76 protein-coding genes, 1 tRNA gene and 13 pseudogenes (1 of these 90 only partly in view) are annotated in these 115343 nt (G+C 58.7%); 48 read left to right on the plus strand and 42 right to left on the minus strand.

What is annotated here, in order from left to right:
• From I6F35_RS18250 to I6F35_RS18265, 4 genes and pseudogenes are all read left to right on the plus strand, one after another.
• Window positions 1-253, plus strand: the 3' portion of a protein-coding gene (locus tag I6F35_RS18250; protein ID WP_225119072.1) for a hypothetical protein. 167 nt of this gene lie to the left of the window's left edge; only the last 253 of its 420 coding nucleotides appear in the window; the start codon falls outside the window, past its left edge; the stop codon is at window positions 251-253.
• A 1513-nt stretch (window positions 254-1766) separates the two neighbouring features.
• The gene (locus I6F35_RS18255) at window positions 1767-3335 is read left to right on the plus strand and encodes a peptidase S10 (protein WP_208829603.1); all 1569 of its coding nucleotides are present in this window, start codon (window positions 1767-1769) and stop codon (window positions 3333-3335) included.
• A gap of 100 nt (window positions 3336-3435) precedes the next feature.
• Window positions 3436-3603, plus strand: a complete 168-nt coding sequence (locus I6F35_RS18260; RefSeq protein ID WP_225119073.1) for a hypothetical protein — start codon at window positions 3436-3438, stop codon at window positions 3601-3603.
• A 201-nt stretch (window positions 3604-3804) separates the two neighbouring features.
• A pseudogene (locus I6F35_RS18265) lies at window positions 3805-3921 on the plus strand (IS1595 family transposase); the annotation flags it as partial.
• A gap of 357 nt (window positions 3922-4278) precedes the next feature.
• On the opposite strand, the gene I6F35_RS18270 reads toward I6F35_RS18265, so the two are convergent.
• The 11 genes from I6F35_RS18270 to I6F35_RS18320 all read right to left on the minus strand — a co-directional run bounded on the left by I6F35_RS18270 (window position 4279) and on the right by I6F35_RS18320 (window position 15968).
• Window positions 4279-5100 (minus strand): Effector protein NopP, encoded by an 822-nt coding sequence (locus I6F35_RS18270; protein ID WP_225119074.1) that lies wholly within the window; start codon window positions 5098-5100, stop codon window positions 4279-4281.
• Window positions 5101-5801: 701 nt separating this feature from the next.
• Window positions 5802-6317: a tetratricopeptide repeat protein gene (locus I6F35_RS18275; RefSeq protein WP_225119075.1), complete on the minus strand. Its 516-nt coding sequence runs from the start codon at window positions 6315-6317 to the stop codon at window positions 5802-5804.
• A gap of 102 nt (window positions 6318-6419) precedes the next feature.
• Entirely contained in the window at window positions 6420-8537 is a 2118-nt protein-coding gene (gene sctV / locus I6F35_RS18280) for a type III secretion system export apparatus subunit SctV (protein ID WP_225119076.1), read from the minus strand.
• A 17-nt stretch (window positions 8538-8554) separates the two neighbouring features.
• The gene (locus I6F35_RS18285) at window positions 8555-8974 is read right to left on the minus strand and encodes a hypothetical protein (protein WP_225119077.1); all 420 of its coding nucleotides are present in this window, start codon (window positions 8972-8974) and stop codon (window positions 8555-8557) included.
• Between the two features lie 2 nt (window positions 8975-8976).
• On the minus strand, window positions 8977-9516 hold the full coding sequence (locus tag I6F35_RS18290; protein WP_225119078.1) for a hypothetical protein: 540 nt from the start codon (window positions 9514-9516) through the stop codon (window positions 8977-8979).
• Window positions 9517-9548: 32 nt separating this feature from the next.
• The gene (locus I6F35_RS18295; RefSeq protein ID WP_225119079.1) at window positions 9549-10442 is read right to left on the minus strand and encodes an EscD/YscD/HrpQ family type III secretion system periplasmic domain-containing protein; all 894 of its coding nucleotides are present in this window, start codon (window positions 10440-10442) and stop codon (window positions 9549-9551) included.
• 110 nt (window positions 10443-10552) lie between these two features.
• Window positions 10553-10786 (minus strand): nodulation protein NopA, encoded by a 234-nt coding sequence (locus I6F35_RS18300; protein WP_208829595.1) that lies wholly within the window; start codon window positions 10784-10786, stop codon window positions 10553-10555.
• Between the two features lie 70 nt (window positions 10787-10856).
• Window positions 10857-11138 (minus strand): nodulation protein NopC, encoded by a 282-nt coding sequence (locus tag I6F35_RS18305; protein ID WP_225119080.1) that lies wholly within the window; start codon window positions 11136-11138, stop codon window positions 10857-10859.
• Between the two features lie 913 nt (window positions 11139-12051).
• The gene (locus I6F35_RS18310; protein ID WP_225119081.1) at window positions 12052-13842 is read right to left on the minus strand and encodes an HrpF/NolX family T3SS translocon protein; all 1791 of its coding nucleotides are present in this window, start codon (window positions 13840-13842) and stop codon (window positions 12052-12054) included.
• A 605-nt stretch (window positions 13843-14447) separates the two neighbouring features.
• Window positions 14448-14972: a hypothetical protein gene (locus I6F35_RS18315; protein WP_225119082.1), complete on the minus strand. Its 525-nt coding sequence runs from the start codon at window positions 14970-14972 to the stop codon at window positions 14448-14450.
• Window positions 14973-15296: 324 nt separating this feature from the next.
• The gene (locus I6F35_RS18320) at window positions 15297-15968 is read right to left on the minus strand and encodes a secretin N-terminal domain-containing protein (protein ID WP_346283176.1); all 672 of its coding nucleotides are present in this window, start codon (window positions 15966-15968) and stop codon (window positions 15297-15299) included.
• Between the two features lie 240 nt (window positions 15969-16208).
• Here I6F35_RS18320 and I6F35_RS18325 point away from each other — a divergent pair, with 240 nt between their 5' ends.
• The 11 genes from I6F35_RS18325 to I6F35_RS18375 all read left to right on the plus strand — a co-directional run bounded on the left by I6F35_RS18325 (window position 16209) and on the right by I6F35_RS18375 (window position 25655).
• Window positions 16209-16706, plus strand: coding sequence for a nodulation protein NolB (locus tag I6F35_RS18325; protein ID WP_225119084.1), 498 nt, complete (start codon window positions 16209-16211; stop codon window positions 16704-16706).
• A gap of 10 nt (window positions 16707-16716) precedes the next feature.
• Window positions 16717-17580, plus strand: a complete 864-nt coding sequence (gene sctJ, locus I6F35_RS18330; RefSeq protein WP_225119085.1) for a type III secretion inner membrane ring lipoprotein SctJ — start codon at window positions 16717-16719, stop codon at window positions 17578-17580.
• A 22-nt stretch (window positions 17581-17602) separates the two neighbouring features.
• A complete protein-coding gene (locus tag I6F35_RS18335) occupies window positions 17603-18223 on the plus strand; it encodes a nodulation protein NolU (protein WP_225119086.1) in 621 nt (206 codons plus the stop codon).
• Window positions 18220-18843 carry a type III secretion system stator protein SctL gene (gene sctL, locus I6F35_RS18340; RefSeq protein WP_225119087.1) on the plus strand — a complete coding sequence of 208 codons (624 nt, stop codon included), beginning with the start codon at window positions 18220-18222 and terminating at the stop codon, window positions 18841-18843. Before I6F35_RS18335 ends, sctL begins: the two co-directional genes overlap by 4 nt.
• Window positions 18840-20195 carry a type III secretion system ATPase SctN gene (sctN, locus tag I6F35_RS18345; protein WP_225119088.1) on the plus strand — a complete coding sequence of 452 codons (1356 nt, stop codon included), beginning with the start codon at window positions 18840-18842 and terminating at the stop codon, window positions 20193-20195. Before sctL ends, sctN begins: the two co-directional genes overlap by 4 nt.
• Complete coding sequence (locus I6F35_RS18350) at window positions 20171-20707, plus strand: hypothetical protein (protein WP_225119089.1); 537 nt, start codon at window positions 20171-20173, stop codon at window positions 20705-20707. Before sctN ends, I6F35_RS18350 begins: the two co-directional genes overlap by 25 nt.
• Window positions 20708-20751: 44 nt before the next feature.
• Window positions 20752-21825, plus strand: coding sequence for a type III secretion system cytoplasmic ring protein SctQ (gene sctQ / locus I6F35_RS18355; RefSeq protein ID WP_225119133.1), 1074 nt, complete (start codon window positions 20752-20754; stop codon window positions 21823-21825).
• Window positions 21818-22483, plus strand: a complete 666-nt coding sequence (gene sctR / locus I6F35_RS18360) for a type III secretion system export apparatus subunit SctR (RefSeq protein ID WP_225119090.1) — start codon at window positions 21818-21820, stop codon at window positions 22481-22483. The genes sctQ and sctR overlap by 8 nt, the downstream gene beginning before the upstream one ends.
• Before the next feature lies 1 nt (window position 22484).
• The gene (locus I6F35_RS18365; RefSeq protein WP_208829583.1) at window positions 22485-22760 is read left to right on the plus strand and encodes a flagellar biosynthetic protein FliQ; all 276 of its coding nucleotides are present in this window, start codon (window positions 22485-22487) and stop codon (window positions 22758-22760) included.
• Between the two features lie 1048 nt (window positions 22761-23808).
• A complete protein-coding gene (gene sctT, locus I6F35_RS18370) occupies window positions 23809-24624 on the plus strand; it encodes a type III secretion system export apparatus subunit SctT (protein WP_225119091.1) in 816 nt (271 codons plus the stop codon).
• Complete coding sequence (locus tag I6F35_RS18375; RefSeq protein WP_225119092.1) at window positions 24621-25655, plus strand: EscU/YscU/HrcU family type III secretion system export apparatus switch protein; 1035 nt, start codon at window positions 24621-24623, stop codon at window positions 25653-25655. The genes sctT and I6F35_RS18375 overlap by 4 nt, the downstream gene beginning before the upstream one ends.
• Window positions 25656-25822: 167 nt before the next feature.
• Here I6F35_RS18375 and I6F35_RS18380 read toward each other — a convergent pair whose 3' ends face one another.
• The 6 genes from I6F35_RS18380 to I6F35_RS18405 all read right to left on the minus strand — a co-directional run bounded on the left by I6F35_RS18380 (window position 25823) and on the right by I6F35_RS18405 (window position 33059).
• Window positions 25823-26455, minus strand: coding sequence for a CpaD family pilus assembly lipoprotein (locus I6F35_RS18380; protein WP_225119093.1), 633 nt, complete (start codon window positions 26453-26455; stop codon window positions 25823-25825).
• A gap of 10 nt (window positions 26456-26465) precedes the next feature.
• Window positions 26466-27791: a type II and III secretion system protein family protein gene (locus I6F35_RS18385; RefSeq protein ID WP_225119134.1), complete on the minus strand. Its 1326-nt coding sequence runs from the start codon at window positions 27789-27791 to the stop codon at window positions 26466-26468.
• A 159-nt stretch (window positions 27792-27950) separates the two neighbouring features.
• The gene (locus I6F35_RS18390) at window positions 27951-28640 is read right to left on the minus strand and encodes a response regulator transcription factor (RefSeq protein WP_208829578.1); all 690 of its coding nucleotides are present in this window, start codon (window positions 28638-28640) and stop codon (window positions 27951-27953) included.
• 2324 nt (window positions 28641-30964) lie between these two features.
• Window positions 30965-31798, minus strand: coding sequence for a YopT-type cysteine protease domain-containing protein (locus tag I6F35_RS18395; protein WP_208829577.1), 834 nt, complete (start codon window positions 31796-31798; stop codon window positions 30965-30967).
• A gap of 598 nt (window positions 31799-32396) precedes the next feature.
• A complete protein-coding gene (locus I6F35_RS18400) occupies window positions 32397-32540 on the minus strand; it encodes a hypothetical protein (RefSeq protein ID WP_208829576.1) in 144 nt (47 codons plus the stop codon).
• 282 nt (window positions 32541-32822) lie between these two features.
• Window positions 32823-33059 (minus strand): hypothetical protein, encoded by a 237-nt coding sequence (locus I6F35_RS18405; protein WP_225119094.1) that lies wholly within the window; start codon window positions 33057-33059, stop codon window positions 32823-32825.
• A 19-nt stretch (window positions 33060-33078) separates the two neighbouring features.
• On the opposite strand from I6F35_RS18405, the gene I6F35_RS18410 reads away from it, so the two are divergent.
• The 4 genes and pseudogenes from I6F35_RS18410 to I6F35_RS18425 all read left to right on the plus strand — a co-directional run bounded on the left by I6F35_RS18410 (window position 33079) and on the right by I6F35_RS18425 (window position 37992).
• On the plus strand, window positions 33079-34104 hold the full coding sequence (locus I6F35_RS18410; protein ID WP_225119095.1) for an IS110 family transposase: 1026 nt from the start codon (window positions 33079-33081) through the stop codon (window positions 34102-34104).
• A 340-nt stretch (window positions 34105-34444) separates the two neighbouring features.
• A pseudogene (locus I6F35_RS18415) lies at window positions 34445-34662 on the plus strand (VirK family protein).
• A 589-nt stretch (window positions 34663-35251) separates the two neighbouring features.
• Window positions 35252-36568 (plus strand): pitrilysin family protein, encoded by a 1317-nt coding sequence (locus tag I6F35_RS18420; protein ID WP_225119096.1) that lies wholly within the window; start codon window positions 35252-35254, stop codon window positions 36566-36568.
• 59 nt (window positions 36569-36627) lie between these two features.
• The gene (locus I6F35_RS18425) at window positions 36628-37992 is read left to right on the plus strand and encodes a pitrilysin family protein (RefSeq protein WP_225119135.1); all 1365 of its coding nucleotides are present in this window, start codon (window positions 36628-36630) and stop codon (window positions 37990-37992) included.
• 1427 nt (window positions 37993-39419) lie between these two features.
• Here the strand turns inward: I6F35_RS18425 and I6F35_RS18430 are convergent.
• From I6F35_RS18430 to I6F35_RS18440, 3 genes are all read right to left on the minus strand, one after another.
• Window positions 39420-41639 (minus strand): hypothetical protein, encoded by a 2220-nt coding sequence (locus I6F35_RS18430; protein ID WP_225119097.1) that lies wholly within the window; start codon window positions 41637-41639, stop codon window positions 39420-39422.
• Between the two features lie 622 nt (window positions 41640-42261).
• Window positions 42262-42933 (minus strand): hypothetical protein, encoded by a 672-nt coding sequence (locus tag I6F35_RS18435; RefSeq protein WP_208830835.1) that lies wholly within the window; start codon window positions 42931-42933, stop codon window positions 42262-42264.
• A gap of 59 nt (window positions 42934-42992) precedes the next feature.
• Entirely contained in the window at window positions 42993-43742 is a 750-nt protein-coding gene (locus I6F35_RS18440; RefSeq protein WP_225119098.1) for a hypothetical protein, read from the minus strand.
• A 600-nt stretch (window positions 43743-44342) separates the two neighbouring features.
• Between I6F35_RS18440 and I6F35_RS18445 the strand changes: the two genes are divergently transcribed.
• Window positions 44343-46064, plus strand: coding sequence for a hypothetical protein (locus tag I6F35_RS18445; RefSeq protein WP_225119099.1), 1722 nt, complete (start codon window positions 44343-44345; stop codon window positions 46062-46064).
• 914 nt (window positions 46065-46978) lie between these two features.
• Window positions 46979-48185, plus strand: a pseudogene (locus I6F35_RS18450) (LLM class flavin-dependent oxidoreductase).
• A gap of 556 nt (window positions 48186-48741) precedes the next feature.
• Here the strand turns inward: I6F35_RS18450 and I6F35_RS18455 are convergent.
• On the minus strand, window positions 48742-49740 hold the full coding sequence (locus I6F35_RS18455; protein ID WP_275945469.1) for a GDP-L-fucose synthase: 999 nt from the start codon (window positions 49738-49740) through the stop codon (window positions 48742-48744).
• Window positions 49721-50806, minus strand: a complete 1086-nt coding sequence (gmd, locus tag I6F35_RS18460) for a GDP-mannose 4,6-dehydratase (protein ID WP_225119100.1) — start codon at window positions 50804-50806, stop codon at window positions 49721-49723. Before gmd ends, I6F35_RS18455 begins: the two co-directional genes overlap by 20 nt.
• A 446-nt stretch (window positions 50807-51252) precedes the next feature.
• Between gmd and I6F35_RS18465 the strand changes: the two genes are divergently transcribed.
• Window positions 51253-51909 carry an FkbM family methyltransferase gene (locus tag I6F35_RS18465; protein ID WP_225119101.1) on the plus strand — a complete coding sequence of 219 codons (657 nt, stop codon included), beginning with the start codon at window positions 51253-51255 and terminating at the stop codon, window positions 51907-51909.
• A gap of 260 nt (window positions 51910-52169) precedes the next feature.
• Here I6F35_RS18465 and I6F35_RS18470 read toward each other — a convergent pair.
• Window positions 52170-53345, minus strand: a pseudogene (locus I6F35_RS18470) (IS701 family transposase); the annotation flags it as partial.
• A 242-nt stretch (window positions 53346-53587) separates the two neighbouring features.
• On the opposite strand from I6F35_RS18470, the pseudogene I6F35_RS18475 reads away from it, so the two are divergent.
• From I6F35_RS18475 to I6F35_RS18490, 4 genes and pseudogenes are all read left to right on the plus strand, one after another.
• A pseudogene (locus I6F35_RS18475) lies at window positions 53588-54348 on the plus strand (IS5 family transposase).
• Window positions 54349-57416: 3068 nt separating this feature from the next.
• The gene (locus I6F35_RS18480) at window positions 57417-59921 is read left to right on the plus strand and encodes a Ulp1 family isopeptidase (protein WP_225119103.1); all 2505 of its coding nucleotides are present in this window, start codon (window positions 57417-57419) and stop codon (window positions 59919-59921) included.
• Between the two features lie 1624 nt (window positions 59922-61545).
• Window positions 61546-62928: pseudogene (locus I6F35_RS18485) on the plus strand (trehalose-6-phosphate synthase); the annotation flags it as partial.
• An 843-nt stretch (window positions 62929-63771) separates the two neighbouring features.
• Window positions 63772-65110: pseudogene (locus tag I6F35_RS18490) on the plus strand (site-specific integrase).
• Between the two features lie 149 nt (window positions 65111-65259).
• Here the strand turns inward: I6F35_RS18490 and I6F35_RS18495 are convergent.
• Together I6F35_RS18495 and I6F35_RS18500 are read right to left on the minus strand one after the other, a co-directional pair.
• A complete protein-coding gene (locus I6F35_RS18495; RefSeq protein ID WP_225119104.1) occupies window positions 65260-65442 on the minus strand; it encodes a hypothetical protein in 183 nt (60 codons plus the stop codon).
• A gap of 172 nt (window positions 65443-65614) precedes the next feature.
• A complete protein-coding gene (locus I6F35_RS18500; protein WP_225119105.1) occupies window positions 65615-65866 on the minus strand; it encodes a hypothetical protein in 252 nt (83 codons plus the stop codon).
• Between the two features lie 132 nt (window positions 65867-65998).
• On the opposite strand from I6F35_RS18500, the gene I6F35_RS18505 reads away from it, so the two are divergent.
• The 4 genes from I6F35_RS18505 to I6F35_RS18520 are packed head-to-tail and all read left to right on the plus strand — an operon-like array spanning window position 65999 to window position 70103.
• Window positions 65999-66589: a helix-turn-helix transcriptional regulator gene (locus I6F35_RS18505; protein WP_208830771.1), complete on the plus strand. Its 591-nt coding sequence runs from the start codon at window positions 65999-66001 to the stop codon at window positions 66587-66589.
• A complete protein-coding gene (locus tag I6F35_RS18510; protein WP_208830769.1) occupies window positions 66582-67805 on the plus strand; it encodes a HipA domain-containing protein in 1224 nt (407 codons plus the stop codon). The genes I6F35_RS18505 and I6F35_RS18510 overlap by 8 nt, the downstream gene beginning before the upstream one ends.
• 1 nt (window position 67806) lies before the next feature.
• Window positions 67807-69495 carry a restriction endonuclease gene (locus tag I6F35_RS18515; protein ID WP_225119106.1) on the plus strand — a complete coding sequence of 563 codons (1689 nt, stop codon included), beginning with the start codon at window positions 67807-67809 and terminating at the stop codon, window positions 69493-69495.
• The gene (locus I6F35_RS18520; protein WP_225119107.1) at window positions 69408-70103 is read left to right on the plus strand and encodes a hypothetical protein; all 696 of its coding nucleotides are present in this window, start codon (window positions 69408-69410) and stop codon (window positions 70101-70103) included. The genes I6F35_RS18515 and I6F35_RS18520 overlap by 88 nt, the downstream gene beginning before the upstream one ends.
• 11 nt (window positions 70104-70114) lie before the next feature.
• On the opposite strand, the gene I6F35_RS18525 is transcribed toward I6F35_RS18520, so the two are convergent.
• Together I6F35_RS18525 and I6F35_RS18530 are read right to left on the minus strand one after the other, a co-directional pair.
• Window positions 70115-70519, minus strand: coding sequence for a hypothetical protein (locus I6F35_RS18525; protein ID WP_225119108.1), 405 nt, complete (start codon window positions 70517-70519; stop codon window positions 70115-70117).
• A 27-nt stretch (window positions 70520-70546) separates the two neighbouring features.
• Window positions 70547-71314: a hypothetical protein gene (locus I6F35_RS18530; RefSeq protein WP_225119109.1), complete on the minus strand. Its 768-nt coding sequence runs from the start codon at window positions 71312-71314 to the stop codon at window positions 70547-70549.
• Between the two features lie 22 nt (window positions 71315-71336).
• On the opposite strand from I6F35_RS18530, the pseudogene I6F35_RS18535 reads away from it, so the two are divergent.
• Window positions 71337-71554 (plus strand): annotated as a pseudogene (locus I6F35_RS18535) (conjugal transfer protein TraA); the annotation flags it as partial.
• Complete coding sequence (locus tag I6F35_RS18540) at window positions 71499-73244, plus strand: AAA family ATPase (RefSeq protein ID WP_346283180.1); 1746 nt, start codon at window positions 71499-71501, stop codon at window positions 73242-73244. The pseudogene I6F35_RS18535 and the gene I6F35_RS18540, both read left to right, overlap by 56 nt.
• A gap of 365 nt (window positions 73245-73609) precedes the next feature.
• On the opposite strand, the gene I6F35_RS18545 is transcribed toward I6F35_RS18540, so the two are convergent.
• Window positions 73610-73686, minus strand: a tRNA-Arg gene (locus I6F35_RS18545).
• A gap of 705 nt (window positions 73687-74391) precedes the next feature.
• Here I6F35_RS18545 and I6F35_RS18550 point away from each other — a divergent pair.
• The 4 genes and pseudogenes from I6F35_RS18550 to I6F35_RS18565 all read left to right on the plus strand — a co-directional run bounded on the left by I6F35_RS18550 (window position 74392) and on the right by I6F35_RS18565 (window position 77161).
• Window positions 74392-74808: a transposase gene (locus I6F35_RS18550; protein WP_208831151.1), complete on the plus strand. Its 417-nt coding sequence runs from the start codon at window positions 74392-74394 to the stop codon at window positions 74806-74808.
• Window positions 74805-75152: an IS66 family insertion sequence element accessory protein TnpB gene (gene tnpB / locus I6F35_RS18555; RefSeq protein WP_208831149.1), complete on the plus strand. Its 348-nt coding sequence runs from the start codon at window positions 74805-74807 to the stop codon at window positions 75150-75152. Before I6F35_RS18550 ends, tnpB begins: the two co-directional genes overlap by 4 nt.
• Window positions 75153-75248: 96 nt before the next feature.
• Window positions 75249-76834: pseudogene (locus tag I6F35_RS18560) on the plus strand (IS66 family transposase).
• A gap of 99 nt (window positions 76835-76933) precedes the next feature.
• Window positions 76934-77161 carry a hypothetical protein gene (locus tag I6F35_RS18565; RefSeq protein WP_225119111.1) on the plus strand — a complete coding sequence of 76 codons (228 nt, stop codon included), beginning with the start codon at window positions 76934-76936 and terminating at the stop codon, window positions 77159-77161.
• Window positions 77162-77230: 69 nt separating this feature from the next.
• On the opposite strand, the pseudogene I6F35_RS40525 reads toward I6F35_RS18565, so the two are convergent.
• Window positions 77231-77558 (minus strand): annotated as a pseudogene (locus I6F35_RS40525) (type II toxin-antitoxin system PemK/MazF family toxin).
• Window positions 77559-78698: 1140 nt separating this feature from the next.
• Here I6F35_RS40525 and I6F35_RS18580 point away from each other — a divergent pair.
• The 8 genes from I6F35_RS18580 (at window position 78699) to xopAD (ending at window position 96599) form a co-directional block, all read left to right on the plus strand.
• Window positions 78699-79835, plus strand: coding sequence for a glycosyltransferase (locus tag I6F35_RS18580; protein ID WP_225119112.1), 1137 nt, complete (start codon window positions 78699-78701; stop codon window positions 79833-79835).
• 131 nt (window positions 79836-79966) lie between these two features.
• Window positions 79967-81160 (plus strand): Bcr/CflA family efflux MFS transporter, encoded by a 1194-nt coding sequence (locus I6F35_RS18585; protein ID WP_225119113.1) that lies wholly within the window; start codon window positions 79967-79969, stop codon window positions 81158-81160.
• Between the two features lie 4 nt (window positions 81161-81164).
• Entirely contained in the window at window positions 81165-82058 is an 894-nt protein-coding gene (locus tag I6F35_RS18590) for an alpha/beta hydrolase (RefSeq protein WP_225119114.1), read from the plus strand.
• A 335-nt stretch (window positions 82059-82393) separates the two neighbouring features.
• Window positions 82394-82639 carry a hypothetical protein gene (locus tag I6F35_RS18595; RefSeq protein WP_225119115.1) on the plus strand — a complete coding sequence of 82 codons (246 nt, stop codon included), beginning with the start codon at window positions 82394-82396 and terminating at the stop codon, window positions 82637-82639.
• 1697 nt (window positions 82640-84336) lie between these two features.
• Window positions 84337-84939: a GNAT family N-acetyltransferase gene (locus I6F35_RS18600; protein ID WP_225119116.1), complete on the plus strand. Its 603-nt coding sequence runs from the start codon at window positions 84337-84339 to the stop codon at window positions 84937-84939.
• Window positions 84940-85029: 90 nt separating this feature from the next.
• On the plus strand, window positions 85030-85542 hold the full coding sequence (locus I6F35_RS18605; protein WP_225119117.1) for a hypothetical protein: 513 nt from the start codon (window positions 85030-85032) through the stop codon (window positions 85540-85542).
• Window positions 85543-85557: 15 nt separating this feature from the next.
• Window positions 85558-86184, plus strand: coding sequence for a pyridoxal-dependent decarboxylase (locus I6F35_RS18610; protein ID WP_225119118.1), 627 nt, complete (start codon window positions 85558-85560; stop codon window positions 86182-86184).
• A 2504-nt stretch (window positions 86185-88688) separates the two neighbouring features.
• Window positions 88689-96599, plus strand: coding sequence for a XopAD/skwp family type III secretion system effector (gene xopAD / locus I6F35_RS18615; protein ID WP_225119119.1), 7911 nt, complete (start codon window positions 88689-88691; stop codon window positions 96597-96599).
• 774 nt (window positions 96600-97373) lie between these two features.
• On the opposite strand, the gene I6F35_RS18620 is transcribed toward xopAD, so the two are convergent.
• The 6 genes from I6F35_RS18620 to I6F35_RS18645 form a co-directional block, all read right to left on the minus strand.
• Window positions 97374-98267: a PLP-dependent aminotransferase family protein gene (locus tag I6F35_RS18620; RefSeq protein ID WP_346283177.1), complete on the minus strand. Its 894-nt coding sequence runs from the start codon at window positions 98265-98267 to the stop codon at window positions 97374-97376.
• A 257-nt stretch (window positions 98268-98524) separates the two neighbouring features.
• Window positions 98525-100102: a class I tRNA ligase family protein gene (locus tag I6F35_RS18625; RefSeq protein WP_225119121.1), complete on the minus strand. Its 1578-nt coding sequence runs from the start codon at window positions 100100-100102 to the stop codon at window positions 98525-98527.
• Between the two features lies 1 nt (window position 100103).
• A complete protein-coding gene (locus tag I6F35_RS18630; RefSeq protein ID WP_225119122.1) occupies window positions 100104-100433 on the minus strand; it encodes a cupin domain-containing protein in 330 nt (109 codons plus the stop codon).
• A 24-nt stretch (window positions 100434-100457) separates the two neighbouring features.
• Window positions 100458-101237: a phytanoyl-CoA dioxygenase family protein gene (locus tag I6F35_RS18635; protein WP_225119123.1), complete on the minus strand. Its 780-nt coding sequence runs from the start codon at window positions 101235-101237 to the stop codon at window positions 100458-100460.
• Between the two features lie 40 nt (window positions 101238-101277).
• Entirely contained in the window at window positions 101278-102507 is a 1230-nt protein-coding gene (locus I6F35_RS18640) for an MFS transporter (RefSeq protein ID WP_225119124.1), read from the minus strand.
• Complete coding sequence (locus I6F35_RS18645) at window positions 102504-104015, minus strand: SidA/IucD/PvdA family monooxygenase (RefSeq protein WP_225119125.1); 1512 nt, start codon at window positions 104013-104015, stop codon at window positions 102504-102506. Before I6F35_RS18645 ends, I6F35_RS18640 begins: the two co-directional genes overlap by 4 nt.
• A gap of 1014 nt (window positions 104016-105029) precedes the next feature.
• Here I6F35_RS18645 and I6F35_RS18650 point away from each other — a divergent pair.
• Both I6F35_RS18650 and I6F35_RS18655 read left to right on the plus strand, forming a co-directional pair.
• Complete coding sequence (locus tag I6F35_RS18650; RefSeq protein ID WP_346283178.1) at window positions 105030-105545, plus strand: ATP-binding protein; 516 nt, start codon at window positions 105030-105032, stop codon at window positions 105543-105545.
• A gap of 783 nt (window positions 105546-106328) precedes the next feature.
• On the plus strand, window positions 106329-106682 hold the full coding sequence (locus I6F35_RS18655; RefSeq protein ID WP_346283181.1) for a helix-turn-helix domain-containing protein: 354 nt from the start codon (window positions 106329-106331) through the stop codon (window positions 106680-106682).
• Here the strand turns inward: I6F35_RS18655 and I6F35_RS18660 are convergent.
• From I6F35_RS18660 to I6F35_RS40195, 4 genes and pseudogenes are all read right to left on the minus strand, one after another.
• Entirely contained in the window at window positions 106679-106951 is a 273-nt protein-coding gene (locus tag I6F35_RS18660; protein WP_225119138.1) for a hypothetical protein, read from the minus strand. The two genes, I6F35_RS18655 and I6F35_RS18660, sit on opposite strands and share 4 nt — an antisense overlap.
• 173 nt (window positions 106952-107124) lie before the next feature.
• Window positions 107125-108432: pseudogene (locus I6F35_RS18665) on the minus strand (pitrilysin family protein); the annotation flags it as partial.
• Window positions 108433-109401: 969 nt separating this feature from the next.
• Window positions 109402-109545: pseudogene (locus I6F35_RS18670) on the minus strand (IS110 family transposase); the annotation flags it as partial.
• Between the two features lie 380 nt (window positions 109546-109925).
• On the minus strand, window positions 109926-110051 hold the full coding sequence (locus I6F35_RS40195; RefSeq protein ID WP_275945470.1) for a hypothetical protein: 126 nt from the start codon (window positions 110049-110051) through the stop codon (window positions 109926-109928).
• A gap of 750 nt (window positions 110052-110801) precedes the next feature.
• Here I6F35_RS40195 and I6F35_RS18675 point away from each other — a divergent pair.
• Window positions 110802-110996: a hypothetical protein gene (locus tag I6F35_RS18675; RefSeq protein ID WP_225119127.1), complete on the plus strand. Its 195-nt coding sequence runs from the start codon at window positions 110802-110804 to the stop codon at window positions 110994-110996.
• A gap of 652 nt (window positions 110997-111648) precedes the next feature.
• Here the strand turns inward: I6F35_RS18675 and I6F35_RS18680 are convergent.
• Window positions 111649-112623 (minus strand): annotated as a pseudogene (locus tag I6F35_RS18680) (IS110 family transposase).
• 750 nt (window positions 112624-113373) lie between these two features.
• Here I6F35_RS18680 and I6F35_RS18685 point away from each other — a divergent pair.
• On the plus strand, window positions 113374-114327 hold the full coding sequence (locus I6F35_RS18685; protein ID WP_225119128.1) for a calcium-binding protein: 954 nt from the start codon (window positions 113374-113376) through the stop codon (window positions 114325-114327).
• Here the strand turns inward: I6F35_RS18685 and I6F35_RS18690 are convergent.
• Both I6F35_RS18690 and I6F35_RS18695 read right to left on the minus strand, forming a co-directional pair.
• The gene (locus I6F35_RS18690) at window positions 114324-114725 is read right to left on the minus strand and encodes a hypothetical protein (RefSeq protein WP_225119129.1); all 402 of its coding nucleotides are present in this window, start codon (window positions 114723-114725) and stop codon (window positions 114324-114326) included. The genes I6F35_RS18685 and I6F35_RS18690 overlap by 4 nt on opposite strands.
• Before the next feature lie 4 nt (window positions 114726-114729).
• Window positions 114730-114927, minus strand: a complete 198-nt coding sequence (locus tag I6F35_RS18695) for a hypothetical protein (protein ID WP_225119130.1) — start codon at window positions 114925-114927, stop codon at window positions 114730-114732.
• Window positions 114928-115343 lie beyond the last annotated feature (416 nt).

Raw genomic sequence — 115343 nt, forward strand, 5'->3', positions numbered from 1 at the left:
CTCGACAGCCAGACGTTGTCCGAACTGGGAAGAGATGTGCTTCGTCAAAGACCTGTTTTGGGATGAAGAGGAGTGCGTGATGCAGCTGCACCCACCTCATTCGCAATACGTGAATAACAGCCGGTATTGCCTGCATCTGTGGAAGCCGACTCGTCAAGAAATTCCGATGCCACCAACGAGCTTTGTGGGCGTCGTCGGGCTCGGACCATCGGAAGCGGCAATCCTGTTTGAACGGATGAGAGCGATCTTGTGAAAACCGCGGTCCGCGAAGGTGTAGTGATGCCCGCAGCCTTACGTGAGCATCTCCAGACATCTTCGGCCTGATGAGTAAGCTCGTACTTGCGCCAGAGAAAAAGCAAAGCAAGATCCGCTCCGAGCGACGCTCGTCAGACTATTGTCAGGTAGGTTGCTTAAGTGTTGGCCCGTCAATCGACAGTAAGCACTGAATCACCCACCGAAACAAATATGTCTGGTTCTATGGAGAATATGGTACGGCTCGATTGGGTGCCGCGCTGGTTGCGATCGGCGTGTGACATAGCAGCGTTGTGCTGCGTGGCGTGCTTTTTGATGATGGCCCTGACCGTCATAAGTCTCATCGGTGGCCTATTGCTGCTGGTTGAGGTGAGGCGGCGTTTGTGGCCAGTGCGACTGGAGAAGTCGGTTGATGCGAGGCGAACCAAACCGCTTTCAAACTAAGCTGAAGACATTCGGCTATGGAAGTGGCCCACATGCGAGAGCAGATAATGGCCGTGGGCGTACTTGGTTGCGCGAGGCCTTCTTCCTGAGAGAGGCGCGTGAAGATCTTCTACGAGCATCTCCGAATGCAAGAGAGTTGAAAGAGGTACCCTGGTTCAACCCTGCGTAGGGGGCACTCCATGAGTCGGGCATGCTCTCGGTGCTGTGCCCGCCTTTGGGCATTGCGCTAGAAGATCGAGAATGCGCGCGAGCCGCGGCGGTCTCGAGGTCAACCGGAACAGTGCACCTATCGAAGCACGCTAGTAATTTGGCCGTAGATCAACCAGACCTCAACTACTGGCGGCTAATCCGTATCAGTGGGGTGATGGCCTCACCGGATGCGTATTCGACCAGCGGATCAAGAACGATGTTTTGGCCGAGGCCGCGATCGCGTTTTTAGTGCGGTGTTGGTCCGAGAACGGACGATCGTGATTATGGCGAAGGCAAGCACGACGAGTGAGACATGGCGATGCCTGCCATGCAAGACGAGTTTCGTTGTGATCAAGACCAAGCTCGTTCTTGGTCGTTTCGACGCTGTCGTCGATGGCCTAGCAATGGCCTTCCACTGACAACAGCTTTTTGAATGGACATGCCTTGGCATCGCGTGGAGTAAAATACCAAGCCGCCATCGGCAATGTTGCGGCGGACCAGAAGGCCTCGCGTCTATCCAGGGCAAGGTTCATCCGCGTAGTCACTCCCCTCGAGATCGCCTAGCTCGACATAGGCTCAGTCGGGCCGGCGCGGACCTTTGGTTGATCCCTTTGCCGGAGACAGGCGGCGCCAGCGTGCGTGGGTAAGATCTGTGCCATTGCGCAGGCGGTGCCGCCGACAGGCGGCCCGTGCCCTCAGGAATAGAGGCGACTACTAGACTTAGTAGGTTTGTCGTTCGCGGGCTCTCAGCTAACTGAGGAGAGCCGTTTGGCAGATACGCCTCGTGCAAACAAAAGGCAGAACCACCCGAGACTGTCCCGCAACTTTAAATCGCTCAATCGGGCCGCTCACAGAAAGTGCGGCTGGGCCGGGAGAACTCCATGCGATTCGATTTAACCACGCTGCGCCACACCCCTCTTGCACTGGCCCTATTTGCCTGCGCCCTGATGGGGAGCGCGCGGGCCGACGATCCGCCGCGCCCCGACGCCCCGACACTGGCCGGCCAGAAGGGCGGGCCCGGCGCCCACAGCGGCAGCGCGCCTACTTCCCCATCAGCCGCCGAGCAGCATCGTCTGCCGGCGGATTCCACCACCAAACACACGCTGGAGCTGCCCGGGCGGACGCTTCGTTTCATCGCGACCGCGGGCTCGATCCGCGTGTTCGACGACAAGGGCGAGCCGCAGGCCGACATCGCCTACACCTCCTATCAGCTCGACGGCACAGATCGCGCCACGCGTCCGGTGACGTTCCTCTTCAATGGCGGCCCCGGGTCATCCTCTGCTTGGCTGCAGTTCGGCAGTGCCGGGCCATGGCGGCTGCCGATCGACGCTGAAACCGTGACGGCGTCGGCCTCGCCCGAGGTCCGGCCCAACGCCGAGACCTGGCTCGATTTCACCGACCTCGTGTTCATCGATCCCGTCGGTACCGGCTATAGCCGCTTCGTGGCGTCGGGCGAGGATGTGCGCAGGCGGTTCTATTCGGTCGATGGCGATGCCAGTTCAATCGCGCTTGTAATCCGCCGCTGGCTCGAGAAGTACGAGCGGCTCTCCTCGCCGAAATATGTGGCGGGCGAAAGCTATGGCGGCATTCGCGGACCGAAGGTTGTGCGCAATCTGCAGATGCAGCAGGGCGTCGGCGTGAAGGGCCTGATTCTGGTTTCGCCGCTGTTCGACTATCGGGAGTTCACAGGCTCGAGCCTTCTGCGATATGTCGCAACGCTGCCAACCTTTGTCGCGGTGGCCCGCGAAGCCAAGGGCGAGGGCAGGGAAGCGGTCAAACGCGCCGATCTCGCCGATGTCGAAGCTTACGCGCGTGGCGAATTCTTGGCCGACCTCGTCAACGGCGAGGCAGACAAGGAGGCCACCAACCGTCTCGCCGACAAGGTCGCCGCCTTGACCGGCATCGACAAGGCCGTAAGCCGACGGTTTGCCGGGCGCTTTGACCGCAGCGAATTTCGCCGCGAGTTCGATCGCAAGAGCGGCAGGGTGACCGGCGGTTATGACGCCTCGGTGCGCGGCCTCGATCCCTATCCGGACTCCGATAGCCACCGCTTCGGCGATCCGTCGGGCGATGCACTGGCCGCGCCGCTGACGAGTGCCGCCGTCGATGTCCTGACGCGCAAGCTCAACTGGCGGCCGGACGGCTCCTATGAACTGCTCAACCACGCGGTGAACCGGGCCTGGAATTTCGGCAACGGCAGCCCTCCGCAGTCGCTGTCGGAGCTGCGCCAGATCCTTGCGACTGACGCGAAAATGAGCGTGCTGGTCGGGCACGGCCTGTTCGATATTGTCACACCCTATTTCGGCTCGAAGCTGGCGCTCGATCAGTTACCGCCCTTTGCCTCGGCGCCGCGGATCAAGCTCGTGGTCTACCCGGGCGGCCACATGTTCTATTCACGCGACGCTTCGCGCGAGGCCTTTCGCGCAGAGGTCGAAGCGATGATGAAGTAGGGCGTGTGTTCATCAGGCCGGCGGCGAACTAAGTGACAACCAGCTCGCGTTCTGCGCGACGGTAGATCAGCGTTTATTAGTGCAAGAGGCGCGGGGCAAAATGAGCAAGCAAGCGGAGGCGGTGATGAAAGTGGCCAACGCGCTGGTCGAGCAAATCCCTCCGCTGCTTCGCAGGAAAGAGCGGCAAGGGCGAGCTGATCGGTCAATTGCTAAATCTTCGTTGCCGGCCATCCGCCGGAATTTCGCAAGCAATCGCGCAATGTTCTAATTCAGGCGCCTGATGGATGCGGAGACAATCCTCTATCGAGAAAAAGATGAATCTGGAAGACCTAATCCGAAATTACGCACTGCGTTATGCGATCTATCACACTTCGGGCGTCGCTCAAACCAGTACGTTGAAGGTCACTTCTCACTCCCTGACCGGGGGGCATCATCGGAACGTATCACTACGTCAGCCGCATCTTAGGCGCGCTATCTGGCGGAATTTGCTTTCCGCTACAACAAGCGCGCTTCGCTCGGTCTCACCGACAAAGATCGTGCGGCGCGGCTGCTGAAAGCCATCGTTGCCAACAGTCTTACCTATTGACGACTAGGGAAGATGACTCACAGGAAGCAGGCGGCTATAAGGCTCCGGTAAGGCCTTCACTGAGCGCGTACCCTATTCGGGCGACGCATAGTTCATATTGGACCCGAAAGAGTGGCGCCAACCTCCCGGAGCTCGGGATGCATGGGCATATCCGCTCATTCGCGAGGTAAAGAACGCAAGCGCCAGGACGAGCAATCTAGACCGGGCGCTTGCTAAAGTGACATGGCGGCTTAGACCTGAGCCGCCAGATTTCGCTGCCGCTCGATAAGCCCGGCGCACACGCAATAATTGCAAGCAGCAAGATCTGCATGGAGAGACGGGCGTATCACATCCTCTTTGCGAGCCGAGACGCCCCCTCTACATAAAGTCATCGTCCTCCCAATCCGGCGAGACGTTTCTCACACGAGCGGAACGTTGCGTATCCCCGTCTTCACTCTCTTCCGCTTTGGAAAGGTAAAGAGGATGTTTGTATTTTCGCTGCCATTCACCGTCGCTGTTCTTGATCCATTTGTCCGGATGCTTGGTAGGGTCAAGCACCATCATCGAGTCACCTATCTCAACAAAACCCAACGCTGCTGCACGGGCTTTCGCTTCCGGATTCACGGGATGAGAAAGGACTAAGGGCTTGTCGCCGTCCGACCGAAGCTGATGCTCCAGCAAAATGTCGCCTGCGTTATCGACGAGGGGATGCGTAACCCGAAAGTCCACCGTCGATGTGATTTCATACTTTCCGGGAAACTGTTCCCGCCAGCGCGCGCGTGCCGGTTCATCTTCGAACACGTCACGCATGTGAGCTCCACCTTCCGTTCGAAGAAGTCCAACGCTCTTATTTCCCAATTGATAGCTGAAATATCGTGCGTCGTTCGAACCTTCTTTCCTGCCATGACTATAGGCAACGTCCGCAGCGCGCCGCGCTTTCAATGCGACAGAATCCGAGTATTGCTTAGGATTGGCGGCGATACGCTCGATTTCATCCCCATAGAAATCCTCCAATTTGTCCTGAAAAACTTGGCTTGAGATCTCGATGATGGGGGGTCTGGCGGTCAATGAGTACGGCCGGGCGGTCGCCGACGACGGAGCAGTGTAGGATTCCCGCGGCGCTAGCTGCATATGAGAAAACGCGTCCTCGAAGCTTCGGCCTTGATCTGCTTGCGTACCGCCGACGCCAGACTGGGTCATTCCATCAGAGTCACTACCCATCCATGGAAAGTGGGATGAGCCATTTATTCGATTGTACATGGACGTTTGCGCTCCTATCTGCGAAAGCTGCAACGGGTACCAGGCTGCTAAGGCCGAGCGGAGCTTGATAGCCAGCCTGCCTGACCAAAAGCTGACTGACTGCAGGTTCTCGAGCGTGTTGCGAGCCAGTGTGACCTTGAGCCCATCTATGGCTGTCCTGCCAACGCACGTCATTCGTGCGAAAGCGGTTGGTGGCTGGTGTTGCCGCTTCGGCTTTCCCGGAAAGGCAAGCGATAGGCGAAGATTATCCCGCAAGATCTGATTGTCAGGGGCAGCTGCGAGAGCCTGCCGATATAGCGCTTGGGCCTCATCATGGCGTCTCTCTGGCTCGAGAACCGCCCCTTTTCGGTCAGGTACGCAAATCACCAGGAACTGTAAGCGAGATCTTGTCGGCGATCTCAAGCGCCTCAGCCCGCGTTCTGTGCTAAAAGCCTCTGCGTAAATGAGATTGCCGCCATCGACATTGTGTGATTCTTGCTTCAGAGCCTCGCGCAGACCCTCCTCGTCCGCAACCAGGGGAGGGTGCGCAATACGCTGGCGCATCGCAGGATCGATGTCCAGCGGCGCTTGAGATTGAATCTAGCTGACGGCAAGCGGACGCGGATGAGTCGGGCGTACGCGCCGCGCGTTTGAAGGGCATGCTATTTCGAGTGCATCAACGCATGTGCCTCCTCGGCCGACGGCTGCAAGCTGACGTTGCCGCTCTCGGCCGTGCCGTCAAGTGCGAGCGACAGAGCCAGGTTGTTGCGCAACATCTCATTGCCTGGCTCGGTTGCAAGGGCTCGTCGATATAGCGCTTGTGCCTCACGATGACGTCCCTCGTTGTCGAGCACAACGCCCTTCGCGTTGAGTGCACGCAGGTCACCAGGTGTTACAAGCAAGAGGTCGTCGAGTAGCTGAAGCGCTTCATCCGCGCGGTTTTGCGCCAGCAAGGTCCGCGCAAGGGGAATCGCTGCGTCAACGTTGCCTGGCTGTTGCTTCAAAGCAGCGCGCAAAGTATCCTCGTCGGCATCCCGACGGAGCGCGTGCGCAATGCGCTCGCGCATAGCAGGATCGACGTGGTTGGCACCCAGTAACTCTGGTCGTGGCGCCTGCTCTGCTGAAAGGCCCGGCTTATCCAAGCCAGCGCAACCACCGAGCAGCAGAATGCCCAGCACCGCGAGGAGCCTAGAGCAGGAACCAAACGAGCATAGCTGCGACCGGATTTGCATCTGACCTGAACTCATGGCGCCCATCGAACTATCGACCGCTGTCCTCTGTTAGCCGGCTGCGGAGACGAGATGACGACGCTCATCTGACTGAGCCTTCTCCTTGGCTGCGGTGAGCTTGACGGATCCAACCGGCTGGACCGTGAAATCGGAGGCGAGATCCTGATAGGATAAAACAGGCAGATCGATCCCGTTGCGCGTGAGAAAACCGCGGACGAAACGTCGGATATCCATTGCACCCAGAATGACCGGCTTGGCCTGGCTCGATGCAACGCTCGAATGGATCTGGCGGAACTGTGAAAGCAGCCGCTCGCTCTGCCAATCCTCCAGTACCAGGTAAGGACCGACAGCGGTATCGCGCAGCGCGCCGCGCACGATCTCCTCAGTTTCACGCTCGATGATAAAGGCGGCCACCACACGGTGTGCATTGGCATAGCGATGACAGATCTGCCGCTTCAGACCGGAGCGAACATATTCGGTGAGTAGGACGGCGTTTTGCTCGCGTTCGCTCCATTCCGCCAGCGTCTCCAAAACCAGGCGGGTGTTGCGAATGGGGATGCCCTCGTCCAGTAAGCGGCGCAAGACATCGGCGATCCGGGGGACGGGCGTCGTGCGCAGCACCTCCTTCACCAGATCAGCATATTCCTGCTCCATCCGGCCGAGCAATTGACGCGTCTCCTGAATGCCCACCAAACGTTGTGCATAGCGCGTCAATGTCGAATGGACGCGCAAGCCGACGAGTTCGCTTGGGCGGTGATACCCTATTCCGGCAGCTTTGAGAGCCGGCGCGTGACCTTGTTCGATCCAGATTCGTTTCGTGTCTGGGTCCTGCCGAAAGGGGATACCGCTCAATTCAATGTTCGCTACGTCATCGTTAAGCATGAGTTGCGTCGGGTCTACATAATCCGCTTCAACTGGCACTCCCTCGACCTCTACCCTAAATTGCGACTCGGTTAAGTGCTGGTCGACTTGGGTGGGGATACGTGGAATTGTGATACCAAGATCAGCTGACACCATTGCCGACATCCGTCCAATGCACTGCTCGAGTTCCTCTTTGTCGATTGCACGTGTCAGGTTCGGTGAGAGGAATAGCGCGATCGGAAGTGCTTCCGCAGGCACGGTTTGCTTCTGAGGCTGTGCTGGAGCTGGAGCCGGACCAGTGCCACTGGCGCTTGTTTTGGCGGCGGTCCTGCCGCCCTGCACACCGACCCTGACAAAGCTCGCTGCGGCGAAAAGTGCGGCCAGTGTGATGAACGGAGGCAAAGGGAAGCCGGGGACGAGCCCCATCACGACCAGGACGCAGGCGGCTAACCGTAGCGCTTGTGTGCTGGCCGTGAGTTGGTTGACGATATCGGCGCCAAGATTGAGTCTGGTAGGACCGCTGACACGAGTGACAATGGTTGCGGCTGTAATTGACAGCAGCAGAGCCGGAATCTGCGAAATTAGCGCATCACCTATAGTCAGGATCGTATATTGATGCAGCGCCTCTTCAAAGGACATGCCCTTGGAGAGTAAGCCGATTGTGATGCCGCCTAGCATGTTGATGCAGATGACTATAAGCCCGGCGATGGCATCGCCCTTGACAAATTTCATAGCGCCGTCCATGGCGCCGTGAAGTTGGCTTTCGCGCTCCAGCGCAGCGCGCCGGTTGCGAGCTTCGTGCTGATCGATATGGCCGTTGCGCAGCTCCGCGTCGATCGCCATCTGCTTGCCCGGCAGCGCGTCGAGGGTGAAGCGCGCCGACACCTCTGCAACCCGTTCGGCGCCCTTGGCGAGGACCATGAACTGCACCATGGTCACGATCAAGAATATGACAATTCCGACGGCGATGTTGCCCGATATGACGAAATCGCCGAACGTATGGATGATGCTGCCCGCATCGCCCTCAGCGAGAATCAACCGCGTCGTTGCGACGGTAAGAGCCAAACGGAAGACGGTGGAGATCAGGATGACGCCCGGTAGGGATGAAAAGTCAAGTGGCGTGTTGAGATACAGGGCGACCATCAGCAGCAATATAGCAAATCCCAGATTGAAGCCGATCAGCATGTCGATCACTACGATAGGGATCGGCATGATCATCATTCCGACCGCCAGAAGAAGCATCAACGCGACCATCAGATCCGGGTGAGCCGGCGCGCGCGTGATCAGATTGCGTAGGACGTTGGCCATGAGGAGCTTTAATGTTGTTAGGTTGGAGCCGTGCGGCCCCGCAATGAAACATAGTTTTTGAAGATGGCTCGCGCCTCAGCGATGCGGCCAGCCTGGCGCAGGGCGTGACTGCGCAATACCATCAAAGGTAGTCGTGAAGACGGCTGGTCATCGAGGGTGTCCAGCCTGTCCAACACGGCCAGTGCTTCCTCGCCGCGGCGCTCCGAGATAAGAGCGTAGGTCAGAATGCGGAGCAGGTCGACGTCTTGAGAATGTTCGCGAGCGACGAGTCGCAATAGAGCTAGGCTCCGTGCGCTCTGCCCGCACGCAAGATGGACATAGGAGAGCGCGCAGAGCAAATCGCGCTCCTGCGTCGAGATCAGCAAGACCTCACCGGCTTTGACCTCGTTTGGCGGCGGTATAGGTGTGAGACGTTGCAATCCGTCCGGCTCGGCCATTGCTAGCCTTTGATCAAGCCGTTGTGATTCTGCCGGAGCAGGACTAGGCGCCGCAGCTCCTGCTGCACAATGCCGATCCCTTCACGTGACTGCGAATCCTCTGGTGAGGCCGATAGCGCATCCGCCAGACGCGCGAGAAGAAGGCCGTGCTTCTCTGGACGCAGAACGTCGGAATGACGTAAGCGCGGCATGACGAAAGAGAGCAAGCTGCTTGCGAGATTGGGGCCATTAGGCCAAGCCAGTTCTGAGCCTGGGTCGATCTCGCTGACCTGGGTGCGCGCCTCGTTCGGATTAATGCGGGAAACTGCATCGATCGAGTTAAGCTCCAGTGCGGTCTCAATCGTGGCGCCAACAGCCGGATCCTGCGCAGGCGTATCCCGAAAAATTGACTTATGGCTCTTGCCCCCATTTGCAGGCGTCCTCTCGATCTCGATGCTGTCGCTTTGAGGCGAGGTCGTCGTAATGGCAGGTGCATGATCGTCAACGTGGAGCCCCCGAAGAGAGGTGCCAGACTCTACAGAGTGCTGGGGCAGCCTAGTCATGACATTTTCCTTCTTACCTGCGGGCCGAAAACCTAATAGGGCAGAGCAGCAAGCCGGCCATTCCGGCTCAGCAGCACGTGTCCCTCCTCGATCGCATGGACGGTCCAGCCATTGTTCAACGGCGCGCCCGTGAAATACTTTTGACCAGCAATGACAAGATAAGGCTCTCTTCCGCGCCAAACGGCTTGCACAGCAATTGATGAGGGGGTCTTCTCCTCTTTGATGGCTACTGCGCTGACGAGCGTATAGGCGCCATTGCTATGGCGATCGAACCGTTGCTGGACTTCCTGCCATTTAGCGAGCGAGGCCTGCGTAATAGTGCCGTCGGCGGTCACAACCCCCGCCCCAGAACCGACTTTGATATTGAGAAGGCCCGCTCTATCAACTTCCTGTTGCAGCCGCTCGGCAGCTGCATCGGTGGTCGGAGCATCAGGAACGTTGAGCGCCAGCTTGGGGACGCCTTGTACGGCAGGGGGCGAATCGGCGCTCATGGCTACAGCATCGTCAGTTTGGACGACCATGGTTGAGACCGTGCCGACCACGATAGAGCTGATCAGGACCAAGATGAGTGCGGCGATGGAAACACGCCAGCTGCGGATTGGGCCAGCTTGTTTAGAGTCCTCTATCGACCAGCGAATGGACATCGCACCCGCATGAATGACGGCAGGAAGAGGGACTACAACGCGTTCGTTTGGGAAAAGACCCTCCCGCCCCTCGACCCTGATCTCGCTAGCAAGGGCTTCGATCTCAATGGAATTGGAATGTGGGGTGATGCGGATATGATGCTCCTCGAGCCCTTGCTCGATGAAGACTAAATCGGCATCGAGGCCACTGCCGATCAGGCTCGATCCGACGCCAACTTTGCCGGTCAAGCCGGAATAAAGGCCCGACAGCACCTCGAAATGCGAGCAATTTGGTTCATTCACGGTCGGTCTCCTGAACCGCGAGCAGAGCCGTACGGCAAAGCCGTGCGGCTCCTTCGACTTCGTAGACTACGCAACGAAAGTGGGACGACGAAGTCGTCCCACTTGATCCGTTACTGCACCCGTTCGTCGGCAGCTTTCTTGATGGTGGAGAGCTCCGTTGAGACGACGCGAATTTCCACGTCCCTCTCAGCAGCTTTCGTGCTGGTGGCAGTCAGAGCGGCGATTTGCTTCTGGAACGCGGCCTCTCCCGCAACTTCAGCACCAGTGCTAGCTGCTGCAGCAGTAGCAGTGCCGGCTGCCCCACCTACAGTCGAAGTACCTGATGCACCAACCTTACTAGCCATATTGTTTCTCCTTCGTTTGAATGTTGCCGCCACTAGCGGCTGCTATTTCCTGGCGCCGTAACATCCGACGTCAGGAATCTTCCGTCTCGGCCATGGCATCGTCGAAACGAGACATTGCAATATTTGCTAACTGGAACGCGACGGATCCGAGAGCGATCTCGAACGCTCGGCGCACAGCGGCGTCTTCCGAATTACCGCTCGGAACGGACGCGCCATTCACAGGGCTGCTTGCACCAGGCGATCCGCCATGATCATCATGCGCCTCGGGCGCGCGCGATCCCTTTTTGTCGCCACGAGCCGCATGCAGGTCGGAATCAACATGCCCAGCGGCGCTGGAGTTCGCAATTCGCATCGGGTTCTCCTGTCTCAATTCGAGCATGCCAAGCGAGGCAGTCTCCGCTATCCTCAATATGCAAGCATTAGCTTTCGACAAGCTGACGAGCCTGAGAAAATGCAATCGGCCGATGACAGATCGTCATTGCCGATTTTGCCGCATCAACGGAACCACATGTGAGTAGTGCGCCGACGAAAACAGATCGTTTGCACGACGGAAACACCATCCTTTTGTGGTGGCTTTCATGAGGCGACCTCGTTGTTCATCAAGCCGACTTTCAATGGTCGGAATGAGCGCCGCGAAGGATGCAAAGTCTTTCAAGGCCGACGTGCTGCAATGTCCCAATTCACCGCCGATGAGACTTCCACCTGTTTCGGCGATTTGCCTCCCCGGCAGGGGGAGGGGGCGACGTGCCGCGAGTGATCAAGTACGATGCGCTAGATTTGCTCAGGCTATCCGGTGGCCAAGAGCCATCTCTCCGCCCTGCTGCGCCTCGCGGCAGTAGCGATCAATCGATCCACTTCCTGTCCTAGTCCGGCGGCAGGCGGCGTTCGGCCTCTGCCCCCTCTACAGCGGTGTGTGCTCGATCGCAGGGCGTGGGCCGGGCATTCTCGTCGGACCATCCGGTCCTGTCGGGTATTAAAGCGTGGAGGAGGTCAGCGTCTGCGATTGAGCCGGATGGCGGTCTATTGGCCTTCGCAGCGACGGAGTACATTTTAAGGCTGATCGCGAATAGGGCGGTGGAGTACAGCCGAATGAAGTTGCGCGCGAACCGACAAAAACAAAGTCGTCGGGTATGGGCGAAACCGGCTCGAGTATGCTGGCGAAGCTTGCGGGGTCTGCTGGTCGGCACAGGGTACCCAACCGCGCGGAGGCCGCGCAAGCTCGCTTAGCTTTTCAGGTGTGATCTGAGACGACGGCGTCGCTCCGATTAGCCGTAAACGCCCGCAGCTTGCATGCGCTCGGACTCAATGCGTGCCTTCAGATTGTTCAGATAATCCTCCGCATAGGACTGCGCCATCGATACCGGCAGGTTGATCCCGGCCGTCGCGGCTTCTTGAATTGCCTGCTTCACCAAGCCTTCTCGCATGGCTAGTTTGACTTCGGGGCCGGCAATGCAGCCAACCGCCTGCGCCGCAAGACTGAGACCGGCTTCTTCCAGCGCTTGCTTCAGGTTCCCACCGGTAATGGCCGTGTGGAGAAGATTTGCTGCTTGCGCCTCCGCCTCGAGTGCCATTGACGCCAGATCGGCCAGTTCGCCCAGGCCTGGAATGAAGCCAAGTACACCGACGGCCGTCGCAGCCCAGTCGAGCACCTTCGATCCAACCTTCAGCACGTCGTCAAGGACGTGCATGAAGGCGCCGCCGTTCTTTTTGGGTGACTTGATATCGGGCTGGTCCGCCATGCCCATCATCATGTCCGCGACAGCGGACTGCTCAGCCGGCGTTTGAGCGGCATGCGTCTTCAAGTGGTGAGCGGTGCGGTTCGCAGCCGACATGTTGTTGAAGAACTGGTTGAAGTCGCTATTGCTGATATTGCCGGAATCGACCGTATGACCGCCGCCGAAGTCGAAGAACTTGTGGTGGGTTTTGTAGCCCGTAATCGCGTTGTTCATCAGACCGAACAACACAGGATCCGAGAGCAGCTGGGAGGCCGCCTTTCGAACCTCGGGGGCGAGGCTCTTGTCATCGACCATGCTCGCCAGCTTGTCCCGCGTCAGGTCGCCCTTCCCGAAGAAAGCACCTTGGTTCTTGTTGATCGTGTTTAGCGTGTCCAGCTCGGTTTGCGTGAGATTCATCGAGGATGAAGCAACCTGCAGGAAGTCCTCTTTGTGGACCTTATCTATCGAGCCACCGTACAACTGTTTCCATTCGTCGGGATGATCGAGGAAGTATTGAGCGGCCGCCAGAACCTGCGGCGGGCATTTGCCGGTTTTGGCCTCGCCATCGACGATCCGCTGGAAATCCGCAAGGCTCAGGTTCTTGGGCAGATTGTCGGAATACCGGTAGAGCTCGCGCAATGCATCGGTCTGGGTCATAGCCGCTGGGTCGCCATTCCCGGAGCCGTCGGATGGAATGTAGTTTTGCTCGTAGCTCCGCGCCCGCTGCTCTTGGAACTCGGCAACCTGAGGGTGGTGATCGGAGAAAGCGGAGAGATCACCCGCTTTGATCTTCCCGCCGCAGCGGCCGTCGCCTTGCGAGCCTATCGCATAGAACAGTTCCGGGTCCTGTTGCAGCGCCTCGATCGCCGCCTTTAGATCCGGCGGTGTGGAGGGATCGTTGGCCAAATCTCCAAGAGACTTCCAATCAAGCGGGCATTTGTCCTTGTGACGGTTCAGCACCGACACAATCTGCAGCTCGGTAGCAGTCAGGGTGCCGCTGTTCCATGTGATCCTTGAACTGGGTACGGGCGCCTCTGCAATCACAGGGGCGCTCGCAGCAGCGGATGACTCCGGGGCCTGCTGATATGCATCCAGCGCAGCCTTAATCTCCGGGGGTAGGATATTCTGCGCCTCCTGCGTGAGTTCCTCGGCCAGCTGCTTAGCTGAATCTGCCGGCGCCGGATCCTGTGGTGCGGGATGGTCGCCGCTCGTGTCTTTCAAGCAGAAGCTGGTCAGCACTGCCTCGAAGCTTGAAAGCTCGCCCGCCGATGAGAGCCCCGGAGCCAGTGCGGGCAAAGCAACAGTCGAGCTCGCGGTTAGTGGTAGGTTGTTCACTGACATTATACATCCTCTGATGTGAGATTGCAGCACAAGCCGGTCATGTGGCGCAGCCCGAGATCGCGACGCGAGCAAGAAGTGTCGATAGGCACAGTCCAGTAGCTCCTACCATTTGCTTCCGGTTGCTCAGTGCGCCCAGCGTTCAGTTCCGCGACAATCTATAGGCACATCGCCGTCTAGATATTCACGTCGTTATGGTAGGGGAGATTAGCTTTCGAGAAGCTGACGGCGGTCAGAAGATTTCACAATGAGATATGAAAGCGGCGTTGCCGCTGTGCGTATGCCGGTATTGAGTTCGCTTTTGTTGTCGTCGATCGCGTCGTGGCGCGGCATATCGGTAGAACCGATGAGCTCGACTTGCCGAACTGCGGATGGTTGCGTTCGCTGATTCGCCCAACAACGACGCAACCTTTCCGCGGCGGCTGATGGCGAACTCCGTGGCGCGTAGGCGCGCCCGCGTCGCAAGAGTGTTTGTGTCAGCTAGATCAGCGCGATGAAGCACGCCGTTATCGTTTATCGGTATCCTCCAAAACGACGATGGCCAAAGGTGTTCAGCGTACCGAGGTTGCTCTGGAATACATCCAAGCTTATGCGCTCAGCATCCGTGATTAGCCGCTTGGCAAATGTTCCCTCGATCCTGCAAGAAGGCCAGGATCCAAAGATGGTGTGAGACGGATGAACCCCCCTTCGCGCCATTCGGCTGTGTGGGGCACACCCAGGATGGCGAAAGCTGTTGTCGGGGTGGTCTCGCTCGGCATGACTCCGCGGCTTCTTAGCATCTCGATTTGAGAGGGGGTGGCTGTTTGGCCAATGAAGACCCAGTAGTCCTTGGCGCAATGCCCGTTCGGCATGACGAAATCGCCGAGTTCTGGCGGCGCATTCTGCGCGGGCTGCGACGGCCCGCCTTGGGATGGTCCAGCGTGAGATAGCCCGTCTCGCATGAGCCCGGGTTCAAGATCTTGCCAAATCGGATCCTCGCCGAAATCGGCGCGATCCGCGCGGAAGTAGCCAATTGGCTGTTGCGAATTGGACTGATCGCCGCCGCCCAATGATGGCTCAGCGTGCGAAGGTCCGGCTTCGAGCTCCTGCCAAATCTGGTCCTGGTTGAATTCGGGCGCTTCATGCAACGCCATCAGTTCGTGCTCAAACGCCGTTGGATCCGCGGGCGGTGAGGGTGTATTGGGCTCTGGGCTCCTGTCCGCTCGACTTATCGCGTTAACGTCCATCCTGTTCCTCTTCTCAAATCACGGAGCGGCTCGAGCCCTTGTTCGAGGGGTCATTTGCATCAAGAACTTGGGAGAGCTGTGGCCGCGGACCTGGACGTCACATTTACGGCTCTCGGCGGCATCACCCGCCTAGATATCCGGGCTCTCATGCTAGGAGCATTAGCTTTCGAAAAGCTGACAAGGCCGACAGAGAGCGTACTGAGAGCCCTTCGTACCACCGTTGCTATCAAGTCATTTCTCGGCTGGACCTGGCGCGTGGGCCGTGCTGCCTTGATGTGGAGCCTGGGACGAACCAGTGCCCTCCGGTTGTCCACCACGAATGATCATACTTGAGGATCCCCGAAACAACATCAAAACCGACTCGTGCGGCGGCTTTTCGATGCTCGGAGGGTTTCGCCGCGCCTGTGCCTCCGCAACTAAGCCTTTGAGCGTTTGGTCCACAAGCGCGATGAAACGAGGTGGACCAGAAGCGAAGACGAGGCCATCTCCCGGCGCCGCTCTCACGACATAGCGCTCATCTGAGATGTTAAGTGCATCGAGTGCCGCCTTGAATGCATCGAAGGTGATCGGATTCAAGACCAGCAGACGGCTTTGCGCCTCGTGCGCGTCGGATATGTAAAGCACCAGCCCGTCATAGTACCATTGAAGATTATAGAGATTGGTCAAACGGTCGAGGAACTCTCGCGGTGCAAGATCCGGCATTCGCCCGCGAATCCGTCCCTTCACCTCCGCGCTGACATTGACTCGGATATTTAGGTTGTTGCCGAATTCCTGCAGTGCGGCCGCGAGGTCCTGATCCAGAACCGTATAACTATAGGGCGTTGATGGCAGCGCCAGGGGAGCGCCGAGCGCCCTAACGACACCCAGCGAAATGAAAACTCCAACATATAGAATGTTCTTCAAGATGTGCGGCCTCGTCGGTCGGATGAGCATTGTTGGTATTGTTGCGCTTGAGAGCAACCACTGAAATTCGTCGCAAAATTGGAAGTCCAGAATTCGGCGCAAATTGGCGAGCGAGCGTGGTGTTTAGACGACGGCATTCGTGAGGCCCGTCAGCTTTTCGTCAGCTCGCTTGTGTAGGGTGCCGGACCGTTCACGGTAACGAACGGCTAATCTGATCACCTGGGCGCAATGATTTCTTCCATGATGGCTGGCGTTACGCCGATCTCTGCCAACCCCGTCGAATGTCTCCCCAAGGCTGGTTCATCGACGCAGGCCCAGTTTCACGAGAGTCTCGCGCGGGCTGCTTCGAATGAAGGCGCCGCCTCTTCGGTGGCCGATGGTGCGGTGGCGGAAGTTCAGCGTGCAGTCACGCCGGCAAGCCCGCTGGGCGATCGCATCCTTCAAAATATTTCTTCAATGCACCAAGGAAAGCCATTTCGTCCGAGTGCACTTCCTTCGGTGGTCGGCGGCGAGCCGGTTCCTCCGAAAGGCCTCCAGCTTGGGCCGGCCGCGCAGCCCATCTTGCCCTCGCGCGAAGTCGAGGTGCAACCGGTCGGCAAGCCGGAAGGTGTGGATCATTTCGAAGCCAGTTTGGCGAATCTGCGCGATGTGTACAACGGCGTCACTCAGGTTTCGCTGATCTCAAAAAGTGTCAGCGCTGTCAGCTCATCCCTGAACAAGCTGCTATCGGCGGGCTGAGCGATCGTTGATGACTGTTGTGGCGCAACGAAAGATCGGTCGCGGCGCGCCGGCGGCGAGGCGGTTTCATGTTTTTGTCCTATTGCCGCTTCTGCTCTCTCTAGCTGGTTGCAAGGCCGATCTCTATACCAAGGTTCAGGAGCGTGAAGCCAACGAGATGCTTGCGCTTCTCCTCGGCAGGGGTGTCGATGCCGCCCGTGTTGTCGCTAAGGATGGGACCAGCACGATCCAAGTCGAAGAAAGGCAGCTGGCCTTTTCGATCGACCTGCTGAATGAGCAGGGCTTGCCGCGCCAGGCGTTCAAGAACCTTGGCGAGGTATTCAAGGGGTCTGGCTTGGTTGCCTCTCCGGTCGAGGAGCGTGCCCGCTACGTTTATGCCTTAAGTGAAGAATTGTCGCGCACGATCAATGATATCGATGGCGTTCTCTCTGCACGTGTTCATGTTGTGTTGCCAAAGAATGACCTTTTGCGACAGGATGCGACCCCGTCGTCGGCGTCGGTTTTCATCCGACATGGCTCTAATGCGAAGCTCTCAGCCTTGCTACCGCAGATCAAGATGCTCGTCGCCAACAGCATCGAGGGGCTATCATACGACAAGGTGGCGGTCGTGTTCGTGCCCGTCGAGCGGGGTCAGCATGAGATGTCGTCTCCGCCAGCGGCTGCTTCGGCCCAGCCAACAAAGTTTACCTCAACCCTCTTTTTGGCGGTCGGGATTGGAGCTGCGGGCGCTGCGTTCTGCATTTTATGCTACGTGCTGTTGAGCACACGTGCGCGCCAGCTCGGTCAATTCTGGCGCAAAGTGGCGCTCGCCAGAGGTGCGAGTATGCCCGGGGTTCAAGCCGCCAGAAAAAAGATGGCCTCGGATGCGAGATAGAGGGAATGCGGTCTCGGTATCGATGACATCCACCAAATCGAAACAATCATGCAACCAGCGATCCGATCGCCTGCGCGAGCTTGCTGCTTTGATCGATCCGAGTCGTTTTGCCGCGCACCTTGATGCGCTGCTGTCACCTACCACACTGCTGCAGTTGCAGAAGACCCCCCGGTTGCAGGAAAGGCTGGTCGAATTGCTGGTAGGAGCTGAACTGGCGTCGAGCGGAGATAGCTGGGGCAGGGACGTTCTGCTCGGACATGATCCGCGTCGGGCGGCCCTGCTCGCTGGTAGTATCTGGCATGCCCGTTCAGTGCTGAAGCTGGTGTCAAAGCATGATCTCGCAATTCTGATCGGAAATATCGGCACGGAAGCACATGCTATCGGTATCCGACACTCATCCAGTGCGGTCGCAACCACGTCGATTGTCGATCCGGAACGACTCTCGCGAGAGATTGAACATGACGGATATGCTTGTCTTGGCGCTTGGCTCAAGGAAGCGTCAGAGCTGGACCGTATGCGCGTGCTTCTCCGTTTACCTGTAGGGACGGCCGCGGAGGCGCCAGCTCCCGAGCACCACAACGCCGCAGGCCACTTGTTGTCTTTGGTTATGGCCCATTTGGCCACGGAGACACCGACGGGATGACTGCCAATGATCCAGCATTACCAGAACGTCCGCAGATACGTCCGTTCGGTCCACTCATACCAGCCGCGGAACTTGGGATCTGGTACGATGCGCTACAGACGCGCGCCTTGGCAGAGCGGTACGTACAGCAGGTTCGCAGCTGGGCAACGAAAGCCTATGAGCGCGAGCGGGCGCGCGGCTACTCCGAGGGCCTAAAGACAGGCTCAGGCGAAATGGCCCGGCTGGTTGCCCGGGCTGCTTGTGAGGTGGCGCGGCGAAAAGCCGTTCTGGAGCAGGAGTTGCCACAGCTCCTCATTGAGATCCTGAATGACTTGCTAGGCTCGTTCGATCCGGGCGAGATCTTGGTGAGGACCATGCGTCACGCCATCGAGAAAAGATATGGGAGCGCGGAAGTATGTCTTCATGTGTCTCCCGTGAAAGCCGACGCACTGATGCAAGAGTTCGCAGCCTTCGACGGAGGGGATGGTCGTCCGAAAGTTAGAATAGATTCCGACCCGGCTCTGACGCCGGAACAGTGCGTTTTGTGGACTGAGTTTGGCAACGTCGATCTAGGACTTGCCGCGCAGCTTCGCGCACTGCGTCTCGGTCTTGACCCGTCTTCTGAGGAAGGCGAACTGTGACCACGCCACCAGGGACCTATGACGATGCGGCTGGAGAAGGGTCTTTGCACGCCGCGTTATCATCTCTGAGATCGACAGCGAAGCGTATCGATACTCGTGCCGTGCGCGGACGGATCACACGGGCGATCGGCACGTTGCTTCATGCCGTGTTGCCAGGAGCACGTGTTGGAGAACTTTGCGTGTTGCAGGATCACGGTACCGGATGGTCACTTCAGGCCGAGGTCATCGGTCTGCTGCCGGACGGGGTCTTGCTCACACCAATCGGCGATATGGTAGGCTTGTCTACCCGTGCGGAAGTGGTTCCCACCGGGCGAATGCAGGAAGTGTCCGTCGGCCCGGATTTGCTTGGCCGCGTGATCGATAGCTTCGGCCGTCCGCTCGACGGCAAAGGTCCAATAAAGGCGACCCACACTCGCCCGCTCCGTGGCAGGGCGCCCAACCCAATGAAGCGGCGTGGTATCGAGCGGGCTTTTCCGCTGGGCGTTCGCGTGCTGGATGGACTTCTGACGTGCGGCGAAGGCCAGCGGATTGGAATCTATGGAGACGCCGGTTGCGGCAAGTCGACGCTGATGTCACAGATCGTAAAAGGCGCGGCCGCCGACGTCACGGTGGTCGCGCTAATAGGCGAGCGTGGACGTGAGGTGCGTGAATTCATCGAGCGTCATATTGGAGATAGCCTCGGTCGCACCATCGTTGTCGTCGAGACCTCCGACCGCTCGGCAATGGAGCGGGCGCAATGTGCTCATATGGCGACTGCACTCGCCGAGTACTTTCGTGATCAAGGACTACGCGTCGTTCTGATGATGGATTCATTGACGCGATTTTGCCGCGCGATGCGCGAAATCGGCCTTGCCGCAGGAGAACCTCCCACTCGGCGCGGCTTTCCGCCTTCCGTCTTCGCGTTGCTGCCTGGTCTATTGGAGCGTGCCGGTATGGGCGAGCACGGCTCGATTACGGCCTTCTATACCGTGCTTGTCGAAGGTGACGGCGCTGGGGACCCCATAGCCGAAGAGTCGCGCGGTATTCTTGATGGTCACATCATTCTCTCACGCGCGCTCGCCACGCGAGAGCATTTTCCCGCCATCGACGTGCTGTCGAGCCGAAGTCGCGTCATGGATGCGGTCGTCTCTGTGCCACATCGCAAGGCAGCATCCTTCTTCCGTGATCTGCTCTCGCGCTACAACGAGGCTGAGTTCTTGATAAAGGTCGGTGAATACAAGGAGGGTAGCGATCTGCTGACTGACCGGGCAATCGCTTCAATCGAGGAGTTGCGGAACTTCTTGCGCCAGGGGCAGGACGAGCCGTCCAGTTTTGAGGAGACCGTCACATGGATGTCGCGGCTGACCGCCTGAATCCCGTCCAAGCGTCGAAATTGCGGCTCGTGAAAGACATGAGGGAGCGAAGCGCACTTCGTGAGTTGTCCGATATGGAAGCCAAGCGGCGCATCGCGGCCGAAGCGGTGGAGCGAGCTTCCAAGGATCTTGCAAGCGCGGAGAAGCACCGCGCAAGCCTCGAAGCTGAGCTTTATCTGGAGCTGGCATCGTTCGATACGATGTCCGTCACGGAACTCGATCGTCGCTACCATCTCATCATTGGACGGCTCACAGCCAAGATCGCATTGGCGCGCCAGGCGCTTGAGCGGGCGCGCATCGGTTTAGAGCAGGCCCAGACGGCGGCTGTTGAGGCGCGGGCCCACTGGGCCAAGCGTTCGGCGGCGAGCCACAAATGGCAACAGATTGAGTGCGATGTTCAGCGCATGACCAACGCTCGTTCGGAGTTCGCAGCCGAAATCGAAACAGACGATGAGGTTTTGCTCCGGTATCAGCATGGGTCGTCTAGCCAAGGCATAGGCGATTCAATGTGATGGCTGGTTCTCTTATGTTGGCGCGAGCTTGCGACCTTGAGGAAATGGGTTCGGTAAATACGCTGGGCGAACCTACGCCCTTCGAGCCGCCGCTAACGTTATCCCGCGGCATAGTATCGTGGCTCAATGAGATCGCCGCTCCGCGCATGGTTCTGGAGAGCCGGCTTGGCGATAAACCGCTATCCATGCGAATGAACCGGCTTGTCTGGCAGGCGGACCGATCTGCCGTCTCGATGCTTGACTGCGTATTTCGGGTCGGAGACGAAACGGCAGTCTTGTCGTTGCCTCGCTCGCTTGTGGAGACACTGATTTCGACAGTGCAGCATGGTCTCAACTTACCCTCCGACCCAACCCGTTCGCTCCTTCTCGAGCTTGCGCTTGAACCCTGGATCGCTCGACTAGAAAACCTGTTAGCACAGGATTTACAACTTGTCCGCATGGACGAAGCGACGACCGAGGGCCCTTACCTGCAACTCGACATCGCCTACGGACCGCTCACGGGGAAGGGGCGCCTGTTCCTATTCTCCTCGCTTGACGGTCCAGTCCCGCCTGCGTTCGGTGCGTTAGGGGCGTTAATTGGCCAGTTGCCGCGAGAGATGCGCAACCTTTCTCCGGAATTGCCTGTCATGGTTGCGAGAGAGATTGGCTCGCTGCGCGTGTCCGTCGCGCTTCTTCGTCAAGCACAGGCCGGCGACGCGCTGTTGCCGGACGTCGTTCCCTATGCCCGTGACCAGGTCATCCTCACTGCGGACAAGTTATGGGCTCCGGCGCTGGTCGCCAGTGACAGATTGATCTTGCAGGGGCCGTTCCGCCTGCAGCCTCACCCTCTAAAGTGTGCATATATGACGACACGATCCCAACTGCAGCAACCGATCCCGCCGTCGGAATCCGACATCGACAGCATTGAAATCACGCTCGTGTTTGAATGCGGCCGCTCGCCTGTCCCGCTGGGTACGTTAAGAAGAGCCAACGAAGGGCATGTGTTCGAACTCGGCCGCCCCCTGGACGGTCCGGTCGACATTATTGCCAATGGTCGATTGATCGGCCGCGGCGATATCGTGCGTGTCGGTGAGGAACTGGCCATCAGGTTGCGCGGCAGGTTGGCGGTCAATGATTGACATTCAACCGAGCATCGTTGCGCTTCTTGCGGTGACGGTCGGCCTTGGCCTGCTGGCGTTTGCGGTGGTCACAACGACGGCCTTCATCAAGGTGTCAGTTGTTCTCTTTCTGGTGCGCAACGCGCTCGGGACCCAGTCCATACCCCCGAACATCGTTCTGTATGGCGCTGCATTGATCCTTACCGTCTTCATCGGCGCCCCGGTGTTTGAGCAGACCTACAACCGCGTTACCGACCCGCAACTTCGCTACCAAACGTTCGATGACTGGGTGAATGCCGCCAAGGAGGGAAGCGAGCCGCTGCGCGCTCATCTTAAGAAGTTCACCAATGAGGAGCAGCGATCATTCTTCCTGTCGTCGACGGAACATGTCTGGTCGGAAGAGATGCGCGGCAAGGCGACGGCGGATGATTTTGCGATTCTTATACCGTCCTTTCTGATCTCAGAACTCAGGCGTGCTTTTGAAATCGGATTCCTTCTCTACCTTCCATTCATCACGATCGATCTGATTGTAACGACGATCTTGATGGCCATGGGCATGTCAATGGTGTCACCAACAATGATATCTGTTCCTTTCAAGCTCTTCCTGTTCGTTACGATCGACGGCTGGTCGCGGCTCATGCACGGGTTGGTCCTAAGTTACGCAACGCCGGGAGGTTAAGATGGATGAGGCCAGCATCCTCACTCACCTGAGCCGATCGCTCGTCCTCTTCATGATCTGGGTTCTGCCACCGCTCCTGGCAGCTCTCGTGGCCGGATTGGTTATCGGCATCATCCAGGCGGCAACGCAGCTTCAGGATCAAACGCTGCCCCTTACCGTGAAGCTCCTCGTCGTGGTCGCCGTGCTCGTCCTGTTTTCTCCGGTCCTGAGCGCCCCGCTCATCGAACAGGCCCAGCATATCTTCACTGAGTTCCCCACTCTCACAGCAAGATACTAGTGAGTTGAACGCGCGGCGGAACTTCCTGGCACAACATAGCGATTGCCGGCGCTCATTGTGATCACACGGGAAGGGAGTTCGTCAGCTTATCGAAAGCCAGCCGCAATAACATGGGAGGATACAGATCCAAAGTGACTTGCTCGGATCTGTGAGCCGACCGGATTCGGAGGGAAAGATGGATCCGTTTTCGAAATCTCGATCCATTCGATCCAAATTTCGTAGCTTACTACGCGTTGCTAGAGCAGCAGCAGACGGAGCAGCCGGCGCAAGCCGACTTTGAGCAGCACTTGCACGATGCGCAACAGGGCAGGCCGGAACATCCGCAGCCTGAGGAGGTACCAGAGCCGAGACTTGACTCCGTATGGATGAGTTCTTCGGGCCGTATGATCTTTATGCCCCATATCATTGCTCGTGACGAGGAGGACCTCATCAGTGCGGGGGCGGAGGCGGTGTTGGCTCGCGGGATGAAGCCGCGCACCATCAAGGATTATCGCAGCGGTCTGCGCGCATTATCAGCGGCGCGGCAGCCGTACGGGTTAGGTCTTGCTGAACTGAGTGACGAGACTTTAAGAAAACATGCCGAAGCCTTGCTCCCGAGAAACCGCGACGGAAGAAAAGGATTGGGTATCCTCCAGAAGTACCGTGATGGGCCTGGCGGAGGGCACGTCGCGTGTTGGGCAAGGCAGCTCTCGGCAACCTGTGGACCAAACCGCCGATTCGCCAGTGCTAAGTGTGGATCAAGAGGACATTTGGCGAGCCATGCCTTTCGGCGATCAGATGTCAGCATAGCTCATTTGTCGGCTAGAATCATGCAGGTGCGTGGTTCGGGCCGGTGCTCTCCGTGAACTGGTCACATCTCGCCGCCGTACAGGTGTGGCCTTGATAGGTGATTGAAGCCGACGTGATCCGCCATTTCGCGTCAAGGAACGTGTCGCTCAGCAAGGTTTGGAACGAACCCAGCCGATCTTTGCAGCCCTGTCGACATCTCACATCATGGTACGGCGAGCTGGGCCGGCTCGATTGCTGAAGAGCGAGAAACGGACGTCAGATGTATGGTTTGTCACAGGCCGAGACGCAAGCTCTGATCCAGACGGCCATCGAGTTCGTCATTGCAGCCGGCCTTGCTGGGGCCCGGGCGCTCGGCATTATGTTGGTGCTTCCGGTATTTACGCGGCCGCACATTAGCGGACTGATCCGTGCAAGCTTGACGATCGTTATTGGACTGCCTTGTCTGGCGCATATCAAGGATGGCCTGCAGACACTAGATCCGGGAAGCCGTATGATCGCTGTCTCGCTCCTCGGTCTCAAGGAGATATTCATCGGTCTGCTGTTCGGCATCTTGCTGAGCATACCGCTATGGAGCATCCAGGCAGTTGGTGACATCATCGACACCCAGCGAGGTATTTCGAGCCAGGTGGACGATCCGGCGACACGCAGCCAAGCTTCGGCGACGGGTCTTTTTCTCGGGACTGCCGCTGTTACGATTTTCGTTCTGTCAGGTGGTTTGCGGACGATGGTCAGATGCCTCTATGGCAGCTATCTGATCTGGCCCGTGTATCGGCTATTGCCTTCCCTGACGAAGCAAGGGGCAATGGAATTTGTAGCGCTTCTCGACCACATCATGCATACGACACTGCTCGTCGCTGGGCCCGTGCTGGCTCTGCTGCTCCTGATCGAGGTAGCGCTCATGTTGCTCGGGCGCTTTGCGCCGCAAATCAAGCTGAATGATCTCTCCCCGACCATCAAGAATGTCGCCTTTGGCGTCATCATGCTCAGCTACACCGTCTACCTCATCGAATACATGGGAGCAGAGATCGTCCACTTCAACGGCGTGCTGGAGTGGCTTGACAAGTTCTTGAAATGAACGACTCCAGCGAAGAAAAGAAGCTTCCACCAACTCCGAAGAAGCTGCGGGACGCGCGCAAGAAAGGGCAGAGCCCGCGCAGCGCCGACTTTGTGAGCGCGGCCAGCATTTGCGCCGGTCTCGGCTGCCTATGCTTCAGAGCGGGCGCGATCGAAGACGGGTGGCGTGAAGCGGTACAGCTCATCGACAAGCTGCAGGCGGAGCCCTTCAATAGTGCGGTCCGCCAGGCGCTGGTCGGATTGATCGACCTTTCTATGGCGACCGTCGCGCCAATCATCGGAGCGGCGGTGGTCGCAGCCGTCCTGGCCAGTGTCTTGGGCACGGGCGGGCTGACGTTTTCCGTCGAGCCGCTGAAACCAAGCTTCGAGAAGCTAGATCCTGTAAAAGGGTTGAAACGGATTGTCTCTCAGCGATCACTTGTCGAGCTTGGCAAGTCGCTAATCAAAGTGTTCGTTCTCGGCGCAACCCTCTTTCTCACTGTGGTCGCAAGTTGGAAAGCGCTGGTGTACTTGCCTGTCTGCGGTTTGGGTTGTTTCGGTTTTGTCTTCAACGAGCTCGAAGCTCTGATCGCGATTGCGGCCGGCGCCTTTCTGATCGGCGGGTTGACTGATATACTAATTCAGCGCTGGTTATTTTTGCGCGACATGCGCATGACAGAGAGCGAAGCGAAGCGCGAGTCTAAAGAACAGGAAGGCAATCCGCAAATAAAGGGTGAACACCGTCGGCTCCGTCGGGAATCGGCGAACGAGTCACCGCTTGGCATCCACCGGGCCACGTTGATAGTGACGGGGCCCGCGATGTTGATTGGGCTGCGCTACGTTCGTGGTGAGACCGGCGTCCCGGTAATGGTGTGCCGCGGCGAGGGCGAAGTTGCTTTGCGACTGATCGGTGAGGCGCGGGCGCTGCGTCTGAGCATTTTCGAGGACCCTGTCTTGGCGCGTCAGCTGATCAAGGCCACGATGGGGAAGGCCGTTCCGATGGATTGTTTCGAGAGGGCTGCAAAGGCAGTCTTTGCCGCCGGCCTGGTCTAGCTTGGCTGCGCAAAATCGACGCGTTCGGGCCTTTGATCAAAACCCAAGTCACCGAACCTGATGTGCAAGGGGCAGCGAACGGCGGGCTTCTAGGGGGCTCGTCTGCTAATTGCGAGACGGCCATTGAGCAGAATATCAACCAACGGCGCTCAGGGCTCACGAGCCGCTCACGGCGCTTCTGGCGGAACCCTGTTCTGAGTTCCATCTTCCAAGTTGCTCTTGGTGCTCGGCGTAGGGCTCCCGCGTGGACTAAGGGGAAGCGCCGCGCGATCGCCACTCGTTGGCATGACAGCTCTATTGCCTAGTAAGTCGCCGGGATCGTTGACCATCACTGCGAGGTTATTCCGGATCGAGCAGCCAAGCGTTGGATTGAAAGAATTGTCGTTTACTGAAGGGCCAGCGATCGAAAGCGGTAGACAGACGGCAGGATGTGCTTCGTAGGTGATCGCCTCGATCCGTACGCCGAAGTGCGCCGGCCGATCGACGGGGGGAGCGGACAGGCGGATATTGTAAGGGGCAATGCCCATCGCGCGGGCCTCATGGGCCACCTGCGCAATGAGCCGGGGTGAGCCAGTGAGATCGAGATGGAGTGCATCCCGCCGATCGCGGCTGGCGTCCGCGATGAAATCCCGCAGACGATACCTCTCGGCGCGACGAAGGCCCGGTAGCAGCAAGACAGCGGTCTTCTGCTCCACCTCGATGGCTTGGTTGGCCGGCCCAGAATAGATCGCAGCACCATTTGTGCATCCGCCTACGACCGCCGTAACAGCGATCAAATAGCACAGGTGTCGCAAGCTCATTCGCGGGTCCTCATTCGATGATAAAGCTGGCACCGCTGGTCGCGGCTGGTAGCCCGGTGCGGGGAGCATCGCGGCCTCGCGGCGAACTCGCCAACGTGTTCGTCAAAGTGCGCCCTGCGTCTGAAGGCGGTCCGATGCGGTCAGTGGGCGCGCTCATCTTGCTCGGACTCGACCCCGGTCGGACGATGTACGGCGTGACAATAATGACGAGCTCCGTCTCCTGCTTTTGAAATGAGGAGGAGCGAAACAGCGCCCCCAGGATCGGCACATCGCCTAACCAAGGAAAAGTATTAACGTCAGTGTTGAAATTGCGCCTGATGAGCCCCCCGATTGCAAAGCTTTGACCGCTGGCAAGCTCGACCACGGTACTGGCACGCCGTGTGGAGAGACCAGGCACAGATATTCCGTTAACGCTGACTTCACCTTCTTTCGACAACTCGCTGACTTCAGGCTTCACCTGGATATTGATCTGATTGTTGCTGAGAACGGTCGGGACGAACTCCAGGCTGATTCCGAATTGACGGAATTGGACTGAGACTTGCCGATTGTCCTGCATGACTGGAATTGGAAATTCGCCGCCTGCCAGGAAACTTGCTGATTGGCCAGACATGGCGGTAAGATTCGGTTCAGCCAAGACAGACGCGAGGTGCTCGTTGGCGAGTGCGTCAAGAACGGCACTGACGTTGGCACTGCCAACTCCGAATCCGATGCTTGCCGTGCCGCCGCCACGACCAGCGCCGGCACCGCCAGGTTTGCCACTGCTGAAGCCGAAAACGAAAGCGCCGTTTTGACCCGAGGCAGAGAGGTTAATCCCGAGCTCCTTCATCGCGCTGCGCGAGACCTCGGCTACGCGCACGCTCAAGTTGACCTGTAATGAGCCGGCCACCTGGATCCTGTTCACGACCAGCGCACCCGCACCGAGAAACTGCTCCGTGATCTTCTTGGCGCTCTCGACGACTTCGGCGTTGGGCGCTATCCCGCTTAGAATCGCGCCGCGTGGTGTATAGATGACTTGGATTGGATAGTCCCCGAGCTCCGCCTTCAACGCGGCGCGCAGATCATCGATAGGTTCGCTGACGACAATACGAAGCTCGGCTAAAGCCTCTCCATTATCGTTCAAAGCGAAGAAGCTGGTCCGTCCCGACTTTTTTCCAAACACGAAGATGGTCGTGTTCGACGGCGCCTGATAGTCCGCGATCGTCGGGTCGGCAACAAAGATGCTCGCCGCCGGCGCTGGAAGATGAACGGTCTTGCCTTGAGAGGAGGAAAGACTCAGAGTTCCGCTAAGGCTGTCAGAACTCGCGCGCGGCGCCCGCTGACTAGCGTCCCGTTTCATCTGAGCTGCGGCGGTCAAAGGAAATAGCAGAGCGAGCGTGCACAGAGCACCGAAAAGACGGGGAAGAATGGCAGATGTGACGGAGTTCGGCCGTCTGCGGCTGCCAAGATCAGTATCAAAGATGAACTTCAAGGGTGCGTTGCTTTCGAGTTCGGCCGGCTAGGCGGCGGATGCTGCGCTATCCAGTTCAAGCGCGTAACCGACGCCACGCGCGGTTTTGATCCGCACCGTCGCACCCGACTGGTTCAAATGAATGCGTAAGCGATAGATTCCTACTTCCAGGGCGTTGGTCGAAACTTCGTCGTCAAACGCATAGAGGCCTTCCTCCAGTGACGCTCGCGGCACGGTGCGCCCTGCGCGGCTGAGCAGATGTTCAAGAATGCAGATTTCGCGGCGCGCAATCCTTAATGGCCGACCATCAACTGAGACTTGCCGGCCGATAGGGTCAAAATGTAGATTGCCGAACATAACGACGGGTGCCGTCATTTGCGTCGATCGCCGCAAGATGGCTCGCATGCGAGCGATGAGCTCATCGATAGACAACGGCTTAGGCAGGAAATCGTCGGCACCACCATTGAAGATCGCAATCCGTCTGCCGAGATCGTTCAGACTGCTCATCATCATCGCGGGTGTCGAGCATCCCTCGCGTCTCAACTGCTTCAGCCAGTCCAAGCCATCTCCATCCGGCAGAACCAGCTCGAGCAAGAGCACGTGATAGCTAGCGCAGCCTAGAGCAATCTCCGCTTCGTCAAGGGTGCGGATGACATCCACGGCAAAACCGCGAGCCAATAGCGCTTCCTTTACAGCGCGCGCAAAGTCCGCATCACGATCAACTAGGAGAATTCGCATTTCATCGCCTCTCGTCCATCCACGCCAAGACCTGAGCGCGTCACGATCGATTATGAGGTGCGAGGAAACTGAGAAACGTTCGCCTCGGCGTAAATCTCGCGAGCCAGGAGCGAGGAAGAAGAACAGGGTATCTGGCGACCAATCTTAGTGAATCTGTCGCTATCCGATTGGTAACTGCGACGGACCGCCTGGGACCGCGCGCGTCGACAGCGACGCTGGCATGCTCCTTGTGCCGAGAATAACGCCAGAATCGATTCACTGCGTCCAAGGGCATCGTACGCTGATGTAACTGCGCGCCAATCGCAGCGGTGTTTGCAACCACTGACCCGGCGGCGGCTTCGAGATCACCATAACACGTATTCGAAGCCAAAGCGTAGGAGATAATGGCTGGAGTTGTAATTGAACGGACAGGTGAGATCGACATTTGAAGCTCTCCGACTTGCCTTAGTCCGCGGTCTTGAATGCCGTCGATCTTGTGGCCTCGCCAAATCACGACAGACGCAGTTTCTTCCGCGTTTAAGGGCAAATCATGCCCCCGTAGCTAGCTCATGCACACAGCGCTGCTATGCGAGACGAAACGACAGATGTGCTGCCGGCTAGAGAGAAATCCTCTCGCTAGCCGGTGACGGACACGCAAAGCGCGGACGATCCCGACCTTCAGTCGCGTACAACTGCCGCGACGCTGCAGTCCATCGAAGGCAGCGTATCTGGGGTGAATTCGGCGCAGGTAGGCGCCGTCACGCATCTGGTTCGGGTGATTGCGCTTGGTGCATTTCATGTTTCGTGATGAACAGCCGCGGGATGATCGGCTCTCGAACTTCAAGTTGTGTCGCGCGCGGCAAGGATGATGCGAAGACAGCCGGCGTTGCTGTTGAGCGGTCCGTCCTGCTTCGCCTGCAACTGGGCCGGCGCAGGTTCCTCCGTCCGGCACGTCCGCGGTGTTGAAAAGACGCACTCGAGAGCAGCGCTCAGTCAGCGTGACGGGGCCGAGCGGCGTGGTATCGGGCATTTGAGACGTTCGCAATTCTTGCTACCTGTCAGGAACTGTTCGCGCGATCCTAGTTCTGTCGCGACGCGTGTCGGGAATCCTACAATCTGACGCTGCGTGAGAATCAAGTGCCTTTGATCGCTGGTGGCAGGAGTGCACTCAAAGTTGTAGGCCTCCTGCAGCACCGACGACACAGCCCGGACGGGGTCATCGATCGCGCAAAGTGGTCGGTCCAGCCCTTCCCGCGTCGTGAGCATCTCGTCTGTCCAAATCCTGTACGGCGCCGGCAGCAGTCGCAGCCAACGGGTGTTCATGAGAGCCAGTCCTTCTTGACGCGTTTTTAGGGGATGGATTGTTGACGGTGCAATTGATCGATCCACATCAGACGCTGTCATTGGCAGCCAGACTGCTATTAAGCCGCATGCCCTGATCTAAACCATGGCGTCCACGTTGATGCAGGTATGTGTGGACCTGGCCGAATCGGCCATGAACTGACTGATAAGAGAACCGATTGTCACACGACATTCCTGAATGCACTTCCAAAGAATCGGTGATTGACTATGGGGCATTCAGGTAAGAGCGGAAAAATCAATTAATTCGATGGAACACATCCAAGCGACGAATAGACGTTAAGATGGTCCACCGAGTGTCGCGCGCGCGGTCAAGGTCATAGCGACCCACGCATAACACAAGCTGATCCTCAAAGAGATCGCGACTCTCATCCATCACGAAACGTCGGGAGAAGCTGGCAGTGAAACGGCACCGGACATTAATTGTTCGACGACCGGAACGCACAAGCGCGACCGATCGCGGATCGGCTGTTCATGTCGGCCATGCACTGGGGAAGCTAGCCGGACCGAACAAGGCGTAGGACGGATTTATCGCCGCCGGGTCGCGCGAAGGCGGGGAGCGCATGAGCGACCTTTGTCGGTGGCGTGCCGCAAGCGCAGCGGGAGCCTTGTGGTAGGTGTCAGAGCGGACTGCAACCTCAGTACCTCGAGTTCAGCTGGCAATGCAGGCCCATGGACCAGCGGTCGCGTGGGCTGACGAGAGAAACTCGAGGCGCTCGAGCCGACTACCATTTCGCGTTCGCCCCGCTTTGCGGCCACGTGGAAAGGTGGAGGGCGTACGACCAGTGGTGCCGGCGCGCCGACCGAATTGCCCAACTTGCACTGCTTCGGCTGGTTCGCTCGAATCTGCTCGCGCGAGAAGCGCAGCCACACCGCTTCCGTTTCTTCCAGAGGTCTTTTCGCCGCGCCGTTCTTTCTGAGGTTCCCACGGTGACCTATCGGCGCTTTCACAGAAGGCGCTCTCCGGCGGTAGCCGGCGATCCCGTTCAGCCAACCTTTTGTGTGGTAACGGTCGCTATATCATACCCGTTGAGGTTCCTGTAGCGATCGCCAAGGCTTCTGAACAAGTCGCCCATCTCGTTCGATCGGACAGTGAATTCTCCATAGTTAGGATCAAAGAGGGTGGTCATTCCATTCGACGTCGAGGTCGCAATTGTATGTGCGCCACCTTCGGCGAAACGCAAGCTGAGCAGATAGACCGATGGGTCTTGCGCGATTTCGTTTACTATCTGCGCGATGTGCGAGGACGTACCGAACCCATATCGCGTCTGTTCTCGGGATGGATCCAAGCCTGCTTCCCGCATCGTTCTGCTTATTGCATGAAGGTTGTGAGAACCTGGCGCCCCATCGCTTCGCAGCAGGCTCCAGAGGTCCTGATAGCGCTGCTGCCGCACTGCCGCTGAGGCGTGACTTTGCGACCCGGGTCGCAGCGCCCTCATTCGCGATGATGGACTGCTCGGCAGATTGAGGAGCCACTCCGCCGCCAAACCAACGCAGATGCCATCGACATTCGCGCCGGGCAGTTCGGCGGTCCTGTAGTCGAACAGAGGGACAGTCGGTCTTGGCGGAGAGGATGGACTGGAGCTAGAAGACGGAGAGGATATGCTTGGGCTGGAGGAGCTCGGAGTGTGAATATGCGCATCCGAGGTATGTGGCTTGCTGCAGCAGAGTCCCATTTTGTCGGACACCTCACCAAATGACAGATTCCCCTGCAGCGCGAGTTCCGCAAGCCTCGCGGCAAATTCGCCATTTTCCGCGAACTGGTTCGATTCGATAGCTTGATTGGCGCCTGTGGATGAGCCACTGATGCGATTATACATGGCGATTCCCGCGTCCCTTGAGCGTACGTTCCATGAGTGCGGACCTCTTAGGCCCTGCTGCGAGTTATATTCAGTCAAGCTGACGACGAGCTGACCGGCGGGTGTGCCGAGCCGAGAGAGGACGAAGAGCGGGATCGTCAGCTTGACGCGCAGCCGACTCGAAGTCGGGGCGGGAAAAATGTCAGGCCTGTGCGGCCGAGGTCTCAATGATTGGCTCCTCTCTCTCGCGCGCGCGGCGAGCCGGGTCACATGGCCAGCCTTTGTCTGTCATCACGGCGCACAGGCACGTGGCGCGCGTCAGCTTCAGCAGCAGACTGCTTGGTGCCTACGATACGGGCGCTGCTGGTCCAGGAGGACAGAGCGCTCATGGCTCAAGCTCGCCTCAGCCAATCCCGCTTGCCAGCAATGGTGATTGCGACCTCATACAGATGCTCTGCCGTCACCGGGCAACGAACACGTTGGCGTATGCGAAAGCGAACTGACGGCCGTGCGTCCTGCGGATCCGCAATGAGCTGCTGCTTCACCAGCCTCAAGCCCAACTGGCACACGCCTCCCGCACGCAAGGAGGCGGGCTATTCAGTCACTGCTCTGGCGTCTCCTACGGATTCGATTCGGTTGCGGTTCCACGTTTGTCCAGATTGCCGCCCAGAAACAAGCGCTCGGTTTCCCGGGTTGGGATCTTGCCGAGCGAGCACATGAGATCCACATCGGCATCTATGTTGTCGTTGTCTTCGACGTTCACCCTAGCGCGATGCTGCTCATGACGTCGTCGGGTGTCCAGACGGCGGACTTCGGTATGGAGGGGGGCAGCGTGCTTCCATTGTTAGCGATTGCTTGCGTCCAGAGGTCGCGCGCAACAAGCAGGTTTGACGGGTCCTCGACCGGCGACACAAAGGATATGCTGTCCGACCGCGCATATGCCATCCAGCTTGGGGCGCGCCCGGTCTATAGGATATCCTTCCAGAGGATCTCCAACCGAAGAATGCTCGCGCCCGTGTTACGCACATGCGATATTGCGCTCGTGTTAGCTTCCCTGCGTGGCATGCAATCCTTTTCTTGAAAAGCGCCTTAGCGTCACATACGGCGATGCCGCAACATCGTCGAAAATACGCTTGCCATCGCCACTGCCGTGGGAAGCCCCGGCCGGAGGCGACCACTGTGCTGATTGCTGCTCGGCCACCACGATCCGGTTCCGGAGAAGATTGATGGGGTGGACGCCCCCCTGACGGCATCGCTGTGCCAAAGTGGTGTCGGTGATCATCACTTGAACGGAGGCGTCCATGACGGAAGTTAACACAATCGGTTTGGATCTGGCGAAGAATGTGTTCCAGGTGCATGGCGGGGATCCGTCGGGAAGTGTGCTGTTCAGGAAAAAGCTGCGCCGCGATCAGGTGCTTGGGTTCCTTGCCACGCAGCCGACCTTCACGGTCGCCATGGAGGCATGTGCCGGCGGCCATTACCGGGCGCGGGAGATTGCGAAGCTGGGACATGCTGTCCGGCTGATCGCTCCAGGTTACGTCAAGCCTTTCGTGAAGCGGCAAAAGAACGATGCCGCTGACGCCGAAGCGATCTGCGAAGCAGCCCAGCGGCCGACCATGCGGTTCGTGGCCGTGAAGAGCGAAGAGCAACAAGCTGCGGCCATGGTGTTTCACGTTCGTGACCTTGTGGTGCGCCAGCGGACCCAGACCATCAATGCGATACGTGGGCATCTTGCTGAATTCGGACTGGTGGCCGCGCAGGGGCTCTTCCATGTGACCAAACTTGTTGCGGCAATTGAGAACGATTCCACCATCCCTGAAGCTGCCCGCCCAATCCTGTTTCTGCTCGTTGAGCAGCTACGGTCGCTGGACGCGAGAGTGGCCGTGCTTGATCGCGAGATTGCCCGGCGCGCCAGGGAGGATGCGGAAGCCCGGCGATTGATGACCATTCCCGGTATAGGACCGATCACGGCTACAGCACTTGCCGCGTTGGCGCCATCTGCTCAGATCTTCAAGAGAGGTCGCGATTTTGCGGCATGGCTCGGCCTCACGCCGCTGCAACGCTCCTCGGGCGGCAAGCAGAAGCTTGGGGAGACATCTCGGATGGGCGAACGAACCTTGCGTCGCCTGCTGATCATCGGAGCCAGCGCCACCGTGCGCTGGGCCATGCGAAAGGGATCGATGACGGATCCTTGGCTCTCGCGGATGCTGGAGCGCAAGCCGCCCATGCTGGTGATCGTCGCCTTGGCCAACAAGACGGCGCGCATCGTCTGGGCGTTGATGGCCAGGGGCGGCATTTACCGGACGCCGGCGTTGGCAGCGAGATAGTCCGCTCCTCGAGCGGACTACCCAAGTGTGAGAAGGTCGAACGGAGAGTATGGCGTTACGGTCAAAGAGACGGGATCGGGAAAACCAGATCATGGATACGTGCTTCGAGCACGCGAGGTTGAGTTGGACCCGTTCCGCGAACTCCCATAAGGGCCGGCGGCATGTGACAGCCGCATCAGAGGCCGGACACATGTCAGCACCCACGCTCTGCGCTCTTCGAAAAGATTCTTCTTGCACCAACGGGGGCGTCCACACATGTCCATGAAGTTCAGTGGCAGAGGCCCGTCGATCCTGTCGTGCTTGCTGTCGGCTACAAGCGTGCGCAGGATGATCAAGACCGATGAGCCATCGCCGAAACGCCGAGGTTCTCAATGCGCTGCAGACCGGCAAAAATGTGAAGCTCATAGTGGACCTGACCCGCTGTACCATGGCCGATGGCGGCCCGAGCCGGCCACGCAGGCCGGGATGGTTATCAGCGCCTTCAGGGTGACTGCCCAGAACGGCATTAGCTTCGCCAATGCGCATCACACGGGTGGACACCTTCGGGACACGCCGTAACGGAATACATTCGCTACAGCCTCGGCCGCGAAGGCGAGCTCACGGGCGTCAAAGCTGGTTGGCGAGGCGGCCGAAGCGAACCAGGGCAAATTCGTCCGCGAACTGACGGACGGCGCGAAGTTCGTCTGGTAATTGCAAAAAAGCACTGCGTAGGGGCGAGGGTCCGCCTTAGCTACTTCGAGATGTGCAGGAGTTACGCGAGACATGGCGGCGAGTTGTCGTGCGTTGTGTAATGCTCGCAACATATTGGCCGACACCAAACAAGCGTGAGTGCGCTTTCGAAGAGACGGCACGTGCCGCGCTTGGTTTTTGCGTCCATGTGCCGACGCAGCGGCGGGTGTGCGGCATCAGGCGACTGGCCCGGCTTTTGCTCTGCTGCTTGCCGAGGACGTGCGGCTCCCCCTTCTTGTCGAGAACGTCCGCTGCATCTCATGTGACCAAAGGCGATGCCGTGAAGAATTGGAGTTCCGCGACCAAGGTGCTAGCCACGGCTAGTGTTACCCTGGCCTTGATGACCCGCTCCCCTTTGGCGGCCGAATACAAACCGGATGATCGCAGCAATCCTAGCCGCGTTGGTGAAAGCAGGAGTGTGCTTGGCCAGATCACAGTCACCTGCGAACAACCTGCAAGCTTCGCGCTGCAGAACGGCCTGCAGGTGGTGGTGATCCCCGATCACCGCACCCCGGTTGTGACGCAGATGATGTGGTACAAGGTCGGTTCCGCCGACGAGACCCCCGGCAAATCGGGATTGGCGCATTTCCTCGAACACCTGATGTTCAAGGGAACCGCCAAACATCCGGCCGACGAATTCTCCCAGACGGTGCTCAGGGTGGGCGGCAATGAGAACGCCTTCACCTCGACCGATTACACCGGCTATTTCCAGCGCGTGCCGCGCGAGCAGCTCGGCAAGATGATGGAATTCGAAGCCGACCGGATGACCGGCCTGATCCTGCATGACGAGAACGTGCTGCCGGAGCGCGACGTCGTGCTGGAAGAATACAACATGCGCGTCGCCAACAATCCGGATGCGCGGCTCACCGAGCAGATCATGGCGGCGCTCTATCTCAACCACCCCTATGGCCGCCCGGTGATCGGCTGGCACCAGGAAATCGAAAAGCTCGACCGCGAGGACGCGCTCGCCTTCTACAAGCGCTTCTATGCGCCGAACAACGCGATCCTGATCATCGCCGGCGACGTCGACGCCAATGAGATCCGCCCGATGGTGGAGAAGAATTTCGCCGACATTCCCGCACAGCCATCGATTCCCGCCAAACGGCTGCGTCCGCAGGAGCCGACGCCGACCTCGCCGCGCACGGTGACGCTCGCCGATCCGCGCGTCGAGCAGCCGACCTTGCGCCGCTACTACCTGGTCCCGTCGGCCGCCACCGCGGCGGTGGGCGAGAGCCCCGCGCTCGACGTGCTCGCGCAACTGATGGGCGGCGGCGCCAATTCCTATCTCTACCGCTCGCTGGTGATCGACCGTCAGCTCGCGATCTCGACCGGCGCCAATTACCAGGGCACCTCGCTCGATCCCTCGCAGTTCATCATCTCCGCATCGCCAAAGCCCGGCGTCGACTTCGTGCAGATCGAGGACGCCATCGACAAGGTCATTGCTGAGATCGCGCAGAACTCGCCGCGCGCCGAGGACCTCGAACGGGTCAAGACCCAGTTGATCGCGGAATCGATCTACGCGCAGGACAACCAGGCAATGCTGGCGCGCTGGTATGGCGGCGCGCTCACCACGGGTTTGAGCGTCGACGATATCAGGAGCTGGCCCGACCGCATCCGCTCCGTCACCGCCGAGCAGGTCCGCAAGGCCGCGCAAGACTGGCTCGACAAGAAACGGTCGGTGACTGGTTACTTGATCAAGGATGTTGCGCCCAAACGCGAGGAGAAGCGCTCGTGACCTATTCCCTCACACGGCGTTCGGTCCTGATCGGCGGCAGCGCGCTCGCGCTGACGACGATGCTCGCATCGCGCCCGTCGCAGGCTGCAACCAAGATCCAGCGCCTGGTCTCGCCGGGCGGCATCGAGGCCTGGTTCGTGCAGGATTCGACCGTGCCGCTGATTGCGATGGAATATGCCTTCGGCGGCGGCGCCAGCCAGGATCCCGCCGGCAAGCCCGGCGTCGGCAATCTGGTCGCCGACCTCCTCGACGAAGGCTCGGGCGATCTCGATTCCAAGACCTTTCATGAGCGGCTCGATCGCCGCGCCATCGAATTGAGCTTTTCCTCGCAGCGCGACAATTTCCGCGGCTCACTGCGCATGCTCAAGGACAACAAGGACGAGGCCTTCGACCTCTTGCGCACGGCGCTGGCCTCGCCGCGCTTCGAGGGGAGCGACGTCGAACGCATCCGCGCGCAGGTGCTGTCCAACCTGCGCCGCGAATCCACCAACCCGAGCGCGCTCGCAGGCCGCAGATTCCTCGAAGTCGCGTTCGGCGACCATCCCTATGGCCGTCACGCCCAGGGCACACTGGAGAGCGTGCCGACGATCGAGATCGCCGAGCTCAAGGACTATGTCCGCCGCGTGCTCGCCAAGGACACGCTCAAGGTCGCCGTGGTCGGAGATGTCGATCCGGACACGCTTGGCAAGTTGCTCGACAGGACCTTTGGCGGACTGCCGGCCACGGCAACGCTGACGCCGGTCGCCGACATCGTCGCGGCCAAGCCGTCGCAGTGCGTCTTCATTCCGCTCGACGTGCCGCAGACGGTCGTGACCTTCGGCGGCCCCGGCATCCGCCGCAGCGAGCCGGATTTCATGCCGGCCTATGTCGTCAACCACATTCTCGGCGGTGGCGGATTGTCCTCGCGGCTTTACCGCGAGGTGCGCGAGAAGCGCGGGCTTGCTTACTCCATCTATGAAGCGCTGGTCTGGATGGAGCATTCCGCGCTGTTCATCGGCAATACCGGCACTCGCGCCGATCGCGCCGGCGAGACGCTGGACGCGATCGACAAGGAAGTCCGCCGCATAGCCGAGCAAGGCCCGACCCAAAAGGAGCTCGACGAGGCCAAGTCCTATCTGAAGGGGTCACAGATGCTGGCGCTCGATACCTCGTCGAAGCTTGCGCAGGCGATGCTGCAGTATCAGATCGACAACCTGCCGATCGACTATATCGAGAAGCGCAACGCCATCGTCGATGCGGTGACGCTGGACGACGCCAAGAAGGTATCGCAGCGGCTCTGGGGCCAGGGTCTGCTCACCATCATCGTCGGCCGCCCCCCGCTGGCCGCAGCCTGGTCGACCGCCGCGCCATCGGCCGCTACGCCGGCACCAGCAGTACAGCCAGACGCCGCGCCGTCAGCCGCAACACCGCCAACACCCAAGTAAGTTTGTGTTCGTGAGGTGACATGCGATCTGAAGTTCTTCTTTGCGGTGTCACAACAGCTGCGCTCGTTCGGGTCATTAGGCGGGCAGCAGGGATTCCACCAGCCCTCTGGAGCTGGAGTGGAGAGATATCGATGGGCGTCGGCGGGTGCTACGGGCTGACATCATTCAGCGATCCCTATGGTCAGTCACGCTATGGAGACGTTGTCGACACCCCTGTGTTCCCGGCCGGAGGTCAGATCGCTACCACTGGCAGAGGGAGCGCTGGGTTTTTGGCGTTGAATTGATGCTAAATTAGTGGCGCTGTCTCGCACGGTACAATCAGCTGTCTTGCCGTCCCCGGCTTTGTCGTCAGCGCAAACTGCAACGCCAGTTCCAGCGTTTTTGTCACCGGGACGGCTCGCCTGGGTTATGCGTTGGCCAGCAGGGCCACATGCCGGTTTATCTGAAGGGGAGGGTGGCTTGGTAACACAATTGCGGCGATGTCGCCAACAACAACGAATTCCGTAGCAGAAGTGACCCATTTGGCTGGGCGTCACAGAATGCCACCCATTTCGACTATGGTGATGTCGGTGGCACAATCGGACCAGGCGTTGAGACAGCGCTCACGCCAGCATGGTCCGGGACGCTTGAGTACCACTATTTCAGGTTCGGCGGACCAGGTGTCGCAACCCCTCCGACGCTACAGTATGCGCCGTTGGCCGCCGATCAAGAATAGGCGATGCTGCCGAGGGATTTCGTCCGATGGGTACAAAAGTAAAGCGTCACGAACCAGAAACAGTGAGGGAAGACAGCACGTTCTGCACGTGAGGTGCAGAGGCTAAGGGCGCATCGCCGCTCCCGTCATCACCGGAGGCGAGTTGACTAGCTAAAGAGACCAGCCTTAGCTAATTCCGTGGTGATTCTCCCATCACCCTCTTCACTCGCTCTCCGCAACCCCGACCAGCTCCGACGAAATGATCGCTGCCACCGCGCGCCTGGAGGCAAGATTGGAAGCTTCACGACACTCGCAATTAAAGGGTCGGATTGACAGTCAACGTGCCAAAGCGCGCGGAGGCGAGCGATAGAGTTTGACACTGGATTCCCGCGATCTATGACCGGGACCTGTGGGCCGTGCGCAAAATCCATTTCCGGGTCGAGGACGTTGTCCGATCAGCTTGCGCTGAAGCCGGACCTTGTCGCGGTGGCGGCAGGAAAGCCCCAGGTCTGCCAGGATATCCATCGGCCGCACGAATGCTGCGTGGGCGTCGGCACAAGTAAGTCTAATTCGGCCCTTGTCATTTCCTTCTCTCCGAACGCTATGCCTCATCGCACGGGGCGTTTCCCACAGGCGCACTTGGCGCGAGTAAGTCTATTCCGCTGGCTGGACGGTGGAACGCTCCCCGGCTGCGCCGCCCCGCTGCCTCAAAAATTGCAGCCTATCGCGTTCTTCAGCCAGTCTCAGGATAAATACGAACACGGGAGCCGCCGTCCGTCTCCTGCAGCTCGGCCCTGTAAGGCACGCCTCGGATGTTGATATAGGTCGGGCGCCCGAGTTCCGGCATGCGGTGCTCCCCCTCTAGCACACGGACAAGGTAAGTCGGAAGCCAGCGTTCGCGGTGCTGCCACCCTCCGCGGATAAGAAACCCAAGATCCGCGAGGGGCTGACGGGATGGCCCAGCTTCATTCGATGGCCCAGCTTCATTCATCGGTCTCGCGCGAGGATGATGGATGAGACGAACGTCCCTGCGCCCTCCCGGCCCAAACGTGGCCGAGTAGCGTTCACCGTTGATTGCGAACTGGCTTGGGCCGAACTGGTTCGGCAGGAGATTGATATTACTCATTACATCGATCAGAACGTCCGAGGCCGGTTGCGAGCCGTGGCGCCAGCCCTCGCCGACGATAGGTCCGATATCCAGTAGCTGCTCAGGGGCTCCTGATGTCCCGACGAATGACGGCGCTCTCGCGAGCTCAGGCACCGGCGCAGAGTGAGCATCGTCCCGCAACTGATACGGTGTGGGCGGATTCAGGTTAACCAGTGGCTCTAGACCGCCGTAGATCTGTGATGAGTGGGCCCTGGATGGCTCGGGTTCTTGCATCTGCTCCCTAAACCAATTCCAAGCTCCCGCGCTCGGGGTGGCCGGCGTTGCGGGAAGTCCCTGCGACGGGCTGGGCTCCGGGCCATGACGCGGTGTAAACGAGGATGACGCGGGTTCTTGCATCTGCTCTCTAAACCAATCCCAAGCGGCCGCGCTCGGAGTGGCCGGCGTTGCCGAAAGCCCTTGCGTAGGGCTGGGCTGCGGGCCTTGGTGCGGTGTGAGCGAGGACGACGCGGGTTCTTGCATCTGCTCCCTAAACCAATCCCAAGCTCCCGCGCTCGGGGTTGCTGGCGTCACCGGAAGCTCCTGCCGCGATGCGGGCTGCTGGGAGCCTGCCTCGGCGAACGGACGCGCGTCCTCAGGAGGAGGCAACCCTAACGCTCTGTTCGCCTCGAGGACTTGTTGGTATCGCCGAAGCCTGAGCAAATCAGCATTGATTTTGGTGTCCTCGGTTTGCTGCCTGTACTGCTCAACATCTCGGGTCAGCCCATCGTCATTGAGTCGGCCAGCCATGGCTCCCTTTTCGCGCGTTTGCAGCCACTCACTCAGCCTGTAAAGGCGGCGTGCCTGTCGATCGACAGTCTGTGGCTCAATACTGCGTGTCGCCTTTTCCGCGCTGGCCCACATGTCGATGAGGGTTGCGTCTGCGGGATAAGGAGCCAGGCGGCGGATATCAGCTGATAGGGCCTTTCCGGCGCCGACCTCGCGGAGCTTTTTCAATGCCGCTTTGATGCGCCTGCTGCGATCCTTCGCATAGGTTTCCACATCGTCGTCCAAGCCAGCTTCCAACTCAGGGTTGCCAATTCGATCCGCGATTGATGGCCTTCGGTTCTGGTTGAGGCGGCCGCTCAAATGGCGCAGATCGGCTATCGCATTTCTGATGGTGCCGTCGCTCAGTGGTTTGGTGCCATCGTCCCGGGTGACACTGGCTTTGCTTCTGAAATCCTCAAACAGCGCATCGTCCTCCTCAGGGACGTCGCGTGTTCGGCCGGGCTGTTTGGCGTAATCCAGGCGAAAGGTCGTTGAAAGGATCTCTTGCGGCGCCGTGGAGTCAGACGGCTTTTTGCCGCCGCTCGCCCTAAACGCCTTTCCAACTCCTGATTTGATACGCGACCACAGCCCGCGACTTTTGCCGTTCTTCGTCTCAGTCGCGCGGTACTCCTCAGATTGCAGCGTATAACGCGTACTGCCGAACACATCATCCCCTAAAGTTGACCGCGGCGATACTTGGGCCGAATCTCGAAAGTTAGCGCGGGGGAGGTCCACGCTGTGCCGCGTGCTGCTGAACGAGTTGTCCCTCAAGCGTGAGGGTGGCGGCATCCGCATCGAACCGCCGAGCGCACCGCGCCGGATTCCACCATGGCTCGCTGCGGGACTCTCGTCAGGCGAACTAGACTTTGCGGAGTCCTCATCGGACGAATTGAGTTGCAGCTCGTCCATCTGCTGTTCAAAGCTTGCTTGCGGGCTCGTGTTACCCGATTGCTGCCCCACCCACGGCTGGGGATAGTAAGCTCGCGCGAATCCTTCCACATCAAAATCAAACAGATTGAAATTGCTATTCGTTCGCTCCATGGGCACCTCACATTACATAGCGATTAAAAGCGACGAAACCTTCGGCCAAGAATCCGGCTGCAGACGCCCAAAATCAGCACACAATCAACCATCACGTGCCGCGGCCGAAACCGCCGCCAACCCCTCCGATAACGCCGAGATCAAACGCTCCGATGTTCATTCCTTCATGAGTACGTGGCGTCGCCGTCTAGATATCGAGGTTCTCATCCTAAGAGAGCTAGCTGTTTAGAAGCTGACCAGTCTGAGAAGGTCACAATGTGCTAATGCCGCCGGCATTGGTCTCTCAAGAAATATGCCGCGTACGGCCACGTGATTTTCGTCCGAGCCACGCATAGAACCGTCTCGACACGCACGTCGGATGCATACGGGCCTTACCTGTCTCTCATCGTGAATAACCATGCTCGAGTTCGATCAATCATGGCCTCTCGATCAAGCGCTGGGTTCGATCGGCACGCACGCCGCGCTCAGTTTAAGCACGCCTCCTGCGCTACGCCCCCATCGGCGCTGTCCGAACTATCTTGATAGCGGACGCACAACCTCGCAAACCGTTCGAAACCATGCCCGCAAGTACTCGCCTCAAATACCCTTGCCTCACGGAGACTCTCCAGATGTTGAGTCCGACTCAAGACGACGGCTGTAGCATCGCTAATAGTTCGAGATCGCGGAACATGACGTAATTCCGCCGGATCCACTGATGCAACTCGCTGGACGAATCCTTCTCGTCGCGCAGATATCCCGTGAATGAGAAGCTCAGTCGGTCGACGTAAGTTTTTAGAAACACCGGTAGCGCCGAAACGCGGAGGACACGGCCGCCATCCATGGCTTCAGGTAACTCTCCGCGCAGCACGAATTCATTATGGACGGTGACCAGCGCTCCCGCCGGAATCCGCCGCCGCAGCATCTCATAGCTGCGCGAGGAGACCCGGTCCCTCGCGGCGACAAATAGGATGATCGGGGCGACATGGCGGCCGAGCGCCTCTTTAATGAAGCCGATCTCCTCGCACATCTTGAAGAATTCATCGAAGGCATGGAAGCCGAGGTCGATGACCTTGGCCACTCGATCGTGCAGGATGAGCCGGTCCATCAGCTGCATCTTGCCGTAGGTGTCGATCACATCCGCCGTCTCGGTGATGTTAGGGAGGTAATCGACGAGAGACGGCTCCTTCAGGTTGATGTCGAAGGAGAGCGCAGAACCGTTCTTCAGCAGCAAGAACTCGCTCAGAAGACGAGAGACGAGGGTCCTGCCGACCTGCGGGGTCGGAGAGCAGATGATGTAGACGGGCGTGGCTAACATCGCCAGTAATATCAAGCGAGTTTCGTACGGGGGGTCAGTCCTTGTTGGCGGACGAGCGATTATTTTTCCCCGCCGCCGGTTACTGACTTGGCACCTGCCAATTCAGCCAAGTTAATGCGGTCGTATTCGCGCCACACATTAGCGAGCCAGTGCCGGACATACCCACGCAGCACGAACGAATAGTTCGCGGCCTCATCGTGCCGACCCTTGTTGGCTATGAAGTCAACGAACGGGACGGAAGCAACTTCGACTTGCTCATAGGCCATCTCGTTGAGCTTAGGGATAGTCAACTCGGTCGCGTTCTTGATGCGGTGGAAATAGGAGTTGTAGGTCGACTGGTCCCACTGGAAGAACTGCGTGTCGTTGATGAAGTTCTTGACCAGAAAATACTTTGCACCAGCCATGAAGTTGGCGGTCTCGGCGATCTCGTCCAGGGAGGCGATGGAGGATCCCAAGATATGGAATACGGAAAAGGTGATCTGGCCAGACCGCGCAGCATCCAGAAATCCAATGTCGCGCAATGAGGCGAGCGCCCGGGACAGCAAGCCCGCGCGGGCGTCGATCACAGTGACGGATAGCCCTGAGTTCAGAGTATCGAAGATCTTCATTTGATCCGCAGTCGTCGTCATGTCGACGATCTCGGTGATCTCGGGATGGAAGCGCTTCAACGTTCCTCGTGGCGACTCCGTATCGAATGCGCGCGTCTGCACGTTATTGGCGTTGAAGTAGTCCAGAAGCGTTCGAGATACGGTCGTCTTGCCGACCCCACCCTTGTCCGCACCAACCACAATCACAACTGGCTTTGTCATGGAGTTCCCTTAAGGCACTTGCTACCGCCGACCTTGACGTGTGCAATCGGCAAAGCTCTGCTTTGAATGCGAACATGGCAGAAACAAGGGACGCTGGAATCTTTGACGCGCCAGCAACGCGATTGGTGGGGATTTCTCATTACCAGTTCGTACAACGATGAGAGCGAACGGTGATCTGCTGCCAACGATGTTTCACGTCAGGTTTTCGGAAATCCGGATGAGCGGTTCGCAGAAAAGGCCGACATCGACAATGAAATCACGGCGACCACCATCAGCAGTACGATCGTGTTGATGTGGATGCGCATTAAATAGCTTGAATCTCACGTGGCGTCAGGTTGTAGGCTCGGACAAGCTACCCAGGCTTGGGTGGCTCATTTGGATGAAATCAATGCGAGCGACATGGCTTGCGAAGTCGACCTTCTCGCTTGAGGATGATGATCGATCATTCAAGCGCATCTTGTGCCAGGATGGGAAGCGCTCTCGCCGGCAATGGAATGAGGACGAAAACGCGGGAAGTTGGCAAAGTTGTAATGTGCTATGGGACTATCGGATGCACTAGGCGAGATTGATCGCGCTCGCCACATTGATGAATTCGCAACTATGGTGCTGAAGCACGATAAGCAGCTGCGGATGGCGGAACATGCAACGTTCCTGCAAAAGGCCGCTGCGGATTTCCTTAGATTTCTGGCAAGCTTCGAGGAAAACGTCCGCGCCGGGAAATCGTGGGGGTTCGCCGCGACATGCAATGCGGTGAGCCGGCAGGCCGGAGGTCAGGCAGGCGTCCAAGCTTGCGAGCGCATAGCCGCATGTGTGTCGCGGCTTGACAACGCTCTACTAAACAAAGTCGGCCTCAAAACCCTTTCGTTTTTTGCAACATCATTCCGTCGACACCCGAAAGTGGCGGAATGCCGCAATGCGATGATCAGAATCGCCAAATGTTGTTGCGATCAAAGGGGAGCGCTTCAGGAGTTGAACGGTCAGACTCTGGCATCGCTCCTGAACGGTCCCAGCCGATGGCCGGAAGAGGCGGCCTCTCGGCAAGCTATGATCGCAATTGCGTGTGAGGTGGTTCGCCGCGCAGGCCGCCGTGCCCGGCTCTGTGACTGCCCCCCGAGGGCACTGGCGAGCCTGGTGAACGGCTTTAGCAAGTGGTCTAAAGAGGATGCCTCTCATCAAGCCATCGCCGTGATCGCAAGTGAGGTCCTTCACGGCGACCGGCTCTCTCATTTCAATCAGCAAGACTTCGCGAACCTAGTGAACGGTTTTAGCAAGTGGCCAGAAGCGGCTGTCTGTCGTCAAGCCACACTGGCGATTGCGGCTGAAGTCCTTCGCCGCGGCGACTGGGTCTCTCAGTTTAATCAGCAGGACCTTGCCAACCTGGTAAACGGCTTCAGTAAATGGCGGGAGGAGGCCTTCCGCCAAGCCACAATCGCTATCGCGGGTGAGGTCCTGCGCCGGTCCGGCCGGTTCTGTAATTCTACCCACCAGGGAGTGGCAAACTTGGTGAACGGTTTCAGCAAATGGCCAGAGGAAGCGGCTTCTCGCCAAGCCACAGTTGCGATCGCGGGCGAGGTCCTTCGCTGTGCCGCAGGGCTTTCTGATTTTGCTCAGCAGGGACTGGCGAATTTGGTGAACGGCTTCAGCAAGTGGCCGCAGGAGGCGGCCCCCCGTCAAGCCACAGTCGCGATCGCGGGTGAGGTCCTTCGCCGTGCACCCCAGCTCTCTCGCTTTACGTCCACTCACTTGGCGAACCTGGTGAACGGTTTCAGCAAGTGGCCAGAGGAGGGAGCCTGTCGCCAAGGCGCAGTCGGGATCGCGGGTGAGATCGTTCGCCGTGCTGCCTGGCTTTCCGATGATAACTATCAGGACCTGGCGAACCTGGTGAACGGTTTCAGCAAGTGGCCAGAGGAGGGAGCCTGTCGCCAAGGCGCAGTCGCGGTCGCAGATGAGGTCCTTCGCCGTACCGACCGGCTCTGTGATTTTACCGAGCAGGACCTGGCGAATTTTGTGAACGGTTTCAGCAAGTGGCCAGAAGCGGCGGCCTGTCGGCGAGCTACAGTGGCGATCGCGGGTGAGGTCCTTCGCCGTGACGCGGAGCTCTCCAAGTTCACCTACCAGGGACTGGCGAGCCTGGTGAACGGTTTCAACATATGGCCGGAAGAGACCGTGTGCCGCCGCGCGATAGCCGAGATCGCCAGAGAGCTTCAACCCCAAGGCTTCCAATCTCGATACCCACAAACGGTTGCAGCAAGGCGCCAGAGATACACTGGATCAAAGAAAGGCCGAGGGGCTCGAGCCGCGCCTGCGAAAGATCAGCAATGAGGTTGCACACCGCCAACGGCGTGCGCCATTGGGGAGCAGAGAGGGGGCACGTAGCGCAAGCAAGGCCTTTCGGCCGCGAGGTGCCGAGCTGCAAAGGCGAGAGATCAGCATCGGTGAGTTAAAGTCCCACGCCGGAACTGTCGCTGTCCTTGGCTCGCTCAAATGGTGCTTCCCGCAGATGGCGCCGAAAATCCACCATCGGCCGGGCCGTTTGCACCCAGCTTCGCATGTCTTCATCGACGCGGATATCCGGAGCGCCACGATGACCTCGCTGCTGAAGATGTGAACGCCGTCAGGTCGAAGGTCCACTCGGCGATCGCGCCTATGACATCGTCGTCCGGCTCGATCAGAGTGCGCTCGCCGCGGCTCTTCTCCAGGGTGTTGTACACAAGGTCTTGTGGCACGCCGATTGCTGGGAGATCAGAAGCCGTTACGGCAACGGCAGATCGCAGTCAGAAGCCCGGGAGTTTAGATGAAACTTGCTCGGTAGATCCAAATCAATGCCATAGATAAATGTACTGTTGACTGCGGTCGCTCCTATTTCAGCTTGCCGTTTCCGCATTGGATACTGCTGTCGTTCGACCAGCGGCCGCGTCGGTTCCTATCTCCTCTGAGCGTCCACACAAAGGCCTGCCGCATCCAAGGAGCCTTCGGCGAGCCGGGGCGAGTCTGCTCTTTAGCCAGCCTTGTTGGAATGATCGCGCATGAGGCGCTGGGCACTATGTCCTTGTGAGTGGCGAGTCGTTCCGGCAGATCGGGCAGATGGAGGTGAGAAGAGAGCTCAGATAGGCACCCCATGAGTTTTGAACCAACAGGACGGAGTGGCCTGCCGTCCCAGCCGACTGCGTAGCGTTGTGCTGCGCGGCGGGCAGGCAAATATGACGTGATTTGAACCGCGCCGCAGGAGAAAGCGGATGAAGGTTGGATTATTTTATGAACACCAGTTGCCGCAGCCTTGGGAGGACGGCAGCGAGCTGAAATTGTTCAGTGATGCGCTGGAGCAGATCGAACTGGCCGATCGGCTCGGATTCGATTACATGTGGGAGGTTGAGCATCACTTCCTCGAGGAATACTCCCACTCATCGGCACCCGAGGCCTTTCTCGGTGCCGTCTCCCAGCGTACTAAGACGATCCGCATTAGTCACGGCATTTGCCTGTCGTCCCCGAACTATAACCATCCGGCGCGGATGGCGGAGCGCCTGGCCACGCTCGATCTGGTCTCTGGGGCGCCTCGAGTGGGCGACCGGAGAGTCCGCCTCGCTGATCGAGATGCATGGCTTTGGGATCGAGCCCGAGCAAAAAACTGCAATGTGGCGGGAAGGGGTCGAGCAGACCGCCAATATGATGACGATGCGCCCGTATCCAGGCTGCGACGGACAATTCTTCACAATGCCGACCCGTAACATCGTGGCTAAGCCGGTCCAGAAGCCGCACCCCCCGATCTGTATGGCGTGTTCCCGGCGCGAGAGTATTCGGCGTGCCGCGCGTCACAGGGTGGGGGCGCTGGTTTTTGGCTTTGTGGAGGCGTCGCAAGCGAGAGTGCGGCGCGACGAGTACTATCAGATCATCAAGTCCGATCAATGTGTGCCGATTGGGCATTCGGTAAACGCCAATATCGCCACTCTCAACGGTATGATGGTTCATGAAAACGCCGAAGAAGCTATGCGTCGAGGACTCGATGGCTTCAAGTTCTTCGGTTATTCGATCGCGCATTATGCGGTATATGGCGAGCTCCGTCCTGGGCGCACGAATTTGTGGCGGCGCTTCCAAGCCATCAAGGACGACATGAAGGAGACGCTAGGCTCAGGCAGCATCGGACAGCCCAACACTGTTCGCGAGCATCTCATGGGGTATGCCGATGTTGGTATCGACCAGATGATCTTTATCCAGCAGTGCGGCATTAATAAGCACGAGCATATCTGTGAGGCAATCGAGCTGTTTGCCAAAGAGGTCATGCCTGCTTTGAAGGAACGTGAAGACGAGCGCACCCGACGTAAAGTAGAGGAGCTAGCACCCTATGTGGAGGCCGCACTTCGCCGCAAGCCACCATCTCCCGAGCTGAGCGAGTCGGACATCCGAATGTCGAGCAATTGGCATCGGGCCCGAGCGTTCTACAGGTAAAACTACGCCTCGGCGGGTGGCACCTACGCGGACCCGACCCGCGGAGGCGCCATTCCGATGGCTTCACGCGAGTCCTTCGCCAAATTGGCCAGGGTCAATTGATCGCGAAGGCACGATCGAATTTGGCCGAGTACATAGGCGGATGGCCTAGTGGCGCCCAGCGGGCGAGGAAAATCGGCAGTGCATCGTTTACAGTGCGAGGAAGCTTATGTGCTGGCACAGTCCCAAGCGGCTCACCGACTCCGAACAAGCCACCCACAAATAGGTGCAACGGCGTGCACGGCCATTCCTTAAGGATCGAGGTACAACACGATTGACCAGCGGATCCTAGTAAGTGGGTTCGTGCTAGATTTCTAACCAGCAATCCGCTGCCTGTACATCAATGCACGTGATCATCGATCCTTAAACGAAGTCGAGGGATTGGAGAATCCTTCAGCAATCCTTCGAGGCCGTCAAACCTGAAAGCATGCAGCATAACTCCCATTGTGCACGGAAGAAACGACTTCAGCTCAAGCGCTCGGGCGCTTCTTCATCGCCGAGTTCTTATGGTCCCGGATCACGCTTGCTCACGCTCGTTTGTCCGGCACGCGGGAGGACTACTCTGCTGCCGCCCGTTGGCCTCGTTAAGATAGGCCCGGTATGCCAACGCGATGCCATCTTCCAGCGGGGTGCGCGCTCGCCAGCCGAGCGCGGTGAGATGGCTGACATCGAGCAGCTTGCGCGGCGTTCCGTTTGGGCGCGAGGTGTCATAGCTGATTGTGCCCGTATAGCCGACGATATGCGCGACTTGCCGCGCGAACTCCGCAATAGAGATGTCCTCGCCTCGGCCGATGTTGACTATTGCGCTATCAGAATAGACCTTCATCAGGTGGACGCAGGCGTCTGCCATGTCGTCTACATAGAGGAACTCGCGGCGCGGCGCGCCCGTCCCCCAGACCACCACATTGTCGGCGCCTGACAGTTTGGCCTCGTGGAAGCGGCGGATCAGGGCGGCGACCAGATGGCTATATTCCGGGTGATAATTGTCGCCTGGGCCGTAAAGATTGGTAGGCATCACACTGATGAAGTCGCACCCGTACTGGTTACGATAGGCCTCCGCCAGCTTAATGCCGGCGATCTTGGCGATCGCGTACGGTTCGTTCGTCGGCTCCAATGACCCGGTCAGCATGGAGTCCTCGCGTAGCGGCTGCGGGGCGAGTTTTGGATAGATACAGGAGGATCCGAGAAACATCAGCTTCTCGACCCCAGTCAGGTACGCCGCGTGGATCACATTCGCCGCAATGGCGAGATTGTCGTACAGGAATTCGGCCCGCAGCGTGTTGTTGGCGACGATGCCGCCGACCTTGGCCGCCGCGAGAAATACCGCCTGCGGTGCCTTTCTCGCAAACCAGTCGAACACCTCCGCCTGGTCGCGCAAGTCGAGCTCGCTACGGTCCGCCGTGAGCAGCGTGACATCCTCCTGTGTCAGCCGGCGCAACAGAGCCGAGCCGACCATGCCGCGGTGGCCGGCCACGAAAACCGTTTTGCCCTTCAGCTCAAATGGCGTTAGTGCCATTGGCAACCTCCCGCCACGCGATCGCAAGATCGCTCGCCATCATTTCCCTGACCAGCTGCGTGAAGCTGCGCTTCGGCTTCCAGCCGAGTTTTTGTCGCGCCTTGCTCGCGTCGCCGATCAGAATGTCGACTTCGGTGGGGCGGAAATAAGTGGGATCAATGCGTACCACGGCGTTGCCGGACTTGCCGTCGATGCCGGTTTCCTCGGCTCCCTTGCCGTGCCATTCGATGCTGCGGCCGATCTCGGCAAAGGCGAGCTCGACGAAATCCCGCACTGAGCGCGTCTCGCCCGTCGCCAGCACAAAGTCGTCAGGCTGGTCCGCCTGCAGGATCGCATGCATGCCCTCGACATAGTCTTTCGCATGTCCCCAGTCGCGCTTGGCCTCGAGATTCCCCAGATAGAGCGTCTCCTCCAGCCCCACTTCGATGCGAGCAACGCCGCGGGTGATCTTGCGGGTGACGAAGGTCTCGCCGCGGATCGGGCTCTCGTGATTGAACAGGATACCGTTACAGGCGAACATGCCGTAAGCTTCGCGATAATTCACAGTAATCCAGTAGCCGTACAGTTTTGCGACGCCGTACGGCGAACGAGGATAGAACGGAGTGGTTTCTTTCTGCGGGATCTCTTGCACAAGGCCGTATAATTCCGACGTGGAGGCCTGGTAGAAGCGCGTCTCCGTCTCCATGCCGAGAATGCGGATCGCCTCGAGCAGGCGCAGAACGCCGATCGCGTCGGCATTCGCCGTATATTCGGGGCTCTCAAAGCTGACGCCAACATGGCTTTGGGCAGCGAGATTGTAGATCTCGGTCGGGCGGATCTGCTGCATCAGGCGGATCAGATTGGTCGAATCTGTCATATCGCCATAGTGCATCAGGAACGGCACATCTCCGACATGGCGATCTTCATAGAGATGATCCACCCGCGCTGTATTGAACGAGGACGAGCGTCGCTTGATACCATGCACAATATAGCCGAGGCTGAGCAGATATTCGGCAAGATAAGCGCCATCCTGCCCCGTCACCCCGGTAATCAGCGCTACGCGCCGCTGAGACTCCAGAGCCGTCATTCTCTCTCCGGTTACGCGCAAGAATGCATTTTCGAAGTCTAACTTTAAGTCGAGTCAAATCAGGCGGTTAGCCCGCGGGTCAGCATCGGTTCGGCGTTAAATGCTAAAGCGGACGCGATTGTATTGTGTCCTGGTGCGCTCGCTTTGCATTAACAATCGCATGAATACGACGCGCCTATTGAAACGCTAAAGATGCGCAGGGGGCGGCATCCGAGAAAGCCACGAATTGATCGAGCAGTCACTGTTTATCGTCGCGCCCGCGCATGCGCCATCTATACGTTGATATAAATTGCACCGAGATAGCGTGAGTGTATTGAGGTATTCGAAAATAAAGTTCAATGGACCTACGCGAGGCAATGTAAGCATTTTGCTGCCGAGCGCTCCGTAAGCTCTCCCGCAGACTGCCGCATGGACGTCGGCAGGCTTTCTCTAAGAGACCGTATTTCATGGAACAAAAACCTTCCTTAACGGTACATCGGCAGATAGTTTCTCTTCTTCAAAAGCCGGATGCCGTCATCTTGGACATCGGCTGCAACGACGGAACCGATACGCGAAAGTTTCTCGAGCTCTGCCCGCAGGCGCAGCTCTACTGTTTTGAGCCAGACCCCCGAGCGGCCGCTCGCTTCAAGAAAAACTTGGATCTATTCCTCGATAGGGTGAAGCTATTTGAAATCGCGATCAGTGACCGAAATGGTAGGATCGAGTTCCATCCAAGCAATGGGGATGGAGATGCGAAGGAATGGGATCTCTCTGGCTCGATACGGCGACCCAAAAATCATCTCGTGGAATATGGCTGGGTTCGGTTTGATGATCCCATCTCAGTTGAAACTCGACGGTTGGATGACTGGTGCAGCCAGGCGAATATAAAAGACATCGATTTCATCTGGATGGATGTGCAAGGGGCCGAGTCCGATGTGATCGCTGGCGGCAAACAGACCTTGAGCAACACACGGTTCATCTACACAGAATACAGCGACCAGGAACTCTATGAAGGGCAAAAATCCCTGCAAGCCATTCTTGACCTGCTACCTTCGTTCGAAGTGGTGACCCAGTATCCCCACGGGGTTGAGGGTGATGTATTGCTTAGGAACACGAGCCTTTAGAACGATCCCTCGTCTGCTTCTCGCCAGCTGTAGGGCTACCCAGCGCTCACCGTAGAGTTCATTAGCAGGTAAACTAGCACTACAGTTGCGATTTTTGCTTGAGATGGCTCTGCGCGCGTTGGCGTGATGAGCCCTGCGCCAGGACGACCAAGCGAGTAAGTGTGCATGCGAGATGCGTCGCTGCGCAAGCTGCATGGCGATGCGCCGATTTCCTGAATCGACCGGCGGATCAAGAACGATACTTCGGTCGGGCGCGATCGCGTTTTTTTGGGCGCGGCGTTGGCCCGAGAACGGACGACGGCCATGATGGCAAAGGCAAGCATGACGAGTGAGACATGGCGATGCCAGCCGTGCCAGGAGCAAGCTTCGTTGTGATCAAGACCGAGTTCGCTGTTGGTCGTTTCGAAGCTGTCCTCGATGACACGGCGATGGCCTTCCACTAACACCAGCTTCTGGATTTCTGGATGGACGTGCCCTTGGGGCACCACGTGGAGTAAAACGCCAAGCTGCCGTCGGCAATGTTGCGGCGGATCAGAAGACCTCGCGTCCATTCCCTCGCAAGGACATCATCGTATTCGCTTCCGTCGAGATCGGCCAGCTCGACATAGGCCCAGTCGTGCAGGCGGCGGACCTTTGGTGTCTCGCCAGACGACAGGCGGCGCCAGGCCTGCTTGGGAAGGCCCTGTGCGATCGTGTAGGCGGTGCCGCCGACAGGCTGTCCCTTGCCCCAGGAATAGAACGCGTGATCGGACGCAACACCCAGAACATAGCCTTTGCATGCGTTGCGCAGCAGGGTTCAATCTCTCCCGTGCCGTACACGCTGTCCGCCGCAACGAACGAGAAACGGCACCTTTGCGGCGATCGCCCGAGCGATCATGCGACGCGCGATTTTAGGCTTCGTCGCAAAGCCAACATCCCGCGGCACATGCGGCGTTCAGGCGAACGCGGTCGTTCGTCCATTGCTTTGGCAGGTACAGCGCACGGTCGATGAAGGCATGACCATGCCGCGACACATAGCAGGCGAATACGCCAATCTGGCAAGTGGTGATCTTGCCCGCCGAGCCAGTGTACTGACGTGCCACCCCGCACGACGCCTTCCCCTGCTTCAAAAAGCCGCTCTCGTCGATCACCAGAAGCGCGTCGTCATCGCCAAGGGATTCCCAGCGCGTACTCACGTACGATGTCGCGTCGCGCGTCGGCATCCCATCGTCCCCGGCCGAGGATCGCCTGCTGGCGCCACGGGCCTTTGTCGCCGGCCGCTTCCGCCCGCATCCAATCCGTCTTGCCCGGCTCGTTGCTCAACAGGCCGTCGAGAAACTGCCCCGCCGAGATCGCGACCCGCTCCTGCGTAAACAGCGAAACGAATTCGTTGCTTGGACTCTCGCAACAAAGAAGCCCATAGCGTCAGCGTATCTCGACGACGCTCCACCAGTCATCAAGTCCCGAATCATGGTCGCCCATAGATTCAGAACGACCTGAAAATTGCAACTGTAGTGCTAGTAAAGCGGAGGCGGGCGACTGGCGCAGGCGACCCGGTGGGTGGCGTCGCGAGACGTTCCCTATCCCGATCAATCCGGGCGCTTCCATCTAGCAATGACTTGCTCTAGGGTCCGTACTCAATAAGGATTCCCGCTGAGGCAAAGTTATGATTCAAGACCTCCGAGTCGAGGGGGGCTTGATGGGGCAGAAGCTGTACTGGCTGAGCGAAGTGGAATGGAAGCGGATTGAACCGCTATTGCCGCGTGGGCGGCGCGGTGCTCACCGCGTGGACGACCGACGTGTGATCAGCGGGATCCTTCACATGCTGCGATCGGGCGCTCGCTGGCGAGACTGCCCGGCAGATTACGGCCCCTACACGACAATCTATAACCGCTTCAATCGCTGGAGCCGCCAAGGCGTGTGGGGCAATATTTTCTACGCCTTGACCGGCTCAACCGGCCGGGTCGGGACAATGTCCATCGACGCGACCCACATCAAAGCCCACCGCTCGGCGGTGGGCGCAAAAGGGGGGACTTCCAGCAAGCGGTCGGCCGCTCGCGAGGCGGACGCACCACCAAAATCCACGCGCTGACAGAGGATCACGGACGTCCGATCGCCTTCGTGATCACTCCTGGCAATTGCCATGACCTCACGGCGGCACGCGATCTGCTGCCTGCCGTCTCTCCTGCGCGACGATTGCTGGCTGACAGGGCCTATGACGCCAATAGCCTGCGTGAGTGGTTGGCCGAGCGCGGAACAAAGGCAGTAATTCCGCCCAACCCAACTCGCAAGCATCCGCACCGATACGACGTGAAGGCCTACAAAGGACGCAATCTTATCGAGCGCATGTTTTGCCGCCTCAAAGACTTCAGGCGAATTGCGACCCGCTACGACAAGCGAGCCGACAACTTCCTCTCGGCCATCCTCCTGGCCGCCGCCGTCACTTGGTGGATCAATTGAGTCCGGACCCTAGTAGGGCCAATTGTCAGGCTTCAGACAAGTATCGGCTCTTGACGGTCACGCGCATAACCACGAAGCCCTGCAAACCTACATTTTTGATGCGGCACGGCGCTTGCGTGTTCACCAATCACCGAGCACTTTCAGGGCCAGTGATGTTGGGGTGAGCGCGTGAGTGTCGCCGTTTGCCTCTCCACAAACAGAGACCTTCGGCATGACTGTTGGCGATACTGATATCTCAGCTTGGCGAGGGCATGATCAGCTATTCGGTGATTGCCTTTCTCCCATTTGGGTCGTGGACTCATTTCCATCGTGACACTCGATCGAGTCCATTAGCCGAATGTTTGCGGCACTTGTATCTCGTCGGATTCATGTTGCTCGCGCCTCGTCTGTATTGGTGATCGGCATAACCTCGAGCCACGGCAGGCGATTTCGAATGGTCGGGCTGATTTCTTCGTGGCTTTAATTGTTTGTCCTAACATTCGTGCCGATGATTTTCGGCTGAAGTTTCGTGCGCTATACCTTTGGGTTGTCGGGACAGTCGCAACGAGGTCCTGTGCTGACCGAACGGGTTGTGGACTTGTTCTGTGTCAATCGGGCCAATGCTGATGGAATTGCCAATCCTCATCTGGCCGCCGCGACTTTTCCAGCTCTGGCGCGTCTCCGCTGTCGAACGGGTTCGAGCAGCGATGGAGCCAAGTTTGGTTAAGCACATCCCGCAAAAGAGGGCGGACGACCCAGGAGATCAAGTTGCCGCGTTCACTGAACTGGAGCTTTCAGGCAGGGTCGTCCGGAGCTCCATATGGATGGGCTCGTCAACTCGGTCCTGATCCCCAAACCACTTCCTGTGGGCCTCCGCAGTTTTACATCGCCGAAGGCTAGGACAAGTACATACACGCTAATGATGGCGCCAAATGCCAGTGGCAATGCCTTTGGTCCTCGCGTGTATATGGACGCACACAATCAACGAATGGTATGCGCGATTTCGCAGATGGACACCGAAAAAATCTCCGCATTCCGGAACTCACTAGCTGACGCTTTCATTCAAGAGGCTGCGGATCCCCCAGAGGACTTCCTGGCGTGAACGTCGACCAATCGGTCGCGGAGGACTGGGCGGTTAGCGCAATGAATGGCATCATGGCCCGTTGCATGGTTGTAAACAATGATAGAGGGATCCAACAGTATAGTAACGATTGACCTCACCAACCGAACGAAAAGGTCTCAAAATTCATCGGCTCGGGCGGCTATCCGGAACAACCGTCCCAGCGAGAGTCTGCACACAATGTCCCGCACCGACCTGGATGTCCACCCGTCCCCGCGGCTTCGAAGCGTCAGGTCAACCATATGTGCGAGCCGTGCTGTGTGTGACGGCTCGTATCTTGCCGGTCAGCTCGCATCCGACAGGATGTGGCAGAGAACCGCTTACACCCCACTGGTGAAACAAGTCAATATGGCATCCGTTCTCAAGAGCCGATTGTCCTAGCTACGACACCCAGCGGCTTGGCTGCAGATCCATCGTTCGATTGAATCTCCTGTCCAATCAGGCTGCGTGTGAGCGAGCGATGCTCGCGCGCTTGGAACGTCGATCAACGCCAAGTTCTGGAAAATCTGCAGCCGGGCGCCTCCTCCGGAGCTTGAATGGTCGAGAGCCTTATGCGGACTCCGCTTGCCCTTGGGTTGCTATGCTTGTCCCGTATCAGGAAGCAGCACCTGACGAAGCCGCGGAGTTTTGAGGAATCCGGCGCAACCAGAGCGGCCGTTGCCGTCCTGACGATCTTGATCGGGCTGGAATAAGCCCACAGATCCTCGCCACTGCCAAATACATCTTTGGTAATGATGGGCGGGAGCGCCTCGCGCATTAATAGACTTGCGGCGGCGCTAGATCACCAAGCTGTGAGGATTTGTCGTACCTGGAACCGGGGTGTGCCCCGACGCGAGGGCTATGGGGGCTTGAACTCTACGTAGCGTCAGGTTGTACAGTCTCAGTCATACATCGCCATCGCTCTGAAGCTCATGATCACGAGGAGAGGCTTCAATCTCTGAAGGCGTCAGGTGCGTTGAAGTATGTGGCTATGCAAGCACGTCGCGGTTGTGGCCAATGTGAGGACATGAACTGAAGACTTGAAGACGAAGCAGAAATTGCAGTGCAAGCATCGAAACCTGGATGTCTTCCAACCGCAATTGGACGGCCCGCTTTCGACTCCGATGTGCCGCATGCGACTTTGCCCGGGAGGAGACCGAACGCTGTTGCTTTTCGGTTGGGGCAAGTGTCTGGCTTTCGTTCTCCTGGTTGTTTTGCGGTTTAGCGAGCGGTCACCTGTCCCCAGGGCCGGGACGCTCTGCTGCAGCAGCCAAGTGTGGGCAGGTGTGAGTAATGCACGAGCTCGGAGCGGCGCGATGAACGGTCCGTTTGTTCAAGTTGGCGATCTTGATGGCCGGTTTTTTTAAGCTGGAGTCTACGCGGTCAGTGCACCGGAGTGTGGCTCCGGGGCAGCTATGAAGAGTTATCATCTAGGGAGAGTGGTATGGAACCGGGCTACAACGATCTGAACTCTTGGATGCGCTGGTACGCCGAGCAACAGGAGCAGCAACGTGCGCGGCAAGAGGCAGACGTGGAGCCTGCGGATCAAGCTGGCTTTGAGCAGAAATTGGGTGAGCTGCAAATCCGTTCTCCCGAGGAGAGTTCGCCGGAGGTTAGTTCCCCCGACACTCCAGCCTCACAGTCGCATGAAAGCATCCAGCGTACAGACCTTGGTGGTTCGATGCGGATGTCGCCTCGACCCAATCTGCGGGACAATTCGTTCGGCGGTACGCGGTACAGCGTCGATATACCTCGTGCTCAGCCTGGCTCGGCTGCAAACGATTACCGGTCTGACTTGCGGGACAGGGCAGTCGGTAGCATGCACCACACAGCGTCATCGGAACCGCAGCCAGCCGCGTGGACGAAGGACAGTAAAAGCCATGGACTATTTTCTCGGGTCAAATCAAGGCTTGGCAAAGTCTTCGAGAGGAGTGGTCGTGAAAAGTCGTCGGCTGGCTCGACGTCCGACGCGGTCTATTCAGAGCTTCGCATGGATTTCGCCAAGCGTAGTCGCCCCCCGATGCATGAGCCTTATGCCGACGACGCCAGGATCATTAATGAGCTGCGCGACGAAGATCTGACCAAGCTCGGACCCGAGGCGACGACTCGCCAGAGAAACGTGGTCTTTAATATGGTCAGCAGTCGACGAAGGTTCAGTGCTTGGCTCCAAAGTGAGCAGAGAGGGAGCATAGTGAGCCGACTCACCGGCACCGATCAGCAGCAACGGTCGTTGGACGAGGATTACAGGGACTTTACCGCTTCCGAGGGAAAGCTGGTGGGCATGGGTTTCGATCGGCTTCGGCAGTTCCTAGGCGCTGAGCCCCAATCGAAAAAGCATCCTTATCCCGATGACGCCCGCATCATTGATGGCCTGGAAAAGGAAGACCTGAGCAAGCTCAAACCCGAGGAGACTCGCCAGAGAAAAGTTATCCAAGGGTTGGCCAGCAATCGACGAAAGTTCAGTGATTGGCTCCAAAGGGAGCAGAGGGGGAGCATAGTGAGCCGACTCACCGGCACCGCTCAGCAGCAACGATCGTTGAACGACGATTACACGGACTTTAAAGCAGCGCATGGAAAAGTGGGCGTGGGCTTCGATCGGCTTCGGCAGTTCCTGGGCGCTGAGTCCCAATCGAAGAAGCATCTTTATCCCGATGACGCCCGCATCATTGACGGCCTGGAAAAGACAGAGCTGAGCATGCTCAAACCCGAGGAGACTCGCCAGAGAAAAAAAGCTATCCAAAATCAGGCCGGCAATCGACGAAGATTCAGTGGTTGGCTCCAAACGGAGCAGAGGGGGAGCATAGTGAGCCGAATCACCGGCACCGATCAGCAGCAACAGTCGTTGAAAGACGATTACACGGACTTTGCAGCAGCGCATGGAAAAGTGAGCGTGGGCTTCGATCGGCTTCGGCACTACGTATGGGTCGTCAAGGCGAACGCTGCACTGGGGGTCTCCCCAAAGCAGGCGGGTGGGGAGCCGCGGCCTGGCGAGTCGAGCTCAGCATGGTCGCCGCACCTGCCGTCCGATTTTGAGTGGCCGACGCCGGAAGGCGCGCCAGCTCGGTCGTCGGAGATCTACCGCGGTCTCGGCTCGTTCGTTGATCTGCCGTCCACGCCGCAGGAGACGCGTGACGATGCTCAGTCTGCGCCGGTGGGTAGGCCCGCCGCCAGACCGCCGCTCTTCACCGGACCATCAGACGCGCCAGCTCGGTCGTCAGAGATCTACCGCGGTCTCGACTCTTTCGTTGATCTGCCGTCCACGCCGCGGGAGATGCGTGACGATGCTCAGTCTGTGCCGGTGGGTAGGGCTGCCGCCAGACCGCCGCTCTTCACCGGACCATCAGACGCGCCAGCTCGGTCGTCAGAGATCTACCGCGGTCTCGACTCTTTCGTTGATTTGCCGTCCACGCCGCAGGAGACGCGTGACGATGCTCAGTCTGCGCCGGTGGGTAGGGCCGCCGGCAGACCGCCGCTGTTCACCGGCGAATCAGACGCGCCAGCTCGGTCGTCAGAGATCTACCGCGGTCTCGACTCTTTCGTTGATCTGCCGGCCACACCGCACGAGATGCGTGACGATGCTCACTCAGCGCCGGTGCTCAGCCCTGCCGGTAGTGCCGCGTTCTTCGTCGGGCCATCAGGCGTGCTTCAGGAGCTTGAGGATATCGGATATCTCGTTCCCGAGGATTGGCAGCATGGCTCCCAGCCGGTGGCGGATGTCCAGCTCCGTATCCTGAATAACCACGGGTTGCTGCCGACCCAGTTCAGCGGCCCAAGGCAGGTTTTGATCAACGGTGAGACCTACTCGATCGCATTAGGGCCGCGAGGACGCGGTGCACAATTCATCCATCATCCTCGGCCGGCCCCGGTCCCGCGTGCTCAGATCGGCTCTTTGACCGGAGCCTCTTCCGTCGACCGCAGCGGACGCGTCCTGGGCCCCACGCAGTGGCTGGGTGACGAGCATATCGAGCGGGACTATGGGGTCCTGAGGCGGGAGTTGCAGGAGAGCAATCCCGATCTCGCCGCCCGGATGCGGTTCGTGGATCCTTTGATAGCCCAAATGTTGCGGTCAGGCTCCAACGAGGACGCGGAACGCGCATTCGGGTGGATTCGCGGTGATACAGCCGACTTCCTGTTCTTGCCGGTAAGCGATGCCAGCGCTGCGGATAGAGGGTGGCGCGGCAGTCACTGGTCGCTGCTGCTGGTTGATCGCCGCGATCGGGCAAGACCGGTTGCCTATCACTATGACTCTGCGCCAGGACCCAATAACTTGCCCGCAGAGCAGCTCGCAGAACGGCTGCAGGCCAACCTGCAACAGGGCTCCATGCGCGAGCAGAGCAATACCTATGATTGCGGCGTCTTTGTCGTGGACGGCACCCGGGAGCTGGTTAGGCGATTGGCGGAAGGATGGCATCCAGACCCCCTGAACCTCAGCAACCTCCGCATCAATCGGCGGGCACTGCAGGACCGGCTAAGCGCTGGGGTCGGCTTCAACTGAATAGGGCGCGCGCAGCTGGTTGAAATGCAACTTCTCGCCGATTGAAGGTCCACAATCGCGCGTTCGCAGAGCATCATGGTGTCTCATAAATCAGGGCGGAGGCTGGAGCTAAGGCTGTTTTCGCAGACGGCGAAGGAGCCCCACGGCAATTGCGCGGCCAGCTTTCCGACGGCCGCACAGCCATCATCAACCTCTCAGGTATCATCGTTCCCAAACAGCCGCAGCTGGGCCTAAAAGCCCAGCTGCGAGCTAAACACGTGGAGACGTCGCGCCACCATTGCTCCACGAATTGACGATCGCACCCGGCGGCTTGGCTCTCGGCATTTTTGATCCATATTTTGATTGAATCGCCTGTCCAATCATGCTGCGTCTATGCAGCGATGCTCCCGCGCCTGGGTCGATCGGCGCCCAAGTTCTGGAAACCTGCAGCCAGGCGCCTCCTTTCCGAAGCTTGAATGGTTGACAGACTTATACCGCCTCCGCTGGCCATGCTGTGCGTGCCGCGAGCACATACAAACCACCATGAGAATCCGCCGGTCGGCCTTCGCGCGACGGCGTGAGTTGTTCGGCAGCAGGCGAGGATTTGTGAGCTTGTTCCAGCGCGATCAATCGTCGCGACAGTACGGCCGCTCTTAGGTTGCGCCAGATTCCTCAAAAATCCGCGGCTTCGTCAGCTTCTGTATCCCGATAGATCCCGCACCTTGAGAGCTATGACGCATTCGGCACATTCCTGGTGAGATTCTAATGCGTTTGCTGCGTGGTTGGTAGTCATTGGCGGCGGCGCTCGCGCATTGGGGCGCTTGACGCGGCAGTAGATCACCAAGCTGCCAGGATTTGCCGCACCTGAGACGGGTATGACAGCCAATGAGGCTCGCCGCGACGGCGATGGGGCTTGAACACTACGTAGTCTCAGGTTGTACAGTCTGAATCATACATCCGGCCATCGCGCTCTGAAGCTTCATGATCACAAGGAAAGGCTTCAAGGTCTGAAAATCCCAGGTGCATTGGAGTATGTGGCTATCCCTTGATGTCAGCCATGACATGGCTGCAATAGATCATCGGCAACAGGAGCTCTTTGTACATGCGCACTCGCGCGTGCAATCATCGACCAGAGGATGCGGAAGCGGTGGCTATCGGTGAGTTGATCCGACACCAAACCTCGCCGGCCGTGGAGCGTCGCGTCGGCCCCAGCATCAGCGTGCCGCGCTCGACACCTGGTGGCGATCAGCAGTTTTTGGTTCGCTGGACCACCAACACCGCGCGTTCCAACAGAAATCGGCGCGGTTTCTACTGACTCCATGTGAATCTCCAAGGCTCGTCAGCTTCTCGAAAGCAAAGCCTGCTAGGATACAATGTGCAGACGCGGGGGTCGCTGCTCAGAGGAAACAGCATGGACCCATGTCGTAACGCAAAATCATTCGCCCCAGATGTCGCCGAGACGAGCTGCGCTGCGCCGTCACAGCAGCAAGCGGAACAAGCGGGTTTTGAGCGGCAGCTGATCGAGGCGCAACGAGGCGAGCCACAACGAGCTGGTGCAGGAGCCAGCGGTGTCAATGATCCTGCTCCTCCTGGCATTTCTACAGATGACGACAGTCCTATCGACGAGACGCGCCACGGACGACCTTTGAGCCTTGTCGTTGTTTCGAACCGCGTTGCGCGCGGCAATCCAAACGAACCCATCACGGGTGGTCTTGCTGCGGCCCTGCTCCCAATTGTCGAAGAGTCCGGAGCGATCTGGGTGGGGGCTACTGCTCGCCACAGCGATCCTGTGGCGGCATCGGTCCAAGAGGCCGATGCTCGCCGCAGGCAACCCAATGTCCAGGCGCTCGGTAAAGGCGAGCTTATGACGCTTGATCTGCCGGGCGAGCATTATGGTGGTTATTATGAGGGTTTTGCGAATTCGGTGCTGTGGCCAGCGTTTCATTCGTTTGGCGACCTGGTCAGCTTCTCGCAACACGATTATGACAGTTATCGTGTGATTAACGAGCTCATGGCGCGCTCGCTGCTCAAGTTTAGCGAACGGGACGCCTTTTGGGTGCACGATTATCATTTCCTTCTGCTTGGCGCTAGGTTGCGTGAGCTCGGTGTCAACCAGCCCATCGGCTTCTTCCTGCATACACCGTGGCCAGAGCCCCTCGTGATGCGGAGCGTGCCGCCTCATCGTGACCTGATCTGGTCGATGCTGGCGTACGACCTGATCGGTTTCCAGACCGAGAGGGACCGCCAGAACTTCCTTGCCTGTATCGATGACAAAATCGGGGTGACCACCGAGGATGGTCATGTGATCTCGCGTCATGGCCGAACCCGATGCCAGGTATTTCCAATCGGGATCGATGCAGAGAGGTTCGCCAAATACGCTGAGGAGTCGATCTCGCAGCCCTATGTCTCGTCGCTTCCGCGCGGGCTGAACGGCAAGAAGCTTGCGATAGGCGTCGACCGGCTAGATTACACCAAGGGTATCGACAAACGCATCCACGAATTCGCTCATCTGTGGACCAAGGAGCCGCGCAGTATCTCGCTCTTGCAGATCGCTAACCCGTCGCGCGGTAGTATCAAAGCCTATCGCAATCTGCGGAACTACATTGCCGGTCTCGTCAGCGATGCCAATAGCGAACATCGCAATGTCAACTGGACGCCTATGCGCTATTTAAACTCGAGCTTCAGCCAAGCCGTGCTCGCCGGTCTCTACCGAACCGCGGAAGTCGGCGTGGTGACACCGTTGTCCGACGGCATGAACCTGGTGGCGAAGGAATATGTCGCCGCACAAGACCGCAACGATCCCGGCGTGCTCGTCTTGTCGAAATTTGCGGGCGCGGCCCAGGAGCTCCATGGGGCGCTGCTTATCGATCCCCGCAAGCCTGGCGACATCGAGCGTGCGCTTTCGATTGCGATCTCGATGCCACTCAAGGAGCGCCAAGAACGCTGGGAACCGATGATGAGCAAGCTTAAAGACCATAGCATTCAGGAATGGTCGGCGAACTTCGTGCGTGCGTTGGAGAGAAACCGGAGAGTGGCAGAGCGGTTCAATAAGCCGGATGCTGGGGCGCCGAGTAGCTCAAAACGGCGGAAGCTCGGGGAGGAGTTAGCAGAGAGTTCGAGCCAGTTGGAGTTATCGCCCAAGCCGCCGTCTGCAGCAACTGGCTACCTGGTACTACCTAAGGTTTATGCAAAAATCGACGGCTTCGACTTTGACCATGGTCCCCAACGGGCCTCCGACGTCGTGATCGGCGCACTTAATGCACATAACCTCGTGCCGACGCAGGTCCAGCCTAGGACTGATTTGTACATTCACGGTCATCTCTACACGGCGCTGTTGACCAAACGGGCAAGGGAGCCGACCCCAAACAATCCGCTCGGAGATGACGTTATTCTTATCCCTCGGCTTCAAGGGGGCTGATCCGCGCGCTTGGGCTGCAAAACCGCGGGTCAGCGTGTTTGCTCTCCGAAGGCACTTCAGCCCGCGGCGTGGGCTGGCGCACGGACTTTCGTGACTCGCCAAGGCCAAGAGCTGACGTCTATCAAGTTCTGCCGCTTATGCGAGTGGCAGAACAAGTTGATCATCGGCGCCAAGCATTGTGTAGCGCGGACGGTCATTCCAGCCGCCCTCATGACGGGAATCTGCGCTTTGCTGGGGCAGAATACGTCGCGGATATTTTGAAAGCTGCAGGAGCAATTTAAGTTGCCCTACGCCAAAAGACGCCAGGGCATCCGATCTTTCGCTATGCTACTATAATTGCTGGACAATCTGGAATTCTGCGCCGCAGATCGTATTCTGCGACACGCCCCGATTTCCTTTCAACTGCTTACGTGGTGCTTACGCGGGAGACGGGCTTCGGACCGGGGAAATTCCGTGGCTAAGCTCACCAAACGCGTTGTCGAGACCGCCGAGCCGCAGAGCAGGGACTATGTCATCTGGGACGACGAACTGCCCGGGTTGGGCCTGCGCATGTTCGTGTCGGGTAAGCGCAGCTACCTCATTCAGTACCGCTCTGCCGGACGCTCGCGTCGCTACACCTGGCGTATGGACGCCAGAGCTCGCCAGAAAGGAAGCCCGGATCCAGTTGGGTCGGGTGGCGCAGGGCGATAATCCGGCCGAGGAACGGCAGCTCGACCATAAGGCGATCACCGTCAAGGAGCTGTGCGAACTCTATCTCAAGGACTTGGCAGCGGGCCTCGTGCTCGGCAAGCGCGGACGTCCGAAGAAGGTGACGACCATCGTAACGGACACCGGCCGCATCCATCGGCACATCATCCCGTTGATTGGCTCGCGCCGCGTCAACGATCTCATCAAGGCCGACGTAAGCGGGGTCTTGAAGGACATCATGGCCGGGAAGACCCGCGTCAGCGTCAAGACGAAGAAGCTTCGCGGCAAAGCCAATGTGCGCGGCGGCGCGGGCACCGCAACGCGGACCATTGGTCTCCTCGGCGGCATCTTCTCCTATGCCGTCGAAGCCGGAATCATCGAGCACAATCCAGCTCACGGTATTCGCAAGCCGAAAGACAATGTCCGCAATCGCCGCCTGACTGAAGCGGAATATCGAACGCTAGGTGAGATGCTGCGCGCGGCCGCCAAGTACGAGAAATACACCACCACGGTCGACATCATTCGCCAGATCGCTCTGACCGGCTGTCGACGCAGCGAAATAATTGGGCCTCAAGTGGTCCGAGGTAGACACCGAAGCAAGCTGTCTACGCTTGGTTGACAGCAAAGAGGGAGCTTCAATTCGGCCGGTCGGGCTTTCCGTGGTGGAGTTCCTAAAGGCGAGAAGATCGCAGAAGCTCGGATCCTATGTCTTTCCGGGATATCGAGCCGACAACGCCTTTGGCAGCTTCCCCAATCATTGGGAGCAGCTTTTCCGCAACTCGTCTCTTTCGGATGTCACGCCGCATGTCTTGCGCCACAGCTTCGCGAGTATCGCTAATGATCTCGGGTTCACCGAAGTGACGATCGCCGCACTCGTTGGCCATGCGAAGGGGTCGGTTACCAGCAAATATATCCACACACTCGACACCGCCCTCATCATGGCGGCTGACACGATCTCCGGCTACATCCAAGGCCTGCCACTTTCAAGCAAACTGCTTACGCGCTGGACCGCGACTCACGAAAGGTTGCTCTAGCCAGCTTTCTGAGCAAGGCCATTGATGAACAGTCAACGGTGCGCGAGAACCCTCAGCAAATAGCTGCTTGAGCGCATTGACGCATTCGACTATGTGGCGCCATCAGCCGTTGACCAGATCGTTATGAACGGCCCTGCCTGTTCGAGCGTCCCGGAGATCATTGGCTTTTTTCGTGATGTAGCCTGACAGCCTTCTTCGTTCGTTCACGCTGTAACGGTGGTCAATCGGTGGTTGAACGCCGCGCGATGTCCTTGGCTGATTTGCGCGGCGGGTTCAGTGGCCAGACGGGCGTCGGCATGCCGGGGGCTTTGGCCGAGCGGCGCAGGTTGGCGTTATTCGCTGTGATCTTCCAATCGCCAAGTTCGACGGCAAGGTCGAGCAGGCGATTGGCGAGGGCAATCATGCTCTCCGCCGTGACGCGTCTTACGAGCTCCTCCGGTTCGTTGTGCTTGACCCTGACCAGGGCTGTGACTTCGTCCGTATCGGTCGCCCGCCAGGTGCGGTGGACGATCTCGTTTCTTTCCGAGCGAGCGGTGCCGATCTCGCTGAAGAACTCCGCTATCGCATGCGAGCACTCAGGCATTTCCAGCGTGAGCGCTTCCTTGATCAGTTCGATTTTTTCTGACGGTTGAAAACTTGCTCAGCTCCTTCCGGATCACCGGCGACTGCCGCTGAATCAACTGCTCGGCGGTCAGCTCGATCAGGTTGTCCAGCATACCGCCGCGCAGAGCGACCTGACCGATCGCGGCCGGATGGTCGTCCATGAGCGCTAAGGCGAATGGCTTGCGGCGCCGGGCCACCCGTTCCTTTTCCTGGATCTTGCTCATTTCTCTCCCCGTTGTCGATATAGTTTGCTTATCGATGTTAGATATTAATAAGGATACTTATCAATACCTTGACAACGACCCAGCGATATACTATACCTATCAAAATCGTAATTTGATCAGGATATTGTATCAATGTCGTACGAGTCTGAGGAACTGGTCCATGAGATCCAGAGCCGGCGCGCCAAAACCGGCATGAGCCAGCGCGCGCTGGCGGATCGCACAGGCCTGTCGCAAGCGCACATCTCTCAAATGGAGACAGGCCGCCTCGAACCAGGGCTGTCGAGTTTCCTCCGGATCGCGCGCGCGCTCGATCTCGAAGTCGTCCTTGTGCCCAAGAAATTTCTGCCAGCCGTGGAGGGCATCATCCGTCAGCCGGCCGAGGATCGCTTTTCTCCTGAGCAAGGCGAGGCCGCGCTGCGCGAAATCGAGCGAGGTGAACGTCTCGTCATCAAACTGAAGCACCTGTACGGCAGCTCGGCCGACCTCGACCGTATTGCCGAAAGTCTGCGGTTTTTCAAGCACGCCCCGCTTCGTCAGAATGATCTCAAGATTGTGGTTGATGCCATCAACAAGCTAAAGCGGTATCAAGCAAGCCCGCAATCGAAAGGCACCGTTGCCGCCATTTCCAGAGAGCTGCGCGACCTTCGCAATCACCTGGTGCACAACCCCTCCGAAGCGCCGAGGTCAGCATATGCAGTAGACGATGAGGACGACGATGCCTGATGTATCCGTCTTGAACGTTCAGCTAGGAGGCCGCGCCGTCGGCACGATCACGCACGTGCAGGGCAATCGCAACCTCTTCGCATTCGATCAGGCTTATATTGACGACGCCAATCGGCCGACCCTGAGCCTGTCTTTCAAGGACCAATATGGCGGGCTTATCACCGACTTCAAACCCGTCGGTCAGGTTGTTCCGTCGTTCTTCTCGAACCTGCTACCGGAAGGGCCGCTCCGAAAGTACCTCGCCGAACGGGCGGGCGTGAAAGAGCACAGCGAGTTCTTTCTGCTGTGGATGCTCGGTCAGGACTTGCCCGGCGCTGTGTCCGTTCGCCCGGCTGACGGCGAGGAACTGCCGCCGCAGGTCGAAGCAGAAACGACGCCAGAAGAGCGGAGAAACATGCTGCGATTTTCTCTCGCCGGCGTTCAACTCAAGTTCTCGGCGCTGCAGAACGGAAAGAAGGGAGGCGGCCTCGTTATTCCGGTCGAAGGCGTGGGCGGTTCATGGATCGTGAAACTGCCGTCGCAACAGTATCCGGGCGTCCCGGAGAACGAGTACTCCATGATGACTCTCGCGAAAGCGATGGGCATGGATGTCCCCGACCTTGAGTTGCTGGACCTTGAGGCCATCGACGGACTGCCGGAAGGCATCGGCGAGTTGAAAGGACAGGCGATGGCCATCAGGCGGTTCGATCGCGGCGAGAAGGGGCCCGTCCACATCGAAGACTTCGCACAGGTGTTCAGCATCTATCCGGAAGGCAAATACGAACACGCCACCTACCGCCGCATAGCCGGCGTGCTGGGCATTGAGACCGGCGATGCCGATATCGCGGAGTTTATTCGCAGGCTCGTGTTCAGCGCCCTGATCGGCAACGCCGACATGCACCTCAAGAACTGGTCCCTCATTTACACCGACGGGAAGACGCCGACCCTGTCGCCCGCATATGACCTGCTTTCGACGATACCCTACATTCCGGATGACACGATGGCGCTCAAATACTCGCGCACGAAAAAGATGAGCGAGTTCTCGAAAGACGAGCTGAAACACCTGGCAGCCAAAGCGAGGCTGCGCGAGAAGCTGGTGCTCGATACGGCCGCAGAGACGGTTCAGCGCTTCAAGACGCTCTGGGCGACTGAAAAGAAAAACCTGCCGCTTGAAAAGAAGGTCGTTGATATCATCGACGCTCATGCCGCGTCGATTCCGCTCTATACCGAGCTGTAGCATGGCCTATGACTTCGGAAATTTGTCGCCCGTCGATTTCGAGGATCTTGTTCGCGATCTTGTTGGGCGGGAATTCGGCATCCGATTCGAGGCCTTTGCGCCGGGACCCGACGGCGGAGTCGACGGCCGCCACTCTAAAGGCGCGTCGGCCATGATACTTCAGGCCAAACATTATGCACGCTCTTCGTATGCCTCGCTGAAGGCGCAGATAAAGCGCGAGAGCGCATCGATTGCCAAGCTGAATCCGGACCGTTACGTCCTGGCCACATCCTGCCCGCTCACGCCTTTGAATAAGTCGGAGCTTGCCGGCTTTATCGGGCCGGCGCTCAAAAGCGAAGCCGACATCCTTGGACCCGGTGACCTGAATGGGCTGCTGAGGAAATACCCGGATATCGTAAAATCCCACATCAAGCTCTGGCTGTCCGACGCGGCGGTCCTCGATCGTATCGTCCGGTCGGCGGCTCATGCCTTCAACAGGATGACAAAGAAGGAGATCGAGGCGAAGGTCCGGGTTTATGCGCCCAATCCAAGTTTCGATGGCGCACGCGATACGCTCGAATCGAACCATGTCGTCATTATTTCGGCACCGCCGGGCGTCGGGAAAACGACCCTGGCTGAAATGCTCTGCTACGCATATAGCGGCGAGGGATGGGAGCTGATCTCCATCCGCAGCCTGGAAGACGGGCTCGCCGCGATTGAGGATCAAACCAAACAGATCTTTCTATTCGACGATTTTCTCGGGAAGGTCGCCCTCGACCGCCACGCGCTGGCGCATAAGGATTCAGAGCTGGCGAGATTCATTAAACGCGTCCGCAATTCGCCGAATGCGCGGTTCATCCTCACCACGAGAGCGTATATCTTCGAAGAGGCGCGCCAGATTTCGGAATATCTGGCGGACCGGCGACTGGATATTAGCAGATATGTTCTCGACGTCGGCATCTATACCCGCCGTATCAAGGCCCTCATTCTTTACAACCATCTGCTGGTAGCGGGTACGCCTTCCGACCATATCGCGTCGCTGGTCAGCAGCGGTGAGCTTGCAAGAATTGTCGATCACAAGAACTTCAATCCGCGCATCATCGAATGGATGACCGATGTGAACCGCATCGGCGACAGTGCGGCCGACGCCTATCCCGCGGCATTCATTAATGCGCTCGATCATCCCGGTCAGTTGTGGGACATTGCATTTCGCACGCATATCTCCAAGACACGCCAGCATCTCCTGATCGCGCTGTTTTTCGGGTCCGAATACGGCATGACCGTCGAGGATCTTCGGGATGCTTACGAGAGCCTTCACCCCCGCCTTTGCGCCAAATATGGCAACGGTCATGGCCCCAAGGATTTCGAGGAATCCTTAAGAATCCTTGAGGGTGACTTCGTCTCGATCAGGGGATCTCACGTCGGTTTCGTCAATCCTTCTTTGCGCGACTATCTCACGGGCTATCTAGTGACGAGCCGTTGCTTCTGGAGATTGCGCGGAGTGCCCGCCAAACCGACTGGGCTGAAGCCGTCTGGCGATTTGGCGTCAAGATGCCGCTCGCTGGTGACGCGCTCACCAAGTTTGCCCTCTGCTTTGCCGATGTTGCGCAGGAGTTTCCGAAATTGCCGACCTGGATGGTCGTCAAAAGAGAGCATATCTCACAGCGCTATGCGAAGGGGCTTTCGAACACGGATCGTATCAAGTTACTGATCCGATGGTGGGGAGAGACGAACGACACGCGGTTTTCCGATGCCGCATTTGAATTGTCCCAATCGCCTGTCAGCGGCCTCGATTCCTGGCGCGACGGCGAAGAGGCAATTGAATTGATCGCGAAACTAAGGGATGGCGATTACTTCGAGGAGCTGCCACGCGCCGATGAGATGGCGGACCATCTCGAAGCGGCCGCAGTTGCCATGCTCGAAACGAACCTGACCTCCGAAGAGCTGGAGAAAATATCGGACGCGGTCGATGACTGGAGACGTCATCTGACCGACCAGCTTTTCCATGCCGTCGATGACGCGATCCGGTATGAAATCGAGAATGTCGGGACGGTCGTCGAAGAAATGGATTCAGAGTCAACGCTGCTGGAGCATATCGATACGATCAATAAGCTCGGAGAGCGCGTGGGACTGAGCTCGCAAGCGGTATCGCGCGCCATTGAGAGAGTGAAGGATCGCATAACGAAGCTTGAGGAGGAGACCGAAGTTTCGGATTCTCCGTCATTCCCGGGTTCAAAGGCCAAAGCGAACGATGTGTTTGACGATACGGCGCTGAAGAACCTGTTCACACCGCTTATCCAGTCAAACGATGCGGCGTAAGTTTAGGGAATTCAGGCGAAGCCCATCTTTTTCCGGCGGCTGTTGCGGGCCCGGCGCAGACCTGCCCTCAGGAGGCGTTCGTGCATGGATAGGGGCGTCAGCGCGTACTGCTCTAGATAGTCCGTTGCGAGCTCATCCTTCAGGATGACCTGACTGGAAAGATGCCCGATGAAGGAAGGGCATGTTTTCCTGCCCGGTCCGACCAGTTCAAGCTTGCGGTCGCCGCTGAATTCAAGCCACTCGCGCAGAATCTGGTTAATGTGCGCATCACCGCACCCGTCGCCGATGCAGATCAGATGCGAGACACGGAGCAGGTGGGTGCGGAACTGATTCAGGATCGCTGGCGGCAGCACCTGCGTCGAGCGCTTGTCGAACTTATAGGCGCCCGACAGGATCGTCCGCCCGAGAAACTGCATTTCACCAGTTTCGTCAGCGTAAGCGATCTAGTTTATCGCCTTGACCTTTCCGCTCCCATAGCCGGGCGCCGCGAATAAAAGCTGTTCGTTCGCGGCGCGGAGCGATCCCAGAACGCCGCCGACGCCATCGCCGACGGGTGCCAGCTTGACAAGGTCGTGGCTGTCACGCGCGGTGAACACGTCGAGCGCGCCGTGAATCTTGATCAGGTTTATGCCGGACTCGTTCAGGTTCCGGAAATCAAACCCCGCTTTCTCAAGGCGCTCGACCGGTACCGTGCTGATCGGCAACTCGCCGATCTTGTTTCCGGCCGAATCCCTCAGCGGGAGCGTGCCGGTACCGGAGAAACCGCAATCGAGCCGGATGCCATACCGGGCAGCCAGGCATTCAATGACCAAGTCATGATTGAGCGAGAAGATCCACAGGGGTGCGTTCTGCTGTGCCAGGCCGGCGATGTCTTCGAGATACCGCGGCGACCTGCCTATGAACGCTTCGTTGTGAACGTGGCGGTACCAGAGCAGATGGTAGACGAGCTCGACCAGCCACGAATAAAGCCCGTGATAGGCTTGCCGGACATGGCCAGGCCTCGCGTTGACGGGCTGCTGGAAATGCACTTCCAGATTCCCGAGGATGTTTTCGTAGTGCATCGAGCCGTCGAGCAGCGATGCCACGAGGGTATCGATGACCTCGTCCGGATTTCCGCTACCCTGGGCGTGCCAGCCCTTGTTCAGCTCGCGCAGCTTGTCCGGCGTGAGCCACGCCCTGATTTCCGCGCTCAGATCCCATACCAGCGGCATGCCGGATTCAAACGAAGCGCCAGCCAAGGACATGGCTTCGGACTACGAGCGTGCCGATCCGATACAGAGCTACGCCGAGCGGCGTGGAATCACCTTCCGCGAACGCATGGCCGAGATCGTGCTCAAGGTCGTGCCCGAGAAGGTGCGCAACATGTTCGATGGCAAACGCTCTCGTGGAGAGTGCCTGGCCCGGACAGCGGCTGGACGCCGGAGCGGGAAACGCCGGAAAGGGAAAGAAGCGGTACGGACCGCGAGTGGCCGGTACCGACCGGATCGTTACGTCGCGCGAACCACCCTCGAACGTGCCTTCGCCGATTTCCGCACTTTCGTAGCGGTCGGAGGGTCGGGCCAAGGGAAGACCAGCTGGTCGTCCCACCTCTTGGCCTCGCCGCCGGAAGGTTTCGTAACGCTGCTGGTACCCGCCGAACAGATCGCCGCGTCGGATCGCAGTCCCGTGGACACAATCGCCCGGCTACTCACCGCGCGACCTCTCGGCCGCGTCCCGCAGCACGAGATAGACCGGTCGATCTGGGAATGGCTCGAGGCTGGCAATAGACTTCTCATAGTCGATGGGCTCGATCGGGTACGTGCCAACGTTCTCGAAATTCTCTCACAGTGGCTGGGATCGGCAGTCGACATCACACGAAAAGCATCAGTGAGGCTTGTCCTGACGGCCCGCCAAGAGGTTTGGAAGCTCGTCCGCAGCCAGCTTCCGGGATTTGAGGAGAGACTGTTTCGGCCGGAGGAAACCAACGAGGAATCGCCGAGCTACCTGCTCGGAGATCTCGATTCGGAGGCTGCAGAGGAGGTTTATGGCGTCTACGGTGTATCTCCGGCGCAGCATCGCGGGGTCAGGCTAAGGAGCCCGTCGCTCATTGCTCTCTTCGCGGGACTGAAGGCGAGTGTACCCGCAGTTGTAACGAGACTTAGCATTCTGGAAGCCCAGCGCCTTGAGGTCGAGCGCGAACTGCGGTCTGCCGGGGTTGGCGCCATTGTTGCCAGCAAGGTGTTATCTTGGCTTGGCGACCAGCTTCGGGCTTCTACCGACGGTTGGATTGAAGCAGCAGACGGATCGAGCCTTACCGAGCCTCTCGATGCCCTGGTCGCAAGTGACCGGCTGATCCTGCAAGACGGATCCCTTCGGATAGACTCGGATGACCTCGCAGAAATGCTGCTGGCGCGAAGGCTAACGCAAGAAGATATCATTCGTAGCCTCGACGGCGGCCGTACTGATCCCATTTTCATGGGTGCGGCGTCTCTCACTATAGCGATGTCTGAGTCCGAGGGTGGTGTCGACGCAGCGCTTGGCGCGCTGCTCAATCATGCGCCGCCGGGGCTGAGCGGTCGCCTCGATGCGGCCGCGGGAGCAATTCTCGAGCTCCAGTCACCGGATCTGGTGGTCCATCGCGTTCGGCAGGCTGTGCAGTTGTGGAATGAACCCAACCACTTGCTTTTCGCGAGTACGCTCGGGACGATGATCAACGAAGTCGGTCTGCCCGGCCGCGCTCGGTTTGAGCTAGTGCTGCCGCTAATAAAGGGTGAAGACGCGGACGACTGGCGGGACAAATACTTGTGCGGCGACCTGCCCGGTCGGTGGATTTCACCATTCGCTACAGCAATCGAGCGTTCGATTTTGGAGGCTCCCGAGGGCATGTTGTCGGAAATCATCGGGCTGTTCGGGAGCGAAGACAGGACTGGGTCCGGCGTGGGACGTACATTGCTCTACCGTGCCGCCGAGCTATCACCTGGACTGGCGCTCGAGGCGGCTTGGTCCGCGCAGCGCGAGTTACCAGACGCGTTCTATTTGGCGTCGATCGCAGCGCCAGCAGCGGCTGCGCGCTTCCGCGCCAGCATCGAGCTCGACAGCCCTGCGACGGCCAGCTTTGTTGTCAGGCGACTGCGGATGGTTGCTCATCACGACGGCTGGTAGAGCGCGGAAACGAGAGGGCCGATGCAGTGAGGGACGCGGCCGACACAATACTTAGCCGCATCTCGGATTCCTCGTTGCGTGCCACGCTGCTGATTGTGAGGCTTGAGGCCGAGCGATCCGCGCAACTGCTTGATGAGCTTCGCGCACAGTGGATGGACATCCCGGACGAATTCTACTGGTCCGCGCTTCGGCGCTCCCTTCAAACGGAAACGTGCCATTCCGGAAGACTTATCTGCGATCCGTCATTGATCAAATCGAAATCGGTGATCATATGATCCGAACTATAAGTCGATACCGCCCCCTAAAACAGGTTATTGTAGGGAAAAAGCGTACCCGCGACCGGTGCTCGCAGTTTTGGACCTAAATGGCGCACCCGACACGATTCGAACGTGTGGCCTTCGCCTTCGGAGGGCGACGCTCTATCCAGCTGAGCTACGGGTGCTTACTGCTTACGCAGTGCTTACGCGGATTTCGCGTATGAGTGACCCCCAACGCGTAGCCCTCGCAAGCCATTGCAGTACAATACTCTTTCTTCCTCGCTTTTCGCACCAGCGGCTTGATACATGCCTTCGGAGGCATTTCGGCGAGGGAGAGTAAGACGGCCTTCGGCGTCAACGATCCTGAACAGCTGGATCAGGCGCCTGAGCAATATGCCCCAACAATTTGGAACCCGATCGTGCTGGCAAAGAGGGACACGAATGAAATCGATGCTGTCACTCGAAGGCTGCTGGATGAAAATTGAACCAAGAGGCCTTTCGCGCCCCCTCGACCTAAGTAGGGCCGGGCCGCAGTGGATCTTGAGGCGTTTCGCCAAAATCGAAAACAGCAGAAAGTAGCGCCGCGACTTTCAGCCCCGCTATGTCGCTTGATCAAACTCGACCACGACAGGCTGGAAAGCGATGCTCGCTCACCAACTGTGGGAAACGATACAGTCGCTAAGTTCGTGGCCATGCTCGATGAGCCGCACACGGAAATAATGGCCCTCACTTCCAATGTGTCGGCGGCACGCGTTGACTATTATGGTGCTAACGAGATGTGTTGCGCTTGTGAGCGGCTCGGCGCTTATGTCGTAATCATCCGGCGAGGGCCGCCTTGCTGAGAGCGTCTGAAGGCTGCAAGTCCTAGTGCAAGCACTAGGAGTAGTCCTATGACAACGCAGCGTGTTGAGGTGATCACGTCGGTCGAGCGACGTCGGCGCTGGTCTCGGGAGGAGAAGGAGCGGCTGGTCGCGGCAATGTTGGAGCCGGGAGCCAGTGTTTCAGAGATCGCGCGGTTGGCCGGCATCCATGTGAGCCAGCTTTTTCGGTGGCGCAAGCAGCTCTGCCGGATCCCCGCGCCGTCCGCCCAATTCATTCCCCTGGAGATCGTTGAGGCGCTGCCACCACCGCCGACGCCGGCGGCGTCGCCAACCACAGCGCCGTTGAAGCCGGTATCCACACATCGTCCGCGCCGGAAGCCCAGCATGGTGACGGTCGAGCTTGGCGGTGGGCGCCGCCTGCGGGTCGAGAGTGACGTCGACACCGAGGCGCTCGGCCGGATCCTCGATGTTCTGGAGCGGCGATGATCCCGATTCCTTCCGGCGTGCGGGTGTGGCTGGCGACCGGCCACACCGATATGCGCAAGGGCTTTCCGTCCTTGGCTTTGCAGGTGCAGGAGGTGCTCAAGCGCGATCCGCTGAGCGGGCATCTGTTCTGCTTCCGCGGACGCCGCGGTGACCTTTTGAAGGTGATCTGGCATGACGGCCAGGGGGCCTGCCTGTTCACGAAGCGACTGGAGCGGGGGCGGTTCATTTGGCCAAGCCCGGCGGACGGCGCGGTGACGATCTCGGCGGCGCAACTCGGCTATCTTCTGTCCGGAATCGATTGGAGAAACCCGCAGGAGACCTGGCGTCCGACCTCGGTCGGGTGACGGTTTTGCCTTTGAAAGAAGGGGTGGATGTGATTCCGTCGGCTTGTGAACGCCGCCCCTGATTCGCTCCCGACTGATCTTGCCGCCGCCCACGCGATGATCCTCGCCGAGCGCGCGGCCCGCCGTGAAGCCGAGGCGCTGGCCGCCCGCGCGCAGGCTGTGAACGCGCATTCGGATGCGCTGATCGCACGGCTGCGGCTGGAGATCGAGAAGCTGAAGCGCGAGATCCATGGTAGCCGCTCGGAGCGGAAAGCGCGGCTGCTTGAGCAGATGGAGTTGCAGCTCGAGGAGCTGGAGGCCGACGCCGGCGAAGACGAACTGGCAGCTGAGATGGCGGCACGGTCGTCGACGGTCAGGGCCTTCGCGCGCAAGCGTCCCTCAAGGAAGCCGTTTCCTGACCATCTGCCGCGCGAGCGCGTCGTCATCGCCGCACCCTCAAACTACCCATGCTGCGGTTCGGCCAAGCTGGCGAAGCTGGGCGAAGACATCACCGAGACGCTCGAAGTGATCCCGCCAATGGAAGGTGATCCAGACGGTGCGCGAGAAGTTCTCCTGCCGCGAATGCGAGAAGATCACGCAGCCGCCTGCACCCTTCCACGTGACGCCGCGCGGCTTTGCCGGGCCGAACCTGCTGGCGATGATCCTGTTCGAGAAGTTCGCGCAGCACCAGCCGCTGAACCGGCAGAGCGAGCGCTATGCCCGCGAGGGCATCGACCTCAGCCTGTCGACGCTGGCCGATCAGGTCGGGGCGTGCACGACCGCGCTGCGACCCGTCCATGAGCTGATCAAGGCCCATGTGCTTGCCGCCGAGCGGCTGCACGGCGACGACACCACGGTGCCGATCCTGGCCCGCGGCAAGACCGATACGGGGACGCATCTGGACCTATGTCAGGGATGATCGGCCGTTCGGTGGACAAGCGCCGCCGGCGGCACTCTATTATGCCTCGCGCGATCGGCGGCAGGAACATCCCGAGTGCCACCTCAAGGCCTTCACCGGCATTCTGCAAGCCGATGCCTATGGCGGCTATAATCCGCTGTTGAAGGCCGACCGTGCCCCGGCTCCGCTGACGCAGGCGCTGTGCTGGGCGCATGCGCGCCGCAAGTTCTTCGTGCTCGCCGACATCGCCAGCAATCTTAAGCGCGGAAAGAACGCCACGCCGATCTCCCCCATTGCCCTCGAGGCGGTCAAACGCATCGACGCGCTGTTCGACATCGAGCGCGAGATCAACGGTCTTGCCGCCGGCGAACGCCTGAAACGACGCCAGCACGAGAGCCGGCCTCTTGTCGATGCGCTTGGGGAATGGATGCGGACCGAGCGAGCCAAACTATCCCGCAGCTCTCCGGTCGCCGAGCCGATCGACTACGTGCTGAAGCGCTGGGACGGGTTTACCTCCTTCCTCAGCGACGGGCGGATCTGCCTGACCAACAACGCCGCCGAACGGGCGCTGCGGGGTTTTGCTCTCGGCCGGAAGTCATGGCTCTTCGCCGGCTCCGATCGCGGCGCCGAGCGTGCTGCGTTCATCGCGACGCTGATTACAAGCGCCAAGCTCAACGACATCGATCCGCAGGCCTGGCTTGCCGATGTCCTCGCCCGCATCGCCGCCACGCCGATCACGCGGCTCGAGGACGTGCTTCCGTGGAATTGGAGCCCCTTGATGATCGCGGCAGGCAAAGCTGCCTGATCCGGGCTTTACCTTGCCCCGCTCTCACGATCACACAGAACAGGCCGTCCGTTGGGATATCGCAACTCCGCTCTCTAGACCCTCAAATACGTCGCCGAGATGCTCGATGAGGACGAAGAGTTCTTGCGCGATTGCTCGATCCAGTTGTTCTCCGAAGATGGTTGCATGAGCGCCTATGATAATTATCCCGCCTCCGAATTGAGCGAAGCCATCTTGGTCTTCACCGAAGACGGCATCGAGAACCTTCGGTATGTCATCGATGAGCGCAGGGCAGCGGGCGACGCACCGCCGAAACCGACCGCAGAAGACCGTCGCCCGAAGTCATAGCTACCGCGGCCTTGGCCGTATGGATACCTTATGTCGGCGGCCACGGGCTTATTTTGTTTCGCCCTTGGGTTATGCGGCCATGCCGAGGAACACCATTAGGGTTTGATTGAGCCGTACGTTATCCTCGTCGTCGAGACGACCAGCACGCCTGCCGAGCTTGGACTTGGGAACGGCTATGAGGTTGTCTACGTCAGCCAGCATGTCGAGAGCAAGCCGTTGCGCTGATTCGCCGACAATGAGCCGGAACAACGGCGCATCCGCCAGATCGGTGGTGAAGGCGCAAATGGTGATGGAGTAGGGCGCATCGAAACGGTCGTCTTACACCATGGCGACCGGGCGCCCGCTTGCCTGCCTAATCCTCGCCGCCAGCGACGGTCCAGATCTCGCCGCGTCTCATTCGTCCAGGTCGGACACGTCGATGAAAGCCTGATCCTCGCGGGCATGGCTGCTGGCCGCAACAGCAACTGACTGAGGATGAGCCTGGGTTTGCGGAAGGTGGAGACGGCACATCGGATAACCAACTCTGGATAGGTCGCAACGCGTGCGCCCGCAGCCTCTCGCGATGTTCCCGCACCTTCAGCCGACCAGGCTTGGCCTTGATGCCGTCATCGTCGACCCTCCATGTTTTGTTACATGTAACCCAGCCCAATCCCATCCGGTTGGCCAACCTCTTTTGCCGATTGCCTCGAGGGCTGCGCCGGTAACTCCGAACACGACAAGCGAAATTCTCTGTCGTGGACGATCGCATTTCAACAAGACGTTCCGGAAAGGCTAAAACGTCGAGCGCGCAGCGCTGCTGAAAAATCGTCTCGGAATGGGCCAGCCGATAAGCGGCGTGGGCCCCGCAATTGCGATGGCGTGCACTTGCGTCCTGCTGCTCTCAAGCATGCCTGCGGGGAGATGCGCTGCGCTCGCGGTGGAATCGAATGAGCTTCTAGGAGACCAACAAAACAGCTTGAATCTGACGTTGCGTCAGGTTGTAGGCTTGAAAAATCTTGACAAAAGCCACACCCGCGCAAGCGTCCATTGCTCATTCGCACTATGCGACGTCAGCATTGAGAGGTTCGTATTTCGAACGCATGAAGTGCGAGCATCCTCCTGACGCGCTCAGCCAGTGTGCTTTTCGAGGGGCTGCGTCACTTCGTGTGATGGCAGGTCGAAACCGATTAGGGTCAGGGCAGATCGAAGATCGCACAACTAGAGGGCTCGTAGTGGTGCGCCGTGGGGGTAAATCATTCCGTGGAAGCGCTTGGGGCGGCCGGCCTGCCCTATGTGGGTGAGGCGAGAGCCGCACTGGCTGGGCCGCGTGGCACGTTGCGGCCTTCTTAGGACCACGCACGCGCGTGGACCGATCTTCATATGCGAGTGGCGAGAGCGCCGCATTCAGGTACCACCGCGAAGGAGCTGAACTTCTGTGACATCTTACTGCTTTCTCCTCGCCTCCTGGGGCACCTTGGGAAATCTCAGTCCGCTGCTCACCGCTGCCCGGCGGTTGCGCCGGCATGGTCACCATGTTCGGGTCATTGCGGACCCCGCTATGCGTGCAGAAGTTGACGCCGCCGGCTTCGAGTTCATCTCGTGGCGGAACGCCCCAATCGGTGAGGCTGCGGATCCAGCAGATGTTTCGAACTTGCGAGACCGGATGCGAAGGGTCGTCTTTGAGCCTTGCTCTGCTTACGCGACCGATATTCGGGACGAAATTGGCCGCCTACCAACGGATGCCGTCCTTAGCGTCGATTTTCTATTCGGAGCGGCACTCGGAGCGGAAGCGTCCGGCGTTCCCCTCGCGTTTCTTTCACCTCACGTCAGCCTTCGGATCCTGCCGGGAATACCGCCGGCGACATCTGGATTGGGCCAGCCAAAAACGCCAGAGGAGCGCGCCGAGGTGGCAGCAGCCTGTGCCGCTCTCAATGACGCGATGAATGCGTCCCTTCCTATCCTCAATCGGGCCCGCGTTGATTTCGGACTTCCCGTTCTTCCGGACGTTATGGATCTGTTCGACCGGGCTGACCGAGTTCTGCTCGCGACCAGTCGTGCCTTCGACTTCGAAGCCTCCTCCCTTCCGGACAATTTCCGCTATATCGGACCGCTGCTCGATGTGCCGAATTGGTCAAACTTCTGGCAGGCACCATGGCCCGCGCAGCGTGATCGTCCCCGCGCGCTGATCGCCTGTAGCACAGGTGCACAGAACCAGCGCGATCTGTTCCAGCGCGTCATCGACGCTGTCGGGAAGATTGAGATTGATGCTGTTTTCACAGCAGGCCCGAATCTGGACGTGGTCGACTTTCGCGCCCCTCAGAACGTGAATTTGATGCACGGTGCTCCCCATAACTCCGTCATGGCGGACGTTTCGCTGGTCATATCGCAAGGCGGTCACGGCACCGTCACCCGTTCACTGATCAACGGCTTGCCGCAACTCGTTCTGCCAATGGCACGAGACCAGTTGGCCAACGCCGCGCGAGTTGAGGCGAAGGGTGTGGGACTTCGATTGGGACCGACGGCTTCCGAACAGGAGATAGCGGCAGCGATAAACCGGCTGATCACCGAACCGCAATTCAAAGTTGCAGCCCGGAAGCTTGGTGATGCTATTAGGGTCGACATCGATGCATCTGGACTTGTCAACGAGATGGAGCTTCTCGGCGCCCTCGGACATCAGCGACGCAGCCACTCGTGAAGTAGGTTCGCGCGGGACCGGCCTGACGATCAGCGAAACGGCGACTGTTGGATGAATTGGTTCTCGGTGATGAAAACACTTGCCTCCTGGGACCGGCGCCCGCCTAGGCACTAATCAAAGAAAAGCTCGCCTTGCGCATTCATTCCGATTCATTCGCCTTTACCTTCTTGCTTGGTCTTATGGCGTCCTTGCCGACGTTTGGCATTGACACAATCCTCCCAAGCCTTTCGGCCACGGGAGACGATCTCGGAGCGACCTCGGCCGAAATGGGTTTGGCGATGAGCGTCTATTTCGTGAGCTTGGGAGCCACTGCCCTCGCTTACGGGCCGATATCGGATCACCTCGGTCGCAAGCCTATCGTTCGGTTTGGCTGTGTACTTGTTGTCTGCGCAAGCGTGGGCTGCATGCTGGCAATTTCATTGCCCCAGCTCCTGATTTTTCGCGTGATCGGGGGAGCCGGCGCTTCCGCCACTGCAATTGCTGCCTTTGCAATTGTCAGAGATATCTTTGATGGTGAGGCCGCAGCCGCAAAGATGGCTAACCTGGTTTTAGCAATCTACATCGTCCCAATGATAGCACCGACCATCGGCGCGATCCTCCTTGCTTTCGGTAACTGGCGGGCTATCTACCTCGTGCCAATCGCAGGGGCATTGGTGCTGCTTGTGGCAATGTCAGGCCTCAGCGAGAGCGCGAGGATTGATCCGAACGTTAGGCTCAGCCCTGCGGCGATCGTCCGGAACTATCTTCGCATTCTGCGGCATCCCATCTGCATGGGCAACATCCTTTGCAACGCGGCGGCTGCCGGAGCGATGTTCGCTTACTTCACCGGCTCATCCCTATTCTTCATTAACGCTCTTGGTCTCAAGCCGTATGAATATGGTGTGATCTTCGCAGCAAGTTCGCTGGCCGTCATGGCCGGGACCCGGGTCAGCGGAAAACTCAGCCGGTGGGGACTATCGCCCGCGCAAGTCATTGCGACCGGGCTCGTAATCTCGACCATCCTGGCCGCATCTCTGCTCGTTATGGCGATCGCGGGAGGCAACTCGGCTGTTGTCGTGGTGTTGGTAATGGTCGGCGTCGCATTGTCGTTCGGCTTGATCTCGCCGCATGCTACGAACGAGGCACTGCGGCAGATACCCGAGATCGTAGGCTCCATTAGTGCCGCAAGAGCTTTCGTGCAAATGGCCGCCGCCGCTTCATCAAGCGCAATGGTCGCTGCTCTTTTTGACGGGCATTCCGCATTTTCGATGGCGCTAGTGATGTTTGCTTTCTGCTTGTTGGCGATCGCCGCTTACGTCGGAATCGTTCGTGCCCCGAAGGATTGAGCCGATGTTCATGGAAAGCAGGCCAAGCTCAGGAGGAAAGACCGTGATCTCTTATGACAAGTTGAAGCCCGTCCAGTTGAGCCGCGACGGTATACGTTTGGCCCACGTTGAGGCCGGACCTGCAGCCGCGCAAGTCCCTCCGCTGCTCCTTGTGAATGGCTGGACAGGTGACCATGGTATCTTCGCGCCCCAGATCGCCCACTTCGCTCAAAGCCGTCGGGTCGTGGCCGTCAATCTTCGCGGTCACGGCTTCAGCGATGCTCCCCGGCAAGACTACACGATCGAAGGATTGGCGGACGATGTCGCTTGGCAGTGCGCGGAACTAAAACTGCACAAGCCCGTTGTCATTGGCCACAGCATGGGAGGCCGGATTGCGCTCGAACTTTGCGGCCGCTATCCGGATCTGGCGGCAGGCATGGTGATGATCGATACAATTGTTATGCCACCCCCGATGTTGCGCGAATCTCCCGAAGTTCGGACGCTGCTGGAAGGCATCGGTGGGCCCGACTATCTGTCGGTCTTAAAGGCGAACGCATGGGAGCTTGGCTGCGATTTCGAAGATCCCGCACGGCGGAAGATGATCTACGAAACCTATGTACTTCCGCCTTGCGAGAGAATGCCACAGCATGTGGCCCATTCGATGATCCGGAACGCTATCCTGAACTATGATCCAGTCCCGGCTGCAGAGGCCTGCCGGATCCCCATGGCTTACATTTCGGCCGATGTTCCGCTGGTCAACATGGCACGTGACCTCGATCGGCTTCAGGAGATCTGTCCACAGCTGGTCATAGCGAAGACGATGCTCGCCGGACATTATAACACGATTGAGGTCGCAGATCAGGTGAATGCCATGATCGATCGCTTCCTAACGGTCGGCCTCCATCGGTGCAGACACTGACGTGGAAGCCTTGAGCCGTTCAGGACACTACGAAGCGGTCTTCCCTGGCAACGGAATGGCGATCCGTTCCGCAGTGCCCGAGACGCAAGTTTGGCGCTTTCCAAGTTCAAGGCGGACAACATCGAACGTGAAGTGAGGCCGCAGTCCCCGATGTAGAGCCTGGAGGTCGACGGAAGCCGTCTCGCGCAGCGTTCCGTGAGCGCGCATGTGACCGCCGTGGAAGCGAAGGCGCCTAGGCGGAGTGGCTTTGGCGGATTTTTCAAGGCGATCGCAACGGCGCCGAGGATCAATGGCCTGGCTCTTACGGGCAAACCAACATTCAGAAGGAAGCGGGATTGATTCAGGCCGAAAAGGACGTGGTCGAGCACATGCTCGAATCATTAACGATCAGCTCTCTGCAGACTGGCGTTGCACCCAGCAACGAACAGGTTACTTATCATTTTGAGCTAGCATGCGAGAGGGTCGGACTTATCGTTACCCTTGCGTCTACGATCCGGATCTTTAAGCGCCTCGCACGTGAGATCCACAAGGCGCAGTCGGTGCTCGAGTTCATCGGTCGCGGCGCGGATCAAATGCAGTGAGCGAGCGGATGAGACTCTTTGCACGTGCGCAGCACAAACTTGACCCATTGATCCTCGTCATAGCGGGTATCGGTCCCCACTTTGAGTTCTACGTAACCCTATGAGTCTGCTCGGTTCTGGATCACGTTGGGCCTCGAAAACTGTCTACACTGCCGACGAGTTCGCCATCGATGAACTCAGCCAGGCGCGCTGAACCTCAGATAAAATAAAGGCTTGATGCCCGCAATTCCAAGCGGCGCGATTAAGCGCATTGGGTTTCTTGCCGGAAGTCGGTTGAGGGAGTGCAACTAATCAAACCATTTCTGACAACGCGCAGAGGTCCCGATCTTCCAGCCGCTGTGGATCTCAAGGCCGGTCGCGTCGAGTGCAGAGCTCGTTCGATACCGTTCGAAGCTGCCGCCGAACCTTGAGGTCGCAGAGGCCTGACTCCGTCGCTGCGGTTCTGAGTTGCCTTGATCTCCGGCTAGCGACGAAAAGGCTAGTTCGAGTTTGCAGCTTCTCAGAACAAAAAGCTCGCCCAATCTATGAAAACGACGTTAGGACGGCCATCGGCGCAGCTTTGATACACGCGATCAGCTCTTCGGGCGGGTGACCGGGCTGCCCTCCTATTTCTCGCTGAAGCCGATATTGAGGACGTCTTGCTTCGTCGTCGGCGTGAGTGCCTCTCGGGCGACATTATGCTCATAATCGGGTTTCGTCCTGCTTCCGATCTTGCCGAGAGTGATCAGGCTCCTCGTCGGCCTTCGAAAATCGTCAGGGGCATTTCGCATTCTTGGTGTGATTGCCGAGCTGTGGCCAGACATGTCAGCAATTTGCTCGCTCTGGGAGTGCACATTGGAGAGCAAGAACCGCTCAGAGCGGGACCCTCTGCCGACCATTTGCACTCCTGAGGAAATTGAGCGCAAGGAGTGGTCCAGCAGTCGCTTCGGCCCGAAATTAATCTTCGAAATTAGGAAAGCCGTATGCCTATCATATGCGCCAGTGCCAGGACCAATAACCAGAGCGGCGTGTTCCAGCCGAGGCTGTTAACCCCAGAAAAGCAGTTGGCTTCGGCAGTCGAATCATCAATGGAATCTATCTCCCGTTCATTGGAGCCAAGTCTGGCGATAGCCGTGCTGGGTAAGGCCAAACGACACCTCATCGAGTGTGGCCCCCAATTGCAGAATAATCTTTTCCCTTCCTGAGTGGTGCCGGGCTTCGACTCCCACAGGAAGCTTAGTGCTAAGGACGCCCTGGTGCTCGAGTCTGTCCCCCGTGAAAGTGTCCGGACAACGTCCACCGAGCCCCGTCTGCTGCTTCGGCAATGGGCAATTTGCGACAGCGCGGATGGCACCCGTGCACCAACCAACGGGGCCAGAAATGATCAAGACGGTGGGTGCCCGGCAGCTTGCAGGTGGCCAAATCGCGTTGCCCTGCGCGCGCCGTCCGAAAGCAAACGCGTCTCTTGTCCAGAGCGCGCCAAGCTGTTGCGAATGCGACAAGCGCAAAATCGCAACTTGCGGCTGGCTCAAATCCTGCACTCGCCAAGCCGCAGTAGCGCCAGCCGGTCGAAGACCTCCGAAGTTGCAGGCGAAGGGAAACGCGAGGTTGCAGAGCACTTGAACCTATTGGTTTGCAAGCTCTCAACTCAATTCCACTGGCGCGTCGTTACGCTTGCGACCGGTCCTCTTCACACGGCTTTCGACAGAGGTGGAATCATGCAATCAGCGACCAGAGAGAACGAATCGATCAGGATCGTCTCCCCTGCGAACCGATCGAGGGTCAATGCCATCCTAACGACAGCCTTTACGATGTGCCCATTCTTGAGGTGGCTCTATCCCGAGCCGGAGCGCTACTTGCGCCATTTCGGCGGATTCATCGAGTATTACTGCGGTGACGCATACACCAATCGCAGTGGCGCGTATTTCGATAATGGCGACAAAGGCGCGCTTCTGTGGCAGACCGATAAAATGCATCGAGATGACGCGCGGATGATGAACTTCCTGCTCGGGAGCGTTCCAGAGGACCGGCGCGCGGAAACCGAAAGGTTATTCGACCAGTTCGGCAGATATCATCCGCAGCAGCCGCATTGGTATTTCACCTTGCTTGGCATCGATCCCATGCACCAGCGAGCCAAGCTGGGAGACCGTCTGTTCCGGTATGGCCTCGCGATTTCCGACGAGGCGAAAGCACTGGCATATGGGGAGGCCACTAGCGTTCACTCGCTTCGGCTGTATGAACGCATGGGATGGAAAGTCATAGGTGAGGTGCAGGTCGGTAGTTCTCCACCGGTTTTCCCGATCCTCCGCCATCCCAATTGAATGCGGCACGGCTGCCAGCCTTCATGCAGCACGCCTTGCCCGGTCGCCGCCCGAAGGACTTATAATCCAGCTATTCTGCCGAGACCCATCATGCTAGATCTCCATGATCTCGAACGGCTCGATGATTTGTTCCACTCGATGGAGGAAGCAAACGAGTGTTTTCTCGGCTATCCATTTGCGAAGGGATTCAACTACGAACCGTTGTGGCGCTTCCTGAAGCTGACGGCCAACAACGTCGGAGATCCGTTCAAATCGGCAACCTACCGCGTCAGTTCGCGCGTCTTCGAATGCGAAGTCATCGAATTCTTTGCCCGGTTGTTTCGCGCACAATCGGACGAGTCTTGGGGCTATATCACCAACGGAGGCACGGAGGGAAACATCTATGGGTTGTATCTGGGTCGAGAGCGGTGTCCGAACGGCATCGTGTACTTCTCGCAAGACACTCATTACAGCGTGAGCAAAGGGGTACATTTACTTGGGCTCGAACACTGTGTGGTGCGTTCCGAGCCAAACGGTGAAATGAGCTATGACGACTTATGGCAGCAGGCCGCCCGCGCACGGCATCGACCGGCCGTTGTTTCGCAAATATCGGAACCACCATGAAAGAGGGGAAGGACGATGCACGGCGAATCCGCACCGTTCTGCGAGACGTCGGGATCAACAACGTTCATATCCATTGCGACGCAGCGCTGTGCGGACCGTACGCGCCCCTTCTTGACTCCAAAGCCGGCGTTCGATTTCGCCGAAGGAGCCGACACTATCACCGTCAGCGGGCACAAGTTCCTCGGCGCGCCGATGCCTTGTGGCGTCGTTCTCACGCGCAAGCAGCATGTAGAGCGCGTAATGCGCGCGATCGATTATATCGGCACCTCGGATACCACGTTGAGCGGATCGCGCAATACGTATACGCCCATCGTCCTCTGGTATGCGATCCGTAGTCTGGGTGTCGAGGGGATCAAGCACTCCTTCCATCAATGTGAGCAGCTCGCGGCCTATGGAGCCGAACAACTCAATGCCCGTGGCGTGAGTGCCTGGCGTAATCCCGATGCGCTGACTGTCGTCTTTCCTCCTGTCGAAGAGCGCATCAAGAACAAGTGGCAGATTGCGACTCAGGACGTCAGTCATCTGGTCGTTACGCCGGGAACGACCAGACGGCAGATCGATGCGCTAATCGAAGCGATGACGACCAGCAGGATGAATCTCAAAGGGGCTGACGTTCGTGGTGGCTGCGCATCGCGCGCTTAGCCTTAACAGCGGAGTAGGTGAGGTGCTTGGAAACTGTCGGACTTAACAGCGCAGGCGAACAAGCCTGATTGCGTTCTCTCCGACGCTTGACGCCTAAGGCCTGAGCAGAGATAGCCCCTGCAGAGGGTGTCGCGAATTTGCCACTACGTGCGCACGCTAGGCTGGGTATCGGCCGCATGCCAGGTCCCAGACGAGGCGCGTGTTCGCAAAAACCTTAAAGGCGCGCGTCCCGCCGTTCCGTCTTGTCAGTTCGCCGCAGAAAAACGGCGCTAGCTTACTCAGCGAGCATGGGGGCGGTCTCATCGATCGGATCCGTACATTTGGCTAGGCACTTTCGGACAAGGAATTGATGGCGTGGCGTCGCGATTGTCGTCGACCCTGTCGTCTAGACGGAGCACCGGCAGGATGGTTGCCGATCAAGCGGGAGAAGCAATGGCACAAACGACCGTCGTTAGCCGCAAAAACCCGTCACATCTTGTATTAGTAAACCGTGCGGAGGACGTCGCGTTGAGTAAGGTTAGGCTGGGTCGATATTGTTGAACTGGTCCATGGACGCATCCCGCTGGCATCGCTCTCTCCCCTACTCACGTTAGCTTACCGACACCTGACGTGGCCTGGCGAAAGGAGATGAATGATGGTCGGCAAGTGCCTTCTCCAAGGCGCTGCAGTGTGGGTCGCGGAGCCATAGAAAGCGTTGGATGATAAGAGTGTCTTCAACTAAAGTTTGAGCTAGAAAGGGTGGACTGAAAAGTTTGTGGTGCCGTCCGGTGACGGGACGACGACCTCGCCGTCGATGATCCTTGCTGCGTATGTCTTCCGGAATCGGTTTGTAGAAAGCATAGCCTCGGGAAAGATCATTCTGGGCGGAATTGTTTTCCGCGGTCTTTGGGTTGGGCTGCCGCCCAAACCGGAGTCTTTTTTAGCCTGTTTGGCTTTGTCGCGACTAGAGCGATGGTTTTGTAGGAGAACTTCGTCGATCGCAAGTGATGAAAATGTTTGAGCAATGTTTTGCAGCGTCCGCTCGCCTCCGAATGGGTCTACCATGTGATTTAACCTCGGAGGATTGCGCCGTTGCGGCTGCGATGCCGCGGGTTTTTTGACCTTTCCGGAGTCAGGCTACGAAACAGTTGCGCCCCGCCTCGACCTGTCGGGCGGATCTTTCTTATCCGACCGCATGCCCAGGTGTGCGAAATCCATGGTTATTCTCAGGTCCTCGGAGCCTAGTCAGCTTCTGGAAGAAGGCTCGCGCTCAGCCTTTCGGTTCCCGGAAGAACACCGCTCAGGGTAAGCTCGATGGAGGCATTTGAGCCTTTTTAACACTCGTTCAAATCTCAGGAGTTTGCTTTAAAATGAGACGCCATGCTCCCAGCGGGCGCAGCGAGGAAGCCGAGCGGCAGCTCGGGACGGAGCGCTTGCTTGTTCCCAACGACATGCTGGCACTTTGCTCGGGACCGAAGGATGGCTGAGCGAGACGCGACGTTTCGTGGACAGACGACTGATCAGAGATCTCTTCACAAGCCGGACTGAGCCTTGCGAACCGAAATCTCGCTGGACATCGGACGTCACAGCTTCCGGAATCCATCGGGTCCATGGCTGATCAGGGGCTTCCTGAGGCGCGTCAGCTTCTCGATGGCTAAGCGTTGCTATACATCGAGAGGGCTTGTAGCAAACATTAGTCTCCTATCGATCAGCTGTTCCGCAACCCAGTCCATAATGTGTGATGGTGGCGCCACTCGTAGCGACTTCGTCAGCTTGTTGTCAGCTCCTACAGCTAAGGCTTCGGGCTATCACGGATGGGTACGGGCATCAGACCTCGCGCGGAAAAACGTGCGGCGAGTGTTGACACCAGGTGAGGTGAGGACGGCTATGCTGATCGCTGCCTATCGAAACAGATTCTGGGCAAGCGAGACCGCTCGGTCGCCAGCCGGCAAAACCAACGGTTGATTGAGTGTTGCATCGCACTTCCTTGAAAATCGAGCCTGTCTTCCAAGCGGTGGGTATTGCGTGGCTTAGAGGGTTGTGGCGCTCCAGCTGCAGCATCATTGCAGAAGACGTCCACGAAGCGGCCCGGGATCTGATGGGCGATCGCTCTCACAGTGCGGGCCTCACACCTGACCGGTTCGCGTCGGCCGGCTGAGTAACGGTTCGGCCTCGTGTCCTTTATCGCGCATCGCAGCGTAGGCTCGCGCCAACCGCCGGTGCTTACAGGTCCTCAATTGCATGGGAGATGAATCTTGACGCGCATTCACGATCGTTGGCGATCGGATATCCCGGGCTCCGATGCCGACGCTAGCCCGCGGGTCGATAGTGAGCGCAATGAATTAGCCGGAGACGCTCGAGACCAATCATTCAGCTCTGTCTTGCAGGATGTTCGCTCCAAGCCTGAGCAGTGCGGCGCACCACATCGAGAGCAAACCGCGGAGCGCTCTGACAGCGAACATCGTCGGGTTGGTCGAGGGCGCGAGGGTTTGCACGCTGGCGCTCTCAGTGCGGAGGAGCCGCCGGTGGCTGCCTTTCGAGCTCAGGCGGGAAGGCGTTTCGAAGGGCTGTACGGGCGCAATCTTCAGGAGCGAGCCCGTCCATCTTACCGTGACGCCCTCGCTCAGGAGCAAGAATCGTCGGGTATTGGAGCTGGACGCTGGCGTCCAGATCAAGAAACGGCGATTTCCCAAACAGAGGAGATAGCTCGTTACAAACGGGTTATGCCCGAGATGGCGCCCGAACCGAAGCGACGTCGTATCGGCGACGTCGTCACCGAGAGCGAGAACCGCCGGTTTAGACCAGATCTTGAGCGGCTAAGTCGCGACCCGAGCTCCGCTCTGGGCGACGAAGCATTGCAAGCCGATCGAACGTCTGGGAGCTTGCAAAGAGACCCTCTCATTCAACCTGAGCGGTCCGGGCCCGACCTGCGGGGCGGGCCAGTCAAGCGGCGGATCAGCGAGCTGGTGCCGCACGGGGCGCATGGTCAGGAAGTGCATGGACGTGCGGACCTCGAGCGCTCGAGTCTTCGTAAGGGCATGGAGACTCTTGAGCGCGCTTGTCGCGCTCGTGACTTCCATGCATTCTCAATTGCCGTAGTGGACTATACCAAACAGCTGAAGATGCCGATCCTTGCAACTTTCCTGGAACGGGCCGCGGCTCTGTTTGAAAGTGATTTTATACCTCGATGGGAGGACAATGTACGCGATAACCAAAGCTGGGGTTACGCACTCACCTGCAATGCGGTGAGCCGGGAGGCGGGCGGTCGGGCGGGCATAGATGCGTGCAAGGCGATGGCAGCTCACGTCTCGCAGCTTGATGACGCACTCATGAGGAAAGTTGAGCTGAGGGCGCTTTCGCTATTTGCGGTTTCATTCGGGCGGCATCCACAATCGACAACATGCCGTAACGCAACGATCAGGATTGCGAAATTCTTTTGCGAAGAAAATCTGGTGCTCCAGCATCTGAATGATCTGAGTCTTTCATCGCTCGCGAATGGGTTCAGCAAATGGCCCGAAAGGACGGAGTGTCGCGACGGCATGATCGCGATAGCCACCGAGCTCGTTCGCCGCGCCAAAAACAGGACGCTCTCAGATGTCAATCAGCAGCAACTGCCCAGTTTGGTGAACACTTTATGTAAGTGGCCGAAGGAGGCCATCTGTCGCAAGGCGACTGCGGCGATTGCCGATGAGGTATTTGGTCGCGCGCAACTTTCGGATTATAATTCTCGGGCACTTACGAACCTAGTCAACGGTTTCAGCAAATGGCCGGAAGAAGCAAGGTGCGAGCGCGCCGCACTCTCAATCGCCAGCGAGGTGACGCGCCGCCAACTAGGTGACTTCGACCCACAAGGCTTGGCAAACCTGGTGAACGGTTTCAGCAAGTGGTCCGACCGGCGGCTTGCGCGCCGAGCGGGGGTCGCAATTGCCGCCGAGGTTTTTGGTCGCGAGCTCTCTGACTTCGCTCCACAGAACCTGGCCCTGCTGGTGAATGGTTTCAGCAAATGGCCGAGAAAAGAAGACTGCCGAGAGGCCACAGTGGCAATCGCCCGGGAGATCCAACGGCGGAAGCTACGTGATTTCACCCCACAGGCTTTGGTAAACTTGGTGAACGGTTTCAGCAAGTGGCCCGAGGAAGCGCACTGTAGAGCGGGCACAGCCGCACTCGCTGGTGAGCTCCTCCGCACTCGTCTGCGCGGGATCACTCGGCCGAGCTTGGCTCTCCTGGTGAACGGTTTCAGCAAGTGGCCGCATGACTCTAGATGTCACGCAGGCGCGCTAGCCATCGCTCCTGAAATTCTTGAGCTCGCCCGCGGACCCGACGGCCTTTCTGGCTTTACCGAGCTCAGCCTGGCGAACCTAGTGAACGGCTTCAGCAAGTGGCCGCAAGAGATGGCCTGTCGCAAAGCGGTTGCCGCCGTCGCAGAGGAGATCACCGGTTTCCCCGACCGTCTATCTCATTGCAGCCAGCAGGACCTGGCCAACCTGGTAAACGGTTTCAGCAAGTGGCCTAAAGAGCTGGCTTGCGAGGAAGCCACAGTCGGAGTGGCAGACGAGATCCTTGACCGTGCTGGTCGCCACGGCCGGCTCTCTGGCTTTGCTGAGACCTCGCTTGCGAACCTGGTGAATGCGTTCAGCAAATGGCCTGACCGCACGTCGACTCTTCAAGCCTCAATTGCCGTCGCCGACGAGATCCTCAACCGCCCCGATCGGGTCTTGTCGTTTACTCGACGGGAGTCCTCAAGTCTGGTGAATGGCTTTAGCAAGTGGCCGAGAGAGGAGAGCTGCCGCCAAGCAACAGCCGCGATCGCCCGCGATCTTCTCGACCGCCACAGGCTCTCCGACTTTAATAGCCTGGAGCTGACAAATCTGACGAACGGCTTCAGCAAGTGGCGGTCAGACGAAGACTGTTCCGAGGCCGCAGTCGCTATCGCTCGGGAGATGCTCCGCCGCCGGCTGTCCGATTTTACTCCGCAGCAACAGGCCGACCTGATGAACAGCTTCATCAAATGGCGCGGAGAGGCGGCATGTAGTCAGGCAATCGTGCATCTGGCGCGCGACCTGGGTCGAGGAGGCCAGCGATTCGCCGCTTTCACAACGCCTGACCTCAGCAGGATAGCCAATGCCTTAGGGCTAAGTTTCATAAGGGCGGAGGAAGCTGGAGACATTGCTGACGCCAGCCTGCTGAAAGACCGGCTGCAGCAGCTGGTCCATTACTTGAATTATGCAAATGATCGGCTCGAGCAGGCCGACCTCTTGAGCATAACCAACATCTTCAAGTCGTTGGGAAAGGCTCGACTGTTCGACGATCTCGCTTTGCTCGCACCGACGGGGTTAAGTCGGCTCGAGGAATTGGCTCATGCCCCTGGTTTTGCCGCAGAGAACAACCTCGAATCCATGGGTAACATTTGTATCGCTCTGCTGCCATTGGCCCGCAGCCCGGAGAAATCGATGCTCTGGCACCGGAGGCAAGCGCTAAACCTGCTGAACGATCTCCAACCAGGTTTGGAGCAGAAGGTCCGGGCGTATCTACAGGCAAGCAATACCGAGCGGCGGAGCCGTGCCTCGTTATCGAGCCGCCGTCCCGCGCTGTCGATCTTTCAAGTGCTCAAGGCGCGTGAGGTCTTGGCGAGTTTGTACCAGCGACCGTATGTCGAAGGTACGAAGTCTGACTTGGCTACGAGGCGGCAGCAGCTGGAGCGTGAGACCAAGAAAATCCTGGCGGAGACGCGGAACCTCATCGAGAGCGATCTTTCCAACATGAGCTGGAATCTGATTGCGCAAATCGAAGGGGACGATGCGATTGACGCGCTCGACTCGTTCATGACGCTGGATGAGGGGACAATCCGGAATCAGCATCCGCCGTCCGTCTTTGATATGCATCAAGTATTACGAACGATGGATCACGAGCCCAGACCGCCCGAAGGCGAGGCGGGACTGATGCAGTTGCCGGTTGTTGACCTGCAAGGGCGCCGGCTGGCCACGCAGCCCGAGCAGCGATATTCGATCTTTCATCGCTTGACCTCGGGAGCTATTCCGATGGTCGCGGTCCAACTGCCGGGAAAGCCGAGCCCGTTCATGCTAAGGCGCGTGTTCTGTGTCGATGATATACCTTACCGCATGGACCTGTTCGGCGGAAGCAAGTTAAAGGCGCCGAAGCCGACCCTGTCGCAAATCGCCTCCGTCGCTCCGGGCGAGCGAGGCCCCAAGCCTTCCGGGGGGAAGCTGTTGGCAATCCCGTATGCCGAAACCGCACCGGGTACGGCGTTCGAGCAGCTATCGCGCGCCTGGGCGCCCTTTAAGGAGGCCTATTACTACACGCAGCGCAGGGGCTTTGCTGCCCCTCCTAGCATCGACGATCTAGGCCCTCGCGACTACGCGCTGGAGGGCAATTTCAAATTGTCGCTGTTGCCGGACCGCCCTGCCGGCGAGGAGCATCCTTTCAAGCTGATTGGACCGGAAGGCCCGATAGCTTTACGGCCGCATGACGGTTCCGGCTTCATCAGAGCCTCTCTGGCGGAGCGTATGCTAGCTGTTCGGCGCGCTGGCCGGCGAGATGGTCCTGATCTGGTGCCTGCATTCGCAGAGGGAAAGAAATCATCGCTCCCCGCCGCGGCCCTGCAATATTATTCGCGAAGCGAGAGGGTGGCAGAAGAGGCACGCGAGAAAGCCAACAGTTGGCTTGAGCGTAAAAAAGGAGAACCGCTGAGCTCCGAAGAGTTGTATCGCATCGTGACGGCCGGACACATCGAAGCCCCCGGCGCGGTTGCCGTGCCATCCAATGATGGCCGTGTGCATGTGCCTAAGCTTAAGAGCGAGGGACTGACGGGTACGGCTGGCGTGCTGATCGGCCGCTCTCCGTACGATAAGCCAAACTTACGCCCATTAAGCCCTGAACGAGTCAAGTCGTCAGCCGATGGCGACGCAACTGCGGCATTTCTCGACAAATGCGTGGCCATCCAATACAGCTTCAATGTCGCCGAGAAGTCGGGGGAGCAACTGGCGAGCGATGATCCGACTTTTTTCGCCAAAGGCATTCTCATCGTAGTGCCTGACGAGATGTGGCCGGCGAACTACCGAGATCGTGCGATGGTATTGTCGGCGGAAGACGTCAAGTCCCATTCGGCCTGGACCAGCCGCAAGGAGCGGGTCACGGCGGAGACGCCAATTGATGGCGTCGGCATCCTCCAGGCGACCGAGGTGTTCGCTCCGGGGTCCTTGGTTGCCGTGCCGCCCGATGAACAAAAAAAACTCGACGGCGACTTCGATGGGGATACGGTTATCATTATCGGCGACCGGCCGCAGCTCTATGAGCATGTTCGCCAGTTCGATGAGGCGGAGCAAGCTCGCGCAGCCCGCTCGCTCAAGCCGCCAAAATCGCATACCCCCGCCATCGAGGACGGAAGGTACAATTTTAGTCGTGCCAGCCAGATCCTCGCTGCCACGCAGGACACTTTGGAAAGCTTTAGCACTTTGCAGCGAGATTTTCTGGCTCAACCCGATCAAGCCCGGCGCTGGTTTGCCGAGCGGGCCATTTTTGGTACCTACGAAGGTATTCACCACGAGCTCAGGAGAGCCATACGTGACTTGTTGAATCAGGAAGAGGTGAGCGACGAAGATATCCAGCCCCAGCTTGAAAGTGTGATGCGGGAGATCGACCTCGCAGAGCATCCGGTCGCTCGCGAGATCAACGAATTGCTCGCGGCCGACCTGGAGGCTTGGGCTGCTGATGCGAATGGGGTCCTCCCGCTCGAGGCGGTCGAACGCGACACCCACGCCGACCATGGTGTGAGCCAGGCAGTTTCGGATTTGCTACCGGACTTGGCCGAAGCCTATCAGGCCTCCGCGCACCCGCGAGACCGCGTTCAGGCCTTACTTGACCATTACCCTGCACGCATCGATTCCCAGCCGGATGGCTACGAGCCGGACAACCTCATACAAAGCGCAAGCAATCTTCTTAGCCTCGGCAACAAGGTCGGCACCGATGCCTATAAATCAGACACAAGTGCCCAACTTTTCCTGAAAAAAGGCCAACAGCTTCGGCGCCTGCTGCAACAAACGCCGGGCCTAAGATCCGTCCCCTACGTCAAAGGCCTAGCGGCCACGCTCAACCACGGCAGGTTCGATGTCGATGCTTCGTTAAAGGATCTGAAGGACAATCCGACGCTAACGGCTTCAGTCATGGAAGCCGCCATCAAGCTCGCGGCGGACAAACGTATCCTGCCGGAAGCCTCTGGTCGACAGTTGACGGCCGAAGATTCGGTCGCGGCGATGAACCCCAAAGAGGCCGCGGATCGCGCAGAAATTGAGCGTGCTAGGGCTGCAGCGGAGGAGGAGGGGATTACCACAGCGGTGCGTAAGGTCGCCGAGATCCTAAGACGAGCAGACATCGACGTAAACATGCCTCGTTCGGATCGACCGTTGAGATCGACGCGCTCAATGGCAAACCAGCTGATGGGAACGAGCCCTAAGGACGGCGACACGCAGCTGATCAGCAACGCCGTCCGGCATCTCTTCGAAATCCCTGACAAGGATTTTGCACGAGGGTTCAAAAAAGCCATTTTGGCATTTGACGAGCAGGGCTACACCGAGGTCAGCACGACAAACTGGTTCAGGATGCGAGATCCAACTTTTATCGGCGTCACCAGTGTGCTCACCACGCCGGACGGATATCGCTTTGCGCTAGAGTTCCACACGGCGCAGAGCTACCAGGCTAAGCTTACCAACCATGATATCTACAAGAAGCGAGACAAGCTGAAGCTCGAGCTGAGCGGAGATGCTCTGGAGGAAGCTACGAAAGAACTTGCCCAGAGTGCACGAGAGGTCTGTAGAGACGTGGCGATACCAGAGGGCGCCAGAGAGCTTCCTCACTGGGGAGTCGAACTTGACGCTCGAGCTTCTCCTGGGTTTGGTCCGCGAGCTGCCGAGCGGCCACGACTGTCTGAGAAATCACCAATGGCCAAAGAGGTCGTCTCGTCGCTCGGCTCGCGGCCGATTGTGCTCGTCGGACTGCCGGGCGCCGGCAAGTCCTCCATCGGCCCGGCTCTCGCGCGGCGCCTCGGGCTCGCCTTCGTCGACTCCGATAAAAAGATTCAAAGAGAGACCGGCATGTCGATCACGGAAATTTTCGATGCCGAAGACAAAGGCAAGCAGTGGTTCAGGGATCGGGAGGCGAGCTTGATCGCGCAGTGCGTCGAAAAAGGCAACGTCGTCCTCGCAACTGGCGGCGGCGCGTTCGAGAATGAAGAAACCCGACGTCTCATCCTGAACAACGCGGTCTCGATCTGGCTCGATACTGACCGAGGCGAGATCTGGAAGCGCCTTGCAAATGACACCAGTCGCCCGTTGCTACGGATCGACCAGGCAGGGGAGACCAGCGGATTGCAGAGCTCCGACAAAACGGCCATGAAGAAGGAGCGTTTCGAGGAAATCGTGCGGCATCGCACGCCGCATTATCGCCAAGCCAATGTAACAATCGTTCCGCCCCATAAAAGGAACAACAACAAGAACGCCGAAGCATGCGTGGCCGCCGTGCACGCCTATCTCAGCGGTGGCGCAGGGCTGGGCGCTCAGCAGGCCGGCTCGGTTCAGAAGCTTGCGGTTGCGTCAAGCTCTGAGAAGGCGCGAGATTCGGGTGGGCTGCTCATGGAGGAGATGCGGGGACTCCCCTCATCATCTGCGAGGGCTCCATCGCGAGACATCCACCGCAGTCCTGGGGCTCTGGCTGGTTTGCCGTCCACGTCACATGTGCTGCATGATGATGATGATCACCAGTCAAGCGTGCTTCCGCCCAAAACGTCCGGCGCTCGCACCGACGCCTTGGATCCGACAGCCGCGCTCCACGGTCGCGGCAGCTTAGCTCTCGACGCTCAGGAATGGCTGGGCGACGAGCATATCGCGGCGGATTATGCGCTCCTGGAGGAAGAATTGCAGAGAGAGAATCCGGATCTAGCCGCACAGACGCGGTTCGTACCACCCGCGCTAACTCAACTGCTGCGCTTGGCAGAGAACCCGAACGACGTACGAGCGACTTTCATGGCGATCGTCCATGACCAGAATGGTAACGATACAGCCAACTTTCTGTTGCTGCCGGTGAACGATGGCGGAACTGATGGGGGAGGCACTCATTGGTCGCTGCTGCTCGTTGATCGCCGCGCGCCGCAGAGTATGGTCGCCTATCACTACGACTCCGGCGGGCGTGGCAACCGGGCCGTGGCAGAAGAGCTCACAGCAAGGCTAGGCGCCCGCCTGAGAATAGCCCCCATGGCCCAGCAGCAGAACGGCTATGATTGCGGCGTCTTTCTGCTAGACGCCACGCGAGCGCTGGTTGGACGTTTGGCGCAAGGACAGTGGCCAGAGCAGCTGCAGCTCGATAACCTCGTGGCCGATCGGCAGGCGCTGGGGAACCGACTAAGGGCTTATACCCAGTTGGGCTGATGGAGATAACCGGAGCGGCCTGGCCGAGACCAGGCCGTCGGGGTCGCCGGAGCGAACGGATGAGGGCAACGGCCTCGGTCGGTTCCCGGAATCCGCCCCGGTCGATCAAGATGCACGCTCCTTCCACTCGTCGGCGATGTCGCGAGGAGTGGAAAAGGATTTGCATGACGAGCTTCACGGCCGACGGGGCAATCACCCTGCCCAGTCGTTCTCTGTCGTTCCAGAAGAGTTTACTTTCAACGTGGACCGATTCTCTCCAGGGGAGCTCCGGCGCAGAGTGAGCATCGTCGCGCAATTCGGACGACGCGGCCCGTGACAGGGGCCCGGCAGTTGATGGTGATGCTGGTTCTTGCATCTGCTGCCCAACGAGCCGAAGCTCCCGCGCTCGGGGTGGCCAGGCGTCGGGGGAAGCTCCCGCGCCGAGCCGGACTGCCGAGCGCCCTGCGCGGCCGGCGAACCTGGCTGCTCACGAGCTTGCAGCCCAGCTCTCGGTTCGCCGCGATGAGCCTCAAGTAGCTGGCAAAGATGCGACAAATCGGGACCCTATACTCTGCCTCTAGTGCGTGGGAACGAAGCACCCCTTATACAGCTCGAACATTTCTTCGGAGCTTCGGACGAGTGACGGGCAGGTCGGTTAGGGCGCACCAAGGCGACCTTGCCGGCCGGCAGCAAAGCAGGACAGCGACTTTTTGTGTCCTCGCGAGCTCGCTCTCTTCAGAAGTGTCGGCGCTGGGAGCTGGACGTGCGACCCCCGTCCCAACATACCACGCGCGCCTAGAGGTTAGCATGCAAATGGCCTAAGCGCTCCAGCCCCTGCTCAATGAGAGATATTGGAAGATAGCTGAAACACAGGCGCACGTGACGGCCACTTCCTGGGCCATAGTTGCGACCATTTACAAGGTGCACGTCGTGCTCGCTGCTTGCAGCTTCAATAAACCTCTCCGGATCCGTACCCGCGGTAAGCCGTACCCAGAACGAGAAGCCCCCGCTTGGCACGCTATATTCCGGGTCGCAAATCCGGCTGCGCTGCAATAAGCTATGTACGCTGTCTCGCTTCGCGCGGTAGTGCTCGCGCAAGCGTGTTATGTGCGAGCCAAGAGCGCTCGATTGCAACAACCCCAAAACGACGTTACTGAGAACCGGACTTAAGCCGCCGTCGCGTTTCAGGTGCGCAAGCCTGTTGATGATGTCCGACTCCGCAAGCACCCAACCTACCCGTAGCCCCGTCCGGCAACTTTTTGAGATGCTATGGACATTGATCACGTTATTGCCTGGCGCCAGCCAATGCGCTGGACCGTTGTAGGGCAACTCAGCATAGACAAGGTCCTGCACCAAGAGAGCGCCACTGCGGGCTAGCAATGCCGCCAATTTGGCCACATAGTCGCGCGACATCTGGCGCCCGGTTGGATTATGAAACGCTGGCATCGTGTAAAAAAGCTTCACCCGGGCATTGGTCTGCAGCATTGCCTCGACTTCGTTTAGATCCACTCCCTCTGCGGCCAGATCTAGCTGGACCACGGTTGCACCCGCGATCGAAAACGTACGCAGTGCACACAAGTAGGAGGGGTCCTCCGTCAGGACCACGTCACCGGGGTCAATCCAGCCATCGGCGAGTAATTGTAAGGCCTGTGAAGCTCCACCCGTAAGCATAACTTGGTCATGCCGCACACCGTACCTCAGTGCGAGCTTTGTACAAAGTTCGGGCAAACCCGCGCATCCGTATACTGCGGCAGATCGGCGAGAGCCACACCTGTACTCCCGTCAAACGCGCCTGGCCACGGCAGTTCTGCAAACATCACCGGGTCGGCCAGGGCGTGGCCGAAATTGATACCATGCTTCGCACTTGAGGAGTTGAACGGCGCGAAACCCTGAGCGATAGCGCTGCGTTTGAGATGCGCGAATTCATGGCTTCGTCATTCGGATCTTCATGATTGCCAAACCTGTCGTTTGCAAAAGCGCTTATTGTACTCCGCGGCAAATTTTGCGGGTATTGGCGCGCTGAAACGGGGAAAGTCCACCGACGTCTTTGGCTGGGCTGCTACGACTGATGTTTGGAGGGACGGCCGCCAAGCACCGCCAAAGTAGTGCCGGCCGTAGCCCATCGCTAGCTCAGGTACTACGGGATAGAGTAGGCTCAGGAACAGCGAGATCTGCGCAGCATTCCATGTCCAATCGTCTGCATGTGCAAAGCCAGCTAGCTCGAAGTACCGGTCGATGATATCAAGCGCATCCCAGAAACGCAGTGCGGCGACCGCATCGGCGTAATCTTCAGCGAAGCGGCGGAAATTCGGGGAGAGTTCGGTGCTCTCTACTGTGCGTGCGTTTTCTGCATACTGTCGTAACGCATCTTCCCAGACCCGAATGCGTGACGCTGCCGAGATGAGTCCGTCGAGATCAAAATCGTTTGCGTCGGTTCCAAAGGGCTTGGCCACTCGCGCCAGTGCATAACGGAGTACGTTTGGCCCCACCTCACGCGCCACTTCATCGGCCCAAAGAGCATGATCACGACTGGTGGAAAACTTTTCGCCTTCCAGCTTGTAGAAATCCTGGACGGAGTGATTTTTGGGAATTGGGTAGCCGCGCGCGAGCAGAGCGCCGGCCACACCTAGCGTGTAATAGAAGCGATTATCTTGCCCCATGAAAAAAAGAAGCTCGGTGTTCTGGTCGTGCAACGTCGCGTTTGCGTCCAGACCGGCGCGGGCGCATTGCTCGCGAATTCCGGTGTCGAAGCACCAAAGGCCCTCAAACCATGTAAGCAGCGTTTGCCCGATCAGAGATTCAGGCTGTTTTACCTCCACACCGTGCCTGAAATGGCGGGTCATCGCCAAGCCGCGCACCTCCCGGTGTAGCCAAGCGCGCGCCTTGGCGCGTATCGGATCGGGCCATGCGCTTTCTCCAATGGCTTTGTGCAGTGGGTAAGCGAGACGTGGCATGTCGAACACGGCCTGCGTGATAGGTCTTAGCACAAGATTACGGCCGCAGGTGACGTGCCGTGCGTCACGGATTGTGTCGTGCTGAAGAGCCAGCCCGCAGTTCTCACACAGATTGCTGTCGCAAGGCGATGAGCAAGCCGGGCAACGGCCAGTTGCGAGCGAGTCCGTAACGAGCTCATCGCAATGTTCGCAATACAGTTGGACGCCCTGCCGTACGTCGACGTAGCCCGCCGCTTGCAGCTCGCGGAATATCGCTAGCGCATTTTCCTTGTGAATCGCGCTAGATGTGCGCACGAACACATCAGGAGTAATTTGCACGGCGCGCAAACATTGTAAGATCTGGTGAACGTATTGTTCTGCGACCTCGCTAAAGGATTGGCCGAGCTTCCGTGCCGTTTCGAGCGTATGTGTACCGTGCTCGTCTGAGCCAGTGATGTAGTAAGCCCGATGGCCGGTCATGCGTTGGAAGCGGACGAAAATGTCAGCGAGTAAATACACGCCGCCGATGTGACCCAGATGTAGTTTGCCGTTAGGGCAAGGCGGCGCGGGACAGACAAAATAAGTGCGCACGTCAATCCCACCAGATCGAGATAAACTTGAGAGCGCTGTCTTGGCTGATATTGCGGATAGTGTGCGTCTGATGTGGCGACATGTAACACAAGGTCGTTTCGCTAACCTCACGGACCTGACCGTCGACCTCGAATTCTCCACGACCAGAGATCAGCAACCAAAGTTCGTGCTCCTGATGATCGTGCGGGTCGACCGCATCGCCTGGAGCGAGCTCCACGACTGAAGCGCCAAATGCCGGACTGAGACCCGCCGGGAGATGCTCCAAAAGGCGCCAAACCAGAACGCCGTATTCGGTTCGCATCAGAGAATGATCGGCCTGCTTGGTGTACACGTTGGTCTTCCTCAGACGTGGCTATCAGTCGCGATAGAATATGCCATTGGGAAGCTTTAGGTTTTCAAGATCCGCCACCGCTTCCTCTGGTGGGTTGTAGGCGCGCTTCATGCGGTTGTATTCGGTGCGTGTCGGCCCCCCGGTGGATGCGCGCTGGAACACCAAGTGAATCGCACGACGCGACCGATCGCTCTTGTTTGGCAGCGAGTAATGGGGCGCATAATCGTCGAAAATAAAAACATCGCCAGCTTTCAATTGCACCGGCTCCCATGTGAAGGTCTCGGCGATCTCCGGGTGAATCACGCCACCGGCATCCATCGGAAACACTCCTTCCTTATGGCGAGCTGGCGTGAAGAAAAGCCCACCGTTACCCGGGTCGGCGTCGTCCACAGCGATGGATGCAATTGCGTGCACCATGCGTTCGGGTATCTTGTGCGGGATATGATAGATGTCCTGATGAGGGCGGTATCCGCCGCTGTCCGAATACTTGAAGATCAGAAGTTCCTTCAACATCCGTGTCTTCTCATTCAAGAGTCTCTCAACCGCTATACGAATGCGGCCATCGGCCAGGAGCGCCTCCCGTAGAGGGGCATGGTAGTCTAAGAAGTTCTCGGCCTTGGAGATAATCTTGCGACTGTCACTCGTCTTCTCGAACCACAACATCCACTTGTCGGAGCTTACATCCCAACGTGCAACTTCCTCAACGTAACGAGAAATCTTGTCGCGCGTGGCTGGATCGAAGAACTGTTCCAATCGAAGATATCCATCCTTATGCCATTTCGATTGTTGCGCCTCAGTCAGCATGTGGGAGCTCCTTCGTAAGATGAGACGGATCAGTCGTGCTTTACCCGAGGCGGGTTGCTAGTACCGCATTAAGAGCGGTCGCGCTCAATAGGCTCAGCAACATCACGTCAGGGCCAAATCCACGGACCAACTGCCCTCCGACCATGGGAAAGCCGAAGAGCCCGATGAAGTATGCGAGCGTAAAGATCTGCGAGGTAGTGGGCACGGAGACGCCGTGCTCGCCGGCAAGATTGACGGCTATCGTGTTCAAGGTTGAGTAGCTTAACCCATAGCCGGCGGCAAAGAGGACAGTGGCCGCAATATAGAGTGAGGTGCTGCCACCGTTGAGAAGGAACAGCACCAGAGACGCAGCGGTCAGTAGGATGAGCGTGAGCGCCAGTCGCCGTAACGGCAGGCTGCCCATGAGGTGAGCGACCGAGAAGCGTAGTACCACGCTCGTAGCAGTAAAAACGAGAAAGAACAGATCGGCATTCAAGTGACGTGATGCGGAATAGGCGCTCTGATATGTGGACAGCCCCGCAAACATGCAGGCTGAAATCGCAATCATGGCGATGGGGAGTGCTGTGCACTTCTGAAGCAGTGTCGTAGTCGCGCCCAGTGTAATTTCGATATCCGGCATAGCCAGTGCCGATAGCCTCGAAATCGCGCGTCTTGTAAGGTCTACGCAGGCGGCTGCGATCACGCACGCAATCGCAAGCACTGCATAGATCGTGGCCAGCGAACCAGTATATTTTGCGAGCAAGTGACCAAGTGGAGCCGCGAGGCCGAGCCCAGCCATTTGTGATCCGGATAAGACCGTCAAATACTGAATACGTGCTGAGGGCCGTAGATGGCGGATGATCTGCAGCGGTGCCAGAATGAAGAACACCGACCAAGCAGCGCCCACCAATAGTCCCCCACCGTACGCCGCTCGCGTATCGAGGGCAGCGCCGGCAAAGGCCAGCATGGCTAACGCCATAAATAGCGAGGCGAGAGTCAACGTGGGTAATAGGCCTATCTGCTTTGCCAGCCAACCTGCCAAGCAACAGGAAACGAGAGTGGCCGCCATGCCGCTGGAAATAATAAGACCGGCGGCTCGACTATCCGTTCCGAGCGCATGCATGTAGTCCGGCAATAGAAAGCTAGTGCCGTAAGCTGCTGCAATGACAATGGAGGCAATCAAAAATGGTGCAAAGGCGCGGTAGTCGAGCGTGCCTGAAAGCCGGTCGGGGGCGTTAGCCGTTCCATCCGCAATCCGGCCCCGCAGCGGTGAGGTCGAGCCCCCGTTCATGTGCTACCCAATACCTGTCGGGTTGATGGCCTCGCAACCACACCGGCTTCTCGTTCAGACGTGTCCGAAGGTGCGCAAACCTCAATCATCTGTCTGGCGGATGTATTCAAATAGAACGGTCGGCCGAGGAGGCTATCAATAATCTGGCTGTTGCGGTACGCGACCAAAGATAGATTGGCGCTCTGCAATCCGTGCTGCACGCGGCTTTGATTTTGGAGATAAATTGGTCCTGGCATGTGCCGACTGAAGCGTACTGCGTAGTCCGGGCCGAGTACGGGCAGGCCGTCTTCCATACACGCGCCCTCGAGGAGGGCCTGCAAGAAGGGCGGCGTACGTGGCTGGAAACCTGTAGCAAGCACTATACGATCGACGAGGATGCAGCTATTTCGCTGCGTTGCGATCTCATCTAGATCTACTCGCCAGCGCTTGTTGTGGGACGTGATGTCTTTCACGACTACGCTGGACAACACACGAAAACGGTCGGCCAGCGTGCCATCCACGCTGCGTTCGTATAGCATTTCATATAGGCGGCTGCACAAGTCGACGGAAATACCATCGCTCGTAAGCATCTCGCCCTCGACTATGTCGCGGCGTTGCTGAAGCGGTAGAGCGTGAAAGCGACGGCTATACGCGGGCGTGTAAGCCTCATTCACGAAGCTGTTGTCGTCGATGGCAAACAAGTTCGAACGCGACGTTGCCCACGTGATCTGGGTGGATACAGAACGAGTAAGAATGTCCTCGATAATCTCAGCCCCGCTCTGACCACCTCCCACAACGAGCACATGCTCGGCTGCGCACGGTAGCTGCCGCTCGAGATAATCGGCTGCATGGTAGACAGTGCCACATAGCAATGATCTGGCACAGGCGGGGATCTTGGGCTCTACGCCAACACCAACAACAACAGCGCGCGCCATGTATGTGGTTGTATTCGTGCTGATGCGGTAGCCATCCCTAAATGGAATAACATCCTTGACGTCCTCGGAGAAGCGGAGCGTATTGAGTCGCCCTGCGACCCACCGGTAATACTCAATGAACTCCCGCCGGGACGTTGAAGCATTGCGCTTGTTGACAAAGCTGTAGAGCCGACCATGCAGTGCCAAATAGTTGAGGAATGAATATGGGCTAGTAGGATCGACCAGGGTCACGCAATCCTTGAGCGGCGACACCTGTAGGCGACTGTTCGGCAGCGCAAGGCCTGGATGCCAGAAAAGTGCGTCTCGCTTTTCCAGGAAAAGTGCGCGGAGCGGAGTAGGTTCAATAAGCGCTGCAAGACTGAGGTTAAATGGGCCGATCCCAATTCCGATGACATCCAGCATTTCCACAGAAGTCTCTTTGAGCTCGTGTAAGTTCTTGTCGTTGGCGGTCGTGTAAATTCTGTCCGGGTCCTTCGCTTCATTGCTGAAGTGTGACTTGGGATGGGCAGCGGCTTGGCCTATAGCCGCGGGAGGCGTTGTGAATTGCGCATCTGCAATGGCCAAGTCTTGCACGCCGTCTGTTGAAACCGGCAACAGTCTCATCCGTGTGCACACTAAAGTCCGGCTGCAACCATCTTCACCTACCCCATCCGGTGGTCTCTCTGCTCATTAGCAACTGCCGTGCCACCCACAAAATCTCGACTGCGCCTTGTTGGACGACAAGAACCTGCCCACCTGCAGCATTTCGTGCGGAGTTGCCCCGGCAGCTCCTGTCGGATTTGCGACATTGGGACATACACATACGGAATACGGAGTGCACGGATCCATGGCTGAAAACCAACACATGGTGAATGCTAAGTCTACGCCGACAATGCTCATCATGATCTTTCCACACATTGCCAGCCCTTCAGGCCTCGCGGCCCGCTCGTCTGTGGTCGCACCAGGCGAGTTGCGTCGCAGTATGCGGGCGACAGAGATCTTCGGCTCTGCAATGTTGGCAGTGTCTCAGGCTGTGGCGGTGGACAGTTCCGCTTTGGACGATTGCGGTGGCCTCTTTGGGAGGTGGAAACGAACTCCTTGTTCTCGGCAAAACGGTTCGGAGCGGCCGCGCTTTGCGCCCACCTGCACATGGTGGTTCACTGTAAAGGCCGGTTGCTGTCTCCCGCTATTCGGTCCTGGTTCTGGTCCGTGCGCCGTCCCCGAGCGACTGACGGGTTTTGCGGCAGGCCCGCGCTCCGATCCTCCACCACTCTCCTCAGGCAACGTGGGTTGCAACTGATCGAGCTGCTGCTCAAAGCTCGCTTAGGCTCGCGCCGTGCGCCTGTTGCCCTACCGACACGAGATATTCTGCTGCGTGAAGCCTGGCGCAAGCGGGGTTAAACTGCCGAGGATTGGACTGCGCACTATCATACCGATCTCGATTTGAAAGTATATGCTCCGGAAGCCGGTCACGTTCTATCTCTTACGCTCAGCCGGACCAACGTCCGCGTCTCGGCAAGCCAGCTTTCGAGAAGCTGACCAGTCAGGAAAAGCACGTCCACACGCCCCTATTTCCTCGCACGCCCGCTCGGCTGCCGAGGAGCCGACCGGCCAAACCGCGGACACCAAGTGCATCTTCAAGCTCCTCAAGAAAGCTGGGTGCCGCCAATATGGGGCCAAGGACCGATCTACACAGTCATCTTTCTTTGTGCGGCGGACGCCTGGCGCAAGACGCACCTTGCGGGCGCTCTTTGGCGCGAAGCAATCCTAGCCGGGCATTCCGTGCAGTTCGTCGCAGCCCCGACTATCGTTGCGCAGCTCGCCAAAGGACGCAGCGAGCGCCGGCTCGAGGAGCGGCTTGCGCAATTTGGCAAACCGAAGCTCCTGATTACTGATGAACTCGGCTATCTGCCCTTTGAGCCCAATGCACCGCATCTGTACTTCCAGCTCGTCAGCCGGTGTTACGAGAGGGGTGCGATCCGGCTTACTAGCAACCGCAGCATCGTCGAGTGGGATTCGGTCTTCCGCGATCCTGTGGTCGTCACCGCGATCCGTTCGCCTGTTACACCACGGCGACGTGATCACAATCCGCGGCGCTTGATAGATGCTGGCGAACAGGCGAGCACCCTACGCACTACCCTATGAAGCCGCTCTATAGGGGAGGCGTTGAAATGCCTCAAAGAAGGCAGCCCTAACGCGGGGTTTGAGCGTCAGCACTGGACTCATTGCATTAATGAGGATGAAAGCATCGTTACAGTTGCAATCAACTTTTCGTTAAGGTCGGCGGGGTTGAGCGCCGCATGCCAGGAGAGGGGCCGCACTATGACCAACCAGGTGCCCGCCGTCCTTGATGCGCTCGAGGACCTCCAGAAATGCAGCTCTGACGCCGGACTCCGGTGCACAGCCGATGCTTGACCGGCCTATTAAGGTGCGTGCTCCTACGCGGTCCTTTGTCAAAAATGCGATTCTCGCCAGTCTTCCTCTACAAGACCTCGCGGCAATAGGGAGTTCCTTCAGTTGATCGTTTCGAGAGAACGCATGATCCTGGAGGAGCCAAAAAGGCAGCTTGATTACGTCTACTTTATCGAGTCGGGCCTCGTCTCGCTGAGGATTGTCGCGGCCGAAAGCGCCGTTGAAACCGCGGTAATAGGTTATCGGGGGTGCGGTCGGTGCTTCGCTCTTAGTGGTAGGGCATATTTCGACGCATCAATCTGTTGTGCTCCTGCCCGGAAGCGCGCACAGGATCCGTGTCAAGGATTTGCGTCGCCTGACCAAGGAGCGTCCTGAAATCCGAGAACATATCTTTTTCGGTACGTTCAAGCGCTGACTTTGCATTGCGCGCAGACGGGATTGTGCGGCGTTCGGCACGATTGCGAACAGCGCCTCGCGAGCTGGCTCTGCTTGGCGAGTGATGCTCTGGGCGCTCAAGTGCTTCCAGTCACCCATGACTATCTTTCGTTCGCCTTAGGACTGCGCCGCGCTAGCGTAACCGAGGCGCTGATCCGATTCGAAGAACGAGAGTTGATTCGCAAGATGCGTGGCGTCTTGGAGATCGATGAACGCATGGGCCTCGAGCGAAAGGCATGTAGTTGTTACAAGCTTCTTTCAGGCGCTTATGCCTTGTCCGAACATAAAAGAGCGGCGGTTAGCAACATCGTCAGCCGTCCTGGGAGCTCTTCACTCATTCCGCAGACCAGTTGTCGACGGAAGTGTTGTCGCCCGTTTCGCATGGAGCTGCGCAGACAGATGCTTATGGGAACCATAATGTCGAAAATCACCTAACCGGTATGAGGTCCCGCGTCCACCGGGATCGGCTGGCGCGCGGATAGCGGGTCGGCATGCAGCCTTGGCGCAAGACCCTCGATAGCTGTTAGGATATCAAGCTGGGCGGTGCGGAGAAGATCCCCGATGACGATTGCCTCAGCGGCAGTCCGATCACTGCGGCGAACGCCGAGACCGCGGAAGGTCACGACCGTTTGCGGCACGTCGAGCGGAATGAAGACGTTATTGGCGGGATCCTGACTGGCGGTGCTGCCGAAGCCATATTCCAATCGCAATCAGCAGCACGGTCGAACGCTGTACGAACCAGATCTCGATGCCGCTGGGCGAGACCGGGCGCTGGATCATAGTTGCAGCTTGCGACGGGCGCGACGTGAGCATCGTTCCCAGCGCGAGCGCGCTGCCGCCGATCGGGACCGAATGCCGTGGGCGTGAATAGGTCATGGCGCTTCTGCTTGCGTTTGGGCGCAACATCCTTGATCAAGTAGCCGGTCACCGAACGTTTCTTGTCGAGCCAGTTTTGCGCGGCCTCGCTGACCTGCTCGGCGGGACGCCGCGGATGCGGTCGGGCCAGTTCTTGATATCGCCCATGCTGAGCCCCGTGGTGAGCGCACGGCCATACTGGAATGGAAGCGTTAGCTCGTCGTCGCCCACGTAGATCGCGTTCGCGATCAATTGGGTCTTGACCCGCTCAAGGTCCTCGGCGCGCGGCGGGTTCTGTGCGATATCGGCAATGACCTTGTCGATTGCTTCCTCGATCTGCGCGAAGTCGGCGCCGGGCTTTGGCGATGCGGAGATGATGGACTGCGAGGGGTCGAGCGCGGTGCCCTCATAATAGACGCCGGTCGAGATCGCGAGTTGGCAATGGATCACCAGCGAGCGGTACAGATAGGAATTGGCGTCGCCGCCCATCAGTTGCGCGAGCACGCCGAGCGCGGGGCTCTCGCCCACTGCCGCGGTGGCGGCCGACGGAACGATAATAGCGGCGCAAGGTCGGCTGCGCGACGCGCCGATCGGCTATGGTCACCTTGCGCGGCGCCGCCGGCGTAGGCTCCTGCGGTCGCAGCCGTTTTGCAGGGGTCGAGGGCTGCGCGGGGATGTGGGCGAAACTCTTTTCCACCATCGGGCGGATCTCATCGGCGTCGACGTCGCCGGCGATGATCAGGATGGCGTTGTTCGGCGCATAGAAGCGCTTGTAGAAGGCGAGAGCGTCCTCGCGATCGAGCTTTTTGATTTCCTGGTGCCAGCCAATCACCGGACGGCCATAGGGATGGTTGAGGTAGAGCGCGGCCATGATCTGCTCGGTGAGCCGCGCATCTGGATTGTTAGCGACGCTCATATTCGATTCCTTGAGCACGACATCGCGCTCGGACAGCACGTCCTCGTGTCTGAAAATGAGGCCAGTCATGCGGTCGGCCTCGAATTCCATTATGTTGCCGAGCTGCTCGCGCGGCACGTGCTGGAAATAGCCGGTGTAGTCGTGCGAGGTGAAGGCGTTATCGTAACCGTCGCCACGCACCACGGTCTCGGAGAACTCGCCGGCCGGGTGCTTGGCGGTTCCCTTGAACATCAGGTGTTCGAGGAAGTGCGCCAATCCCGATTTGCCGGGGGTCTCGTCGGCGGAGCCGACCTTGTACCAGATCATCTGTGTTACGGCTGCGGTGCGGTGATCGAGGATCACCACAACCTGCAGGCCGTTCTGAAGCGTAAAGCTTGCAGCGCGTTCGCGGGCGACTGCGATCTCGGCAAGCACGCTCCCGTTCCAGCAACGTGCCGCAGGCTAGCATAGCTGCTATTATCCACTTTCTCATCGACCGCCAGGGCGGTGCGCGTCATCAAGGCCAGGGCAACACTGGCCGCGCCTAGCACCCGGGTCGTCACGGAGCTCGAATTCTTCATCGCATTGCCTTTAGTCACATAGAGATCCACATGCTGTAGCTGACGATCCCGACAAAGCAGGGAGCCTCACGCCGTCGGCAAGCAGCGGAGCAAAAGCCAGGCCAGTCGCCTGAAGTTTCGGCGCAGGGACCGCGGCGCGGGCAACTGGACGCAAAACGAAGCGCAGCGCGCGCTTTCTCTTCGACAGCCAACCCGCGTCTGTTTGGTATCCGCCAACATGTTGCGAGCACGACATTGCCCAGGAGCGCGCAGGGCAACTCGCCGCTTGCCTGAATTCTGCAATGCCACATGCCGGGTCGGCCTTGATCTCGCGCCAGAGGCACTCTCCGCCATTCGTGGCCGCGCGGGCGCTCGCCAGGAAGCACATAAAGTTTGTCGCAGCGCCGCTGCACCGGCAACACCCGCTGACGTGTTTGCGCGCAAAACACGAATTTTCGGGCACAGAATAGCCCCGCGGCACAGAAGCCGTTGCGGAGTCGGGGTGACGGGGTGGAGGTCCGGCTGGCAGGAGTGATGCTCAGGCATCGCTCATCGGGCCATAGCCGAAGGTCCCACAGGGCGGTTTCCCTCTAAGGCTCAGGAATGGCCCGTAGTTCGTCGAAGCTGTCTTTCCGCTGATCCGGGATCGGCGGCATCTCGAGGAGGGTCCGTTGGCCGGTGGCAGCTATCACTGAACAACTGAAGCTTGTACGCGTCTTGTAGACGCCCCGCGAGATGCAAGCGCACGAAGCGTACACTTGGTTCTCACGGCCCGTCTCGCCGACTGTTGCGCCATACCCTCCTTCGACCGACTACACCTCCGACGATCTCAGGCCCGCCAAGATCATTTTGGTTGCGACCGGAGCCTGTAGTCTTCCTGCTTTACAAGCTGCGCCCAGACGATCCGCGCCATCTTGTTGGCGAGCGCGACGGCTACCAGCATGCGCGGCTTGCGATCCGGGATCTGTTCGAGCCACGAACCCCCTTGGCGCGCCGCGTTTGCGCGTCTGAAGGACGACCGCGCTGCGGCGGCGTGGCTCCCGGCCAGCCAGACCTTTTACCGGGTGGGCGCGCGGCCGATCGAGGCTGCCAGTAAGTCAGTGAATTGAGAGGATCGCAATCGCCGCCATGATCGCCGAGGCGATGCCGGCCGCGACGACGAGCGCGGTAAACAGACGGTCCTGCATCACGCCGCGCTCCTAACATAGCCGCCCGGCGCGACCATGGGCGATCCGCATGGGCTGGTAGTGGCTGGGGTTTGATCAGTGTGAGATTGCACAAAGAGAAAAGCACAATCTTAACGAGGATGCCAGTGCACTTTGTGCCGCAGCTACAAAAACATGCGGGACCGACGGTCGCTCCTTAGCCCTAAACCCAGCTTTCCGCGAGCTGCGGCTGGTCGCCAGCCGAGCGCGGCATGCAGCGCAGGTCCGCCGCCTCGAAGGCGTCGCGCAGCATCTTCAGTCCCTCGTTCGGCCCCACTGTCCGCAGCATCAAGCGTGCTCGGCTGCGGCGCCTCACTGTAGCCTACCTCGAAGATGTGCGCGATGTAGCAGTTCCGGGAAATCGGCTGGTCGGTCATAGATCATCCACATCGGCAGGCGACTGCGCTGCATCAATTCGCGTTTTGCAGGATGAACTCCACAACCTTTGAGATGTCGCTCACGCGATGGTTCCTTAAGTCCGATGATCTTGCCGGCGGCTGCATCGCCCATTGTGATGCATCTCATTGCGGACATGGCGGTTCGTCGTCACGGATGGTTTCCGATCTCACCCCTCCACCATCGCGGGACTGTACCGGCTTAAGCCACGGGTTTTCGGATGAGGTTCCGGCTTGCGGAAACCGGCTTTACTATCAACTCGGACCTGGATTAGCGGGCAGAAGCTTCCCATAAACGCGAGTATCAAGGACGATCAAACCGACCGGAAGATACCTAAAAAATGGCGTTTCCCCAACCAGAGCCCCACTGCCGGGTGGCGTCTACGATTTACAACTACTCCAAGCGACCCGCACCCGACATCAGCAGAGCGGGTTGTAATCGGCCAGCGTGTGCATTATTGTTGCGCAACTACAGCAAGAAAAGGGGCTGTAAGAAGGAGGGAAGTAATGCGCGATCGACGCCATGTTTGTGTGGACTCCCGACCGGGAGCCCTTTGAATCCAGCGATTTCCCACTAAAGCGCAAACTTGCAGTCACCACCATTCCCGCAAGCGTTGCCCATCTTTCCCATCCGTGTTCCGCGGGTGCCTGCGATCACAACTGGAAGGACACAGAATGCTGGGCGCAGCCGCATCACCCAGCGTCTAATCAGCGAGTGGATTTATCAAGACAACATTCCAGAAGAAGTGGTCGGGGAGGCTGTGACCGAGGTGGAAGAATTTTCCGAATTTCCGTTCCATACTTCGCCTCTCGAAACGAATGATGATCAAGAAGATTGATTAGATCGGCGGGGCCTATATCAAACGAAGTTGGACCTCCGTGAAACATAGTTTTTCAACTTACCAGCTGGGACCGTGGCCACGCTGTATCAGGCATTACTGTTGCGAGAAATCTTGGCCGGTAAAGGGCGCGTTGTCATAACCGGCAATTCACCTCGACATGACCAGTTAGAAAGTAGGGCAATGTAAGTGTCTATGAGCTCACAAATCTCAGCCCCGTCAGGTTGCTGAAGTGACGCGGCCTCCGGACTTCATACGTCCAAGCCAAACGAAACTAGGCATGGCTAGGCTGTGTACCTATAAACTCGGCGGCGTCATGTGACTGCGACACGCCCGCTTTGCTCCGATAGCGACCAAGTTCGTGCCGGAGCGCAATATGTCGTGATGGGCCATGTGTGGACGGCTCCGGGTTGGCAAGGGTTTTCTTTACGCATGCGGCGGTAGTCGGAGCAGCCATGTGTTCGGCCTGTTAGCGCGGTCCACGTGACCGCTGGCCATAATGCCCTCCGCGGATCAGGTCCCGGTCAAAAGCACGCATTCGAAGATGCCATGGCCCAAGTGGGTTGTCCTGATCGCCGGATCGACCGGCGCTGCATTACGTGCTGTTCGCCCTCCCAAACGTTACGTCACACCGGATGTCCGGCGCGATAGGTTACGCCGCGAGCGCGACGGGCTCCCTGTAGCGCTCACCCCTGGCCATCATAGCCCACGCCATCCGAGCAATCTTGTTGGCGAGCGCGATCGCAGCCACCTTGGCGGGTCGGCGCGTCAGCAGTCCCGTAAGCCAAGGCCGATGCCCCGCGCCATGGATCTTGGCATAGCGGATCACGGCGAGCGCGCCAGCCGTGAAAAGGCTGCGCAAATAGCGATCGGCTTGTTTGCTAATACTGCCAAGCTTGTCCTTGCCTCCGCTCGAGTTCTGCTTCGGCACGAGCCCAACCCAGGCCGAGAAGTCTCGTCCCGATCGGAGAGCCTTGGGATCGGCAACGCTGGCGACCAGAGCTGTTGCCAGCGCCGGCCCGACGCCGGGGATCGCGTCCAGCCGCTTGCTCGTCACGCTTGATCGATGCCAGGCGATGATGCGTCGGTCGAACTCCAGGATTTGGGCTTTCAGTGCACGCAATTGATTGCCGAGAGCAGCAAGACAAGCACGGGCCACCTCGGGGAGCCGGTAGTCGGCTCTATCGGCGACGATCTCCAGCAGTTGCTCAACACCCCTGCGCCCGATAGGCGCGACAATCCCGAACTCGGCGAGATAGGCGCGGATTGAATTCATTACGGCAGTCTGCTGACGGATGAAGAGATGGCGCGCCCGGTGAAGCATCAGGCAGCTCTGCTGCTCGACCGTCTTGGCCGGTACAAACCTCATGGTAGGTGACCGCTTCACAGATCGCCTCCGCGTCGGTGCTGTCGTTCTTTTTCCGCTTGACGTAGGGCTTCACGTAGGCCAGCGGCATCAATCGTACGGTATGCCCCAACGCCTGCAGCTCGCGAGACCAATGGTGCGATGATGCGCACGCCTCGTGCCTACCAGGCATGGCGCCAGCTTCTGGAAAAATGCCAGGACGTGGCGGCGCCTCAACTGACGGCGCAGGACCACCTGGCCGACTGCATCAACGACATGCACTTAAAATACCGACTTGGCGATATCGAGACCGATTGTCGAAATCGACTGCATAGGCTGCTCCTCGGAATCGTGGGAGCCTCAAACGGCGCCCACTCCTTGGCACTCTCGTGCTGGTGGAGGAGCCGTCCACAGCATCAATAGCAGACAAAGACCCACGGCTAATACGTCGCTATTTCGTCATGCCGAAAGCATGCTGCCGAGGCTGACCATCTCCAGTCATATCGCTTCGGAGTTTTGTGCACGAGTTCGATCGAGAATGCCGAATTCAAATTGGACGGTCTAAGCGTAATCCACTCGTGACTGTTGGCCTCGTGCTTTCCTTCTTGAGGCACATTGAGCTGATCGAAACTACCTTTCTCACATCTGAAGTCGTCTCGATTGAGCTTCAACAACTCGTATCCGCCGCCGAAATATCGTGATTACAGCGCCGAGCGCGTCGACGCGGCCTGCCGGCGCGGCATTCTAATCAAGGCACAATCCGTCGCCTTGATACGCTCCATCCTCCAGAACGGCCCGGATCGCACATCTGTCGACGAGCCCGCCGACAGCATGCCTCCAAATTCTGGTAGCTGTACTCTCTTCTTATTCTAGCACAAATTGAAGCCGCCGCTTCGCAGGAGAGGAACATGCAGCACGAGAGTTGCTGCTAGATGGAGCAACCCGGGGGAAGCTCTGAGGCGGCGCGATCTCTTTCTCGTCCGAGTTCCTGAAGTTTACCGATGACCAGCGTGTCAGCTATGAGGAGGTATCATGGCCATCACCTATTTGACAAAAACCGAGTTGGGTCAATTTCTTCACCACACCGGCAACTACATCGAGCCGAGTGTCAGAAAGGCGCTGATCGACTCGCTAGAGAGTAGCGGTGTGTTCCACGATGGCACCACGGCACGGGTTCAGTATGGTCCGTTTCCCGGAGGGGCGGTCTCGCCTGGCACCCAAATCCTGAACGTTGCGTCGTCCACGACGATAGAGACGAATCCCTCTCTGAAAGCGATCATCCTAAACGACGCCGGTGGCAAGACGCTCAATGTCAGCGGTGGCGACAACGATGTGTTCGTTGCCATGGGCGAGGGCTCCGACACCCTAAACTTGTTCGACAGCGGCAACGATACGGTCTACGCCGGTTCAGGCAACGACGTCATCAATGCTGGTGGTGCGAGCGGTAACAGCTCACTGTACGGCGGCGCTGGCAATGACAGCATCTATGGTGGCACCGGCAACGACACGTTGGATGGCGGTACCGGCCAGGACTATTTGGAGGCAGGAAGCGGCGCGCAATCGCTGGTCGGCGGGGCAGGTAATGACTTTCTCAAAGATGTGGCCTCGGGACGCAGCACGCTGTCTGGCGGCGACGGCAACGACACGCTGCTCGGTGTGCAGGGCGACTACTTGCAGGGCGGGAAAGGCAACGACGAGTTCTGGCTCATTGGCGGCGCCCCCGGGGCAAATTCGACGCTGCAGGGTGGAAGCGGCGACGATACCTTCCATATCCAAACGCACGCCGGAAACGACACCATCATTGGCGGCGAAGGCTACGATGCAGTCGAGTTTGCGGATCGGTCTTGGCATGACATCACCCGGATCGATATCGATACGAGCACGTCGACCTTGACGCTGCATTTCACCGACAACCAGACGATTTCAGTCAGCGGAGTTGAAGAACTCAGGTTTACCGATCAGCCTCTCGATCTGACGAAGCACTAATTCGGTACCGGCGGTTCAACTGTAAAGCTCCGCTCCCGGCGGGGCTTTACTGTGTGGTCAAGCGCGCGTTCCACCTCTTCTTTGTGAGCTACCCTTGGTAAGGGGATGGTTGAAAACGCCGCCAATCTTCTCCTTTGGGCTTCAGGGAAGCCGGAACCAGGTGTAGGCAGCAACGGTATCTTCCTTTTATTAAGGCGTTCCTGTCGCACTTCGGGTTCGACGCGCTGCTCGACCTGCCCGATACGGAAATGCTCGAGAATGCCGGCCTCGTAAGCGCATGCCCCATAGATGCGCACGCGTGCGGCCAGGCAGGTCCGGGTAGCACCTGTTGCGCCGTCGCGGTAGCGACGAAGGGTAAAGTTGGGGTCTAACGCGAGGCCAGCTTCAGCAGCGGCCATGGCCTCATTCAAGGAGCCGAACAGCGCGAGTGCAGCGGCAAGCAGGAATGAGCCATTGGATAGTTTCTGCTGGCTTCGATGCTGCGGCGGAACCAGCTAACTGCTTCAGCATCTGTTGTAAGGTGCAGTTTGGCGTGCCATTTATCAGCAGCCAGTTGAAGGCGAAGTTATCGCGTGGAGAGAGGCAAAATGCTTCGTTCATATGGGCCTCGGTCTCCGCGCCGCGACCCAGATATATTTGCCTCACCGATGAGCGCGCGCGCGTCAGCCAAACGATCCAGCGGCAACGCTCGCTCGTACTCAGCAACGCCTTAAGCCACGCGGTTCATTGTACTCTGGACTACCCCTGATGCCAAATGGGCGAACGCGTGGTTCGGCGCTTGGGAAAGCGCCTTTGTCAACGTCGTCTCGGCTACGGCGAAGTGCGGCCCAATCGTTGGTCTGAAACCCCGCGCCAACTACGATATCGACAGCGGCCACAAAGACCATTGCATCGATATTGTCAGGATCGAACGCCAAGGACCGTTCAAAGAAGTCACGCACTCGCGTCATGTATTCGGGCGCAAATCCCTTGTTCCACCAAGCCCTGCCCAGAAAGTAAAGATCTATCGAATTGGG

It is taken from the genome of Bradyrhizobium sp. BRP22 (assembly GCF_020194175.1).
GTDB lineage: Bacteria > Pseudomonadota > Alphaproteobacteria > Rhizobiales > Xanthobacteraceae > Bradyrhizobium.

Bases quoted from the DNA above. Each gene is read 5' to 3' on its own strand.
- I6F35_RS18410 (WP_225119095.1), top strand. From the start codon at position 33,079: ATGACGGAAGTTAACACAATCGGTTTGGATCTGGCGAAGAATGTGTTC.
- sctJ (WP_225119085.1), top strand. From the start codon at position 16,717: ATGACTGTTGTGGCGCAACGAAAGATCGGTCGCGGCGCGCCGGCGGCG.
- I6F35_RS18565 (WP_225119111.1), top strand. From the start codon at position 76,934: ATGCTCGATGAGGACGAAGAGTTCTTGCGCGATTGCTCGATCCAGTTG.
- I6F35_RS18550 (WP_208831151.1), top strand. From the start codon at position 74,392: ATGACAACGCAGCGTGTTGAGGTGATCACGTCGGTCGAGCGACGTCGG.
- I6F35_RS18505 (WP_208830771.1), top strand. From the start codon at position 65,999: ATGTCGTACGAGTCTGAGGAACTGGTCCATGAGATCCAGAGCCGGCGC.
- I6F35_RS18685 (WP_225119128.1), top strand. From the start codon at position 113,374: ATGGCCATCACCTATTTGACAAAAACCGAGTTGGGTCAATTTCTTCAC.
- I6F35_RS18310 (WP_225119081.1), bottom strand. From the start codon at position 13,842: ATGTCAGTGAACAACCTACCACTAACCGCGAGCTCGACTGTTGCTTTG.
- tnpB (WP_208831149.1), top strand. From the start codon at position 74,805: ATGATCCCGATTCCTTCCGGCGTGCGGGTGTGGCTGGCGACCGGCCAC.
- sctR (WP_225119090.1), top strand. From the start codon at position 21,818: ATGATTGACATTCAACCGAGCATCGTTGCGCTTCTTGCGGTGACGGTC.
- I6F35_RS18260 (WP_225119073.1), top strand. From the start codon at position 3,436: ATGAGCAAGCAAGCGGAGGCGGTGATGAAAGTGGCCAACGCGCTGGTC.
- I6F35_RS18390 (WP_208829578.1), bottom strand. From the start codon at position 28,640: ATGCGAATTCTCCTAGTTGATCGTGATGCGGACTTTGCGCGCGCTGTA.
- I6F35_RS40195 (WP_275945470.1), bottom strand. From the start codon at position 110,051: ATGCTGCGGACAGTGGGGCCGAACGAGGGACTGAAGATGCTGCGCGAC.
- I6F35_RS18270 (WP_225119074.1), bottom strand. From the start codon at position 5,100: ATGACCCAGTCTGGCGTCGGCGGTACGCAAGCAGATCAAGGCCGAAGC.
- I6F35_RS18255 (WP_208829603.1), top strand. From the start codon at position 1,767: ATGCGATTCGATTTAACCACGCTGCGCCACACCCCTCTTGCACTGGCC.
- I6F35_RS18510 (WP_208830769.1), top strand. From the start codon at position 66,582: ATGCCTGATGTATCCGTCTTGAACGTTCAGCTAGGAGGCCGCGCCGTC.
- sctQ (WP_225119133.1), top strand. From the start codon at position 20,752: ATGGGTTCGGTAAATACGCTGGGCGAACCTACGCCCTTCGAGCCGCCG.
- I6F35_RS18640 (WP_225119124.1), bottom strand. From the start codon at position 102,507: ATGAACGGGGGCTCGACCTCACCGCTGCGGGGCCGGATTGCGGATGGA.
- I6F35_RS18480 (WP_225119103.1), top strand. From the start codon at position 57,417: ATGGATTTCGCCAAGCGTAGTCGCCCCCCGATGCATGAGCCTTATGCC.
- sctT (WP_225119091.1), top strand. From the start codon at position 23,809: ATGTATGGTTTGTCACAGGCCGAGACGCAAGCTCTGATCCAGACGGCC.
- I6F35_RS18610 (WP_225119118.1), top strand. From the start codon at position 85,558: ATGCACGGCGAATCCGCACCGTTCTGCGAGACGTCGGGATCAACAACG.
- I6F35_RS18365 (WP_208829583.1), top strand. From the start codon at position 22,485: ATGGATGAGGCCAGCATCCTCACTCACCTGAGCCGATCGCTCGTCCTC.
- I6F35_RS18325 (WP_225119084.1), top strand. From the start codon at position 16,209: ATGATGGCTGGCGTTACGCCGATCTCTGCCAACCCCGTCGAATGTCTC.
- sctL (WP_225119087.1), top strand. From the start codon at position 18,220: ATGACTGCCAATGATCCAGCATTACCAGAACGTCCGCAGATACGTCCG.
- I6F35_RS18375 (WP_225119092.1), top strand. From the start codon at position 24,621: ATGAACGACTCCAGCGAAGAAAAGAAGCTTCCACCAACTCCGAAGAAG.
- I6F35_RS18285 (WP_225119077.1), bottom strand. From the start codon at position 8,974: ATGGCCGAGCCGGACGGATTGCAACGTCTCACACCTATACCGCCGCCA.
- I6F35_RS18590 (WP_225119114.1), top strand. From the start codon at position 81,165: ATGTTCATGGAAAGCAGGCCAAGCTCAGGAGGAAAGACCGTGATCTCT.
- gmd (WP_225119100.1), bottom strand. From the start codon at position 50,806: ATGACGGCTCTGGAGTCTCAGCGGCGCGTAGCGCTGATTACCGGGGTG.
- I6F35_RS18525 (WP_225119108.1), bottom strand. From the start codon at position 70,519: ATGCAGTTTCTCGGGCGGACGATCCTGTCGGGCGCCTATAAGTTCGAC.
- I6F35_RS18385 (WP_225119134.1), bottom strand. From the start codon at position 27,791: ATGAAACGGGACGCTAGTCAGCGGGCGCCGCGCGCGAGTTCTGACAGC.
- I6F35_RS18695 (WP_225119130.1), bottom strand. From the start codon at position 114,927: ATGAACGAAGCATTTTGCCTCTCTCCACGCGATAACTTCGCCTTCAAC.
- I6F35_RS18300 (WP_208829595.1), bottom strand. From the start codon at position 10,786: ATGGCTAGTAAGGTTGGTGCATCAGGTACTTCGACTGTAGGTGGGGCA.
- I6F35_RS18530 (WP_225119109.1), bottom strand. From the start codon at position 71,314: ATGCCGCTGGTATGGGATCTGAGCGCGGAAATCAGGGCGTGGCTCACG.
- I6F35_RS18605 (WP_225119117.1), top strand. From the start codon at position 85,030: ATGCTAGATCTCCATGATCTCGAACGGCTCGATGATTTGTTCCACTCG.
- I6F35_RS18495 (WP_225119104.1), bottom strand. From the start codon at position 65,442: ATGATTGCCCTCGCCAATCGCCTGCTCGACCTTGCCGTCGAACTTGGC.
- I6F35_RS18455 (WP_275945469.1), bottom strand. From the start codon at position 49,740: ATGGCACTAACGCCATTTGAGCTGAAGGGCAAAACGGTTTTCGTGGCC.
- I6F35_RS18335 (WP_225119086.1), top strand. From the start codon at position 17,603: ATGACATCCACCAAATCGAAACAATCATGCAACCAGCGATCCGATCGC.
- I6F35_RS18515 (WP_225119106.1), top strand. From the start codon at position 67,807: ATGGCCTATGACTTCGGAAATTTGTCGCCCGTCGATTTCGAGGATCTT.
- I6F35_RS18580 (WP_225119112.1), top strand. From the start codon at position 78,699: ATGCGTGCAGAAGTTGACGCCGCCGGCTTCGAGTTCATCTCGTGGCGG.
- I6F35_RS18395 (WP_208829577.1), bottom strand. From the start codon at position 31,798: ATGTATAATCGCATCAGTGGCTCATCCACAGGCGCCAATCAAGCTATC.
- I6F35_RS18435 (WP_208830835.1), bottom strand. From the start codon at position 42,933: ATGTTAGCCACGCCCGTCTACATCATCTGCTCTCCGACCCCGCAGGTC.
- I6F35_RS18430 (WP_225119097.1), bottom strand. From the start codon at position 41,639: ATGGAGCGAACGAATAGCAATTTCAATCTGTTTGATTTTGATGTGGAA.
- I6F35_RS18425 (WP_225119135.1), top strand. From the start codon at position 36,628: ATGCTCGCATCGCGCCCGTCGCAGGCTGCAACCAAGATCCAGCGCCTG.
- I6F35_RS18440 (WP_225119098.1), bottom strand. From the start codon at position 43,742: ATGACAAAGCCAGTTGTGATTGTGGTTGGTGCGGACAAGGGTGGGGTC.
- I6F35_RS18465 (WP_225119101.1), top strand. From the start codon at position 51,253: ATGGAACAAAAACCTTCCTTAACGGTACATCGGCAGATAGTTTCTCTT.
- I6F35_RS18600 (WP_225119116.1), top strand. From the start codon at position 84,337: ATGCAATCAGCGACCAGAGAGAACGAATCGATCAGGATCGTCTCCCCT.
- I6F35_RS18445 (WP_225119099.1), top strand. From the start codon at position 44,343: ATGGTGCTGAAGCACGATAAGCAGCTGCGGATGGCGGAACATGCAACG.
- I6F35_RS18635 (WP_225119123.1), bottom strand. From the start codon at position 101,237: ATGCTGACTGAGGCGCAACAATCGAAATGGCATAAGGATGGATATCTT.
- I6F35_RS18350 (WP_225119089.1), top strand. From the start codon at position 20,171: ATGGATGTCGCGGCTGACCGCCTGAATCCCGTCCAAGCGTCGAAATTG.
- I6F35_RS18305 (WP_225119080.1), bottom strand. From the start codon at position 11,138: ATGCGAATTGCGAACTCCAGCGCCGCTGGGCATGTTGATTCCGACCTG.
- I6F35_RS18690 (WP_225119129.1), bottom strand. From the start codon at position 114,725: ATGGCCGCTGCTGAAGCTGGCCTCGCGTTAGACCCCAACTTTACCCTT.
- I6F35_RS18315 (WP_225119082.1), bottom strand. From the start codon at position 14,972: ATGGCGTTGCATGAAGCGCCCGAATTCAACCAGGACCAGATTTGGCAG.
- sctV (WP_225119076.1), bottom strand. From the start codon at position 8,537: ATGGCCAACGTCCTACGCAATCTGATCACGCGCGCGCCGGCTCACCCG.
- I6F35_RS18500 (WP_225119105.1), bottom strand. From the start codon at position 65,866: ATGAGCAAGATCCAGGAAAAGGAACGGGTGGCCCGGCGCCGCAAGCCA.
- I6F35_RS18290 (WP_225119078.1), bottom strand. From the start codon at position 9,516: ATGACTAGGCTGCCCCAGCACTCTGTAGAGTCTGGCACCTCTCTTCGG.
- I6F35_RS18405 (WP_225119094.1), bottom strand. From the start codon at position 33,059: ATGATCACCGACACCACTTTGGCACAGCGATGCCGTCAGGGGGGCGTC.
- I6F35_RS18380 (WP_225119093.1), bottom strand. From the start codon at position 26,455: ATGAGCTTGCGACACCTGTGCTATTTGATCGCTGTTACGGCGGTCGTA.